Source organism: Carnobacterium inhibens subsp. inhibens DSM 13024 (assembly GCF_000746825.1).
In the GTDB taxonomy this organism is placed as follows: Bacteria; Bacillota; Bacilli; order Lactobacillales; family Carnobacteriaceae; genus Carnobacterium_B; species Carnobacterium_B inhibens.
The window spans coordinates 1,384,114-1,499,456 of sequence record NZ_JQIV01000006.1 but is presented as its reverse complement, the minus strand read 5'-3'; the positions used below and the strand labels follow the sequence as shown (position 1 = coordinate 1,499,456).

Annotated in this window: 108 protein-coding genes, 2 pseudogenes and 1 riboswitch (1 of these 111 running past the window's edge); of the genes and pseudogenes, 75 read left to right on the top strand and 35 right to left on the bottom strand. The window is 35.7% G+C overall.

What is annotated here, in order from left to right; translation table 11 throughout:
* Positions 1 to 71: 71 nt before the first annotated feature.
* Positions 72 to 533: a DUF305 domain-containing protein gene (locus BR65_RS08300; RefSeq protein WP_034537816.1), complete on the bottom strand. Its 462-nt coding sequence runs from the start codon at positions 531 to 533 to the stop codon at positions 72 to 74.
* Positions 534 to 883: 350 nt separating this feature from the next.
* On the opposite strand from BR65_RS08300, the gene gap reads away from it, so the two are divergent.
* Positions 884 to 1,897, top strand: a complete 1,014-nt coding sequence (gene gap / locus BR65_RS08295; RefSeq protein ID WP_034537813.1) for a type I glyceraldehyde-3-phosphate dehydrogenase — start codon at positions 884 to 886, stop codon at positions 1,895 to 1,897.
* 107 nt (positions 1,898 to 2,004) lie between these two features.
* Here the strand turns inward: gap and BR65_RS08290 are convergent, their stop codons facing one another.
* A complete protein-coding gene (locus BR65_RS08290; RefSeq protein WP_034537810.1) occupies positions 2,005 to 2,883 on the bottom strand; it encodes a MurR/RpiR family transcriptional regulator in 879 nt (292 codons plus the stop codon).
* 179 nt (positions 2,884 to 3,062) lie between these two features.
* On the opposite strand from BR65_RS08290, the gene BR65_RS08285 reads away from it, so the two are divergent.
* The 3 genes from BR65_RS08285 (at position 3,063) to BR65_RS08275 (ending at position 7,543) form a co-directional block, all read left to right on the top strand.
* Positions 3,063 to 4,499: a 6-phospho-beta-glucosidase gene (locus BR65_RS08285; RefSeq protein WP_034537807.1), complete on the top strand. Its 1,437-nt coding sequence runs from the start codon at positions 3,063 to 3,065 to the stop codon at positions 4,497 to 4,499.
* A gap of 54 nt (positions 4,500 to 4,553) precedes the next feature.
* Positions 4,554 to 5,393: a Cof-type HAD-IIB family hydrolase gene (locus BR65_RS08280; protein ID WP_034537805.1), complete on the top strand. Its 840-nt coding sequence runs from the start codon at positions 4,554 to 4,556 to the stop codon at positions 5,391 to 5,393.
* Between the two features lie 123 nt (positions 5,394 to 5,516).
* A riboswitch (NiCo riboswitch) is annotated at positions 5,517 to 5,621 on the top strand.
* A 98-nt stretch (positions 5,622 to 5,719) separates the two neighbouring features.
* Positions 5,720 to 7,543, top strand: coding sequence for a heavy metal translocating P-type ATPase (locus BR65_RS08275; RefSeq protein WP_034537804.1), 1,824 nt, complete (start codon positions 5,720 to 5,722; stop codon positions 7,541 to 7,543).
* Positions 7,544 to 7,606: 63 nt separating this feature from the next.
* On the opposite strand, the gene BR65_RS08270 is transcribed toward BR65_RS08275, so the two are convergent.
* The 3 genes from BR65_RS08270 to BR65_RS08260 all read right to left on the bottom strand — a co-directional run bounded on the left by BR65_RS08270 (position 7,607) and on the right by BR65_RS08260 (position 9,554).
* On the bottom strand, positions 7,607 to 8,365 hold the full coding sequence (locus BR65_RS08270; protein ID WP_013711899.1) for an ABC transporter permease: 759 nt from the start codon (positions 8,363 to 8,365) through the stop codon (positions 7,607 to 7,609).
* A complete protein-coding gene (locus tag BR65_RS08265) occupies positions 8,362 to 9,015 on the bottom strand; it encodes an ABC transporter ATP-binding protein (RefSeq protein ID WP_007722090.1) in 654 nt (217 codons plus the stop codon). The genes BR65_RS08270 and BR65_RS08265 overlap by 4 nt, the downstream gene beginning before the upstream one ends.
* Positions 9,016 to 9,131: 116 nt before the next feature.
* A complete protein-coding gene (locus BR65_RS08260) occupies positions 9,132 to 9,554 on the bottom strand; it encodes a cupin domain-containing protein (RefSeq protein ID WP_034537801.1) in 423 nt (140 codons plus the stop codon).
* A gap of 254 nt (positions 9,555 to 9,808) precedes the next feature.
* Here BR65_RS08260 and BR65_RS08255 point away from each other — a divergent pair.
* The 7 genes and pseudogenes from BR65_RS08255 to nth all read left to right on the top strand — a co-directional run bounded on the left by BR65_RS08255 (position 9,809) and on the right by nth (position 14,258).
* Positions 9,809 to 10,114 (top strand): annotated as a pseudogene (locus BR65_RS08255) (rhodanese-like domain-containing protein).
* Positions 10,114 to 11,766, top strand: a complete 1,653-nt coding sequence (locus tag BR65_RS08250; RefSeq protein WP_034537798.1) for an FAD-dependent oxidoreductase — start codon at positions 10,114 to 10,116, stop codon at positions 11,764 to 11,766. Before BR65_RS08255 ends, BR65_RS08250 begins: the two are co-directional and overlap by 1 nt.
* Complete coding sequence (locus BR65_RS08245) at positions 11,766 to 12,062, top strand: rhodanese-like domain-containing protein (protein ID WP_023179404.1); 297 nt, start codon at positions 11,766 to 11,768, stop codon at positions 12,060 to 12,062. Before BR65_RS08250 ends, BR65_RS08245 begins: the two co-directional genes overlap by 1 nt.
* Positions 12,062 to 12,322, top strand: a complete 261-nt coding sequence (locus tag BR65_RS08240; protein WP_023179402.1) for a metal-sensitive transcriptional regulator — start codon at positions 12,062 to 12,064, stop codon at positions 12,320 to 12,322. Before BR65_RS08245 ends, BR65_RS08240 begins: the two co-directional genes overlap by 1 nt.
* Before the next feature lie 278 nt (positions 12,323 to 12,600).
* Positions 12,601 to 12,966, top strand: coding sequence for a PH domain-containing protein (locus tag BR65_RS08235; protein WP_023179400.1), 366 nt, complete (start codon positions 12,601 to 12,603; stop codon positions 12,964 to 12,966).
* Between the two features lie 198 nt (positions 12,967 to 13,164).
* Positions 13,165 to 13,461 (top strand): hypothetical protein, encoded by a 297-nt coding sequence (locus BR65_RS08230; protein WP_023179398.1) that lies wholly within the window; start codon positions 13,165 to 13,167, stop codon positions 13,459 to 13,461.
* A 155-nt stretch (positions 13,462 to 13,616) separates the two neighbouring features.
* Entirely contained in the window at positions 13,617 to 14,258 is a 642-nt protein-coding gene (gene nth, locus BR65_RS08225) for an endonuclease III (protein ID WP_023179396.1), read from the top strand.
* A 106-nt stretch (positions 14,259 to 14,364) separates the two neighbouring features.
* Here nth and BR65_RS08220 read toward each other — a convergent pair whose 3' ends face one another.
* The 6 genes from BR65_RS08220 to BR65_RS08195 are packed head-to-tail and all read right to left on the bottom strand — an operon-like array spanning position 14,365 to position 19,668.
* Positions 14,365 to 14,643, bottom strand: coding sequence for a chorismate mutase (locus tag BR65_RS08220; RefSeq protein ID WP_023179395.1), 279 nt, complete (start codon positions 14,641 to 14,643; stop codon positions 14,365 to 14,367).
* Entirely contained in the window at positions 14,636 to 15,733 is a 1,098-nt protein-coding gene (gene aroC, locus BR65_RS08215; RefSeq protein WP_023179393.1) for a chorismate synthase, read from the bottom strand. The genes BR65_RS08220 and aroC overlap by 8 nt, the downstream gene beginning before the upstream one ends.
* Complete coding sequence (gene aroA / locus BR65_RS08210) at positions 15,714 to 16,967, bottom strand: 3-phosphoshikimate 1-carboxyvinyltransferase (RefSeq protein ID WP_034537796.1); 1,254 nt, start codon at positions 16,965 to 16,967, stop codon at positions 15,714 to 15,716. Before aroA ends, aroC begins: the two co-directional genes overlap by 20 nt.
* Positions 16,964 to 18,049 (bottom strand): 3-dehydroquinate synthase, encoded by a 1,086-nt coding sequence (gene aroB / locus BR65_RS08205; protein ID WP_034537793.1) that lies wholly within the window; start codon positions 18,047 to 18,049, stop codon positions 16,964 to 16,966. The genes aroA and aroB overlap by 4 nt, the downstream gene beginning before the upstream one ends.
* 20 nt (positions 18,050 to 18,069) lie before the next feature.
* Entirely contained in the window at positions 18,070 to 19,110 is a 1,041-nt protein-coding gene (aroF, locus tag BR65_RS08200; protein ID WP_034537792.1) for a 3-deoxy-7-phosphoheptulonate synthase, read from the bottom strand.
* A 21-nt stretch (positions 19,111 to 19,131) separates the two neighbouring features.
* On the bottom strand, positions 19,132 to 19,668 hold the full coding sequence (locus BR65_RS08195; protein WP_023179385.1) for a hypothetical protein: 537 nt from the start codon (positions 19,666 to 19,668) through the stop codon (positions 19,132 to 19,134).
* Between the two features lie 522 nt (positions 19,669 to 20,190).
* Here BR65_RS08195 and aroE point away from each other — a divergent pair.
* From aroE to BR65_RS08175, 3 genes are read left to right on the top strand one after another with little or no spacing between them, the layout of a single operon-like run.
* On the top strand, positions 20,191 to 21,006 hold the full coding sequence (aroE, locus tag BR65_RS08190) for a shikimate dehydrogenase (protein WP_034537791.1): 816 nt from the start codon (positions 20,191 to 20,193) through the stop codon (positions 21,004 to 21,006).
* Positions 21,003 to 21,974 (top strand): type II 3-dehydroquinate dehydratase, encoded by a 972-nt coding sequence (gene aroQ, locus BR65_RS14085; protein ID WP_244877162.1) that lies wholly within the window; start codon positions 21,003 to 21,005, stop codon positions 21,972 to 21,974. Before aroE ends, aroQ begins: the two co-directional genes overlap by 4 nt.
* Positions 21,971 to 22,807 carry a prephenate dehydrogenase gene (locus tag BR65_RS08175; RefSeq protein ID WP_034537789.1) on the top strand — a complete coding sequence of 279 codons (837 nt, stop codon included), beginning with the start codon at positions 21,971 to 21,973 and terminating at the stop codon, positions 22,805 to 22,807. The genes aroQ and BR65_RS08175 overlap by 4 nt, the downstream gene beginning before the upstream one ends.
* 153 nt (positions 22,808 to 22,960) lie before the next feature.
* On the opposite strand, the gene BR65_RS08170 is transcribed toward BR65_RS08175, so the two are convergent.
* Entirely contained in the window at positions 22,961 to 23,821 is an 861-nt protein-coding gene (locus BR65_RS08170; RefSeq protein WP_034537787.1) for an SDR family oxidoreductase, read from the bottom strand.
* Positions 23,822 to 23,979: 158 nt separating this feature from the next.
* Between BR65_RS08170 and BR65_RS08165 the strand changes: the two genes are divergently transcribed.
* The 3 genes from BR65_RS08165 (at position 23,980) to BR65_RS08155 (ending at position 25,424) form a co-directional block, all read left to right on the top strand.
* Positions 23,980 to 24,327: a winged helix-turn-helix transcriptional regulator gene (locus BR65_RS08165; protein ID WP_023179373.1), complete on the top strand. Its 348-nt coding sequence runs from the start codon at positions 23,980 to 23,982 to the stop codon at positions 24,325 to 24,327.
* A 33-nt stretch (positions 24,328 to 24,360) separates the two neighbouring features.
* On the top strand, positions 24,361 to 24,753 hold the full coding sequence (locus BR65_RS08160) for a DUF1398 family protein (protein ID WP_023179371.1): 393 nt from the start codon (positions 24,361 to 24,363) through the stop codon (positions 24,751 to 24,753).
* Positions 24,754 to 24,878: 125 nt separating this feature from the next.
* On the top strand, positions 24,879 to 25,424 hold the full coding sequence (locus BR65_RS08155; protein WP_034537786.1) for an NADPH-dependent FMN reductase: 546 nt from the start codon (positions 24,879 to 24,881) through the stop codon (positions 25,422 to 25,424).
* A gap of 187 nt (positions 25,425 to 25,611) precedes the next feature.
* On the opposite strand, the gene BR65_RS08150 is transcribed toward BR65_RS08155, so the two are convergent.
* Positions 25,612 to 26,958: an FAD-dependent oxidoreductase gene (locus BR65_RS08150; RefSeq protein ID WP_034537784.1), complete on the bottom strand. Its 1,347-nt coding sequence runs from the start codon at positions 26,956 to 26,958 to the stop codon at positions 25,612 to 25,614.
* A gap of 278 nt (positions 26,959 to 27,236) precedes the next feature.
* On the opposite strand from BR65_RS08150, the gene BR65_RS08145 reads away from it, so the two are divergent.
* Positions 27,237 to 27,746 (top strand): GNAT family N-acetyltransferase, encoded by a 510-nt coding sequence (locus BR65_RS08145; RefSeq protein WP_081901370.1) that lies wholly within the window; start codon positions 27,237 to 27,239, stop codon positions 27,744 to 27,746.
* Between the two features lie 70 nt (positions 27,747 to 27,816).
* On the opposite strand, the gene nrdF is transcribed toward BR65_RS08145, so the two are convergent.
* Genes nrdF through nrdI form a run of 4 tightly spaced genes read right to left on the bottom strand, consistent with a single transcriptional unit; the run spans position 27,817 to position 32,471 of the window.
* Positions 27,817 to 28,773 carry a class 1b ribonucleoside-diphosphate reductase subunit beta gene (gene nrdF, locus BR65_RS08140; RefSeq protein ID WP_034537781.1) on the bottom strand — a complete coding sequence of 319 codons (957 nt, stop codon included), beginning with the start codon at positions 28,771 to 28,773 and terminating at the stop codon, positions 27,817 to 27,819.
* A gap of 39 nt (positions 28,774 to 28,812) precedes the next feature.
* Positions 28,813 to 29,772: a ribonucleotide-diphosphate reductase subunit beta gene (locus BR65_RS08135; RefSeq protein ID WP_034537780.1), complete on the bottom strand. Its 960-nt coding sequence runs from the start codon at positions 29,770 to 29,772 to the stop codon at positions 28,813 to 28,815.
* A 13-nt stretch (positions 29,773 to 29,785) separates the two neighbouring features.
* A complete protein-coding gene (gene nrdE, locus BR65_RS08130; protein WP_081901369.1) occupies positions 29,786 to 31,984 on the bottom strand; it encodes a class 1b ribonucleoside-diphosphate reductase subunit alpha in 2,199 nt (732 codons plus the stop codon).
* 22 nt (positions 31,985 to 32,006) lie between these two features.
* Positions 32,007 to 32,471: a class Ib ribonucleoside-diphosphate reductase assembly flavoprotein NrdI gene (gene nrdI, locus BR65_RS08125; RefSeq protein WP_034537779.1), complete on the bottom strand. Its 465-nt coding sequence runs from the start codon at positions 32,469 to 32,471 to the stop codon at positions 32,007 to 32,009.
* A 344-nt stretch (positions 32,472 to 32,815) separates the two neighbouring features.
* On the opposite strand from nrdI, the gene mgrA reads away from it, so the two are divergent.
* The 8 genes from mgrA (at position 32,816) to BR65_RS08085 (ending at position 44,293) form a co-directional block, all read left to right on the top strand.
* Positions 32,816 to 33,805, top strand: coding sequence for an L-glyceraldehyde 3-phosphate reductase (gene mgrA / locus BR65_RS08120; RefSeq protein WP_034537778.1), 990 nt, complete (start codon positions 32,816 to 32,818; stop codon positions 33,803 to 33,805).
* Between the two features lie 340 nt (positions 33,806 to 34,145).
* Positions 34,146 to 34,724: a histidine phosphatase family protein gene (locus BR65_RS08115; protein WP_034537775.1), complete on the top strand. Its 579-nt coding sequence runs from the start codon at positions 34,146 to 34,148 to the stop codon at positions 34,722 to 34,724.
* A gap of 238 nt (positions 34,725 to 34,962) precedes the next feature.
* Positions 34,963 to 36,756: a purple acid phosphatase family protein gene (locus BR65_RS08110; protein ID WP_244877161.1), complete on the top strand. Its 1,794-nt coding sequence runs from the start codon at positions 34,963 to 34,965 to the stop codon at positions 36,754 to 36,756.
* Between the two features lie 186 nt (positions 36,757 to 36,942).
* Positions 36,943 to 37,977: a LacI family DNA-binding transcriptional regulator gene (locus tag BR65_RS08105; RefSeq protein ID WP_034537774.1), complete on the top strand. Its 1,035-nt coding sequence runs from the start codon at positions 36,943 to 36,945 to the stop codon at positions 37,975 to 37,977.
* A 151-nt stretch (positions 37,978 to 38,128) separates the two neighbouring features.
* On the top strand, positions 38,129 to 39,466 hold the full coding sequence (locus tag BR65_RS08100; RefSeq protein WP_051932708.1) for a PTS sugar transporter subunit IIC: 1,338 nt from the start codon (positions 38,129 to 38,131) through the stop codon (positions 39,464 to 39,466).
* Positions 39,463 to 39,915 (top strand): DUF3284 domain-containing protein, encoded by a 453-nt coding sequence (locus BR65_RS08095; RefSeq protein ID WP_034537771.1) that lies wholly within the window; start codon positions 39,463 to 39,465, stop codon positions 39,913 to 39,915. Before BR65_RS08100 ends, BR65_RS08095 begins: the two co-directional genes overlap by 4 nt.
* An 80-nt stretch (positions 39,916 to 39,995) precedes the next feature.
* Positions 39,996 to 42,245 (top strand): alpha-galactosidase, encoded by a 2,250-nt coding sequence (locus BR65_RS08090; protein WP_034537770.1) that lies wholly within the window; start codon positions 39,996 to 39,998, stop codon positions 42,243 to 42,245.
* Between the two features lie 2 nt (positions 42,246 to 42,247).
* Positions 42,248 to 44,293 carry a beta-galactosidase gene (locus BR65_RS08085; protein ID WP_034537769.1) on the top strand — a complete coding sequence of 682 codons (2,046 nt, stop codon included), beginning with the start codon at positions 42,248 to 42,250 and terminating at the stop codon, positions 44,291 to 44,293.
* Between the two features lie 212 nt (positions 44,294 to 44,505).
* Here BR65_RS08085 and BR65_RS08080 read toward each other — a convergent pair whose 3' ends face one another.
* A complete protein-coding gene (locus BR65_RS08080; protein WP_034537767.1) occupies positions 44,506 to 45,924 on the bottom strand; it encodes a glycoside hydrolase family 1 protein in 1,419 nt (472 codons plus the stop codon).
* 177 nt (positions 45,925 to 46,101) lie between these two features.
* Here BR65_RS08080 and BR65_RS08075 point away from each other — a divergent pair, with 177 nt between their 5' ends.
* Both BR65_RS08075 and BR65_RS08070 read left to right on the top strand, forming a co-directional pair.
* Positions 46,102 to 46,815, top strand: coding sequence for a GntR family transcriptional regulator (locus BR65_RS08075; RefSeq protein ID WP_034538708.1), 714 nt, complete (start codon positions 46,102 to 46,104; stop codon positions 46,813 to 46,815).
* Between the two features lie 152 nt (positions 46,816 to 46,967).
* A complete protein-coding gene (locus BR65_RS08070) occupies positions 46,968 to 48,290 on the top strand; it encodes a PTS sugar transporter subunit IIC (protein ID WP_034537765.1) in 1,323 nt (440 codons plus the stop codon).
* Between the two features lie 128 nt (positions 48,291 to 48,418).
* On the opposite strand, the gene BR65_RS08065 is transcribed toward BR65_RS08070, so the two are convergent.
* Positions 48,419 to 49,444 (bottom strand): N(5)-(carboxyethyl)ornithine synthase, encoded by a 1,026-nt coding sequence (locus BR65_RS08065; protein WP_023179355.1) that lies wholly within the window; start codon positions 49,442 to 49,444, stop codon positions 48,419 to 48,421.
* Between the two features lie 334 nt (positions 49,445 to 49,778).
* Positions 49,779 to 50,225, bottom strand: a complete 447-nt coding sequence (locus BR65_RS08060; RefSeq protein WP_034537763.1) for a HEAT repeat domain-containing protein — start codon at positions 50,223 to 50,225, stop codon at positions 49,779 to 49,781.
* A gap of 227 nt (positions 50,226 to 50,452) precedes the next feature.
* On the opposite strand from BR65_RS08060, the gene BR65_RS08055 reads away from it, so the two are divergent.
* The 3 genes from BR65_RS08055 to BR65_RS08045 all read left to right on the top strand — a co-directional run bounded on the left by BR65_RS08055 (position 50,453) and on the right by BR65_RS08045 (position 52,589).
* Positions 50,453 to 51,091, top strand: coding sequence for a TetR/AcrR family transcriptional regulator (locus tag BR65_RS08055; RefSeq protein WP_034537762.1), 639 nt, complete (start codon positions 50,453 to 50,455; stop codon positions 51,089 to 51,091).
* 84 nt (positions 51,092 to 51,175) lie between these two features.
* Positions 51,176 to 51,886: an ABC transporter ATP-binding protein gene (locus tag BR65_RS08050; RefSeq protein WP_034537760.1), complete on the top strand. Its 711-nt coding sequence runs from the start codon at positions 51,176 to 51,178 to the stop codon at positions 51,884 to 51,886.
* Between the two features lies 1 nt (position 51,887).
* Positions 51,888 to 52,589, top strand: a complete 702-nt coding sequence (locus BR65_RS08045) for a hypothetical protein (protein WP_034537758.1) — start codon at positions 51,888 to 51,890, stop codon at positions 52,587 to 52,589.
* A gap of 68 nt (positions 52,590 to 52,657) precedes the next feature.
* Here the strand turns inward: BR65_RS08045 and bsh are convergent, their stop codons facing one another.
* From bsh to BR65_RS08025, 4 genes are all read right to left on the bottom strand, one after another.
* Complete coding sequence (gene bsh, locus BR65_RS08040; protein ID WP_034537757.1) at positions 52,658 to 53,632, bottom strand: choloylglycine hydrolase; 975 nt, start codon at positions 53,630 to 53,632, stop codon at positions 52,658 to 52,660.
* 502 nt (positions 53,633 to 54,134) lie between these two features.
* Positions 54,135 to 54,566, bottom strand: a complete 432-nt coding sequence (locus BR65_RS08035) for a VOC family protein (protein ID WP_023179346.1) — start codon at positions 54,564 to 54,566, stop codon at positions 54,135 to 54,137.
* 90 nt (positions 54,567 to 54,656) lie between these two features.
* Complete coding sequence (locus BR65_RS08030) at positions 54,657 to 56,042, bottom strand: M24 family metallopeptidase (protein ID WP_034538706.1); 1,386 nt, start codon at positions 56,040 to 56,042, stop codon at positions 54,657 to 54,659.
* Positions 56,032 to 56,820 (bottom strand): DeoR/GlpR family DNA-binding transcription regulator, encoded by a 789-nt coding sequence (locus tag BR65_RS08025; RefSeq protein ID WP_023179343.1) that lies wholly within the window; start codon positions 56,818 to 56,820, stop codon positions 56,032 to 56,034. Before BR65_RS08025 ends, BR65_RS08030 begins: the two co-directional genes overlap by 11 nt.
* Before the next feature lie 282 nt (positions 56,821 to 57,102).
* Here BR65_RS08025 and BR65_RS08020 point away from each other — a divergent pair, with 282 nt between their 5' ends.
* From BR65_RS08020 to BR65_RS08000, 5 genes are all read left to right on the top strand, one after another.
* Positions 57,103 to 57,408, top strand: a complete 306-nt coding sequence (locus tag BR65_RS08020) for a rhodanese-like domain-containing protein (protein WP_023179341.1) — start codon at positions 57,103 to 57,105, stop codon at positions 57,406 to 57,408.
* On the top strand, positions 57,408 to 59,060 hold the full coding sequence (locus tag BR65_RS08015) for an FAD-dependent oxidoreductase (RefSeq protein WP_034537756.1): 1,653 nt from the start codon (positions 57,408 to 57,410) through the stop codon (positions 59,058 to 59,060). The genes BR65_RS08020 and BR65_RS08015 overlap by 1 nt, the downstream gene beginning before the upstream one ends.
* Positions 59,060 to 59,356, top strand: coding sequence for a rhodanese-like domain-containing protein (locus BR65_RS08010; RefSeq protein ID WP_023179338.1), 297 nt, complete (start codon positions 59,060 to 59,062; stop codon positions 59,354 to 59,356). Before BR65_RS08015 ends, BR65_RS08010 begins: the two co-directional genes overlap by 1 nt.
* Positions 59,356 to 59,616: a metal-sensitive transcriptional regulator gene (locus BR65_RS08005; RefSeq protein WP_023179336.1), complete on the top strand. Its 261-nt coding sequence runs from the start codon at positions 59,356 to 59,358 to the stop codon at positions 59,614 to 59,616. Before BR65_RS08010 ends, BR65_RS08005 begins: the two co-directional genes overlap by 1 nt.
* 183 nt (positions 59,617 to 59,799) lie before the next feature.
* The gene (locus BR65_RS08000; RefSeq protein ID WP_034537755.1) at positions 59,800 to 60,792 is read left to right on the top strand and encodes a sensor domain-containing diguanylate cyclase; all 993 of its coding nucleotides are present in this window, start codon (positions 59,800 to 59,802) and stop codon (positions 60,790 to 60,792) included.
* A gap of 287 nt (positions 60,793 to 61,079) precedes the next feature.
* On the opposite strand, the gene BR65_RS07995 is transcribed toward BR65_RS08000, so the two are convergent.
* The 3 genes from BR65_RS07995 to BR65_RS07985 are packed head-to-tail and all read right to left on the bottom strand — an operon-like array spanning position 61,080 to position 64,601.
* Positions 61,080 to 62,024, bottom strand: coding sequence for an acetylxylan esterase (locus tag BR65_RS07995; RefSeq protein WP_081901368.1), 945 nt, complete (start codon positions 62,022 to 62,024; stop codon positions 61,080 to 61,082).
* A 1-nt stretch (position 62,025) separates the two neighbouring features.
* Positions 62,026 to 63,231: an AGE family epimerase/isomerase gene (locus BR65_RS07990; RefSeq protein ID WP_034537754.1), complete on the bottom strand. Its 1,206-nt coding sequence runs from the start codon at positions 63,229 to 63,231 to the stop codon at positions 62,026 to 62,028.
* A gap of 32 nt (positions 63,232 to 63,263) precedes the next feature.
* The gene (locus BR65_RS07985; protein ID WP_034537752.1) at positions 63,264 to 64,601 is read right to left on the bottom strand and encodes an MATE family efflux transporter; all 1,338 of its coding nucleotides are present in this window, start codon (positions 64,599 to 64,601) and stop codon (positions 63,264 to 63,266) included.
* Positions 64,602 to 64,755: 154 nt separating this feature from the next.
* On the opposite strand from BR65_RS07985, the gene BR65_RS07980 reads away from it, so the two are divergent.
* The 11 genes from BR65_RS07980 (at position 64,756) to BR65_RS07930 (ending at position 77,375) form a co-directional block, all read left to right on the top strand.
* Entirely contained in the window at positions 64,756 to 65,685 is a 930-nt protein-coding gene (locus BR65_RS07980) for a glycoside hydrolase family 113 (RefSeq protein WP_023179330.1), read from the top strand.
* Between the two features lie 101 nt (positions 65,686 to 65,786).
* Positions 65,787 to 67,109 (top strand): ABC transporter substrate-binding protein, encoded by a 1,323-nt coding sequence (locus tag BR65_RS07975; RefSeq protein ID WP_034537750.1) that lies wholly within the window; start codon positions 65,787 to 65,789, stop codon positions 67,107 to 67,109.
* Positions 67,110 to 67,156: 47 nt separating this feature from the next.
* Positions 67,157 to 68,050: a carbohydrate ABC transporter permease gene (locus BR65_RS07970; protein WP_425304619.1), complete on the top strand. Its 894-nt coding sequence runs from the start codon at positions 67,157 to 67,159 to the stop codon at positions 68,048 to 68,050.
* A gap of 3 nt (positions 68,051 to 68,053) precedes the next feature.
* Positions 68,054 to 68,911: a carbohydrate ABC transporter permease gene (locus BR65_RS07965; RefSeq protein ID WP_023179328.1), complete on the top strand. Its 858-nt coding sequence runs from the start codon at positions 68,054 to 68,056 to the stop codon at positions 68,909 to 68,911.
* Positions 68,912 to 68,940: 29 nt separating this feature from the next.
* Positions 68,941 to 69,537 carry a hypothetical protein gene (locus tag BR65_RS07960; RefSeq protein ID WP_023179327.1) on the top strand — a complete coding sequence of 199 codons (597 nt, stop codon included), beginning with the start codon at positions 68,941 to 68,943 and terminating at the stop codon, positions 69,535 to 69,537.
* A gap of 58 nt (positions 69,538 to 69,595) precedes the next feature.
* Complete coding sequence (locus BR65_RS07955) at positions 69,596 to 71,827, top strand: alpha-galactosidase (RefSeq protein ID WP_034537748.1); 2,232 nt, start codon at positions 69,596 to 69,598, stop codon at positions 71,825 to 71,827.
* 22 nt (positions 71,828 to 71,849) lie between these two features.
* Positions 71,850 to 73,262: a glycoside hydrolase family 1 protein gene (locus BR65_RS07950; protein WP_034537746.1), complete on the top strand. Its 1,413-nt coding sequence runs from the start codon at positions 71,850 to 71,852 to the stop codon at positions 73,260 to 73,262.
* A 163-nt stretch (positions 73,263 to 73,425) separates the two neighbouring features.
* Positions 73,426 to 74,139: a GntR family transcriptional regulator gene (locus BR65_RS07945; RefSeq protein WP_023179322.1), complete on the top strand. Its 714-nt coding sequence runs from the start codon at positions 73,426 to 73,428 to the stop codon at positions 74,137 to 74,139.
* A gap of 186 nt (positions 74,140 to 74,325) precedes the next feature.
* Entirely contained in the window at positions 74,326 to 75,213 is an 888-nt protein-coding gene (locus tag BR65_RS07940; RefSeq protein WP_034537744.1) for an ROK family protein, read from the top strand.
* 295 nt (positions 75,214 to 75,508) lie between these two features.
* Positions 75,509 to 76,648, top strand: a complete 1,140-nt coding sequence (locus BR65_RS07935) for an acyl-CoA dehydrogenase family protein (protein ID WP_034537743.1) — start codon at positions 75,509 to 75,511, stop codon at positions 76,646 to 76,648.
* A gap of 133 nt (positions 76,649 to 76,781) precedes the next feature.
* Positions 76,782 to 77,375 (top strand): chorismate mutase family protein, encoded by a 594-nt coding sequence (locus BR65_RS07930; RefSeq protein WP_034537742.1) that lies wholly within the window; start codon positions 76,782 to 76,784, stop codon positions 77,373 to 77,375.
* A 102-nt stretch (positions 77,376 to 77,477) separates the two neighbouring features.
* Here the strand turns inward: BR65_RS07930 and BR65_RS07925 are convergent, their stop codons facing one another.
* Together BR65_RS07925 and BR65_RS07920 are read right to left on the bottom strand one after the other, a co-directional pair.
* Positions 77,478 to 78,797 carry a DUF438 domain-containing protein gene (locus BR65_RS07925; protein ID WP_034537741.1) on the bottom strand — a complete coding sequence of 440 codons (1,320 nt, stop codon included), beginning with the start codon at positions 78,795 to 78,797 and terminating at the stop codon, positions 77,478 to 77,480.
* Between the two features lie 4 nt (positions 78,798 to 78,801).
* Positions 78,802 to 79,026 carry a DUF1858 domain-containing protein gene (locus tag BR65_RS07920; protein WP_007725102.1) on the bottom strand — a complete coding sequence of 75 codons (225 nt, stop codon included), beginning with the start codon at positions 79,024 to 79,026 and terminating at the stop codon, positions 78,802 to 78,804.
* A gap of 492 nt (positions 79,027 to 79,518) precedes the next feature.
* Here BR65_RS07920 and BR65_RS07915 point away from each other — a divergent pair, with 492 nt between their 5' ends.
* The 9 genes and pseudogenes from BR65_RS07915 to BR65_RS14225 all read left to right on the top strand — a co-directional run bounded on the left by BR65_RS07915 (position 79,519) and on the right by BR65_RS14225 (position 91,084).
* Positions 79,519 to 80,571 carry a bifunctional glycosyltransferase family 2/GtrA family protein gene (locus BR65_RS07915; RefSeq protein WP_007725100.1) on the top strand — a complete coding sequence of 351 codons (1,053 nt, stop codon included), beginning with the start codon at positions 79,519 to 79,521 and terminating at the stop codon, positions 80,569 to 80,571.
* Positions 80,568 to 82,778: a glycosyltransferase gene (locus tag BR65_RS07910; protein WP_034537740.1), complete on the top strand. Its 2,211-nt coding sequence runs from the start codon at positions 80,568 to 80,570 to the stop codon at positions 82,776 to 82,778. Before BR65_RS07915 ends, BR65_RS07910 begins: the two co-directional genes overlap by 4 nt.
* The gene (locus BR65_RS07905; RefSeq protein WP_034537739.1) at positions 82,775 to 84,625 is read left to right on the top strand and encodes a hypothetical protein; all 1,851 of its coding nucleotides are present in this window, start codon (positions 82,775 to 82,777) and stop codon (positions 84,623 to 84,625) included. Before BR65_RS07910 ends, BR65_RS07905 begins: the two co-directional genes overlap by 4 nt.
* Before the next feature lie 145 nt (positions 84,626 to 84,770).
* Entirely contained in the window at positions 84,771 to 85,493 is a 723-nt protein-coding gene (locus BR65_RS07900; RefSeq protein ID WP_034537738.1) for an EAL domain-containing protein, read from the top strand.
* Between the two features lie 62 nt (positions 85,494 to 85,555).
* Entirely contained in the window at positions 85,556 to 86,653 is a 1,098-nt protein-coding gene (locus tag BR65_RS07895; protein ID WP_034537737.1) for a diguanylate cyclase, read from the top strand.
* A gap of 407 nt (positions 86,654 to 87,060) precedes the next feature.
* A pseudogene (locus tag BR65_RS07890) lies at positions 87,061 to 87,528 on the top strand (GNAT family N-acetyltransferase); the annotation flags it as partial.
* 526 nt (positions 87,529 to 88,054) lie between these two features.
* Complete coding sequence (gene codB, locus BR65_RS07885; protein ID WP_007725089.1) at positions 88,055 to 89,305, top strand: cytosine permease; 1,251 nt, start codon at positions 88,055 to 88,057, stop codon at positions 89,303 to 89,305.
* Positions 89,306 to 89,321: 16 nt separating this feature from the next.
* Positions 89,322 to 90,593, top strand: coding sequence for a cytosine deaminase (locus BR65_RS07880; protein ID WP_029278233.1), 1,272 nt, complete (start codon positions 89,322 to 89,324; stop codon positions 90,591 to 90,593).
* A gap of 374 nt (positions 90,594 to 90,967) precedes the next feature.
* On the top strand, positions 90,968 to 91,084 hold the full coding sequence (locus BR65_RS14225; protein ID WP_155860443.1) for an IS3 family transposase: 117 nt from the start codon (positions 90,968 to 90,970) through the stop codon (positions 91,082 to 91,084).
* A gap of 254 nt (positions 91,085 to 91,338) precedes the next feature.
* On the opposite strand, the gene BR65_RS07870 is transcribed toward BR65_RS14225, so the two are convergent.
* Positions 91,339 to 91,962 carry a trimeric intracellular cation channel family protein gene (locus BR65_RS07870; RefSeq protein WP_007725081.1) on the bottom strand — a complete coding sequence of 208 codons (624 nt, stop codon included), beginning with the start codon at positions 91,960 to 91,962 and terminating at the stop codon, positions 91,339 to 91,341.
* Between the two features lie 325 nt (positions 91,963 to 92,287).
* On the opposite strand from BR65_RS07870, the gene BR65_RS07865 reads away from it, so the two are divergent.
* The gene (locus BR65_RS07865) at positions 92,288 to 93,118 is read left to right on the top strand and encodes a squalene/phytoene synthase family protein (RefSeq protein ID WP_034537734.1); all 831 of its coding nucleotides are present in this window, start codon (positions 92,288 to 92,290) and stop codon (positions 93,116 to 93,118) included.
* A gap of 49 nt (positions 93,119 to 93,167) precedes the next feature.
* Here the strand turns inward: BR65_RS07865 and BR65_RS07860 are convergent, their stop codons facing one another.
* The 3 genes from BR65_RS07860 to BR65_RS07850 form a co-directional block, all read right to left on the bottom strand.
* Positions 93,168 to 93,770: a hypothetical protein gene (locus tag BR65_RS07860; protein WP_051932704.1), complete on the bottom strand. Its 603-nt coding sequence runs from the start codon at positions 93,768 to 93,770 to the stop codon at positions 93,168 to 93,170.
* Between the two features lie 178 nt (positions 93,771 to 93,948).
* Entirely contained in the window at positions 93,949 to 94,491 is a 543-nt protein-coding gene (locus BR65_RS07855) for a DUF2812 domain-containing protein (RefSeq protein ID WP_034537732.1), read from the bottom strand.
* A 2-nt stretch (positions 94,492 to 94,493) separates the two neighbouring features.
* Complete coding sequence (locus tag BR65_RS07850) at positions 94,494 to 94,808, bottom strand: PadR family transcriptional regulator (protein WP_007725073.1); 315 nt, start codon at positions 94,806 to 94,808, stop codon at positions 94,494 to 94,496.
* Between the two features lie 279 nt (positions 94,809 to 95,087).
* Here BR65_RS07850 and BR65_RS07845 point away from each other — a divergent pair, with 279 nt between their 5' ends.
* From BR65_RS07845 to BR65_RS07810, 8 genes are all read left to right on the top strand, one after another.
* Positions 95,088 to 95,762 carry a response regulator transcription factor gene (locus BR65_RS07845; protein ID WP_034537730.1) on the top strand — a complete coding sequence of 225 codons (675 nt, stop codon included), beginning with the start codon at positions 95,088 to 95,090 and terminating at the stop codon, positions 95,760 to 95,762.
* Positions 95,759 to 97,003 (top strand): sensor histidine kinase, encoded by a 1,245-nt coding sequence (locus tag BR65_RS07840; RefSeq protein WP_023179311.1) that lies wholly within the window; start codon positions 95,759 to 95,761, stop codon positions 97,001 to 97,003. The genes BR65_RS07845 and BR65_RS07840 overlap by 4 nt, the downstream gene beginning before the upstream one ends.
* A 277-nt stretch (positions 97,004 to 97,280) precedes the next feature.
* Positions 97,281 to 98,660, top strand: coding sequence for a glycoside hydrolase family 1 protein (locus BR65_RS07835; RefSeq protein ID WP_034537729.1), 1,380 nt, complete (start codon positions 97,281 to 97,283; stop codon positions 98,658 to 98,660).
* A gap of 346 nt (positions 98,661 to 99,006) precedes the next feature.
* Positions 99,007 to 99,756: a polyphosphate polymerase domain-containing protein gene (locus BR65_RS07830; protein ID WP_034537727.1), complete on the top strand. Its 750-nt coding sequence runs from the start codon at positions 99,007 to 99,009 to the stop codon at positions 99,754 to 99,756.
* A 5-nt stretch (positions 99,757 to 99,761) separates the two neighbouring features.
* Positions 99,762 to 100,436 (top strand): DUF4956 domain-containing protein, encoded by a 675-nt coding sequence (locus BR65_RS07825; RefSeq protein WP_420867478.1) that lies wholly within the window; start codon positions 99,762 to 99,764, stop codon positions 100,434 to 100,436.
* Positions 100,436 to 102,343 carry a carbohydrate-binding domain-containing protein gene (locus tag BR65_RS07820; RefSeq protein ID WP_051932702.1) on the top strand — a complete coding sequence of 636 codons (1,908 nt, stop codon included), beginning with the start codon at positions 100,436 to 100,438 and terminating at the stop codon, positions 102,341 to 102,343. The genes BR65_RS07825 and BR65_RS07820 overlap by 1 nt, the downstream gene beginning before the upstream one ends.
* A gap of 369 nt (positions 102,344 to 102,712) precedes the next feature.
* Complete coding sequence (locus BR65_RS07815; protein ID WP_034537723.1) at positions 102,713 to 103,378, top strand: deoxynucleoside kinase; 666 nt, start codon at positions 102,713 to 102,715, stop codon at positions 103,376 to 103,378.
* Complete coding sequence (locus BR65_RS07810) at positions 103,371 to 104,549, top strand: NupC/NupG family nucleoside CNT transporter (protein ID WP_034537720.1); 1,179 nt, start codon at positions 103,371 to 103,373, stop codon at positions 104,547 to 104,549. Before BR65_RS07815 ends, BR65_RS07810 begins: the two co-directional genes overlap by 8 nt.
* Positions 104,550 to 104,596: 47 nt before the next feature.
* Here the strand turns inward: BR65_RS07810 and map are convergent, their stop codons facing one another.
* On the bottom strand, positions 104,597 to 105,352 hold the full coding sequence (gene map, locus BR65_RS07805; protein WP_023179300.1) for a type I methionyl aminopeptidase: 756 nt from the start codon (positions 105,350 to 105,352) through the stop codon (positions 104,597 to 104,599).
* A 531-nt stretch (positions 105,353 to 105,883) separates the two neighbouring features.
* Positions 105,884 to 106,225 carry a winged helix-turn-helix transcriptional regulator gene (locus BR65_RS07800; protein WP_034537717.1) on the bottom strand — a complete coding sequence of 114 codons (342 nt, stop codon included), beginning with the start codon at positions 106,223 to 106,225 and terminating at the stop codon, positions 105,884 to 105,886.
* A gap of 128 nt (positions 106,226 to 106,353) precedes the next feature.
* Here BR65_RS07800 and BR65_RS07795 point away from each other — a divergent pair, with 128 nt between their 5' ends.
* The 10 genes from BR65_RS07795 to BR65_RS07750 all read left to right on the top strand — a co-directional run.
* The gene (locus BR65_RS07795) at positions 106,354 to 107,475 is read left to right on the top strand and encodes an S-(hydroxymethyl)glutathione dehydrogenase/class III alcohol dehydrogenase (RefSeq protein WP_034537715.1); all 1,122 of its coding nucleotides are present in this window, start codon (positions 106,354 to 106,356) and stop codon (positions 107,473 to 107,475) included.
* A complete protein-coding gene (fghA, locus tag BR65_RS07790; protein WP_023179296.1) occupies positions 107,476 to 108,309 on the top strand; it encodes an S-formylglutathione hydrolase in 834 nt (277 codons plus the stop codon).
* Between the two features lie 371 nt (positions 108,310 to 108,680).
* The gene (locus BR65_RS07785; RefSeq protein ID WP_034537714.1) at positions 108,681 to 110,114 is read left to right on the top strand and encodes a SulP family inorganic anion transporter; all 1,434 of its coding nucleotides are present in this window, start codon (positions 108,681 to 108,683) and stop codon (positions 110,112 to 110,114) included.
* A 350-nt stretch (positions 110,115 to 110,464) separates the two neighbouring features.
* Entirely contained in the window at positions 110,465 to 110,878 is a 414-nt protein-coding gene (locus BR65_RS07780) for an RrF2 family transcriptional regulator (protein ID WP_023179294.1), read from the top strand.
* Between the two features lie 69 nt (positions 110,879 to 110,947).
* Positions 110,948 to 111,841, top strand: a complete 894-nt coding sequence (locus tag BR65_RS07775; protein WP_023179293.1) for an NAD(P)/FAD-dependent oxidoreductase — start codon at positions 110,948 to 110,950, stop codon at positions 111,839 to 111,841.
* Between the two features lie 42 nt (positions 111,842 to 111,883).
* Positions 111,884 to 112,492 carry a class I SAM-dependent methyltransferase gene (locus BR65_RS07770; RefSeq protein ID WP_034537712.1) on the top strand — a complete coding sequence of 203 codons (609 nt, stop codon included), beginning with the start codon at positions 111,884 to 111,886 and terminating at the stop codon, positions 112,490 to 112,492.
* Between the two features lie 430 nt (positions 112,493 to 112,922).
* On the top strand, positions 112,923 to 114,089 hold the full coding sequence (locus tag BR65_RS07765) for an MFS transporter (RefSeq protein ID WP_034537710.1): 1,167 nt from the start codon (positions 112,923 to 112,925) through the stop codon (positions 114,087 to 114,089).
* A gap of 276 nt (positions 114,090 to 114,365) precedes the next feature.
* Positions 114,366 to 114,740: a hypothetical protein gene (locus BR65_RS07760; RefSeq protein WP_023179290.1), complete on the top strand. Its 375-nt coding sequence runs from the start codon at positions 114,366 to 114,368 to the stop codon at positions 114,738 to 114,740.
* Between the two features lie 38 nt (positions 114,741 to 114,778).
* Positions 114,779 to 115,036: a hypothetical protein gene (locus BR65_RS07755; protein ID WP_034537707.1), complete on the top strand. Its 258-nt coding sequence runs from the start codon at positions 114,779 to 114,781 to the stop codon at positions 115,034 to 115,036.
* Positions 115,037 to 115,156: 120 nt separating this feature from the next.
* Positions 115,157 to 115,343 carry the 5' end (the start) of a cupin domain-containing protein gene (locus BR65_RS07750; RefSeq protein WP_023179289.1) on the top strand. The gene runs 227 nt beyond the window's last position, so only the first 187 of its 414 coding nucleotides appear in the window; it begins with the start codon at positions 115,157 to 115,159; the stop codon falls past the right edge of the window.

The window sequence follows — 115,343 nt, the reverse complement described above, 5'->3', positions numbered from 1 at the left end:
AATTGACTGGTATATATCTAAAGGTTGTTGTCTTGGATAGCAATAGGACTACGCAAAGATAAATCAGAATTTTACTCTGTTTCTCCATTCTCTTCAATGTCTTCGATTAGTTTTTTCATTTCTGCAATTTCCTCTTTTTGAGTTTTAATAATGGTATCCCTTAGTTCCTGTACACGAGGATCAGATACATCTGCTCGTTCACTGGTTAGGATAGCAATTGAGTGATGAGGGATCATTGCTTTCATCCAAGAAGAATCATCAATAGTTGCTTGACTTCTTACCAACCAAAGCGAAGTACCAAACGTAAGAATAGAAACGCCTAAAATAATGTAATTCAATTTTTTCTTTTGATACATTTTCCACATAAACAGCAGCATGATAATGGCCATTACAGATCCCATCATAATAGACATATAGACTCGAGTCTCACTAAACGTAAAATGAGACAGTTCAAAAATATTGAAGAACATTAAAAAATACATCACAACAGTAGAGGTCAAAATCATTAAACCAAAACGAATGTAACTTTTCATACTATCTCCTCCTTAAAGTATATAACTAACTAGCCTAAAAATTTAGAGCACCGAAACTATATAAGTTAAATTTATAGTAACATTTAATTTTACTTTGTTAAAACACCTTGCTTATAATCGTAGACTGTTTCTATGAATGTATAGAAATTTGGACCGTTTTCAAAAATACATAAGCTGATTTCGAAAGAAATTAATTTTTTTAAATTAGAGAATCATCCTAAATTCTCTATTATTAGCACTAAAAACAGACGAATGGAATCAAACCAAAATGAATAATGCAAACAATTGGAAATTTCATTGTAAAAGCGGTACCATAAAATTAGATTCAACTAAAGAAGGAGGAACTATTCATGTCAATAAAAGTAGCAATTAATGGGTTTGGTCGGATTGGACGTTTAGCACTGCGCCGGATGTTGGAAAAAGACACAGATTTAGAGGTTGTCGCAATCAATGATTTGACGGATAATGACGACTTAGTTTATTTGTTAAAATACGATACCGCACAAGGACGCTTTCCATATGAAGTATCAGTTGGGAATGACGCGATTGTAGTAGATGGAAAAGAAATCAAAGCTTATGCAGAAAAAGATGCAAGTCAATTACCATGGGGTGATCTAGGAATCGACATCGTCCTGGAATGTACGGGCTTCTATACTTCAGCGAAAAAATCACAGGCTCACTTAGATGCAGGAGCAAAACGAGTATTGATTTCCGCGCCAGTGAAAGCTTCAGGTGCAGAAGTAGACAACACTAAAACAATTGTTTATGGAGTAAATCATGATTCGCTGGATGGAAATGATGAAATTATTTCTGCAGCATCTTGTACAACGAACTGTTTAGCACCAATGGCAAACGTTTTGAACAAAAAATATGGAATCAATAGTGCGTTGATGTCAACGATCCATGCGTACACAGCATCGCAAGCATTGCAAGATTCACCAGGTGGACGCAAAAATCGTGCAGGAGCACAAAACGCCATTCCATCTTCAACAGGTGCTGCCAAAGCGGTAGGAAAAGTTATTCCTGAATTGGAAGGGAAAATTGACGGAACAGCCATCAGAATTCCTACCATTACAGGTTCAATGACAGAACTGTATTCTGTTTTGAATAAAGAAGTAACAGTGGAAGAAGTCAACGCGGCAATGAAAGAAGCTGCATCTGAGGCATTCTTATACAATGAAGACGAAATCGTATCTTCAGATGTTATCGGGGTACCAGCAGGTTCGATTTTTGATGCCACTCAAACAAAAGTCATCGAGGGAACGAACGGACAATTAGTCAAAACGGTTGCTTGGTATGATAACGAGTACGGTTTTGTGGCTAATATGGTAGGAACGTTAGAACATTTTGCGAATATTAAATAAATTAATTTTAATTAGCGGGAGGCAATGAGCTTCCCGTTTTTTTGTGTTTATAAATGAGGAAGAAGTATTTAGATATCCCTTCTCCTTCCTTAAATTTACTTATCCAATTAAGACTGTTCTTTAATGATGTCGATGTTTGTTTTTCGGGTATCTGTTGAACGACCGATTTGAATGAGGTGGTTCAAGTTCATTTCATAATCTGCAGTAAAGACGATAGAATACAAAAGGTTCAATAGATAAATGACAGATGTGGTTGAGGTAAAGTTTCCGATTTTAGAATAGAGTTTTTCTCGAGTAGTGATTTTTAATGAACAATCGCTATGTGTTGCAATAGGATTATCTCCTATACTTGTTAAGCTAATAGTGGAAGCTCCTTGTTTTTTCAAAATGTCCATGCATTTTATGAAGGAATCATCTTCACCTGTGTATGAAATAATAAGGGCACAAGTTCGGTTACCACTGTTAAAAGCTTCATACGTACTGTAATCATAAGTGGAAGAAATAGTAATTTTTTTATTGATCCTACGCATCTTAGTTATGAAATCTTGAGCAATGAGTGCATTAGTTTGGCTCGCAAATACTTTGATTTCGTCAGCATTTAGTAAGAGTTTTTGTGCGTATTCCAAATCTTTAGAATCTATTAATGATAAAGTATCCTGAATAGTATTTTGTTGTAATGTGCTTATTTTATGGGCAATAGAAACCAAATGATCCGCTTGATCATACGGTAAGTTGGCGTCAATAGCTGTAAAGTGGCTATTGAGGTACTGCCATTCTTCAAGGTAAGCTTCTTTCAAATCTAGCCATCCTGTAAATCCCATTTTTTTCGCTACACGAATAAGGCTCGTAGGATTAGTATGAGTTAAATTCGCAATTTTTTGAGTTGTCATATCTTGTAAGTCTTCAGGATGATCGATGAGATAATTTACTAATGATTGTTCAGCATCTGAAAATGAAGTATGTTTTAATCGTTCAATGAGTAGCATAAAAAGACTCCTTCCCTACACAAATAGTATATATTTTTGTGTAGGGGTTTTACAAGAGCAATCGTAAAATTTAGAAAGTATGTGTAGGAACCTACTAATTGTATCTAGACGATTGAAATAATGAAACCGTTTAGATAAGATGAGAGTAAGATAAAACTGAATTACTAGGAGGAAAAAATATGGGATTTAATAAAGATTTTCTTTGGGGCGGGGCTACTGCTGCTAATCAAAGTGAAGGTGGTTATAACGCGTATGGCCGAGGTTTAGCGAATGTAGATGTCGTTCCAATTGGAGAAGACCGTTACCCAATCATAACAGGAAAAATGAAACATCTGGACTTCGATGAGGAGCATTTTTATCCAGCTAAAGAAGCCATTGATATGTATCATCATTATAAGGAAGATATCGCTTTATTTGGAGAAATGGGATTTAAATCTTATCGCTTTAGTCTAGCTTGGACACGTATTTTTCCAAAAGGTGATGAGGCTGAACCAAATGAAGCAGGGTTACAATTTTACGATAACCTTATTGATGAATGTCTTAAGTACGGCATCGAACCTATTGTTACAATCACACATTTTGATATGCCAATCCATTTGATTAAAGAATATGGGGGTTGGCGCAGTCGTAAAGTAGTCGATTTTTATGAAAATCTTGTCACTGTATTATTTAATCGTTATAAAGGAAAAGTAAAGTATTGGATCACTTTCAATGAGATCAATATGCTATTGCATGCACCGTTTATGGGAGCTGGATTAGTATTTGAAGAAGGAGAAAATGAAGAACAAGTAAAATATACAGCAGCCCATCATGAATTAGTAGCCAGTGCGTTAGCGACCAAGATCGCTCATGAAGTAGATCCGGAAAATAAAGTCGGCTGTATGATCGCAGCTGGACAGTATTATCCAAATACACCAAATCCTGCAGATGTTCGTCAAGCTCAAGTAGACAATCAAGAAAACTATTTTTTTATTGACGTACAGTCTCGTGGCGAATACCCTAACTATGCATTGAAACGCTTGTTTAATGAAGGAATCGAAATTCCTTTTGAAGAAGGAGATAAGGAATTATTGAAAGAGCATACGGTTGACTATATTACGTTCTCTTATTATTCTTCGCGAGTTTCTGCCGCTCAAGAGGGACAAGAAAAAGCAGGTGGGAATATATTTGATTCCATTAAAAATCCTTATTTAGAAGAAAGCGAATGGGGCTGGCAAATCGATCCAATTGGCTTCCGTATCACAATCAATGAATTGTATGACCGTTATCAAAAACCGTTATTTGTAGTTGAAAATGGATTAGGAGCAGTCGATACGCCTAATGCAGATGGATCTATAGTGGATGATTACCGTATCGATTATCTAAAACAACATATCGAAGCTATGAAAGAAGCTGTGGACAAAGATGGAGTAGAAATTTTAGGGTATACGTCTTGGGGATGTATCGATTTGGTTTCCGCGTCAACTGGGGAAATGAAAAAAAGATATGGCTTTATTTATGTAGACCGAGACAATGAAGGTAATGGAACAATGGCGCGTTCGAAGAAAAAGTCTTTTGACTGGTATAAACAAGTGATTGCTTCTAATGGTGAAAAGGTAGACTATACAAAAGGATAATTTAGTTTGAAGGTCATGCTTACTTATTAGTATGGCCTTTTTAAGGAGGTTACTATGGAATCAAACTATGTTTTTTTAGATGTGGATGGAACATTAGTAGATTATTCTAATGAATTACCGAATTCTGCAGTCAAAGCTATTAAAGTTGCGCAAGCCAACGGTCATAAAGTGTACCCGGTGACTGGACGCAGCAAAGCTGAAATGTATGATGAACTATTAGAGATCGGTTTTGATGGGTATATTGGTGGAAATGGCAACTATGTTGAAAGTGATAATGAAGTTATTTTGCATCAATTAATAACAGCAGAACAAGAAAAAATGATTGTAGACTGGCTGAATAACCGTGGATTAGCTTTTTATTTGGAGTCCAACAATGGATTGTTTGCAAGTGAACAGTTTGAGACACGTGGAGAGCAAACGGTTAAAGACTATGCTGCTTATAAAGAAAAATCCGGTACAGAAACAATGACGGTGCGACAAGCATTTCCAGAAATGATTTTTGATGGTCAATTGTATCGAGCTGACGTGAACAAAATCAGTTTCATTTTAGAAGAGTATGAAGATTACCTAGCTGCAGCCGATTTTTTTTCTGACTTTCAAGTAGGTACGTGGGGAGGTATAGGTGAACAAGCTCTGTTTGGAGATATTGCCTTAGCAAACATTACAAAACAAACAGCTATCAAAAAATTATTAGAACATCATGGAGTTGATCAGAAGAACACGATAGCTTTTGGCGATGCAAAAATAGATATTCCTATGCTTGAGTATTGTGAAATAGGTGTAGCAATGGGAAATGGCGGTAAAGAAATAAAAGCTATGGCTGATTACATAACCGATAGTGTTGATAAAGACGGACTGGAAAAAGCCTTCCGCCATCTTGGTTTGATAGAGTAAATTCGATTGAATTTAGTAAAAGTGGAGTAACATTTGATACTTCAATTAGTAAATGGTATTATAAGTTTATATAAATCTAATTTAACTTGCTCTTCTTTCTTATAGCTAATGTAAGAATGAGAGCCAATTAAATCTGAACAGGCGGTGAACTCTTAGAGGTTCATGCGGCCGGATCACACATGTGTGATAGCAGAGTAGTGCCAAAAAAGGCACACCTGTGGGACAGTACTACTGTCCTATAGGTGTGCCTTTTTTATTTTTACTTTTTATTAAGGAGGGGTAATTTAACCACTAACTTAAAAATAATTACAGAAAGGAAGAGGGAAATGTTGAAGTTTTTAAGCAATACGCGTTCAGGACAGTTTTTAGTCATTGGAGTCTTTTTTACGATTATTGGATTTATTTTAAATACGATGGGAGGTTTTTATAGTTCAATTTCTTTTTATGGGGCAATTTTCTTTTTAGGGTTCTTTTCAGCTAAAAAAGCGGTGACAGAAACAATCCATTCTAAAGCTCCCAATGTTGATTTGCTAATGGTTTTAGCAGCATTAGGTGCATGTTTGATTCATTATGAATCAGAAGGAGCTGTATTACTGCTCATTTTTGCTGGCTCAGAAGCTCTAGAATCCTATGCAACCAATAAATCAAAAAGTGCTATTTCTGAGTTGCTATCTCATGTGCCTTCTACAGCGCAACTGCTAAAAGATAATGATGAAGTGAGTGAAGTACCTACTGAATTGTTAAAAGTTGGTGACATTGTAGTCGTTTCAAAAGGAGCACAGATACCTATTGATGGGTATTCCGACCGAAAAACGCAAATTAATGAATCCAGCCTTACTGGGGAATCAATGCCTGTTGAAAAAGAAAAAGGAGCCGAAGTATTTTCTGGAACTTTCAATGAAGGGAATGCCTTTCATCTTGAAGTGAATAAAACGAGTGATCAAACCGTTTTCTCAAATATTATACGGATGGTAGAAGAAGCGCAGAAAAGCCCTTCGAAAATTTCGAAAATTATTAATCGTTTTGAAACGAAATACGTACTAGTTGTTTTAATTATGGTTCCATTGTTCATTGCGAGTCTTTATTATTTTAACGGGTATAGCTTTGAGGAAGCTTTTTATAGAGGTATGGTTTTATTGACCGTTGCTAGTCCATGTGCTTTGGTCGCTTCTGCTACACCAGCAACACTAAGTGCTATCAGTAATGGAGCAAAAAATGGGGTGTTAGTTAAAGGCGGAGCAGCAATGGAGTCTTTGAATACGATGGATATTTTATATAGCGATAAAACAGGGACACTGACATTTGGTGATTTCAGAGTATTAAATTATGAAGTTCCAGAAGATATTTTGAATGAAGTGGTTTATATGGAACAACAATCTAACCATCCAATAGCTAATGCTATTGTGGCAGCTTTTGAAAACAGAAACTTTAAATGCATTGATACTTCAGAACCTGTGGAGGAAATAGCTGGACAAGGTGTTAGAAAAGGAGCAATTGAAATAGGTAAACCAAGTACGTTTATTGGGTATCCTGATAAAAATTATTATCTTGATAAAGTAGTTGAAGAAAATACAACGATTTTTGTGGCGAAAAGTAATGAAATTGTTGGGTACATTTCTCTTTCTGATGAAATTCGGAATGAAGCAATCGAAGCAGTAGCTGGTTTTCAAAAAGAAGGTATTCAAGTTGTACTTTTGACTGGAGACAATGAAATGGTTGCTTCGAAAGTTGCTAAGGAAGTCAAAGTAAATGATTATGTAGCCAATTGTCTTCCAGAAGATAAGATTAAACATATCCTAAAAAGTCAGCGAAATAAAAAGGTGGCAGGCATGGTTGGAGATGGAATCAATGATGCACCCGCATTAGCGAATGCGGATATCGGCATTGCTATGGGTAGTGGATCATCGGTGGCTATAGAGTCAGCTGATGTGGTGATTGTAAAAAATGATTTAGGTAAATTGCTTTATAGTTATCACCTGAGCAAACGATTGAACCGAATTATTAAACAAAATATTTTCTTCTCTGTCAGTGTGATCATCATATTGATGATTTTAAATCTTTTAGGTTATTTAGATTTGCCGGTAGGAGTTGTTTTCCATGAAGGATCGACAATTTTAGTTATTTTAAATGGATTGCGTTTGTTACGTTAATAAAAAATATAAAAGTGTGTGAGCCTATTGGAATTTCCGATAGGCTCACACACTTTTATTGGTTTAATCTTTTAGTTGTTTCCTTGCTGTATAAAATTCTTTATAAGCCAAGTAACTAGCAATCACAGATGCAATACTTGTAGTGGATAGCAGCATAAAGGTAACCATAATTTGGTACTTTATCGCATGCGTAGGGTTTACACCAGCAAACATCAATCCAGACATCATACCGGGCAGACTAACAATTCCAATGGTCTTTGCAGATTCGATTGTTGGGAGCATTCCTGCACGAATACTATCACGTACTATGGAGATAGAAGCTTGTTTTAAATTTGCTCCTAATGCCAGTTTTTCTAATACTTGTTGACGTTGGTCTTTAAATTTTGAGTTCAAATTGCGGTAACAAATTCCAATCGCAATCATTGAGTTACTAGCAATCATTCCTGATATTGGAATGACCTGAGAAGGGATGAATAAAATAGCTCCTGATAAAAGTAAGACAATCAAAGTTAAACTAGTAGCTGTTAAGATGGCAATAAAAGATATTTTAAATGCATTTGATATACCATTGCTTTTCTTCCCCGCATTAAAAGAGGCATTAAAAATAATAACTAAAACAAGTGCTAATGTCACAATAATATTATTTAGTTTAAAGACATAGCCTAATAAATAACCAACAGCAAATAATTGGATAACGGCTCGCACAACACCAATTAAAATATCTTTACCCAATCCTAATTTTTCTTTATAAACCACAATAAGTGCTATACCAACTAAGGCAGTTGCAAATAGTAAAGATGAATTATTAATAGCTAAGTTCATTTTGGTTCCTCCATTTCGCCATTAACTAAGTGAATAATACGATTTGAAGCTTGAATCTCGACTGCATTATGGGTGACCCATAAAATTGTAACGCCTTGTTCTTGATTCAGATTACGGATTAAATCACGAATAATTTCTTGGTTTTCATGATCTAATGCGCTGGTTACTTCATCTAGTAAGAGGACTTTAGGCATAAATAAAACATTACGAATCAATGCTACCCTTTGTTTTTCCCCACCAGATAATGCGTTGACTGATTTAGTTAAATACTCTGCTCCTAGGCCAACTTTTTTTAAAGCATCTAAGGCTTTTTTTTCATTAAAAGGCTGATCTCTGATAACAAATGGGAACATGAGATTGTCTTTTACAGTTTCTCCAAAAAGTGTGGCCGTCTGGAAACAGTAGGAGACTTCTTTTCGATAATCAGTAGGTTCATAGTCATCAACTAGTTTACTTTGATAAGAAACGGTTCCTTCAGTTGGAGACAAGAGTGAAGCAATAATCTTTAATAAGGTACTTTTTCCACTTCCTGATGGTCCTGTAATCGTTAAGAATTCTCCCTCTTCAACAGATAGCGTTATTCCTTTTAAAATGGCTTTTCCATCTAATTCGTAGCCTAGTTGGGTTGTGTTTAATAGTGGTGTCTCCATATATTCTCCTCCTTAGTTTATATTTAATAAATTACAAAAAATGAGAGTCCAATATTTAGAGCTGTTGCTCAAATGTTTGGACTCAAAACAGTCTTTTTTATAAAGCGAGGCTTTTTTTAGTGTTCATTAGGATCGTTTTCTGCGTCTTCATGAGTTGGGTGAATAGTACCTTCAACATGATCAGGACCAGCATAAATGGTATATAATTTTAGTGGTTTGTCACCAGTATTTTTAATATTGTGCCACATATCTGCTGGAACCAATACTGCGTCATCTTCAGAAACAACTTGTTCAAAATTTAAGTTATCTTCAGAAGGTCCCATTTGGCATAGCCCTTGGCCTTCTTCGATGCGAATAAATTGATCAATTCCATGATGCACTTCTAAGCCAATATCATCGTTTGGTTGAATAGACATAACGGTTACTTGTAGTTTAGCGCCTGTCCATATCGTTGTACGGTAGTTATCATTTTGCACTGTGGCATCTTCAATATTTACAACATAAGGTTTTTTGCCATGATCTTTAAAATCAATACTCATTATCCTAATCACTCCATTTCATAATAGTTATTTAATTATATTAATTACAATCTAAATATAGCAAATTATCATTTGAAAAACAAGTATTAATGCCTTGAATGTGGCTACTATTTTTTTTATTATGTTTTAAACAAATAAGCTTTACATTTTATACCCCATGGAGTATTATTTAACAATACGGTGCAGGGTATTAAATCAGAAAGAGTATTTAGCAATGAAAATAGAAAATAAATTAAAAAATAGGAGGAATAAAGATGCTTTTTAAAACAGTATCATCTATTTCAACCAATGAATTGGAGAAAAAGTTAGTGGAGAAACCTCAAATTATTGATGTACGTGAAGCCCATGAGTTTCAAGGAGGTCATATACCTGGAGCTAAAAATGTCCCATTAGGTAAAATCGCTAATTATATCCCAAAAGGTAAAACTTATGTAATCTGTCAATCTGGTATGCGTAGCAAAAAAGCTTCAAAATTGTTAATGAAATAAGGCTATGATGTAGTAAATGTTCGCGGAGGCATGTCTTCTTGGACTGGAGCTAAAAAGGGAGGAAAACTGTAATGAAAATTGTTATTGTAGGAGGAGTCGCTGGTGGAATGTCTGCAGCTACGCGCTTAAGACGTTTGAATGAAACGGCTGAAATCATTGTATTAGAAAAAGGGCCGTATGTATCGTTTGCTAACTGTGGTCTACCGTATTATGTCGCTGGTGAAATTGAAGAACGCAGTGATTTGTTGGTTCAAACACCAGAAGCTTTACAAGCGCGTTTTGAACTAGATGTTCGTCCACATAGTGAAGCAGTAGCAATAGATGCTTCGTTAAAGGAAGTAACTGTTCGAACATCAGAAGGAGACTATACCTTATCTTACGATAAATTGATTCTTTCTCCAGGTGCTAAGCCGTTTATCCCACCCGCTAAAGGGCTAGAAGAAGCAAAGAATATCTTTACATTGCGTTCGGTTCCGGATGTTGATGCAATCACGGATTTCATGGAATTACATCAGCCTAAAAAAGCTGTCGTGATCGGAGCTGGATTTATTGGTTTAGAAATGGCTGAAAGTTTAGTTCATCGCGGATTAGATGTTACAATTATTGAAAAAGCACCACACGTTTTGCCACCTTTAGATGAAGAAATGGCTGCTTATATCACTAAAGAATTAAAAGCTAATGGGGTCAAATTGTATAACGGATTGGCTGCTGAGTCGTTTGAAGAAGAAGGAAAAGTGGTTGTTCTTGAAAATGGCGAACGCTTAGAAAGTGATATGACATTAATGTCAGTAGGGGTCAAACCTGAAACGACTTTGGCTTTAACAGCGGACATTGAAACTGGTGTACGTGGTGGTATATTAGTAGATGAGAACTATGAAACGAGTCAAAAAGATATTTACGCGGTTGGAGATGCGATTGTAGTGAAACAACAAATTAATGGAGAAGATACGATGGTCGCTTTAGCTGCTCCTGCTAATCGTCAAGGCAGACAAGTTGCGGATGTTATCAGTGGATTACCTCGAAAAAACAAAGGGAGTATTGGTACCGCAATTGTTCGTTTATTTAACCAAGTAGCAGCATCAACTGGACTAAATGAAAGACAATTAAAATCAGCAAACGAAACATATGAAATCGTTCATATCCAAGGGAAAAGTCATGCAGGGTATTATCCAAATGCGGGTACTATTTTGCTAAAAGTATTATTTAATCCTGAAAACGGAAAAATTTATGGCGCCCAAGCGATAGGTGAAGATGGAGTAGATAAACGCATTGATATCATTGCAACGGCCATTAAAGCAGGCATGACGATACATGATTTGCCAGAGCTAGAGTTTACCTACGCTCCACCATTTGGATCAGCAAAAGATCCGGTGAACATGGCTGGTTACGCTGCTTTAAATCTGATTGAAGGAGTAAGCGAATCGATTCAATGGCATGAATTAGAATCAAAGCAAAAAGAAGGTTATCTATTGTTAGATGTGCGTAATGAAGGAGAACTTGAAAAAAATGGACGATTAAAAGGAGCACTAAATATTCCTTTAGATCAGTTACGTGAACGATTATCAGAAGTACCTAAAGACAAACCCATCATTGTAAGTTGTCACAGTGGGTTGCGTAGCTACATTGCTGAACGTATTTTAAAACAAAATGAATATAAGGCTAAAAATTTGGATGGAGCATTTGCTCTTTATTCAACAGTTAGACCAGAAAAGGTGGAAAAATAATGTACAATTCAATATCAATGCCAGAATTTGAACAAAAATGGAGAAAAGAAACTGTTTCATTAGTCGATGTTCGCGAAAGCGATGAATGGGACTCTAAACATATACAAGGCGCTATTCATGTACCTTTAAGCGATTTGTCAAATGAAAAAGAACAGTTAAACAAAGAACAAGAATACTATGTAATGTGCCACTCAGGAGCTCGTTCTGCAATGGCTTGTCAACAGTTAGCAAAAGAAGGATACAAAGTAACCAACGTTATGGGCGGTATCTCTGCTTGGAGAGGCGATACAGTTTAATGGAATACAACGTGAAAATAGTGAACCGGTTAAAACGTTCTGATGGACAATTACATGGCGTTTTAAAGATGATTGAAGAGGGTAAAGAGTGCGCGGACATCGTGACACAATTATCAGCTGTTCGTTCCAGTCTTGATCGAGCAATTAGCTTGATTGTAGCTGAAAATTTAGTGGAATGTGTACAGGGAAATAGCAAAGAGGGCAGTACTGGAGAAGAAAATATCCAACAAGCCATTCAGTTATTAATGAAAAGTAGATAAAGGCAGTTCGATTTTGTAGAAGTCTGATAGTCTCTTAAGTGCTGTAATAAATAAGCAAATAATTAAGTTTACAGCCAACTATTTTTAATAGATACCCCAAAAAAGCTGATTCTACTTTGTGTAGAATCAGCTTTTTTCGCCTTCATAGTTGAATTAAATACAAAAAGAGATAGATTTATAGATTAAATAACAGGTATAATTAATGTGTAGTTGAGAAGTTATGAGCAAAGTAGTTTTTTTCAACTTTATATAATGAGGATTGAGAAGGAGAATGAAGAATGGCTGAACTAGAAAAATACATAAATTGGACGTTTTCTGAAAAATGTGCTATTCCAAGCGATATCAATGATCGATTGGTTCCAGGAGAAGAAGCAGTAGAAGCGTTTAAAACAATTAGAGATGTAGCAATATTTACGAATAAACGACTAATTGTTCGTGATGTGCAAGGATTACGTGGGAAGAAGATCGAGATTTATTCTTTACCTTATAGTTCAATAAACATGTGGTCCACCGAAAATGCAGGAACTTTTGATATCAATGCGGAAGTTGAATTATGGACAAGAGCAGGCAATATCAAAATTGGCTTAGGAAAAGATATTGATATCAGAAAATTTGATGATTTGATTGCGTCGATTTTACTTTAATGACCTAGCAATCTGTATGAGGGAGTTACTTCAAAAAAGCCAACGAGATAAATTGTAAACGTTACAATTTATCTCGTTGGCTTTTTATGAGCTTGTGAAGATTTAAAACTTGACGTGTATCAATTTTCCATTGTGACTTATAGACTATACTGCTGTTATAAAGCAAAATAACCTACACAAGAAAGAAGGAATTCATTAATGACAACATTCAATGAAGTGGCGGAGCGCAATTTTGAAAAATTGGATATGTTTACACTAGCAATTACGCGTGCACACGGTAAGAATCATCCTGAAGCGTTTGAAGTACGAAATATATTTAATACAATGAAGGAAAAGACAATAGAAGCAGGTACCACCGGTAAGCCACATTTAGAGGAAGAATTTACCCAATTGCGTAAAGTTACATCCAACTATACTATTCCTGGAGATGTGTGTGGAACTTATGCAGGGGTATACAACATGTTATTTGAAGCAGATCAAGCTTATCACGCATAATTAGAAAAATAGTTAATCCCAGAAAGAAAAAGAATAATTTCTGGGATTTTTTTGGTCGTTATGCGATATACTAAAATTGTGCCAGTCAAATCAAAAATGTTATAACTGAAGCCAGGTTACACATAGAGGAGATTGAAAGAAGGAAAAGAATAGCTATGCTAACAAAAGAAGCTGCTCAACACGTCGTCTATGAAATTATGAAACTCTACCCAAATGCTGTTCCAACGATGCATTATCAAAATCCTTTTCAATTGTTGATGGTTGTGATATTGAGTGCCCAAGCGACTGATGAATCCGTTGCGAAAGTAAAAGACCGATTATTCGAACGTTATCCAAATCCTCAAGCGGTTAGTGAGTCCTCGCCTGAAGAAATTGAATCATACATAAAAACAATTGGACTTTACCGAAATAAAGCAAAGTATATTTATAAAAGCAGTCATCAATTGCTTGAAACATTTGATGGGAAAGTTCCAAATACACGTGAAGAATTGCAATCATTAACAGGAATCGGACCTAAATCAGCCAATATTTTATTGAATGTTGCTTTTAACCAAGATGCCTTTGCAGTGGACACGCATGTTGCACGTGTTTGCAAACATCACAAAATAGTAGAAGAAAACGCCACACCCAAACAAATTGAAGAACGTATAACAGAAATTATCCCAGCCAAATATTGGGGAAGAGCGCATCAAGCAATGATTTCGTTTGGAAGAGAAATATGTTCACCTAGAAATCCGAAGTGTCATGAGCATCCACAGCTATATGAGAATTTAGAAGAAATAAATTTAATGGATTAAGTTATCTTTGGGAGGAAAAAAGCCCAACATCAGCTATAAAAAAATAGGTTATTCAATGAACGCAACTGTTCATGAATAACCCGATTTTGTGCAATAAATCGATAAATTACGGTTCTGATTTTAAGAGAGCCGTTTGAGTTTCTTTCGTGATATCCATTATAGATTGAAAAAGCTTCGTTACTTGCGGTTCAAATGTTTTATCTGTTAAGCGGCTAATATTTTTTTCGATAACAGCTTGCTCGCGGCTGGCATCCAATACAGGTAAGTTGCGTTGCTTTTTGTAGCGACCGACTTTTAAAACTGTGTTTAGCCGTAACTCAAACAAGCGAGTAAGTTCCTGATCAATCTCATCAATCTCTTTGCGGTACTGTTCCAATTCATTCATTCGATTGTCCTCCAAGCATCAAATCCATTAATCCGATAGCGGTAACCGCCTCTAAGACCGGCAGAACTCGTGGGACAATACAAGGATCATGACGTCCTTCAACTTCTAATTCAGTTTCTGTTCCTTCTTGGATGTTGATCGTCTGTTGCTTCTTTTTGATGGAAGCAGGTGGTTTAACAGCAGCTCTGAAGACGATGGGCATGCCATAAGTAATTCCGCCAATGATTCCACCATTATTGTTGGAACGTGTTTTGATGCGCCCTTGTTCATCGTAGTAGTATTCGTCGTTTGCTTGCGATCCGCGCATTTTAGTAATATCGAATCCTGTTCCAAATTCAATACCTTTGATGGCTGGAACAGCAAATACGAGGTGAGCCAGTTGAGATTCAACTGAGTCGAAAAATGGATTTCCATACCCGGCATCTAACCCTAAAACAAATGTTTCAACGATACCGCCTACAGAATCCCCCTCTTCTTTTGCTTCCAAAATCAAGTCGGTCATTTCTGGCTTTTTTTCAGTATTAAACAAAGGAAGCTGTTCTTCTTTGAACTGTTTAATTTGCTCTAACGTGACCGTTTCTTGATCCTCGAAAGTTTCATCTTCGATTGTTCCAATCGATTGAATATGAGAACCTACTGTTACGCCTTTTTGTTTCAGCCATTGCTGACAAATAGCACCTGCAAATACGAGAGGAGCAGTGATCCTCCCGGAAAAATGGCCGCTGCCACGATGGTCATTGTGGCCATTGTAACGCACTCGTCCGGGGTAATCAGCTTGTCCTGGGCGCATAACATCTTTCAGCACACTGTAGTCTTTGGAGCGCGTATTTGTGTTCCAAATAATGGCAGTCAGTGGTGCACCAGTTGTTTTCCCATCTAAAAAGCCGCTTAAAATTTCTGGATGATCTTTTTCTTTTCTTGGTGTCGTCAATTCATTTTTCCCTGGCGCTCTGCGTGCCATTTCAACTAAAACCTGATCCATATCTATGTCCAAACCTGGAGGCAGGCCATTGATGGTAATACCAATCGCCACACCATGTGACTCTCCAAATAGTGAGAGTTGTAAATTTTTACCCCATATTCCACTCATGTATTTTTCCTCCTAGTTGTTGGAATGTTTCCCAAAAGTTGGGATAAGACTTCTTAACACAATCTGTGTCTTTGATGTGTATTGGTTCTTGACACACCGTTGAAGCGATGGCCAACATCATAGCCATGCGATGGTCCTTGTGACTCCAAACTTCTTGACCGCCTGATAGTCTAGAGACTCCTTCTATCAAAAGCGAATCTCCTACAATCTCAATCTGTGCGCCTAAAGCAGTCAACTCTTTTTGTGTAGCAACTAAGCGATCACTTTCTTTGATCCGTAGACGTTCCAGATTGATAATTTTTGTTTTTCCTTTGCTTAACGCAGCGACTAGAGCTACTACTGGAATAATATCGGGAACTTGAGCTCCATCTATAATGCGTTCACTATCATTAGACCCGCTGTTCACTGTCTCTAAGATCGAGACGATAGCTTGATCACCTTGTAAAGAATCTGAATCCAAACCATTTACCAAAAGCTCATTCCCTAATGCATTTGCACTCAACCAGAAGGCTGCTTGTGAGTAGTCACCTTCGACTGTATAATCACGAGCGCTATAAGCTTGTTGACCTTTGATGCGGTATTCTTGTCCAGTCTCATCTTGTTCAATTACAATACCAAAGGATTGTAAGACAGACAGGGTCAAATCAATGTAGCCTTTTGATTCTAAATGAGTCGTAATTTTTAGGACAGAGTCTCCGGCAAGTAAAGGCAAAGTTAGTAGCATACCAGTGATAAACTGTGAACTGATATCGCCACGCATTTCATAGATGCCTGGTGTCAAAGGACCTGCGACACTCAACTGTAGGTTTTCAGTTGTGGCTTGATTATAGTGGAGTGACTGAGCGTCGAATAATTCTTGATAAGGTTCAAGCGGGCGTTTGCCTAAATGTCCTTGACCGATAAAGTGCGTTTCTCCTGTAAACAGTGTCGCTAAAGGAATCAGAAAACGCAAGGTAGAGCCGGACTCATTGCAATTGATTGTGCGGCTTTCCTTAGCAGCTCCATTACGGATGCCATCGATTGTCAATGTCTGATCATCGTAAGAAATAATCGCTCCAAACGAACGCATACCTTCGATAGTTGCAAGGATATCATCAGATAGTTGAATATTCTTGATCGTACTACGACCTGCTGCTAAACTGGCGCAAATCACTGCACGATGCGCCATACTTTTAGATGGCGGGACAATAACAGTTCCATTTAACGCATTAGGAGTAAGGGTTAGATTAGTCATGCTGTTCCTCCAGTGTCTAAAGAATCGAAAAAGGATAGAGATGTTTGATGTACGGTAGCGCGTCCGATGTCAGTTAAAACAATCACGGATAAACTGCCTGCAATATTTTTTTTATCTTTTTTGATATAAGGCAATAGTTTAGGGTAATCTTCAAAATCCTCTAGTTCAATAGGCAAACGATGCTGTTTTAAAACAGTAATCAATCGATCAGTGGTTCCAACTGTTGTCAGCTGTTTGGATTCTGCAATTCTTGAGATAGCAACCATGCCAATGGCCACACCTTGACCATGGGTATATTTTTCATACTGGTAATACGCTTCAATAGCGTGGCCTAACGTATGCCCAAAGTTCAACACCATTCGTTCACCTAAATCTTTTTCATCTGCCTGCACAATCACTTGTTTGATCGTGCAACAGGTTTCGATGATCCAATCGATGTGCTGCATGACTTCTTTTCGAGAAGATAGTTCCATCAGACGATGAAATAAATTAAGATCTTTTATACAGCTATATTTGATTACTTCCGCCATTCCATCAGCAAAGGCAGAATCCGTTAACGTCTCTAGAACCAATGGATCGATCAAGACGAGTAGGGGGTGATAAAAAGCACCTACTAAGTTTTTGCCCTCAGGTAAATCGACGCCAACTTTTCCTCCAACGCTACTATCCACTTGGGCTAGCAGTGTTGTGGGAATTTGGATATAAGAGATACCCCTCAAGTAAGACGAAGCGGAAAAACCAGAGATGTCACCTATCACACCACCACCTAGAGCAATGATTAAGTCGCTACGTGTTAAGCCGAACTCAGCGAATGCACTGTAGAGATTAGGTAGCGTGTCAAATGTTTTAGTCTGTTCTCCAGGAGGCAAAACAATGCACTGCACTTCATAATCCGCTGCTTCCAAATCTTTTATAATAGACTTAGCGTAAAGGTCATAGACGGTTTCATCGGTGACAATGGCAATTTTGGCTCCAGTAAAGACTTTTGAGACTTCATTACTGACGCGGTTGAGCAACCCTTTTTCAATTTTTAATTCATAACTCACTTCATGTGATGGAAGTTTAACGGTTAAGACAGACATCGATTTTATCCTCCTTCAGTTTATTTTGTTAAAATAGTAGCTGCTTCATTAATTGAACGACCTTCGAAATCCGCTAGCTTTCGAGCTTTTTCCATCAATCTAGCGAATTCATCTGGTGTCAAACATTGTTCGCCATCGCTCCAAGCGTTAGCTGGATCATTGTGAACCTCAATCATTAAGCCATCTGCTCCGGCAACGATACCTGATTTAGCACCTGCTTCAACCAAGTAAGACATTCCTCCAGCATGGCTCGGATCGATGATGATTGGCAAGTGAGAAAGCTCTTTAATGACAGGAACGGCTTGGATATCTAGTGTATTGCGGGTTTCTGTTTCAAATGTCCGAATGCCACGTTCGCATAAAATAACATTTTCATTTCCTCCAGCCATGATGTACTCAGCTGACATCAACCATTCTTTGTAGGTTGCAGATAAACCACGTTTTAAAAGAACGGGTGTATTCGTTCGTCCAACTTCTTTGAGTAAATCAAAGTTTTGCATGTTGCGTGCACCAATTTGAATGATGTCTACCGAATCAACAAATTGATCGACCCATTTTGTCGACATCAATTCAGTCACGATGGGCATACCTGTTTCAGCTTTAGCAACTTGAAGCATTTTCAATCCTTCTAATTCAAGTCCTTGAAAACTGTATGGAGAAGTTCTTGGCTTGAATGCACCTCCGCGTAAGAAGTTCGCGCCAGCTTGTTTAAGTTGTTTTGCAATAGTCACAATTTGTTCTTCACTTTCAACAGAACAAGGTCCCGCGATGATCCCTAATTTAGTGCCACCGATTGTTTCGTCACCAATTCTGATGATAGAATTATCAGGATGAAATTTTCTATTCGCTCTTTTGTAAGGATCTTCTACTCGAATAACTTGCTCTACTTCCGGAATTGCTTGCATTTGGCGTTCATCGATTCCACTAGTATCGCCAATCAGACCTAGAAAATCGCGCTTGATATCGGTGAAATGACTCACGGCAACTCCTTGAGATTCTAATTTAGTAGCTAATTCTTTAACCTCATTTGCTTTAATTCCTTGCTTTAAGACGATTATCATAGTCATTCTCCTCTATATTGTTTAATTTATTTTGTACAAACACCACACCATTACTGGTTCATAACGTTCTTCAATTGTGTAACCCGGCATCTTTTCTTTTTCAAACACATCCTCGCTAATAATCGTATACTTCAGATTTTTTTTACAAAAGGCTGACCAAGCTTTAAATTTACTGTCTGAAAATTCAATTACTGTATCTTCGTTTTTTTTGATTAAATATTTTTTCAAAAAAATAGTGGTGGCTGGATGAATCATCGCTCGGTTTTCTGCATAAATGCTATTTTTAATGAGAACCATAGGCTTGGTTTTTCGCTGGAAGACGTCTACCAGTTCAACTTTATCCCAGTAATCATAATTAAATTCTTTCCACCCATAATCTTTTCGGGCACTTTTAAAAGCTACAGGAAACAATACGTATTGTTCGGTTAACTGATGAATATTGTGTAATAAGCTGTCAAAAGATGGATAGCCTACAATACCATCGTCTTCTGATTGTAATAAAGATTCTGCGACTGTGTAACTATCCGTGCTGCTTGGTCCTAACGTATGAATGATCATCTATTTTCCTCCACTAAAGTTATTGAAAAACGAAAAAACGCCACACCCGATAGTCTATTGAAAGATTATCGAATGTAGCGTTAGGTAAGTTCACTAATAATATGATATCGGATTAGTTCGTTGCCCCTTCGATTTCTTTCAAAATCTATAGGGCAACTGTTGTTAGCAGCTTAAAAGTCTTTAGCCTCTATAGATTTTCTCATAAAGAAGCTAAAGTAATAATTATTCAATTGTGAGTCCATTGCAGTTTGAAGTTGTGATTGTAAGTTCATGGTGGTCTCTCCTCAATTGATCATTATCAGCTGTTTCCCAACTGTGAGTCCAATACTAGCAATTAAAAAATTCATTGTCAACAAAAAACTAAAAACTAATTTCTGAAAATAATAATAAAAGTAGTCTGAACAACTGGTGCCAAACGAATTAGAGCCAATTGAAATAATTGTTCGTTAATTTTTTTATTGAACTTTAAGTTTCTTTTGTCTATACTTCAAAACATTATCAAAGGATTGGAAGAGGTGCCACATGAACTTTTACGGATTATTCGGAGAATCGCTTGTACATAGTCATTCTCCAAGCCTCCATAAGTTGATTTATCAAAAAATAGGATTAGACGCTGCCTATAAGCTCTTTGCATTTCCGCCAACACAGTTGAAACAAGCTATGGATGGCGTTCGGACGTTATCTATCAAAGGGGTAAACGTTACGATTCCTTATAAAGAAGCCGTTATACCTTATTTAGACGAAATCGGTCCATTTGCAAAAAAATTGGGAGCAGTAAACACAATTGAAAATGTAAATGGGAAGTTAATCGGTCATAACACGGATTATAGTGGTTTTGGTTTGGTTTTGAGCCGTAGAAACTGGGATGTAAACGGAAAGATAGCCGTTATTTTAGGATCAGGAGGAGCATCCAAAACAGTTGAAGCGTATTTAATGGATCACGGTATTCAAATGATTTATATTGTGTCTCGGAATCCTGAGCGATTTAAAGATACAAAAAATAAGCAGTATACCAATTATGAAGATGTACAATATTTAAAGGGAGATTTTCTGATTAATACTTCACCAGTCGGGATGTACCCTAATGTCAATGAAACTCCATTAAGTGAGACCTCTATTCAGCGATTTGATTATTTGATCGACCTAATCTATAACCCTAGTGAAACCACTTTTTTAAAATTGGGACGTGAAAACAACAAGCAAACGGCTAATGGATTAGATATGTTAGTAGGACAAGCCGTTCGAGCAGTTGAAATTTGGGAAAAGTGTTCGATTGACGAGCAAGTTACAAAAGAGTTGATCTCTGAATGGAAGAAACGACACGGTGAAAGCTTATGAAAACAAATATTGTATTGATTGGGATGACAGGAAGCGGGAAAAGTAGTGTTGGAAAACTACTAAGTCAACAATTAGACTTGCCATTTAGAGATATGGATCTTTTTATTGAACAACTAACGAATCAGTCTATTCCAGAATTGTTTGAAGTGAGTGAAGCGTATTTTCGAGCAATAGAGACCGAGGCTTGTGCAGAGCTAGCTGCAAAAGAAACGTATGCTGTTATTTCGTGTGGTGGCGGAGTCGTTCTCAATCCAGAAAACATTGAGGCATTAAGAAAAACAGGCTGGGTTATTTTTATCGATCGGCCTGTTGAACACATTATCAAAGATATCGAAATTGCACATCGGCCTTTATTAAAAGAAGGTAATAACAAGCTATACCAATTACATGAAGAGCGGTTTAGTTTGTATCAAAAAGCAGCTGATTTTCGAGTGGAGAATCGATCCGATTTGGAAGATGTATTGAATGAGATTAAGCATCATTTACCAGAAATCATTGCGCATAAAGGAGAAGATAATATGAAAATCGTTATTATTAATGGCCCAAATTTAAATTTCTTAGGGACTCGTGAACCCGAAATTTATGGAACACAAACGTTGGAAGAGATTGAAAGTAAGATTCAAAAATATGCTGAAACACAAGAAGTAGACTGTTCTTTTTTTCAAAGCAATTCTGAAGGGGAATTGATCGACCGGATTCAACAAGCCCATATGGATAAGGCAGATGGGATCGTCCTCAATCCGGCAGCGTATACCCATTACAGTTATGCCATTCACGATGCAGTGAAGTCAATAATGATACCAACTGTTGAAGTGCATTTAAGTGCGATTCATGCCCGTGAATCTTTTCGTAAAGAGTCTGTTATAGCACCAGCTTGTATTGGACAAATTTCAGGTTTTGGAGCAACAGGTTACTTATTGGCAATCCAAGCATTAAAAGAAGTCAGGAATAAAGGTGGGGAACGATGAATATTGCAATTGTTGGGTTAGGAGCCATTGGAGGCTCTTTTGCCATGGGCCTTCAAGCAGCTGGATACAAAAATATTTATGGGATAGATATCAACGAATCAACAGTAAGAATTGCTGTAGAACAGGGAATGATTCAAAAGGGGTTTGTGGAAGCCGGCGATATTTTACCGGAGATGGATATCATTATAATTTCTCTTTATCCAAATCAAATTGCGCCATTTGTCGAGCAGCACAAAAGTGTCCTAAAAGAAGGTGCCATTCTAACAGATGTAACAGGCGTTAAAACAGCGATTATAAAACAAATGTCTAAAGTTCTTCCTTCAACAGTCGACTTTGTATTTGCACATCCCATGCGCGGCAGTGAAAAAAAAGGAATCATTGGAGCCGATCATACGCGATTTATAGGAGCCAATGCTTTGCTCACTCCTATCTCTAGAAATAAAGAATCTTCTTTAAAACTTATTGAAAAGCTTTATAAAGAGATTGGATTTAATCAAGTAACGCGAGTTTCTCCTGAAAAACATGATGAACAAATCGCTTATGTCAGTCAATTGATGCATGTTTTGTCTGTAGCGGTCGTAAATAGTACGCAAGCTTCAGAAGAAACACTGATGTTTGCTGGAAATAGTTTTCAAGAGCTCACAAGGATCGCTGATATAAATGCTGATTTATGGAGTGAATTATTTTTAAATAACCGAACAGCCTTGTTGAAATCGATTGAACACTTCGAAATTGAATTGGATGCTTTGAAATACACGCTAGAAGAGAATGATGATAAAGAGCTGAAAACAATCTTTAGTCGAGCCGCCAATAAACGAAGAGAATGGTATTGAGTGAATCCGTTGCAGAAGATATATAGTTAGCTTAAGAAATAAATAGTAAAAGAAAAAGTTGCCCTAAAATGAAATATGCCCTAAAAGTTAGAGTACTAAATCTAACTTTTAGGGCATATTTCTTTATAACAAACGATTAAATTCTACTTATAGTTATTTTTTCAAAAATTCTTTTAAAGCATCAACAAGTGGAGTTAAGGATTTGCCTAATGCTTTTTCAAAATCCTCCGATGTTACATTTAATTCACCGTTACGAATATCATTTTGAATCATTAAAATGAAACTCACTGCTGCCTCAGGAACACCGTTGCTGATTAATGCAGCTTGATAATCTTCATCATTCATTGCAACAACTTCAAATTCTTTACCACTAGCAGTTTTAAGAGCTTCAGCTAGTTCTGCATAAGTAATTGGAGTACCTGATAATTCAAGTATTTCTGGTGCAGCTGATTTTTCCGTTAACACATTGATAGCAGCCTCAGCAAATTCACGTTTTAATGCCCAACCCGTTTTTCCGTTTTCAGCAGAGTACGTAAATGCATGGCCTGCTACTGCTGCATTGAGCGTGTCTGCTTCATTTTCCAAATACCAATTGTTGCGTAAAAAAGTGTGAGAAATGTGAGATTCAGAAATTAATTTTTCAGTGAGGATATGATCTTGGGCTAATGGGCTGTTTGAGGTAGCGCCTTTAGGAAAACTGGTATAAGCGATAAATGAGACACCGGTTTCTATAGCAGCATTGACGACATTTTTGTGTTGTTCATCGCGTGAAACCACTCCACCTGGTTGTGAGGAAACAAAGAGCATGCGATCGACACCGTTGAAAGCTTTAACTAAACTAGTATAGTCACTAAAGTCAGCAATCCGTACTTCAATCCCTTGTTCACGAAGTTTAGCAGCTTTTTCTTCAGTTCTTGCCAGAGCCACAATATCAGTTAAATCAACTTGTTCTTTCAAGTAATGTAAGGCATAAGTTCCTAATTCTCCAGTTGCTCCTGTTAACAAATAGTTCATCTTGTATCAACCTTTCTATTCGTGAGATTTAGTTTATAAAAGCTTGTTTTTTTCAAGTTCTAACACTATGATAGGAGTCTAAGTAACTAATGTAAAGTAAGTACTTTTAAGTTACTTAGTAACAAAAAAGTAACTATTGCGAGAGGACGAGGTTTTTAATGCGAGATAAATTATCGGCTTGCCCAGTAGAGACGACACTTTTGGTGATAAACGATCGTTGGAAAGTGTTGATATTAAGAGAACTACTAGATGGGACTAAACGGTTTGGAGAATTAAGAAAATCGATTGGTACTGTTTCACCAAAAGTATTGACGTCACATTTGCGTTCTATGGAAGAAGATGGGTTAGTTGACCGCGAAATTTTTGCAGAAGTTCCGCCACGCGTTGAATATACATTGACAGAATTAGGAGATAGTTTAAAGCCCATTTTAGATGCAATGAAAGACTGGGGCACAGATTATCAAGCAAAGGTTAAACTTAAGTTGAAAGAAACAAATGAAGATTAACATACTAACGAATATAAAAAGGAGCTGATTTAAATGAGTCTAAATTACCAAGAGATTGAAAAAGTAATAAATGCAGAAAAGAATGCTGGCGAATTCGCTCAGTTAATGCACGAACTACAGAAATTAGGTGTGAAGCGATACGATTATTTGGTTGCTGAAGGGACGTATCGATATTTTGATGAGGATAATTCTGTCGACTTAAAATTGAATGGGGTCCCAAAAGTAGTTTCTGATCAAAGTGACTCTAAAGCTATCAAATCGGCTGTTAAAAGAGCACAATCAGGAGAGTTTGATTTTGAAAAATTTTGTGAACTAGCTGGAGCAGCTGGCGTGCCAGTTTGGACAAGTGATTTAGTAACGAAGCAAGTCACTTATTACGATGCTTATCATCAGGCATTATTAGTAGAGCCGATTCCGGGACTATAAGGTAAAAAATGTGAAATTCATATAGAAGTAAAAGTATTTTAGTTTTTTACTTGTAAAAAGTAAGTGTAGGGTGTAGGATGTATTTATAAGGAAAAATAAAATAAATCATTTGGAGGTAATTATTCATGTCAAAAAATATTGGGATTTTAGTAGGAAGTTTACGTAAAGATTCTTTAAATAAAATTGTAGCAAAAAAATTAGCTGAGTTATTCCCAGCTGATGCTACTGTAACATTTATTGAAATTGGCGACTTACCAGTTTACAATGAAGATTTAGAAGAAAATGCTCCAGAAAGTTACACTCGTTTCCGTAAAGAAATGAAAGAACAAGACGCATATGTATTCATAACTCCAGAATACAACCGTGGTATGCCAGCTTCATTGAAAAATGCTATTGATGTTGGTTCTCGTCCATGGGGCGAAAGTGTATGGCCAGGAAAACCAGTTCTCGTTGGTTCAGTATCTCCAGCAGGTATTTCTGGTGTATTAGCTAACCACCAAATTCGTCAATCACTAGTATTCGGTGACAGCCCAGTTATGGCTCAACCAGAACTTTATATTGATGCATCTAAAACAATTGGTGAAGACGGACAAGTAGTTCCAGGATCAATTGAATTCTTACAAACTGTTGCAGATGCATTCGTAGCATTCATCGACAAAAACTCTAAATAATAGATAAAATTTAAAACTGTACGAAGAAGCTGAGACATCATCTAGCTGAAAAGCGTGTATAAAACTTCAGCTTTAGAAGCATAAAAACAGCTTCACAATAGGAATTTTCCCTACTGTGAAGCTGTTTTTATTGTATTAGTTTTTTAAATTTAGCAACTTTTTTATTTATCGTTTGTATGAAAAAGTACTATAATTTTTCACTATCAAAGTTATCATCTAAAGCTTTTTGAGCAAGAACATTTAGGTAGTTCCATGGACGGTTGAATCCTGGTTGGAAGAAGAAATCAGCAAAGGCTAATTTTTCTAACGTCCAACCTGAAGAGATAGCTACCGATAGTACATTGATAGAAGCTGTAACGTCATAGGTTGACATCAATTGAGCACCAACAATACGATGACTGTCTTTTTCAAAGTGAATTTTCATCATGACTTTTTCGTCATCAATAAAAGTAGGACGAATATTTTCTACTACGAATGTGCTAGCTACTTCAGCATCAATGGAGTCTTGATCGATATCTTTCACACCTGTAGAAGCTAATTTGTAGTCGAATAATGTTAAACCAGATGTCCCAGATACTTCAGGCATCTTTACTTTTTTCTCTAAAATGTTTTTAGCCGCAATCACTCCTTGACGACGAGCATTAGATGCTAAAGCAATTAGTTTTGAACCATGATTTGGCGCAAAGGGAATTTTTGTAGCATCTCCCATTGCAAAAATATCTTTTTCAGAGGTTTCTAGGTAGTCGTCAATAACGACTGTACCGTCTGGGTTTAATTCAACGATCCCTTGAAGCCATTTCGTATTTGGACGAACACCAACAGCCATAATTACAGTGTCTGCTTCGTATTCACCTTTATCTGTTACAACTTTTTTAACGGTTCCGTTTTCGCCAACAACTTCTTTAACCATTTCGCTTGTGCGAACAGTCAATCCATTTTGATCCATATTTTCGTTCAATACATCAACAAATTCTTTATCTAGGTACGTATTCAATACGCGGTCTAAAGAATCAATAACCGTTGTCTTAATACCTACTTTAGCAAATGCTTCAGCTACTTCAATACCGATGTAACCTCCACCGACAACAACCGCTTTTTTCGATTGACCCATACGTGTTTTAACTTTTTCAGCCCAATTACGGCCACGTACATAGAAGATATTATCTAAGTCAGCACCAGGAATTGGAATTTTTACAGGCGCTGCACCAGGAGAAAGAATCAATTTATCATAGCTTTCTTCAGTTTCTCCGTCAGTTGTTTTAACAGTAATGGTTTTAGCTTTGGGGTTAATCCCAACAACGTCACTATTCATATGAACATTTACATTTTGTTCGATATACGAACCCTCTGTTGCATAATGTAAACTATCTAAAGATTCGGCAATGCCTTCTAAGTAACTTTGAATTCCACAAGATAAGAATGATGCGGTATCTCCGCGTTCATACAAATGCAATTCAGCATCTGGCTGTTCCTTCAATAATGTTTGAATGGCTTCATAGCCAGCATGTGATGTTCCTACGACAATAATTTTCAAAAAAATGGCCCCCAATAATAAGTATTTGTTCCAAGAAGCACCATACCACTTATTTGTATTTTTATGAAATAATCTGCCTATAGAGAGTAGAGTTTGATTTCTTTTTAACAATAATTTTTTACAATTCTGATGAATCGTCATATTGGATAGCAAAACAATTGGTCAGTTAAAGTGACGTTTTATCTTAAATGCAATAAAATAACATATAATAAGAGTTGTTAAGAACGTTAAAAGGAAGCGAATGAGAATAGACGAAATTACTAAAGGAGATCATTACTATGGAATTGAAAAAATGCACCTTAGAAGATTTAGAATTACTTCAAAAAATCAGCATAGAACTGTTTACGGATACCTTTAAGGATCAAAACACTGAGGAAGACTTAAAAAATTATTTGGAAAAAGCCTATAACAGTACACAACTCAAAAAAGAACTCACAAACAAAAATTCTGCTTTTTTCTTTCTACTAGATAACGAAGAAATAGCCGGTTACTTAAAATTAAACATAGGTGATGCACAAACAGAAGACATCGCTGAAAATGCTGTAGAAATCGAAAGAATCTACATTCGAAGTAACCGTAAAAGAAAAGGGTATGGAACGGTTTTGATAGAAAAAGCTGAACAATTTGCAAAAGAAAAGAATAAAGAAGTGATTTGGTTAGGCGTTTGGGAAGAAAATCTAAGTGCTCTTTCCTTTTATAAAAAGAAGGGGTTTATTCATATTAGTTCACATTCGTTCTTCATGGGTGATGATGAGCAAACTGATTTGATCATGACCAAGACAATTTAATATGGATGCAACTAGTTAGAGCAAAAATAAAGAAGAACCGTCTATTACAAGCACGGTTCTTCTTTTTGTATTAAAAATCGTAGTCTTCATCTACCATTGATTCAGCATCGCCCATAAGATATCCAGCTCCAACTTGTGAGAAGAAGTCATGGTTCGATGTTTCAATTGAAATACCATTCATCACAATAGGGTTAACATCGCCTAAATCAGCATTTTTATAATAAGCTTGGAACCCCATATTTTGCAATGATTTATTAGCATTGTAACGAACAAAAGTTTTAACATCTTCAGCTATACCTATGGGACTATAGATTTCTTCAGTGTAGGCCAACTCATTTTCCATCAGATCTTCCAACAAAGGGTACATCCAATCCAGCAATTTCTTTTGCTCTTCTTCAGGTAACTCATTGTAAGTTAATTGGAATTTATACCCTAAGTAAGTACCATGTACTGATTCATCACGGATAATCAATTTAATAAGCTCAGCTAGATTAGCCAGTTTATTACTGCCACGGTACCATAAGGGGGCGAAGAAGTTACTGTAGTATAAAATACCTTCTAAAAAGATACTTGCAATCTTCTTTTGCAAACCATTACCAGTTTGATAGATGTCATTAATCCGTTTTGCTTTGTATTGCATTCGTTCATCATTATTCATCCAATCATAAATCTCATTGATGCTTTTGATACTGTTCAAAGAAGTTAGAATCGTTCCATAACTCTTCGCATGGATGGTTTCCATAAACAAAAAATTATTCAGAATAGCAGCTTCTTTATGAGTACGAACGTCCTCCCGCATAGCGTTAACACCTTTTTCAGATTGTAATGTATCTAGCAATGCTAGACCTCCAACGACCTTTTTAATAACTTCTTGTTCAATAGATGAAAGTTCTCGCCAGTCTGCTAAGTCGTTTGAAATAGGAACACGAGTATCTAGCCAGAATTGTGAGGTTGCCTTATCCCAAACATAATCGTCTAACTCATCTTCAATTTTATTCCAATTGATTACTTTATGTTTTGAAGTCATAATTTTTTCCTCCTTAAAATGAAATTCCGGATTTATTTGTTAAAAGTTATAGTCTTCTTCATTCATGGTATCTTCTTTATCAAATTGGAAGCTGATACCTGATTGTCTACCGACTTCATGATGAGTTACTTTAGTTAAAATAACGTTGATGGAATCAATATGGGAATTACTTGCACCTGTTTCAGGGTACAAAGGGTCGAATCCCAAACTTATAAGTGCTTTATTAGCCTGTTGATGAACAAAGACTTTAACTTCCTCAAGCCAATCAGTTCCATAGTAAATGTGTTCTATATAAGTTAATTCATTTTTTACTAGATCAACAAACAAATCAAAAGTCCAATCTCTCAATTCTGCTTGTTCTTCCTGTGATAATTCAGAAAAACCTAGTTGAAATTTGTGACTAATATAGAAGCAATGTAAAGATTCATTCGTGAGGACCAACTTAATAATTTCAGCAACGTTAGTGAATTTCTTCTGTGTCCAGTAAAGCAATGGAGTAAAGAGACCACTATAGGTTAGGACTCCTTCCAAGATTAAGTTTGCTGCTCGTTTTTGAAGTATACTTCCTGTTTTATAAACTTCAAGAATACGATCTAATCTGTATTGAAGTTCTGCATTGTTATCAGCCCAAGTTAAGACACCATCAACTTCTGTTGATTCATTAAATCCTATAAGAATTGTGTTATAGGCTTTAGCATGAACTGATTCAATAAATTGAATATTATTGTAGATAGCGGCTTCCTGCTGAGTGTGTTTTCCTTCATTAATTACTAGGTAACCTTTCTCTGATTGGAACGTAGCTGCTGAAGCTAGCCCAGCCAACGATTTCATGAATGCTTCTCTTTCATTTTCTGGAAGATCTTCCCACTGTGATTTTTCATTTGTAACAGGGATTCGAGTATCTAACCAAAATAATGACGTTAATTTCTCCCAAGTTGAATGATCTAAATGATCTTCGATTTCATTCCAGTTGATTGCTTTGTAATGTAAGTAAGACATAATTTCCCTCCTATTAAATCATGCAGGATTCACAAGTATTTGCCATTGTAAATTCGTCATCTTCGGTATAAGTTCTGATATAGTAAAGTGATTTTATTCCTTTCGTCCAAGCGTAGTTTCTCAGACGGTTCAAGTCTCTAGTTGTCAGTTTTGAGGAAGCGTCTGTTTTCCATTCGTATAAACTTTCAGGAAGAGTTGAGCGCATAAATAAAGTTAAGCTCATACCTTGATCAATATGTTTTTGAGCAGCGGCATAAATATCAATAATTTTACGCTGATCATAGTCATAAGCTGATTTGTAATATGGAAGAGTTTCATTTGAAAGGAAAGGTGCTGGATAAAAAATCGAGCCTACTTTTTTCTCTTGGCGATTCTCAATAAGTTGAGTAATCGGATGTAGGGAGGCGCTCGTTTCATTTACATATGAAATAGAACCATTGGGCGCAACGGCTAAACGGTTACGGTGATACAAACCGTGCTTAGAAATTTTTTCTTTTAGGTCTTTCCAATCTGCAACTGTTGGCAATTGGACGTTAGTAAAGATGTCCTTTACTTTTTCATTTGCTATTGTGAATTCACTTTCTAGGTAGGGTTTGAAGTATGTGCCATCAGCATATTTGGATTTCTCAAATCCGAAAAAAGTTTCTCCTCGTTCTTGAGCTATTTCGTTACTTGCTGCCAAAGAATGATAATTTAAAGCTAAGAAATAAGCTTCAGTGAATTCAATCGATTCTTCTGAACCATATTCAATCTGTTGCAAGGCTAAAGCGGTATGCAATCCCATAGCACCTAAACCAATTGTGTGGTACATAGAGTTGCCTTTGCTAACAGTAGGTACCTCTAGCACATTGCTTGAATCTGTGACAGTTGTTAACGCACGAACTGCCAAATGAACGGATTTAGCAAAATTAGGAGATTGCAGCATATTCATCATATTGCTCGAACCCAAGTTACAACTAATATCTGTGCCTGTTTGTTCATAAGATAAGTCAGCATTGAGTGTAGAAGGTTCTTGCGGTTGGAGAATCTCTGAACATAAGTTACTCATAATAATTTTTCCGTCAACAGGATTTGTGTTATTGGCTGTATCAATATTTAAAATATACGGATAGCCGGATTCTTGTTGCAAACGCGAAATCTCTTGCTCCAATTCACGAGCATTGATTTGAGTTTTTTTGATGTTCAATTTCGCAACCATATTGTCATATTCAGCAGACAAGTCTATGTATGAGAACGGAATACCATATTCTTTTTCTACACTGTAGGGGCTAAATAGATACATCGGTTTATTTGTTTTTATTAATTCATAATACTTATCAGGAACGACTAACCCTAAAGAGAGTGTTTTAACTCGTATTTTCTCATCTGCATTTTCTTTCTTAGTTGACAAAAAGCCTAAGATATCTGGATGGAAAACATTCAAATAGACTACGCCTGCGCCATTACGTTGCCCAAGTTGGTTACTATAACTAAATGCATCTTCTAGCAGCTTCATTACTGGAAGGACACCAGAAGAAGCATTGGCGATATCTTTAATTGGATCGCCAGCTGATCGGATATTTGATAGGTTAACTCCAACTCCACCACCAATTCGAGAAAGTTGCAAAGCAGAGTTTACTCCTCGGCCAATAGAAAGCATTGAATCAGCAACATCAATTAAGAAACAAGAAATCATTTCCCCGCGTTTCTTTTTCCCGGCATTTAGAAAAGTAGGAGTAGCTGGTTGATAGCGTTGAGAGATAAGTTCCTCAGCAAGTTGGACAGCTAATGTTCTGTCCCCATTGCCTAGGTATAAAGCATTAAAAGCAATACGATCTTCAAATTGTTCTAAGTATTTCGAATGATCATTTGTTTTTAATGCATACTGTGAGTAGAATTTATAAGCACCCATAAAACTTTTGAACTTAAAGTTAGCAGCATAAATTTGTTTGAATATTTTTTTAATAAATGCAAAATCATAGTCATTACTTTCACCCTGCTTATAAAGGTTTAAGACGTCTAAGTCAATGTAATTGTTATCCACCAAGAATGCCAATTTTTCTTCTAATGAAGGAAATGTTAAGGTATTGGGAATGATTTCTTCTTTAAAGTAAGCTTTTAATGCTTCCTGATCCTTTTGTAAAGGAATTTCACCATTGACTGGAATATTAACCAAGTTATTAAGGTAAAAGTAAGTTTTAGCACTTTTGATAGTAGTTGTTTGATTTGGCAAAGTTATTCACTCCTAAGTTTTTCTAAAGTTCGTTAAGAAACTCTTCTTGGTGATTAATGATTAAGTTGGCAATTCGTTTTACATCTGACTGCGTCCCACGTAATTCAAAGACATCGATTAATGGAAACCCAAATCTTTCTGTATATTGTTTAGCACTTAGGCAGAATTGATTATTGAAATTCCGATTCCCACTTCCAATAATTCCGTAACAGAGTTTAAAGTTATCGTTAGATGCTATAAAATCTCCTAGTCTAGTGGTTAATACTTCCTTATCTCCTGTATGGATTCCATTTCCACCATTTAAATAAGTCGGCAAGAAACTGACAAAGGGTTCATCCACTGGAAAAGTTTCTCCTTTTAGATCTTTAATATTCAGCGATTTTACAACTATGTCCTTAGTTGCTTCTATGTATTCGCTTAAACACTCAACAAAGTATTTCGTATTGCCGTTTAAACTGATGTAAATAATGTTTATTTTATTTGCCATTAAAAGTCTCCTTCTGGTTATTAAATTTTGTTCTGTATTTCACATACATGAAATCTACATGTTGTGCTTACGAAAATATGATAACACAATATGTAGTGATTAAGGAAGTTTTTTTATGAAAAAAAGATAAACCCTATCACCCTCTTAAAAAAAAGTGATAGGATTTGTAGATTCCTATATTGTAGTTGATCTAATGTCGATGTAGAGCTTGACAGAAGTGGAAATTTAAAAATAAAGGTCCTGAATCAAATTATATTGGAAACTCTTACAATAGATTGTTTCCTTTGTTTGAAAGCGTTATAATGGGAAGTGGAAGAAATATACCAAAGAACTGGAGTGGTTGAATGTATCAAGCAGCAGAGGATCGTTACAACAATATGATTTACAATCGTGTGGGGAACAGTGGATTAAAATTGCCAGCATTGTCTTTAGGAATGTGGCATAATTTCGGTGATGTAGATCTATTTGAAAACAGCCGTAAAATGGTTCATCGTGCATTCGATTTAGGAATTACCCATTTTGACTTAGCCAATAACTACGGCCCTCCAGCGGGAAGTGCCGAAGAAAACTTTGGACGTATTTTAAAGAAAGATTTGCTTCCTTACCGTGATGAATTGATTATTTCAAGCAAGGCCGGATATGATATGTGGCCAGGCCCATATGGTGAATTTGGTTCTAAAAAATATTTGACTGCTAGTATTGACCAAAGTTTGAAGCGTCTTGGATTAGATTATGTTGATATCTTTTACTCTCATCGTCCAGATCCGGATACACCTTTTGAAGAAACAGCACATGCATTGGACTTAATGGTTCGCCAAGGTAAAGCTTTGTATATTGGAATCTCTAATTACTCTGCCGAACAAACAGCTGAAATTTCAAAAATATTTAAAGAATTAAAAACGCCTTTCATTATTCATCAACCTTCTTACAGTATGTATAACCGTTGGATAGAAGATGGACTACAAGATGTTTTACAAGAAAACCAATTAGGAACTATTGCGTTTAGTCCCTTAGCGCAAGGTATGTTGACAGACCGTTACCTGAATGGTATTCCAAAAGATTCGAGAGCTGGTCGGACAACAAGTCAATTCTTGAATGAAGAAAAAGTAAATGCTACCATAGAGCGATCAAGAGCACTAAATGAAATCGCAAAACGCCGAGGCCAAACGTTAGCTGAAATGGCTGTTTCGTGGATTTTAAGGGATGGAAAAGTCACAAGTGTATTGATTGGAGCCAGCAAGGTAAGCCAAATCGAAGATAATGTCAAAGCATTAGATAACCTTGATTTTTCTCCTTCAGAATTAGCCGAAATTGAAAAGGTTTTGAATCGTTAGCCAATTGTGATTTTTTTGCTAATTACCAACTAAGAAAGATGTTCAATTCAGAATCTAGTCCTAGTAGGTAAAATGGGAAAAGTTGCGCAATATTTAGTTCCTTTAAACACTAAAGGCTTAAGAAAATAACCTAATACTAAAAAAGGATTGCCCTTTATAAGAGCAATTCCTTTTTTATTGGATAGGCAACAAAAATAAAAGCTATTATTTTTGATATCGGTGTTATTGCCAGAATAGAGGGCAATAACACTGATATTTTATAAGAGATCAATCAATACTTCTAGTGAATGTGGTAGTCTAAAATCAGTTGAAATAAATCATGAAAAATGGAGGGAATAGGATGACAAAAACAGTGTATTTAATGAGACATGGCGAAACTTTTTTTAATCAACAAAAGAAAATACAAGGCTGGTGCGATTCACCGCTGACAGATAAGGGGAAAAATCAAGCCATCATAGCAGGCCAATACTTCACTGAAAATAATATAAGCATTGAAAGTGCCTATTCCTCAACTTCTGAACGTGCTTGTGACACATTGGAGCTTGTAACGAATAAGGATTATAAAAGAATTAAGGGGCTAAAGGAATGGAATTTTGGAGTGTTTGAAGCAGAACATGAATACTTAAATCCGCCTTTGCCTTATGGAGATTTTTTTGTACCTTATGGTGGAGAAGGAGAGTTGCAATTTAGAGAAAGAGTTGCTAAGACGCTGTACAAAATAATAGAAGAAGAAGAAAAACAAACAGTATTAGTTGTATCTCATGGGGCAGCTTGCAGACAGTTTATGAGGTATTGGGCACATACTAGTGAAGTGGACCAAAAAGATCGTTTAGGAAATTGTTGCATTCTAAAATTTGAGTTTAAGGACGAAGCTTTTAAATTACTTGAGATCATCAATCATGATTTTTCAGGATTATAGATTAATGATGAAATCACTAAAACTACAGATGATGAGAAGTTAGCTCAAGGTAAAACATTAAAAGATCAATTAAAAGGAATGGAAGTAAAAATTAAAGAAATAATAAGACTCTTAATTTACTTTTTTTACTAGAATTTTACTTAATATTGACCAACAATAAATATTCATCCTATAGAGTAGGAGTATAGGTTTTAACTGATGGAAGCCTATAAATCTATTTTATTTGGGAGGAAAAGATTTGTATTTAAAAAGAAAGATGAAAAGGTTTTCTGTTCCAAGTATTGCTGCTGTAGCATTATTAGCACCGTTTGTATTAGCTGGTTGCCAATCCAATGCCGCATCCAGTACGATTGATTCTTCTTCAATGGTTAGTTCTTCAAGCAACGAGGTAGAGTTAGTCGAAAGTAAGCCAGAGGTAGCTGAAGTTGAAGCAAATAATGCACCTAATCGAATCATCACCACATTGAATGGGGATACCCAAACACAAATGGGATTCAATTGGTATACGACTGATAAGTTTGACGATGCAAAAGTATGGGTAAGTATTTCAGAAGATTTAAGCGATCCATTAATCTTTGATCCTGAAGTAGCTGAAGTTACGAATCAGTATGCGGAAAGAACAGAAGATGGATATTACATCTATGCAGATTTAGAAAAAGATGATGAAGGTGATCCAGTGGAAGGGGAAGATGGCGAACCGATTATCAATGGTTACTACACGGACGAAAACGTCAGTGGACCAGAATGGACCAGCGGAGATGCAGTTGGATCATTGGATTTAGTTGATGTAACAGAATATTCCTACAAAGCATTAGCCACCGATTTAGAACCCAACACTACATATTACTACCAAGTGGGCAGTGATTCTGGTGAAAAGAGTGAGATTGGAACCTTCAACACATCGGGTGAAGTTGGAGATGAGTTTACGTTCGTCCAATACACGGATACTCAAAATGCGTATTGGAATGAACATGTATTCAATGAAGCAGCATATGGTGCAGATACAATCAAACAAGCTTTGGAAGTCGCAGATGCTGATTTCGTGCTACACACTGGTGACGTAGTTGAAACAGCTGAAGTGGAAGATGAATGGGTCGATATCTTTTCTCAATCAGAAGAATCATGGCTGCAACAACCTTTAGTGGTCGCGCCTGGAAATCACGATGAATATGCTTTGAATTATGGTGATTCGCAATTAACTGAGAAGTTCAATGAACACATCAATGTTCCAGTGACGGATGAGAAAGTCGATGGTGGATCGTACTACTCACTTGATTACAACGGAGTACATGTGGTCGTCGCGAACACAAATGATAATAAAGAATCTGAAGACAATCCTGAAGGAAAAGCAATTGGGACAGAACAATTAGCTTGGATTGAAGAGGATATCAAACAAGCTCGTGAAAATGGCGCTCAATGGGTCGTTTTAACCTATCATAAACCTTTGTATTCGAAATCTTATCACTCTCTTCAAGATGAAGATGTTCAAAAAGTGAGAGAAGAATTTATGCAGATGATTGACGAGCTGGATGTAGATCTTGCTTTGCAAGGTCATGACCATGTTATCTCTAGAACAAAATCGTTAAACTTTACGCCAACGGAAGAAAACTTCTCCAATGCAACTATTGACCAAGCGGAAGTAGTTCTTGGCGAAGACAATGTCGAATATTATAAAAACCCTTCAGGAACAGTGTTCGTGTTGCCGAATACAGGTGGGACAAAAGCCTATGATGATCTTTATGGCAAGTCATTGGAACATGTACATGAAGTAAGACCTGATCTGAGCTGGATGACGCAAGAGGATTTAGATTACTACAACAATCTTTTTGCTTTCGGAGGGCAGCCACAAAAAGATGGTGTATTTGCAAATTCACATTCCAACAATCGTGATTCCACTGTACAAAACTTTGCCGTATACAATGTGAATGGAAATGAACTTATCGTAGAAATTTATCAAATTTTTGGGGAATTGGTAGAAGGAGAAGAACGCGCAGTTGAAAAAGTACACGAATTTGGAATTGTTAAAGAATAAAAATAAATTATTTATCAAAAAGGTCTCTAACAAAAGTTGAGAGGCTTTTTTTGATATAAGAATAATAAAAACGTGTTTAAAAAATAGATTAAACAATCTTTCAAACAATAAATTATTTCTGTAGACAACACCTTCAATTGTTTGTTAATATATGTTAGTAAACACTAAACAAGTTGGAGAGAAAATATGACAAGTATAAGAGACATAGCAAAAATGGCAGGAGTATCCGCAGCAAGTGTGTCACGTATTTTAAATAATGATGATTCTTTCAGTATTAATGAGAACACTCGTCGAAGAGTCATTGAAATAGCGAATAAGTTGAATTATTCCAAAGATAAGAACAAAAGAGGCGTAAAAAGCAACAGTGATAATTTAACGATTGCTTTAATTGTGAGGCATGAAGAAGGTTCTGAAAGAGAGGATCCTTATTTTCTGGATATTCGCAGAGGAATAGAAAGTGAAGCTTCTAAGTGGCGAATGCGAGTAGTTCAGGCTTTTCGAATGCGAGACACAGAAAAAGACTGGGAACAATTATCTAAGTATGGGGCTGTGATTATGATTGGAGAGATGACAGAGGAGGCTACAAAAAAGGCTTATGATTTCAATCATAAATTAATTTTAGTCGACAGTTACTCAAAATATCCTAATTACGATTGCATCCAGACTGATTTTGCTTCGAAAACTCATGAAGTTTTGGATCGCCTTTATCAAAATGGGCATAGGAACATTGCATTCATTGGGGGATTAGGAAGTAAAGTAACGATTGAAGGCCTATCAACCCAATATAAAGAAGAAGTTCGGGCTGTAAACTACATGGAATGGATGAAGTTGAATAATCTTGATCATTTTTCAAAAATATATCAAGGAACTTGGCGGGCTGAGTCAGGTTTGAATCTAGGCAGAGAGATGTTAGAAGCAGAGCCTCGTCCAACAGCAGTTTTAGTTGCAAGTGATCCTATGGCAGTAGGGGTGTACAAAGCTATCAATGAGGCTCATTTGAGAATACCTGAAGATATTTCCGTAGTTAGCTTTGATGATATAGAAATGGCCAAATTTATGACCCCAGCTTTATCCAGTATTCAAATGAACGCAAAAGAAATGGGACACCTAGCTGTTAGAATGGCAAAGGAACGAATGTTGGGAGATCGAACTATGCCCATTAGGACGATTTGTTCTAGCGAACTTAAAATTAGAGAATCGATAGGAAAAATAAAAAGTTAATAATGAACCAATTAATACCCATTTAAGCAACTTTTGGGTGTTAATTGGTTTTTTTTATAGAAAAGACTTGTGTAAACATTAACTAAACATTTATACTTAAAAAAGTAAACGTTTACCAAAAATAAATAAAGCGAAAAAGGAGCATATCAAAATGAAATTCGGTGAAAAATTTGCTGAAAAAATGGGCCCTATTGCCACATTAATAGGCGATAACAAGTATTTATTGAGTTTGCGTGATGGTTTTATGATGGCTTTCCCTGCAACAATGTTTGCATCGATTATGATTATTATCCAAAACTTACCTACTACATTTGGATTTAGTCAATATTTGCCTGAAGTTGTTAATACTTTTTTTAATGATTTTTTTGGTCCAGTTGGAAACGCTACAATGAGCATATCCGCTGTCTTTATTGTTTATGGTATAGGGTATCATCTTGCTGGACATTATGATCAGCCACAAGTATTTGCAGGAGCTATATCATTATCTTCTTTTATTATGCTTTTGCCATTTGGACAAGATGAGTCAATGGGCACATTTATACCCATCTCAAAACTAGGTGCAGAAGGTATGTTTGTTGGGATTCTTACAGCCCTTATCGCTACAGAAATTTATTGTCGAATTGGAAGAAAAGGTTTTACTATTAAAATGCCGGACTCAGTCCCCCCTATGATTGCACAATCATTTGTTGCGATTATTCCAGGAGCTGTTCCATTATTTGTTTTTAATGTTATTAGATATACATTTACTTTTACGTCTTGGGGCAATGCAGTCGATTTTGTATATGAATTGTTGCAAAAACCTTTGATGGGATTAGGTGGTACTTTACCTGCTGTATTGATAGCAGTGTTCTTTACACAACTTTTCTGGTGGTTTGGTATTCATGGAACTTTGGTGATCAATGCAATCATAGATCCTATCATGAGTGCACTTGCACTTGAAAACTATGAAGCATATAAAGTAGGGGCAGAATTGCCTCATATTATTAACACTACTTTTATGGGAGTTTTCGTAAACCAAGGAATGCAATTAGGGATTTCAATAGCAATGGCTTTCTTTATTGCAAAATCCATTCGAATGAAAACGACCATGAAAACGATCATGGCACCAGCTATTTTCAATGTATCGGAACCCATGACTTTTGGGTTACCAGTTGTTTTAAATCCGATAGCCTTTATTCCATGGATATTAGCACCTTTAGCCTCAACAACCATTTCTTATTTCGCAATCTCAGTAGGATTAGTTCCAAGACCGATAGGAGCAACTGTCGTATGGACGACCCCTATATTATTTTCTGGTTGGGTTGGAACAGGATCAATTTCGGGTGCAATCCTTCAAATCGTTACAGTAGTTGTTATGACAGCAATTTGGATTCCATTTTTAATGGCTATGGATAAAGAATATTTGAAAGAAGAACAAAATGATGATCATGAAAAACCAGTATACAAAGAAAAAGTAAAAACTGAGTATCCTGTCGAGGATAACTTATGATAAGTCTTGACACATTGAGTTATAAGTATGTATTGAAATCTGATAAATCTTCTGTCTTTAAGGTGTTAGTTGATGAGCAATTGCAGTATTTTCAAAAGAACGATCCCAAAATTATCTCTTTAGAGGAGGGGACATCTGTTCAATGCAACTTAACGACAAAACTCCAAAGCCTTCCGGTTTCCAGTGTGATGGAAATTACAAAACTAAAGGCTGAAGAAACACTTCAAACGAAAACTAGCTATTCATCGGGTATGATTTTACAAATGTACGAATTTAAAAAAGATAAAAAAGGCAAAGATATTCTGATTTATTCAGAAAAAAATACGTTTTCGGAAACAAGGAATCAATATGGTTTTATGTTGATTGGGTTTTTCTATAAGCTTTTTTACAATAGAGGAATAGCAAAAAGAATGAGATATATTGATAACTTATCAATGCATGTTTCATAAGCAGTCAGAAAATAGTGGAAACTGATTCAAATGAAGATTATAAAATCAAAAAAAAGCCATTGAAAAGGAATTAAAGGATTATGATTGAAGTTAGAAATGGAAATTTTTTTCATTTAAAAAATAATAAAATAAGTTACGTATTTCATGTGATGGAAAATAACCATTTAGGACATTTATATTATGGAAAAACTCTGGGTGAATTGTCTGATTCGGACATTCAATATCTTACGGAAAGAAATAATAAATCAGCAGGTACGGTTAAATTCTCCACTGATGATGACCTATTTACTTTAACAGATAGGTTTCAGGAATACCCCGTTTATGGATCTTCAGATTTTAAAGAAGGGGCAATAGAGGTATCTCATAATAACGATCCTTGGTATTTAGACTTTAAATTTATTGATTACCGGATAGAAAAGAAAAAAGAAAGAAACTTAGCTGTCCCTTCAACCTATGCTTTAGAAGGAGAATCTGAAACGCTCATTATTCAACTAGAGGATGAAGAGCATAAACTTAATTTAGAAATGCAATTTACACTATTTGAAGATTTTGGAGCTGTTGTAAGGAGCCAAAAATTAATTAATATCGGTCCGGAATCCGTAATGATAGAAAAAATGTTAAGTGGTGTTTTAGAACTTCCAACTGCTAACTATGATTTTTTACATTTATCTGGTGCATGGCTAAAAGAAAGACATCCTAAGAAAAGAAAATTAGCACAAGGTACCGTTTCTGTAGGCTCATTAAAAGGCGCATCTGGGCATCAACATAACCCTTTTGTTGCTTTGGTAGAAGAAAACGCCAAGATTAATAAAGGTGAAGTATATGCTGCCAACATCATTTATTCAGGCAATTTCCTGGCACAGGCAGAAGTTGATGAGTGGGATAAAACAAGACTTATGATTGGGATTAATCCAAGTCAGTTTTCTTGGCAGCTACAACCATCAAAGAGTTTTGTAACTCCAGAAGCCATTCTAATGTATAGCGATGAAGGATTGAACGGGATTTCAAGTCAATTTGCTGGATTTACAGAGAAGCACATCATCAACAGAGAGTGGAAAAAAACTCCTAGACCAATTGTTTTTAATAATTGGGAAGCTACTTACTTTGACTTTGATCAAGATAAATTATTAGAGCTTGCTAAATTAGGCAAAGAACTAGGAATGGAATGTTTTGTAGTAGACGATGGCTGGTTTGGGAAAAGAAATAACGATAGAAGTTCATTAGGAGACTGGTATTACGATAAGAATAAGTTTACCAAAGGAATTGGTACATTCGCTGATAGTATACATCAAATGGGACTTCAACTTGGAATATGGTTTGAACCTGAGATGGTATCGCCGGAAAGCCAACTTTATAAGGATCATCCTGAATGGGTTGTGCGACACTCGTATTCTAGAGTATCAATTGGACGAGGCCAATATGTTCTTGATTTTTCAAATCCCAAAGTAGTAGATGAAATTTATGGGCAAATGAAGGAAGTTATTCTGGAAACGAACTTGGAATATATAAAATGGGATATGAACAGAAACATAACAGAAGCCTATTCAACTTATCTGCAAGCCAATGGTGTACCGCAAACAGAATTTTTCCATAGGTATATTTTAGGAGTATATGCACTATATGAAAAAATCCTGAGTGATTTTCCGGATATATTAATTGAAGGTTGTGCAGGTGGTGGAGGAAGATATGATCTAGGTATATTGTTTTATAGTCCTCAAATTTGGCCAAGTGATGATAGTGATGCTATTGAAAGATTAACAATTCAAACAGGCACGCTATTGGGATATCCGCTGTCCACATTCAGCAACCATGTATCAGCTAGTCCAAATCATCAAGTAGAACGGGTAACATCATTGCAGACGCGTCAGAATGTTTCAATTTTTGGCCCTCTTGGTTATGAACTGGATCTTACAAAACTCAGTGATGAGGAAAAAGAAGAAATTAAAACGTGTATTTCTTTTTATAAAAAACATAGAAATCTATTGGTTCACGGAGAATTTTTCCAATTGTTAGATCCATTTGTTGATACGAACGAAGTTTCATGGGGCGTGGCGAATGAAGATAAAAGTGAATTCATTATTGGATTTTATCGGAAAATGGCCGTAGCTAATCCTCCAGCTTTAGATTATATAAAGGTACCATTTTTAACAGATGATAAAATTTATTCAGTCAATAAATCAGAAGAAGTCAGCGGTAAAGTACTTAGTCATTTTGGGCTTAGAAAACCTTACCAGTTTAACGGTGCAAATCATCATCAAGCGCAGGTAAAAGGTGATTTTCAATCTTATATTTATCATTTAGTTGAAAGTGACAAGAACGGGGGTAAATAAAGGTGGTTCATTTTGATTTAGAAAAAAGATTTCTACATGGTGGGGATTATAATCCTGATCAATGGCTAGATTACCCAGAAATTTTAAATGAAGATATTGAAATGATGCAGGAAGCGAATGTCAACACTGTCACTGTGGGAGTCTTTTCATGGTGGGCGTTGGAACCGAGTGAAGGAGAATTTACTTTTGAATGGTTGGATCGCATTTTTGATGATGTTCATAAATTTGGTGGGAATGTGATTCTTGCAACGCCGAGTGGTGGAAGACCGCAATGGTTGAGTCAAAAGTATCCAGAGGTCAATCGAACCAATTCACTTGGGCAAAAGCATACTCAAGGTTTTCGACACAATCATTGTTATTCTTCTCCGATATATCGGGAAAAAGTCCGTATCATAAATCAAAAACTGGCTGAAAGATATGGGAATCATCCAGCATTGCTGATGTGGCATATTTCAAATGAATATTCTGGTGAATGCTATTGTGACTATTGTAAAGAAAACTGGCAGCAGTGGTTAAAGAAAAAATATGGAGAGTTAGAAGAAGTAAATAAGGCATGGCTGATGAGTTTTTGGGGAAATAAATATACGGATTGGAGCCAAGTCCTTCCGCCATCTCCTTTGGGTGAACATAAAGTACATGGAATGGACCTTGATTGGAAAAGATTTAACACAGATATGACGATTAATTTTTACTTAAATGAAATCAAACCGATTCGTCAAATCACTCCAGATGTACCTGTAACAACTAACTTTATGGCAGAAGGTCATGAGCAGCATGATTTTATCCCCTTGGAAGGTATCGATTATGGAAAATTTGCTAAATATGTAGATATTGTGAGTTGGGACAGTTATCCAGATTGGAATAACAACTATGAATCGATCGCTGAAACAGCCATGAAATCTGCTTATGTTCATGACCAATACTGGTCTTTAAAACAAAAACCATTCTTAGTAATGGAATCAACACCTAGTGAAGTAAATGGGCACCAATTTAATAAATCGAAACGTCCAGGCATGCATATGCTAAGCTCTATGCAGCAAATTGCGCATGGATCAGATAGTACTCTCTATTTTCAGTGGAGGCAGTCTCGAGGAAATTCAGAGAAATTTCATGGAGCAGTTGTAGGCCATGACAATTCACGGGAGAATCGAGTATTTAAAGAAGTCTCAGAATACGGAAGTAGACTAGAGAAAATCTCCGAAATAAAAGGAGCAACTAAAGACTCAAAAGTCGCAATTATATTTGACTGGGACAGCAATTGGGCTTTAAAAAGAGGCGGTGGATTTGGCCGACCAACAAGACAATACCCACAAACGCTTCAGGAACATTATTCTGTCTTTTGGGAAAATGATATAGCTGTTGATATCATTACGTCGGAACAAGAATTTGATCAGTATGATTTATTGATTGCTCCGATGCTCTATTTAATGGATGAAAAAACAATTAGTAAACTAAGCAACTATGTGAGTAGTGGAGGAACATTATTATCTAGCTATTTTACTGGGATAGTGAACGAGACAGACTTAGTGAATATTGGGGGATGGCCATCTGAACTTCAAGAAATTTTTGGTATTAGTTTGAAAGAACTTGATACTCTATACCCAGATGAATTTAATTCATTGAAGTTTCAAGGGAAACAGTATCAAATAAAAGATTATTCCGGCATAATTGATGTCACTCAAGCTGAAGTTATGGGTACTTACCAAGCAGAATTCTACAAAAATACACCAGCAGTGGTTAAAAATTCATTCGGATCAGGTCAAGCTTATTATCTAGCAGCTAGAACAAACCGAGACTTTTTGAAAGACTTTTACAAACCTATTATTGAAAAATTATATTTAGCTAATTCCCTTATTAATGAACCCAAGTTTGAAGTCTCTGTGCAAACACGGATAAAGGAAGGCGTGAGCTATTACTTTTTGATGAATTTTTCGACAGATACCCAAGAGGTAGTCTTAAACAAAACAGTTGTGGATATAGAGTCGTCTGAAATAATAGAAGGAAAAATACTATTGAATTCTTATGAGGTTAGAGTTCTTAAAGAGTAACTTTTTTAATATGAGAACTTATACATTATATATGAGGTTCTGGAAACACCTAAATTACATCAGAACATTATAAATGGTTAGATATAAAGGAAAACTTTGGTCCTCTGTCATTGTCCAGTAATGATGCGTATAGTTATAAAATAAAAGATAGAACAAAACCATTCAAAAGTTTTGTCCTATCTTTTTTTGCTGAATGGATTCTTCAGCATATATTAAACTAATAAATCTTTGTCGTATTCAAAACCGTTCTCATCACTTAATTGTTTGTAAAATTCTCCACTTTTCTTAATTGTTCGTTTTTGAGTTGGTAAATCTAAAGAGACTAATCCGTAGCGGTTTTTGTAAGAATTAATCCATGACCAGCAATCGATAAAGGCCCATAAATGATAACCTTTAATATTACATCCATTATTAATTGCTTTCCATAAATATGCCAAGTGATCCTTAATGAATTCAATACGGTATGAATCAATTACTTGACCACTTTCATCCATGAAACGTTCTTCATTTGCAACTCCCATACCGTTTTCAGAAATGAATGCTTCAATATTCCCATAATTATTTTTAATATCCATGCATAAATCATAAACACCTTTTTCATAAATCTCCCAACCTCTGTATTCATTCATCCGACGCCCAGGCATAACGTGATTTTCAAAGAACCATTCTGGTAAAAATGGGCCATCTTGGTTAATCGCTGTTAAACGAGCTTTTACTCGACGAGGTTCATAATAATTTAATCCTAGTATTTGTGAAGTATTTTCAGCAATACATGCTAAATCTGATTCAGTAAAGTCGACAGGCATTTGATCATATTCTTTTAATAAATTTACTAATTTATTAGGGAAAGTTCCTTTGACCATTGGATCAAGAAAACTTCTTGTATAAAATAGGTCAGCAATTTCAGCGGCATTGACGTCAGCGGGGTTTTGGCTTCTTGGGAACGTTGGACTTAAGTTTAGAATGACTCCTATTTTGCTAGATAAATTATATTTTTTGAAGGCTTGAATAGCTTTAGCATGAGCTAAGATTGTAAAGAAAGCTGCTTGGGCACCTCGTTTAAAATCAACAATATTTGGATAATGAAAATCTTCTAGATATGAACCTAAGATAGGCCCAAGTGGTTCATTAAAGGTGAACCAGTGGTAAACTAAGTCACCAAATTCTTTAAAACACATATCAGCAAAATTTACGTATGCATCAATGACTTTACGGGATTCCCAGCCGCCCATATCTTGTAATTTAGCTGGCATATCAAAATGATAAAGATTTGCAAAGACCTTGATACCATTTTCATTCATTTCTTTAAATAAATCTTTATAAAAAGCAATTGCGTTAGGATTTACTTCACCAATACCATCATTTGGAAACATTCTTGCCCAAGAAATTGAAACACGAAATGAATTATGTCCAGTTTGTTTCATTAACTGTACATCTTCTTTATAGTGATGAATGTGATCAGTAGTTATTTCTGAACTTATTCTTTGGTAAAAGCGATACGGTTGTTCTTTGTACCACCTTTCCCAAACAGTTTCAGCTTTTCCAGTTTCTCCTCTTCCCTCAGCTTGTTCAGCCGACCATGCAGAACCCCACCAAAAGTCTTGTGGGAAAGATAATTTTTGTTTATTCATTCATATTCCTCCTTGTATAACAAAGCCATAATAACATTACTGGATTTAAAAATAAATACTTATTTTTAAAAATATATATTTTTAAATGAAAGCTATATTTTTTATGTGGAAATTAATACTAGTTTTATGATAAAGTATAGAAGGTACTATACTTATTAAGAGGCTAGGTGATACATGTTGAAAAAAATTCCCAAATATATGGAAGTATATTTAGACATGAAAGAAAAAATTATGAATGGTTATTATACTATTGGAGAGAAACTTCCATCAGGAGGAGAACTTGCAGAAGAATACAAAACAAGTAAACTTACCGTTAAGAAAGGCCTTGATTTGCTAGTTGCTGAAGGGGTTTTAAGAAGTAGGAGCGGGTTCGGAACTGAAGTTTTAAGAACGCCAATTGATAATTCTAAGGTTTTTGGACCGAATGAAGGGCTGTTCAGTGTGGTAGGAGAAGAACATGTTGAATCTGAGATCCATAATTTTTCAATTGAGCTTCCTTCTGAAAAGGTAGCAGATATGCTGAAAATCAGCTTGAAAGATTATGTTTATAATATTATTAGAAGTCGTTTTATAGACCATCAACCATATTCAATCGAGCAGACGTTTATGCCATTATCCATTATTCCGGGTCTTGAGCCCCAGCATTTAAAAAAATCAGTTTATTCTTATATCACTCAGGAACTTAATTTAGAAATTAAAGACTCACATATATGGATAAAAGGTGATTTAGCGTCAGAATTTGATATTCGTATATTAGACATTGAAAAAGGAGATTTTATGATTGAAGTAGATAAAGTAGTCTCACTTTCAACTGGTGTTCCATTTGAATATTCATTGTCCAGACATATATATAAAGACTTTGTCTTTGAAGCAATATTTGTTGAAAATTAATAAAATTTAAAACAACCCTTTAAGGTTGTTTTTTTTGTCTTTTTAAAAAGTATATAACTTTTAAAAAAGATGTTTACTTTTAAATAAAGATGTTGTAGTATTGAAACGTAAAGAATAGTTATCGCTTACAAAAAATAAAGAGGAGGGTTTTTATGGATAAGACAAGAAGGGACATTATATTTGAGAAGTTTGGATTAATTGCAACAAAACTTGGTAATCAAATTCATTTACGTACTTTGCGAGATGCATTCGCAACTTTCATGCCATTCATGATGTTAGCTGGGTTTGTGACATTAATTAATTATGTTATTTTAGAACCTACAGGATTTATGGGTAAAATAGTTGATCCAGATACACTGACTACTATCCAGCAAATTGGTGAATCAATTGCAAATGGGACATTAAGTATTACTACGTTATTAATCGTTGCAGCAGTTTCTTATCATATGTGTGTTAGTAGAGACTATAGCAATCATATTGCAGCTGTACTTGTATCAATTTCAACATTCGTTGTATTAACTCCGATGGCAACCATGTTTACACCAGAAAATGCAAGTGAAGCTATCGAAGTTACAGGTATTATTCCAGTTTCTCATACAGGAGCTTCAGGGATGTTTGTTGGAATTTTTGTTGGATTATTAGCAACGGAATTATTTATTAAATTATCAAATAACGAAAAATTACAAATTAAGCTATCAGGGAATATTCCTCCGGCAGTTTTAAAGTCGTTTAATGTTTTAATTCCAATTATTATAACCGTTACCTCATTTGCAATTATTTCTTTTGCAATCAATCAGTTATTTAATATGGATGTAAATGCTTTAATTACAACGATTATCACGGGTCCATTGAGTAAAATCACTACAGGATTACCAGGGTTCCTGTTAATCACTTCTGTGGCAAATTTATTCTTTGGCTTTGGTATTCATCAAGCAGTTATCTCAGGTCCTCTTCTTGATCCGTTCTTGATTCAAAATATGCAAGAAAATATGGCTGCATATGCAAATAAAGAAGAAATTCCACATATCATCAATATGGCGTTCAAAGATACTTTTGCCGTTATGGGCGGGTCAGGAAATACTATTGCATTATTAATTGCAATCTTTATATTTAGCCGTCGTAAAGACTATAAAGATTTTGCCAAACTATCTGTTGCGCCTGCAATTTTTAATATTAGTGAGCCAATTATCTTTGGACTTCCAATTGTTTTTAATATCAGTTTAATTATTCCATTTGTACTAGCTCCTATTTTCTCATTAACTATTGCTTATTTTGCTACAGCAGCCGGATGGATCAATCATGTTGTTGTTCAAATTCCATGGACTACACCACCAGTAATTTCTGGATTCTTAGCAACTGGTGGGGATTGGCGGGCAGCACTATTACAAGTATTGATTATTGCAGCAAGTGTATTTATATACTTACCGTTCCTGCGTGTCGATGAAAAAGTTACAGCAAGTATGTCAAACGAATAGATTTTGGGGAATTATCTCTAAAAGAAATAAAACGATGAGTAAGTGAAAATAAATTCAGTTTACTCATCGCTTATCTTAAAATTTTCAAGTTTTAGAAGGTAAAATCTTTATGAAAGTCTTTTTGTTGCTTAAGTCATTGAAGTCCGATCTGATTCGTTAGTTTCTATTGACGAATCATCTGTAGACCTATGCTGAAATTGATTGATTCGTTCATCTATAACTTGTCCGTGCTCAAAAATTAAAGCGTTTTCTAAAATAGCGTTGGGGCGACTTTCAACTAAGTCATCAATATATTTAACGGTTTCTCTAGAAATGGCACTTGAAGTCGAACGGTAAAAAATAGTTGGTGTATGATCGACTGCGTAATGGATAACGCCGTTGATTTCATAGGTTGGATCTTCTAAAGTAGTAGGAATAGTCGTTTCGATGGCACCATTTTCATCACAACTAACGTCAATCAGCAGTGTACCGGGTTTAAACCGTTTTAAATCTGTTTGGTAGATCAGGTGATCGGTACGGGAAGTATCCCATAAGATCGCATTGACGATCACATCAAATTCAGTCATTTCTTTTTGGAATAGTTTCTCTTGATTGCGGTTATAGACTCTAACTTCTGCACCTAATCCGATTAAAATACGTTGGGCACCGCGTGCTGTGTTGCCGCGTCCTAAAATAGCAACTTTTGTATCATAAGGCATAACTCCGTTTAGTTGATAAGCATGCATGACAGCAGCTTCTCCAGCTAATTCATTATTGCGCCAATAAGAATGTCGATTGTCTTCATACATATCTTCCCAAGCATAAGCAGAAAGTTGATTTGCAATCAGTGTATCAGTGGTTTCTTTGCTTTGGACAGCATGAACCCATCCAAATAAAGTTTGTCCTGTATGAAGGTTTTTGATAAAAGTAGAGTCTCCAATTTTAGGATCACAAATGATATCTTGCTCTAAAGCAACGTCTCTAGGAACAACCTGACAACCTAAAGCAGCATATTCAGTATCAGAAATGTTTAAATCGCTTCCATAACCTTCTTCAAAAAATAAAGCTTCTCGATGTTGTATCCCTATAATGTCTCTAGGAAGTAAAGCAATTCGTTTTTCACCAACTTTGTGACTGTTGACAAATCCAATAGTTTTAAGTGGTTCGTGTATCATATTTCCTAACCTCCTATAATTATAATGATTATTATGTGCGAGAAAGCCGGACATAGTACCTTATTATCTCACTAATGACAACTGGTTACAAATTCTTATGAAATAATGAGATGGTAATGCAATATAAATTCTATTCAAGACCATTTTCGTAATAAGTTCTTTTATCTATATTTGCAGTCTCATCAAAGGTATTTTGAATAGGTTCATTGTAATGGTTTTGATAGCAGGTTGGATCGGTTAATGTTGAAAATAAAAAAAGTCATCTGCCATTAAACATAGGCAGATGACTTTTTACTGAGTTCAATTAGATCTTTTTGTTATTAACCAACAAGATCTAACGTAAATTTGCATAAGAAGACGTGATCCATAAATCGAAATTTTCTTGTTCTTCGTATTGCATAACATCATACATTTCAGGGCTGACGATTTGGAATTGTTTTTTGAAAACAGCCAAATCAAATTCTGCCATTTGTGTATCACGTTTAACGCGATTAAAAACTTTAGCAAAGTCTTTGCTGCTGTATCTAATATCTTTTCGTTTTAATTCTAAAGGCAAGCCTTTTTTTGTGATTCCCATCGCTTGTGCAGCGTTGAAAGCAGCTTCTTTTACTGCGAAAACACGGTCATTTGATGCAAGTTTTGTTAAGATATATCTTGATTTTTGACAGTCATAGTTTGCTAATTCAGTAACGGCTTCGAGTCTGATTTTCCAATTGTCTTTTGTATTTGCTTTAGTTTTTAATTCCTCAATATTAGATGGTTCTGTTTGGGTAATAGTCATAATGTTGTTGCCTCTTTCTATTTCGTGTCTTAAAGTCCATACTATAGCGTTTGATGGTCTTTTACAAGGTTATTTCGATTAAATCATTGTTTTCTTCTTGTTGCAATTCTTTTTATATCTTAAAAAGTAAGAAATGGTAAATTAACAATCTAAAACATTTGACATAAATACCAGCGGTATGTATTATACAAGATACATACCGCTGGTATTTATGTGAGGTGAAATAGTTGGCAAGAAATAAATACCCTGAAGAAACAAGAAAGAAAATATTGGATGTGGCGGAAAAGTTATTTTTAGAAAAGGGTTATGATGGAACTTCTATTCAAGATATCGTTGATGGATTAGGAAATATGACAAAAGGGGTCATTTATCACCACTTTAAATCAAAATTTGCTATTTTAGAAACGATAATGGATGAAGCTGATGAACAACCTATTCTTGAACAACTCAGGGGAAGAAATGGATTAGAAAAATTACAAAATGTTTTAAAGGATTCTTTTAAATCTTATCGAAGACAATCAATCGGTTATGCTGTTGCTGTTGCTTTGAGGAGTCCTAGAATATTAGGAGAACAATATTTACAAGTCTTCCAAGAACTGGTTCCAGAAATGAAAAAAATCGTTGATGAAGGAGTCATGGATGGGTCAATTCAAACAGAGTATCCAGAAGAGATTACGGAATTGCTTATGCTAACGATTAATTTATGGATCGGAATTCAACTGAGTCTTTTGTCAGAAGAGGAATTGCGCCGGAAAATTTTGTTCATTCAACAAATGTTTAATGGATTAGGTGTTCCTTTATTAACAGATGAAATTGTTCAAGATGCTTTTACATTGTTTACTGTTTTAAAAAAAAATAGCGATTAAAAAAGCTATTTTTTTTATAAAGATACATACCAGTGGTATCTATCTTTTGAATATACTATATTGGAGTACGAAAGGAAGATAAAAATGACAACTATTGTTGCTGTTCATCATTTGGAAAAGAATTATGGAAAAAAAGAGGTTTTGAAGAATTTTAGTTTGACCATTCAAAAAGGAGAAGTCTATGTGTTGCTTGGAAGAAATGGTGCTGGAAAATCAACACTATTTAAAATTTTAACAGGATTATCAAGAGCATCAAATGGATCTATCACTATTTTAAATGAAGACAAGGATCTAGAAAAAGTAAAAATTAAAATAGGATCGAACATTAATGAGCCGGTCTTTTATGAACATTTAAGTGCCATGGAAAATTTAAAAATTCACTGTGACTATATGGGATCTTCTAAAAAACGCATCCCCGAGTGGCTTAAAGTTGTCGGATTGGCAGTAGATAATGATCGACCTGTCAAAGAATACTCATTAGGTATGCGCCAAAGACTTGTTTTGGCAAGGTGTCTCGTTCATGATCCTGAGTTGATAATCATAGATGAACCACTAAACGGCCTCGACCCTAGAGGCATCAAACAATTTCGTGAACTGATTGAAGAACTTTCTTTGTTAGGCAAAACGATTATCATGTCGAGCCACATCTTAACAGAAGTGGAATCTGTCGCTACTCGAATTGGTGTGATTTTTGATGGAGAACTTGTTTTAGATGAGCGAAAGCTTGACTTGGTTGCAACACACCAAGATGGATTAGAAGACTTCTTAATCAGCAAAATGGAAGGGGAATATTAAAATGAAACTTATCGGATTGGAAATGAAAAAAATTGCATTAACCCCTTATCTGTTTACAAGCGTCCTAATTCCTTTAGCCGCTTTAGCTTTGATCGATCTATTAGCCTATGTGCCTCAAATTGATCCAAATATTTTAGCAACTGATCCAGAAATGGGAACATATGCATTTTTGTATGTTATTTCTTTCATTATAAATGTAACTGGATTTGCATGTATGAATACAGCTATGTTAGGAAAAGTCATCATGGAATCTTATAACGACAATTATATTCCTTTAACGCTAAGTTATCCTGTTTCTAGAAAGAAAGTCTTCTGGGCAAAGATCATTTTCTGTGAATTGTTTTGTGGAGTCGGAGTTTTTATTGGAGTATTATTAACCAATAGCTTATTCTTTGTGTCAGAATCTGTTTTTTCTTTAGTAAATGATACGTTATCTTTTACCATTATTATAAATCAGTTGCCACTCATGATTGTTTCTATTATGTTAGTTGTTAGCATCAGCCTGATCGCTCTAGCAATTGGCTGGTGGAGAAATTCATTGGCTTTAGCCATTGTTTCAGCTGTAGTTCTGTGTAGCATACTAAGCAATTTAGTTATGGTAGGTGGAGTTGAAGTGATTTTAGCAATTTCTAGTATTCTCTTTTTTATAGGTGTATTAGTAGTTTTAATGCTAACAAAAAAAGTGTTGCGATTAGAAGCTTAGTAATAAAAAGCATCAAAGAAACTGTGAATTATTCCAGTTCCTTTGATGCTTTTATTTTAAGTGAAATTTTAGTTAGTGTAATGGATCGCCTGTTCTTTTTCTAATTCATAAACAAATAAGTCAGTGCTATCTAAAGGAAGATTTTGCATAGATACAGCACATATTTGACTATTTTCATAAGTTTTATAATAATAAGTCTGTTCTTCAACGCTTACACAAGAAGAATATTGAGTGATTTCATAAATTCCTTCTGGTGCCATAGCGCCACCTCTTGGTTGTGCTACAAAATCTAAAATGTGGAAAAATTGAGAAACGTTCGCCTGTTCTGTTTTATCTGCCACAGAATTTAAACGAGCATATGCTGCACGAACAAATCTTGATGGAGAAGAAAGATCACCAGGAAGACCAATAGCCCCCATTCCTCGACTGTAAACAGCTAAATCAACCTTAGAACTTAAACGATTTTCTGGGATATTGGCTGTAAGATTCAAGTAATTGCTCATATTGTATTTATGATATGGAAAAGAGGGATTATTGGTTAATACACCAAATTGGTTGTCATATACTTGTAATCCTTCAGAAGTTGATTCGACAACAATTGAGCTATCTTTATCTGATATTAACCAATGCAATGGCGATAACTGTAATTTTTCGCTAAAAGAAATATTGATTAGATTAATATCTTTTAATAACGTTTTAGCTTCTTGGACAGTAGCACATTTGCCTAATAAGTAAAGGATAAATTCAAAAGGGGTAATGTTTTTTTTTCCTTTTTGCTCATCATGGTAGACTGCAAAACCATCAAAGTTTAATCCGCCCATTCCAAGGCCTTTTTCATTAACTGCATCAAAGTATAAAGGGTAATTATCTACTACCATAGCCATGCCAATTATCGAATAGTGTGAAGAGAGCTCTTCTTCTTTGCGTAGTTTAAAGGGGAAGTTTCTAGGTGTAACGACAACTTTATTATTTAAAGAATATTCCAAATCGAGATTTCTTCCAAAATAGAATGTGTCATTCGTGTAAGCTAAACCTGTGCACATAAAATATCCCTCCTAAATAGTATAATACACCACTATAGTACGAGTTATCTATTATCAAAACAACTATTTAATAGTACTAATTGAATAGAAAAAATATGCATTAAATTTTCCTTCTAGGATAAGAGATTATTAGTGAAGGGAATCAAAAAAACAGCTCGTATAATTTAAATTATTTTTTACAATTAGAGTGCGATTCTGCCAAAATAACAAGTGATTATATCTTTTTTTGGAGGTGAATTGTAGAAATTATACAATTCTTAATCTGGATGCAGATTAACGTTAGCACAGTTTAATATGAAACCGAAAAAAAATAGTATGGTAAACTATAAGCATACTAGCGTTAGGAAGATTAGGTATTTTTAAAATGAATGAAGGAACCAAGAATCGCATTAAGTAAAGATATATGCGGTAGCATTTCTTATTTTCAAAATAATAGGATAATAGAATGCAAAAAGGAGAACTGCATCACTTGCAGTTCTCCTTTTTTGGCCAATAATAATATTTAGTCAAACTCTTCTTTTAAGATATCCATTCTTTCTTCAAAACTAACTTCTTTATGAATCTCATGCAACATCCATACATACCCAAAAGGATCTAAAAATTGGGCATTCGAAATACCAAAGTCATCCATTCTGGTAATGCCTTGAATTTCAGTACAGCCATTTTCCATAGCGGATTGATAGGTCTTTTCAATATCATTTACAACAATATTAAACCAAAAAGATTGCGGATGACCTTCTTTAGGAGCTACTAGATAATACTCAGGATTTTCATCCAGCATATGAAAACGGGTTTCAAAAATACTAAATACTACTTCATTTACGCCAGGATCAAAATCAGTTACTTCTACACGCACGACAGGAAAGATTTCTTCATACAATGCGAGAGCCTTTAAACTATCTTTTACAACAAAATCAAATTCCACAGCTTCCATGGTAAAACACCTCACTTTTTATTCTAGTATAGCAAAAAGATTCTAAGTAACGCCAATTATTCAAAGAAAACACGGCTTTCTAATGGAATATTAGCCTTCTTTTGTATAAGCCAGTGTTTTATTTAAGAAAAACGGAGTGTAAAAGGCCACTGTGTCGCTTAATGGCAAAATATCATTTGAAAGTTTGATTCCAATAACCTCTTTGATGTAATTTTTTCTAGCTTCAATGCGTTCCCAAACTTCAGGATATTGTTGGCTTAGTTCATTTCTTAAAGCTTCGTCAGCAATTGCTATTGGTTCTTCACAACTTGCACCGGTATAACCAGGAACACTTGGAATCATATCGATTTGCAGCAATTGTCCGCTTTGAATGACGGCTTCTGAACCTTCATAGAATGGAGAAGACATCCATTCTTCATCTGCAGTGTAATGACCTGGATTCAATGTCCAGCCATAAAACTCAGAAGGAAAGGCTTCTTGGATTTTCGCATAAAATTCGTCTCCAGAAATGCCGATAGAAAGAGTTTCTAACCAAGTCGAATAAGCGTTGAAGTAAGGTTTTCCAACTCTTTCTAAATAATCTTTTTGATTCTCTGGTAATTGGTCCTCAGAAGAGATGACAAATCCAGCACGGCTACTCAAACCGCCCTTGTAACCCACAGTTAAAGAGTAATTATCTTTTAAAGTGATATTTTTATCTCTCGGATAAAGAATCGCATTTGTAAATCGTTGTCCTGCAGCACTGATGGTTGTAACCGAGTTTGGCTGACCGTCTTGTGCCAGCAAAGCACCAATTTCTTTTTCACCTTTTCCAACTGAAATTTCTTGAAGGCCATTAAAAATTGCAATTCCTGCTAATGAAGCGCCGTATTCATAGTGAGCAATCTCATTTGCGTTATAGGTTGTACGTAATCCAACTTTTGGAGAAATTAAAGAAAATGTGAAGTTTTGTAATTGATCTCTATTGGAAACATAGTTTAGCAAACTATCAATGACATAAAATGGGAGATCGAATAAATCTCTATTGTTGTATTGACTTGAAGTGAAGAGCTTCCAACCAATGACACCAATTTTTGCATCAGGAGAAATGTTGCTTTCTTTAAAGTAATGGTCTAGTGTTTTTTCACCGGTCATAGGTTGATTTGGTAGAGAAAAGAAAGGAACATGAACTGGATTTGCTTTGATCCTAGAATGCACAGCCATTTTCACATTTTCATTTCCCAATAATAAATGACTTTCACCAGTCGCGTGGATCACTAAACAAGCTTCTTCAAATCGTGGAATAAAGCCTGTGAAATATTCAAAGTTAGCACCGTGTTCGCGGTCGGCATAAATAATAGCTGTATCGATAGAATGGATCTGCAGTTGTTCTAAAAACCGCTCTTTTCTAGCAGCCATTGTCTCATCGGTCAATACAACAGATTCTGGGTTGCGGTGAATAGTAGGCAAGTCTACAGTTGTTAAGTTAATTTTCATCATTCTTATCCTCGTTTCTAACAGATTTTATAGTAGTCACAGTACTTAATTTCTTGAAAGTCTCTTCATCACTTGGCAAATCAGTGACGATCATGTCAAAGTCAGTGATGTTCCCAACTTTATACAAATAAGACAAGTCAAATTTTTTATGATCAGCAACAAGGATCGTTTTTTTAGATTGTTTTAGAATCGCTTTTTTAGTAAAGGCATCTTCTTCATTTGGCAGAGAAACGCCTGATTCAAGGTTGATGCCTTCAGCTCCAATAAAAGCAACGTCAAAATTAAAATGTTGGACAAATTCAGCAGTCTCTAATCCTAAGAAACCTTTTGAAAGATCACGATATTTTCCTGGGACACAATGTAACTGAATATCTTCATATTTTGACAAAGCATTCATAACCAATAAAGAATTGGTATAAAACTGACAATTTTTAATAGTAAAAATTTCTCTTGCTACAGCTAATGTAGTTGTACCTGTCTCAATAAAAACAGAACTGCCTGGTTTAACCAATGTTCTGCAAAATTTAGCAATCATTTTTTTCTCTTGGACACTGACTTCTTCTTTAATAGAGATAGGATTTTCAAAAGAATTTTCACCTCTGTAAATGGCTCCTCCATGAACTAACTGTATGTCATCTTCCCATTTAGTCAGTTCTTTTAAGTCCCGATTAATCGTCATCATAGAGACACTTAATTCATCAGCGAGTTCTTTTGAACTGACTTCACCATTTACTTTTAACAAATCATTAATGAGTTCTTGCCTTTTTGTTTGATTCAATCATGTAACCTCCTTAATGGGGATAAATACGTTATATTTATAACTCATTGTAACATTTATTGGTTAAAAAACAACACGAAATAACTTTTATGTTATTTTGTGTTAATTTTTAATGGATGAATTAGTTAAATAGTAAAAAAAACCATAAAATTAAATGCAAAGTTAAAATTAAAAATTCTTTACAAAATATACCACACGGGGTATATTTATATACGCGCAGGGGTAGGTTCAATAGAGTGTAGTGAAAAGGATTATAAAAAAAATTAAATTAGGAGGCAAAACATGTTTTTTAAACCAGTACCATCCATTTCAACCGATGAATTGGAAAAGAAAGTAACGAAAAAACCACAAATTATTGATGTACGAGAAACACAGGAATTTATAAAGGGACATATACCTGGAGCTAAAAATATACCATTAGGTACAATCGCAGATTATACCCCAAAGGGTAAAGTCTATGTCATTTGTCAATCTGGTATGCGAAGTAAGAAAGCCGTAAATTTTTTAAAGAAACAAGGACACGACGTGGTGAATGTTCGCGGAGGAATGATGTCTTGGTCTGGAGCTAGAAAAGGAGGAAGAATATAATGAAAGTTGTTATTGTAGGAGGAGTAGCTGGTGGAATGTCTGCGGCAACTCGATTAAGGCGCTTAAATGAGTCGGCTGAAATTATTGTATTGGAAAAAGGGCCATATGTTTCATTTGCTAACTGCGGTCTGCCATATTATGTGGCTGGAGAAATTGAAGAAAGAAACGATTTGTTGGTACAAACACCAGAAGCTCTACAAGCACGTTTCGAACTAGATATACGTCCTTATAGTGAAGCAGTAGCGATAGACACTAAACAAAAAGAAGTGGCAGTTCGAACAATAGAAGGAGAATATAAGTTATCTTATGACAAATTGATTCTTTCCCCTGGAGCTAAGCCGTTTATTCCATCAGCTAAAGGTCTAGAAGAAGCGAAAAATATTTTCACGTTGCGTTCTGTTCCAGATGTAGATGCCATCACAGCATTTATTGAAGAAGAGAACCCTAAAAAAGCCGTTATTATTGGAGCAGGGTTTATTGGTTTAGAAATGGCGGAAAGTTTAGTTCATCGTGGATTGGATGTTACTATTATTGAGAAAGCACCACAAGTTTTGCCGCCTTTAGATGAAGAAATGGCTGTTTATATCACGAAAGAATTAAATGCAAATGGCATTGAGTTGCATACAGGAGCAGCAGCTGAATCGTTTGAAGAAGAAGGAAAAGTGATTGTGCTTGATAATGGCGAACGCTTAGAAAGTGATATCACATTGATGTCTGTTGGTGTAAAACCTGAAACGAACTTGGCCTTAACTGCGGGTATCGAAACCGGTTTGAGTGGTGGTATACTAGTAAACGAACAGTATGAAACAAGTCAAAAAGATATCTATGCTGTCGGAGATGCTATTGTAGTAAAACAACAAATCAATGGAGAAGATACAATGATCGCTCTAGCTTCTCCAGCTAATCGTCAGGGAAGACAAGTTGCTGATGTGATTAGTGGGTTGCCTCGAAAAAATAAAGGTAGTATCGGTACTGCAATTGTTCGCGTATTTAATCAAACAGCAGCCTCAACTGGATTAAATGAAAGACAGTTAAAACAGGCAAATGAAAAGTATGAAATCGTCCATATCCAAGGGAAAAGTCATGCAGGTTATTATCCAAATGCCGGTACGATCTTACTGAAACTACTGTTTAATCCTTTAAACGGGAAAATTTATGGTGCACAAGCTGTTGGAGAAGATGGGGTAGATAAACGCATTGATATTATCGCAACAGCTATCAAAGCAGGGATGAGTGTTCACGAGTTACCAGAATTAGAATTCACTTATGCTCCTCCGTATGGATCAGCAAAAGATCCTGTGAATATGGCTGGATATGCTGCTTTGAACATTATTGAAGGAGTAAGCGATTCGATTCAATGGCATGAATTAGAAGCAAGGCAAGAAGAAGGTTATTTATTATTAGATGTGCGTAATGAAAATGAACTAGTTAATAATGGTCGCTTAAAAGGAGCGATGAATATTCCTCTTGATCAGTTACGAGAACGTTTGTCAGAAGTGCCTAAACACCAACCAATCATTGTGAGTTGTCACAGTGGGTTACGCAGCTACATTGCTGAACGGATTTTGAAACAAAAAGGATATAAGGTTAAAAATTTGGATGGAGCATTTGCTCTTTATTCAACAGTCAGACCAGAAAAGGTGGAAAAATAATGTATAATTCGATATCAATGCCAGAGTTTGAACAAAAATGGAAAAGAGAGAAAGTTTCTTTAGTGGATGTACGCGAACAAGATGAATGGCAAACAAAACATGTAGACGGTGCTATTCATGTACCTTTAAGCGATTTAGAATATGCGAAAAAAACATTAGATAAAGAACAAGACTATTATGTTATGTGTCATTCAGGAGCACGTTCTGCCAGAGCTTGTCAATTATTAGCAAAAGAGGGATACAACGTAACAAACGTAATGGGCGGCATTTCTGCGTGGAGAGGAGATACTGTATAATGGAATACAATGCAAAAATCGTAAATCGTTTAAAACGCTCAGATGGACAGCTGCATGGGGTATTGAAGATGATCGAAGAAGAAAAAGATTGTACAGCTATCGTGACACAGTTATCAGCTGTTCGTTCTAGTCTTGATCGTGCAATCAGTTTAATCGTAGCGGAGAACCTAGTCGAATGTGTCCAAGAAAATATAAAAGAAGGTACTTCTGAAGAAGAAAGTATCCAGCAAGCCATTAATCTATTGATGAAAAGTAGGTGACTATTTTTTTTCGCAAAAATTAAGTGAATAATTTCCGATACGGCAACGATTAGACATCATGCAGGTAATGCAAGGTCTCTAATTTTTCATATATTTTTATAAGCATTGAACCGTTCTCAAAAATAAAGTACACTTAATTTGACATAGTTTTAAACTCAAAAAGAGTGTAAAAGGAGGGATATCATGAAAGAACATAAAGAATATGAAGAATTAACAAAAGAAGAACTACTTTTAAAGGTGCAATCATTAGATCGATTGAATAAAGAATTATTACTGACTTTTCAAAAATCAGAACGCCTGGAATTTGGATGGACAGGAAACTTAGGGCAGTGGTTCTGGGATTTTACTACAAACGAAGTAACGTTCAATCCTTTAAAAGCAGAAGCAATAGGGTATATGAAAGAGGATCTGCCTGAGAAAGTTCCATATGAATTCTTCACAGACAAAGTCCATCCTGACGATAAAGATGGAGTGATGCAATTGATGATGGATCACTTAAAAGGGGAAATACCTGTGTGGGAAGTGAAGTACCGTATCCAAGCTAAAGATGGTTCTTGGAAAGTTTATCAAGACCGAGGAAAAGTAACGGAAAGAGATGAAAATGGAAGACCGTTATTTCTTACCGGGATTGTATTTGATATAACACAAGAGGAACTTGAAAGAGAACAATTAGTGGTGAAAAATAAGACTTTAGCAACTCAAATGAAGAGAGATGCACTGACTTCCCTTTATACACGATCAGCTATCATAGTAGAGTTGGTAAAACACTCGAATCGAGCTAAAAAGCAAGAACAGCCAATGTCGATTATTGTTTTAAGCGTAGACAACTATGCTAAAATTGAAGACGATTTTGGAATAATGTTGAGTGAGGAAGTATTGAAAGTAACGGGACAAGTGATCATATCTTCTATTCAAGATAGATACGTGGCTGGAAGATATAGAGATTCTGTATTTGTAATCGTACTAGAAAATACAGAAAAAGAAGAAGCTGGCATATTGGCTGAAATAATCAAACAAACTGTTCTAGAAACTGTATTCGAAGTGTCTAGACACGTAAGTGTTAGTGCAGGAGTTTCTACTTATCATCCAGATGAAACAATCAGTGAATTGATTCAAAGAACAGCTCAAAAATTAGTGGCAGCTCAAAAAAATGGCGGAAATCAAGTTGTTTTATAACGTTTCTAGTCAGACAATATCTCTAAACAAACTAAAGTTAAAGAAGTAGTAGGAAGGAGGCTGGGACAAAAATCCCAGCCTCTTCCTACGAATGTTTATTCTAAAACGTGCTCCAAAAAACAGACCCGACGTCCACTTTGTCATGGCTGTAGTAGCTTCAGCTATGTACAGACATGATACACTTAGGCGTTAGCCTACAGTGCTTCTATTCGATGGTCGATGACCATACTGCGCTTATTCGTTCCAGTGATTCGGGTCTAAACGCTTTTTGTCCCACTCTCGTCTATTTAATCGATAAAATAACTGCGCATGTCATCGCTGACTTTTGGCAAATACTCATGACCATATTCTGGCAAAATAATTAAGTTCTTTTTAGTTGGAATGTTGTTGTAAGTTGCCATTTGAGTAATTGGTGGGACGATGGTGTCTTGCATCCCAACAGCCCAACACACTTCTGCTTTTATACGAGGAGCAAAATGCTGGATATCAATATATTCTAATGTATCGAAAATTTCCTTTTCACGTTTATGAAGCGGATCGCGGAATTGGAACCAATATGGAATTTCTTCAAAAGCAGATGTTTGAGCACCAAGAGAATACGCTTTTCGGTAATCAGAAAGAAAAGGATAAGAGACATAGACACGGTAAAGGTCAGGAACAAGGCCTGCACAAGCAATGGTCAGACCGCCGCCTTGAGAAGCTCCTTGAGCATAGATGCGATTTTCATTTACAAAATCCATTGATTTTAAGATTCGAGCTACATGAGCTGTATCTAAGAAAACTTGTCTAAAATAAAGATTATTTTTTCCTTCTTCCATGCCGCGAATGATCAGTCCTTTCATAACACCTCCGCTTGTTTGCGTACGGTCTTCAGACAGTCCGCCTTGTCCGCGAGCATCCATTGCTAAGACAACAAAACCTTCAGCTGCCCATCCAATTTTATCTTGGAAATCACCTGAATCTGTGTGGTATCCATGAAATTGAAGTAGACCTTTAAAGTTTCTGCCGGCAGTTTCTTTTGGCGTAATGAGCTGACAATGAATAGTAGCTCCACCAACGCCTTTGAATGTCAGATGATAAAAGTTGGCAACTTGCGAAGGGATATCTACCGGATCTAGTATGTAATCAAGTGGAAGAGACTCCATTTCAAGTAATCCATCTTCCCAAAAAGCATCAAAATCAGATGGTTTGATGCCGCTGCCAGAATAGTTTTCCAATTCTTTCATTTTCATTCTATTTTTCCTCCAGACGTTTGATCATTTCTACATAAAAACGAACCGTATGGTAAGGTCCTTTCCATGAATCTGATATGTTTTCTTCTGTAGTTCCATTTTTACGAAGTACCGACAATAGTTGATTGTCTTCGTCCAAACGAGAATACCATTCACTTCCAGGACGGTGATCTACAAATTTTTGCTGGATCAATTGAACTAAATTTAATGCAGCATTTCGGTAGTTGCTGTTCCCGGATTGTTGAAAGGCATGGTAAAAACCAATAACAGCTTCTGCTTCTACCCACCAAACTTTCGTTTTATCGAGACGAGGACCATCACCATGATTGACCATCCAACCATTTTCATCTAAACCCTTTTCGTAGCAATAAGCAGCAAGTTCAGATGTCATCTTGCGTACCGTTTTATCTAAATCTTCATCCACTTTACAGCAGTCTAAAGTTTCATCCAATAACCAAGCAGTTTCGATATCATGCCCATAAGAAACTCCAGAAATGATTGAAGTCCAGTTTTGATCAAATTCTTGTTGGCAGTAACCAGCAGGATGAAAGATGTGTGTAATGAACAACGTTAACAGATGTTGGATTTTTTTCAGTAATGCTTCATTTGGCCATATTGTGTAAAGGTTTGTATAAGCTTCCAGTAAATGCAAATGTGTATTTGTTGTATACTTCACTTTAGGATTTTGAGAAGCAACTTGTGATAGCGATTTTTGCTTCCATTTTTTATCAAACTCTTCTTCATAACCAAGAGTGCTTGAATTGTAAGCATTCTCTTCAATAAGGTTATATAGTTTTTTCGCATATTCTAGTGCATCAGAAGTTGGATCAATTTTCGCATACTCGCTCAGACCGTAGATCGCAAAGGATTGGGCATAGACATGTTTGATAGGGTTAAGAGGCTTACCTTCGGCATCAACAAGCCAATAAATGCCGCCGTATTCATTATCCCATAAGGCTTCTGTTATAAAATGGTAAGCATGATCTGCAGCGAGTTTGTACTCTTGATCTTTTAATGCATTATAAGAATGAGAAAACGTCCATAAGAATCGGGACATCATGACCCCACCTTTAGGAGCAAGCGGGTCGGACTCCAAATCAATGGATAATTTGCCGTAAAATCCACCATTCGTATTATCTTGCTGGGATAACCAGAAAGGCAACACTTTTGCTAAAAGTTGATTTTTTAAAACTTCTTTTGTCTGCATTATTTTCCTCCTTATGTGAAACAATTTTTCTATCAAGCAATAAGGGTTTTTAACCAGTCCTCACGTAAGGTGCGCCGTACACCGATAATAGCACGAATAATTTCATGTGAATTAGCCACGAAAAAGATGCTCCAAAGCGGCCATCCAAGATATACCGCAAGGAAAGCCATTGGGATTCCCCATAACCAAACGGATAGAGTATCTAACCACATAACGAAAGTCGTATCTCCACCAACACGCAGGATCCCAACATTATTGACATAATTTAAATTTTTAAAAGGCAACAGAACAATATAAGCCAGCAATACTTGGTTTACGAGTTCTTCTACGTGATTAGTGATATTGTAAAATTGCAGGATCATAGGTGAAAATAGAAGAATGATTCCGCTGATAACAATAGAAAGAATAGTGGTCAATCGGATGAATTGTTTGGCATAAAACAAAGCTTTTTTGTACATTTTTCCACCTAACTGATTGCCAATCATCACGCTCGAAGCATCACTCAAACCTGTAAAGACACAAACAAATAAGAATACAAGTGGATCAATCAAAGAAATAGCCGCGGTCTGATCTGTTCCGGTTCGAGTGTAGAGCCAAAAGAAGACCAACTCACCCATGGTCCAAGTTAAATGATTGATGATAGAGGGAAAGGTTACTTTCCAGTAAGGACCAGTGATTTGTAATGCGGGTTCTGATGGATCAACTTCAGATTTTAGGATGCCTTTTTTTACAAATAAAGAGAACAACAAGAGTGTTTGCACAATACGAGCTAGTAATGTAGCAAAAGCTGCTCCACGAATGCCAAAAGCAGGCAACCCAAAAGGACCAAAGATCAGGAGCCAATTGAATAGGGTGTTTGTTAACAATGTGATAACGCTATAAAAGGTAGGACGTTTGACCTCTCCAATCGTCTTAAGGGTCACACTAAAAATCATAGATAAAGCAGTAAATACGTAGCTAAGACTGATGATACGCAAGAAAGGTACCGCTTCAGCAATAACAATGGCATCATCAGAAAAAATTCCAAGAATGAAAGGGGTGAATAATAACGTTACAAGTGCAAAAATGAATGAAAAAATCGTTGCAATTTTTGACACTAAAATTAAGATTTGTTTGACACCTGAAACATTTTTTTGCCCCCAATATTGTGAAGAAAAAATGGTCGCACCACTGGCAAAACCTTGCAATATAACGGCTAAAAACTGAGTGAATTTATTTGAGATCCCCACTGCAGCAATTGCTTCAACACCTAGGCTTCCGACCATAACGGAGTCTATAATGTTTAAACCAGAGGTAATCATTAATTGAATCGTAATAGGTAAGGCAAATGCCCACATTTGTTTATAAAAAAGCTGCTTTACTTCATTCATAAAAGTCTCCTTTAGGGTACCAAAATTGTATTTTAGAACGATTAAATGATTTATTCTTTACAAACAAAAAAGATTGGTTAATAATGATGGTACCGCATACATTAATAAATATATACTTTTGTTTAGGAAAGTCAATACATAAAAGGAGGAAATTATGGAATTTATTAAAGGAGTAACGTTTGGTTATATGAGTCAACGTGGGGAATGGGCGACACAAGAAGCGTTTGAATCGTTGCGATTATTGAAAGAACGCTGTGCAGCAACGCACGTAATTCTTGCGGTTGTCGCAGAACAAGCAACAATACATGCAACAAAAATCAATTGGCAAGCAGAGACTGTATTAAGTGATCAAGAAGTACGAAAAATGATCGCATTTGCACAAGAAATAGGTTTAAAAGTTATTTTAAAACCTATGGTGAATATAGCAGATGGCATGTGGCGCGCGCATATAAATTTTTTTGATCATGATGTACCTTGCGAACCAAAATGGTCAGAATGGTTTAGTGCCTACACAGAATTCATTACTCACTATGCAAAAATTGCCGAAGAAACTGCTTGTGAACTCTTTGTAGTAGGATGTGAGCTGGTGAATAGTGATCGCCGAGAAAAAGAATGGCGTGAGGTTATTTCAAACGTAAGAAATTCCTATACTGGGTTGATTACCTACAATTGCGATAAATATCAAGAGGATCATTTAACATGGTGGGATGCAGTCGATGTCCTTTCCTCATCTGGTTATTACCCGATTGATAAATGGGAACAAGAACTAAAACGAATCGAAGAGGTAATAGAAAAAGAACAAAAGCCTTTCTTTTTCTGTGAAGCAGGATGCGCCAGTCGTATAGGTTCAAAATGGTTGCCAAATAACTGGGAGTTAGAAGGGTCAGTGGATAGTTCTGGACAAAAAGAATGGTATGAGGAGATGTTTCGACAAACCGATAAGTATGAATGGGTAGAGGGATTTGGCCTTTGGGATTGGAAATCTAAGTTATATCCTATTCACCAAGCAGACGCAGACCAGGATTATGCAGTGTATGGGAAGCCTGCAGAATCAATTATTCAATCTTATTTCAAAAAAAAATAAAAAAATTCTTACAAAAGTATATACATTTAAAACTAAACATGCTAACATATGTTTTGTAAACGCTTACTGATTCTTAAAAATGTTTTGAGGAGGATATAGAGATGAAAAGAAATTCCGTTTTTGGTAAAGCTGGTTTGGCAAGTTTGGCAATCGCTTCTGTTTTGGGGTTAGCAGCATGTGGGGGAGAAAGCACGAAGGAAACTGATGCAGCAGATGGTGTTGAAACAATTACATTCATCAACCATAAAACAGACTGGGAAACGAATGGCAAATGGGATGAATACATAACAGAATTTAATGAAGAACATCCTGATATTAAAGTAGAGATCGAAACGATTACCGATTATGCAGGTCAAATGAAGACACGAATGAACACAGAAGAATACGGGGATCTATTGATGCTGCCGGCGGATATTGCACCACAAGATTTTGAATTATTCTTTGAACCTTTAGGAGACAAAGAAGAGTTAGGCGAAACGTATATGGGACTGAATGATCGTTCATTTGAAGGCGTTCAATACGGTATCCCATCACAGATGAATGCAACAGGCATGGTCGTAAACATGCAAGTATTTAAAGATGCTGGGATCAACGAGTTCCCTAAAACGCCAGAAGACTTTATTGCTGCTTTAGAAACAATTAAAGAAAAAACTCCTGATGTAACTCCGTTATACACAAACTATGCTGCAGGTTGGACATTATCTAACTGGGACTTCACACGTACAGGAGTTTCTGGTGATCCAGATGTAACAACAAAATTAGCACAAGATTCTGCTCCATTTGAAAAAGGCGACACAATGTATACGATCTATGACACTTTATATCAAGTAGCTAATAAAGGATTGATTGAAGCAGATCCAACAACATCTGATTGGGAACAATCAAAAGTAGACTTGGCAAATGGAAAAGTTGGGGTCATGGTTTTAGGAAGCTGGGCTGTACCACAAATCCAAGATATCGTTCCTGAAAATGCAGAAAATATCACATTCCAAACCTTCCCAACTATAGCTGAAGACGGCGAACAATATATGGGTATTGGTGGAGACTATAACTTGGCCATTAATGTGAACAGTGAACATAAAGAAGCTGCACGTACCTTATTAGATTGGTTAGTTAATGAATCAGATTATGCAGTAGACAATGGTGGATTATCAGCTGTAATCGGTGGAGAATATCCAGCAGCTTTACAATCCAGCCAAGATGCAGGTGTTATCTTACTAGAAGAAAACCCAGCACCTCAAGGCAAAGAATCATTATTCCCTGACGTGAACAATATGTCTGAATTGGGCGTAGGTTCTACTGACTTGGAAAAACAACGCATTATTGATGCTGGTATAGGAAATTCAAATGAAACATTTGAAGATATTATGAAAGAATTTAATACACGTTGGGCTGATGCAATCGAAACAGTTGGCAACAATTAATTGAGCTAAAGGAGCGTCCCTGTTTCGTGGGGACGCTCGATTTATTAATGGAGGGGTATACTGTGCATAAAATAAAGTTAAATCAAAATACAGAAAAAAAGGTGCTCATTTTCTTATTTACTATCATTCCAGTTGCTTTATTGCTGTTATTTTCTTATTATCCGTTAATTAAAATGTTCCAGTACAGTTTGACCGATTGGAATGGAATTACACCTGATCCAAACTTTGTTGGGGCAGACAATTATCGAACGGTTTTGACAAATCCAAATTATTTTGCTGTTTTTAAAACGAGCTTGTACTACTTCATCGCTACATTTTTCCAATTAGGTATTGCGCTATTATTCGCAACGATATTGTCATTCAAAGTTAAGTTCGCTAATTTTTGGAAAGGCGTTCTGTTTTTTCCATATCTTTTGAATGGTGTAGCGATTGGTTTCATTTTTCTATATTTTTATAAAGGCGGAGGCACATTGGATACGGTCTTGTCATTCATGGGGCTAGATGACCAAATTCGTCTTTGGTTGGGAGATCGCTCTATCAATAATATTTCTTTAGCTTTTACTTCAGTTTGGCGATATACCGGTTTTAACTTTCTAATCTTTTTAGGAGCTATCCAATCGGTTAACCCTGAGATATATGAAGCAGCTGAAATCGACGGCGCCAGCCAATGGGATAAATTCCTCTATATTATTGTCCCAAGCATAAAAAATATTATCTTTTTAAATATCATTTTAGGAATCAGCGGTTCACTAAGTGTATTCGATATTCCTTATATTATGACAGGCGGTTCGAACGGAACAACAACATTTGTCATTCAAACGATCTCAACAGCCTTTAAATACAATAAAACCGGTTTGGCTTCTGCGATGGGAATCATTCTTTTAATGATCGTGATTGTGGTTACTGTAATCCAACGTTTAGCCATACGAGAAAAGAGGTAGAATATGGAATTGACGCAGACAACCTATAAAAAGAAAAATAAAATCAAAATATCTTTTGGAAGTATATTCAAGTACACAGTCCTCACTTTAGGAGTCATAGTGGCCTTACTGCCAATATTAGTCGTTTTGATTGGTTCATTTAAATCTAATGAGGAGTTTTTGACGACAGGTGTGTTGGCTCTGCCTAAAACGTTAGACTTTACCAATTATGTGACGGCATTTGTCGATGGAGAAATGCTAACAGGGTTCAAGAATACGTTATTCATTTTTGTTGTTAGTATGGTTGGGAAATTAACATTAGGGTCAATGTTTGCTTATGCGATGAATCGTTTTGATTTCCGCTTTAAGAAAATAATCCTAACATTGTTTATGACAGCCATGCTGATTCCGGGAATAACGAGTCAAGTAGCAACGTTCCAAATTGTTGAGGGATTAGGGTTGTTCAATACGATTTGGTCAGTTATCGTCTTAAACCTGGGAACGGATGTTATCGCCCTTTACATCTTTATGCAATACTTAGATGAGATTCCTATTTCATTAGACGAATCGGCTATTTTAGATGGAGCATCTTATTTCCAAATTTTCTGGAAAATCATTCTGCCGAACTTAAAAGCCCCGATTGTGACAATGCTTATTATTAGTGGAGTAGGCGTCTACAATGACTTCTACAATCCTTTCCTTTATATGCCAGGACGGGAATTAAAAGTTATTTCCACTGCACTCTTTGCATTTAAAGGGCCTTATGGAACCAATTGGCCAGTTATCCTAGCTGGGGTCATGATCGTTATTATCCCTATTCTAATTGTGTTCCTTTCATTACAAAAATATATCTATAACGGTGTAGCCGGTTCAGTAAAATAAGCAATTAACTTTAGAGAGGAAGAATGAAGATGAAAAAAGCCCCAAGATTGACACGATCTGTAGAAAAGATTCATTTGTTTGTTGTCGGATCAGTACATTATTGGGGTGCACTCATACGTTCCGGTCTAATTTATGGTTTTGCAGATGCAGCAAGAAGTGCACTGTCTTTTTTACAAGAAAGGGTAGTTCTTGCTCCAATTGATGCACCTGCTGAACAAGATAGAACAAGAAAAAGTATCCCTTTTGGTAAAGGGTTATCATTTGTATGGACTGTATTGTTAAATCTGTGTTTAGCCAGTCTTTTATGTCTCTATATGGGACTTTTGCATACTATAAGTAGCTTCTTAGTAGTAACCAGTTTGACGCTGTTTTCCCTTTATCATACCTTTTTAGTGCTAGCAATCAGTTTATATGAGGATAAACAAGATACATATAATGGGAAATGGCTTTATGCCTATACTTTGGACTATATGATTCGTAATCCTTTTAAAAGTTTGTTTGTTTTAATGCTAACATGGAGTGCAATGGGCGTAGCCTACTTTAATTTAGTACTGTTCTTCTTTCTTGTTCCAAGTCTTTATTGGATGATGATTCAAAAAGGGCTCCAAGTAAAGGTGAAAGAATAATAACACTAAACACCACTAACAAAAGTTTACCTATAAAAATGAATTAAAGGAGTACATTATGACTAACTATGTTCTTGTCAATGAAGATACAAAAGAGTTTCATCTTACAAATGGGAAAATAAGTTACATATTTCGGGTTATGGAAGAGACAAACGTGTTGGAACAATTATATGTTGGGAAAGCTATCCGACATCGTAGTTCATTTGCTCATTTGATTGAACGGGAAGTGCGACCATCAAACAATTTAAAGGTCGATAACTATACGACATCCTTGGAGCATATTAAACAAGAGATGCCGGCATACGGGACAACGGACTTTCGCTATCCAGCTATTGAACTTCGTTACCCAGATGGAGATCACATCAGTCACTTCGAGTATCAAGCCTATTCAGTTGTAGAAGGAAAGAAAAAAATTATAGGGATGCCTTCAACCTTTGCTACTTCAAATGAAGCGACTACATTAGAAATCCAATTGAAGGATCGTTATTCTGATGTAATATTGACTCTTTCTTACACTGTGTTTCATGAATTGAGTGTCATAACAAGGCATGCAACGTTAGAAAATCAAGGAACACATTCCGTTAGAGTTGAACGTTTGATGAGTCTAAACATTGACTTTCCAACTGCTGATTATGACTTTGTTCATTTGCATGGTGCTTGGGCCCGAGAAGCACAAGTAGAAAGAAAAGAACTGATTACAGGTGTACAAAATATTTCCAGTACACGAGGAGCTAGTAGTCATGCTCATAATCCCTTTTTCGCACTCGCAAAAAAAGATGCAACTGAACATAGAGGAGAGGTATTTGGTTTCAGCTTTGTCTACAGTGGAAATTTCTTAGCTCAAGTAGAGGTCGATACGTATAATGTGACACGAGCGATGATGGGGATCAACCCTCATCAGTTTGAGTGGAAGCTAGATGCTGGAGAAACCTTTACCACACCAGAAGCCGTAATGGTTTACAGTGAAAAAGGGTTAAATGGAATGAGTCAAATCTTCCATACATTGTATAGAGAACAATTGATTAATCCCAAGTGGGCAAAACGGGAAAGACCGATTCTTATCAACAACTGGGAAGCTACTTACTTTGATTTTGATGAAGCAAAAATATTAGAAATAGCTGGGGATGCGAAGTCCTTAGGTATTGATCTTTTCGTATTAGATGATGGCTGGTTTGGAAAACGTGATGATGACTCCAGTTCGTTAGGAAATTGGGCAGTGGATAAAGAAAAGTTGCCTAATGGAATTGTGGGATTAGCTCAAAAGATACACGCAATGGACTTGAAATTCGGTCTTTGGTTCGAGCCTGAAATGGTATCTGTTGGGACACCGATTCATGATGCTCACCCAGAATGGGTCATCGGGCATCCAGAAAAAAATATTTCTCATGGACGAAATCAATATGTATTAGACTTTTCGCGCCCAGAAGTTGTGGAGAATATCTTTGATCAGATGGATGCGATTCTCAGCAGTAATGAGATCGACTATATAAAATGGGATATGAACCGCTACATTTCCGAAGCCTACTCACAAAACTTACCTGCCGAAAAACAAAGAGAAGTGATGCATCGGTATATTTTAGGAGTATATGCTTTGTATGAAAAAATTCTGGCGAAGTATCCGGACTTATTGATTGAATCCTGTGCAGGAGGTGGCGGACGTTTTGATCCTGGTCTGTTGTATTATGCACCACAAACCTGGACGAGTGACGATACTGATGCAGTTGAGAGATTGAAGATCCAATACGGAACATCATTTATTTATCCTTTGTCTGCCATTGGAAGCCATGTCTCAGAAGTACCAAATCACCAGGTTGCTCGCACAACGTCATTAAAAATGCGTGGGGATGTGGCAGCATTCGGGACTTTCGGGTATGAGTTAGATAGCACAAAATTAAATGAGACAGAAAAAAAGATCATCAAAGCGCAAATCAAGCAAGTAAAAGAATGGCAACAGTTGATCCATCAAGGAACGTTTTACCGTTTGAAAAGTCCATTTGAAGAAAATGTAACAGCATGGATGGTTGTTTCTCTTGACCAAACGGAAGCTTTAGTTGGTGTATATCAAGTTTTAGCAAAACCGAATCCTGTGTATGAACGCATACAATTGAAAGGATTAAAAGAAGACAAGTTGTATCGAATCAATGAAGACGAAGTGTTACGTTATGGTGATGATCTAATGCAAGCTGGATTGATATTGGGAGAAAACTATATCGGACGTGCTCATGAATATTGGAGTCGTGAGATGCCTGGAGACTATGCGAGCCGTATCTATCACTTGAAAGAAAAATAGACAATAGTTAGGATGAGAAGAAATGAAAATTGAATTTCCGAAAGATTTTTGGTGGGGGGCCGCAACATCTGGACCACAAAGTGAAGGGCGCTTCAATAAGCAACACGCAAATGTGTTTGATCATTGGTATGAAATTGAGCCAGAAGCGTTCTACGATCAAGTAGGACCAGATACAGCTTCTAACTTTTACAACAGCTATAAACAAGATATTGCGATGATGAAAGAGATTGGTTTGAACTCTTTTCGTACATCCATTCAATGGTCTCGATTGATAGACGACTTAGAAGAAGGAACCGTCAATGAAGATGCGGTTCGTTTCTATAATGCAGTCATTGATGAATGTCTGGCGCAAGGTATCAGACCAGTTATGAATTTGCTGCATTTTGATTTGCCTGTAGAATTGCAAGAGAAACACGGTGGATGGGAATCAAAACATGTAGTTGAATTGTTTGGGAAGTTTGCTTCACAATGTTTCCACTTATTCGGCGACCGTGTTACGGATTGGTTTACCTTTAATGAACCGTTGGTGATTGTAGATGGGGCATACTTATATCAATTCCATTACCCAAATATCGTAGATGGGAAAAAAGCTGTTCAAGTTGCTTATAATATCACTTTAGCTTCAGCTAAAGCTATTGCCGCTTATCGCGAGATCAATACGAATCCTGATGGCAGGATCGGCATTGTCTTAAATTTGACACCTTCTTACCCAGCAACAAATTCGCCAGAAGATCTAGCAGCTGCTCATTTTGCTAATTTATGGATGAATGACATGTTTTTAGGTGCTTCTACAAAAGGCCAATTCCCGCAAGAACTAGTGAGTATCCTAGAAAAAGACGGTGTATTATGGGAGTCTACGGATGACGAAATGAGGCTTATCGAAACCAACACGATAGATGTTCTTGGCGTCAATTTTTATCATCCTAATAGAGTCAAACAACCAAGTATTTCTTCGAACAGTTTGGCAGTAGATTGGATGCCGACGAAATATTTCGATGACTATGAGATGCCGGGACGGCGTATGAATGTAGACAAGGGTTGGGAAATCTATCCTAAAGCACTCCATGACATTGCATTGAATATCCGTGATAACTATGACAATATTCCATGGTTCGTATCAGAGAATGGGATGGGAGTTTCAAGAGAAGAACGTTACTTAAATGAAGAGGGTGTTATCGAAGATGATTACCGGATCCAATTCATACAAGAGCACCTTTATTGGGTAGCTAAGGGAATAGAAGAAGGTTCAAATTGCTTTGGCTATCACTTATGGACGCCAATTGATTGCTGGTCATGGAAAAATGCTTACCGCAATCGTTATGGTTTCATATCAAATAACATCCATACCCAAGTTAAAACAATCAAAAAATCAGGTCATTGGTTCAAAAAAGTCGCTGAGGAAAACCAATTTGATATGCCAGAGAATTTAATATAAGTGAACGGGACTGGTAACCAAACCGCTGAATGAATCCATTTGATAAGAATGATTGTCAAGAAATAGTGATTTCGCTATACTAAAGGTATAGACTTTTTCTGTACAAGTCCATTAATAGGCCTGTGCAGGAAAAAACTTGGTAGCGAGAGGGGCAATAAAAAGAATGAAAAAGTACGTCATTATTTCTAATGATATACGCAATAAAATCTTAAAAGGCGAATACATTGCTAACCAGCGATTACCTTTTGAAAAAGATTTGTGTGTACAATACGAGTCAAGTAAAATGACAATCAAAAAAGCGGTGGATATCTTAGTTACAGAAGGCCTAATCATTAAAAGAAGAGGCTCCGGGACATTTGTAAAAGATTTAAACCCTGAAGAAATTGAACGTATCGCCATGGCAAATCAATTTCGTGGTACAACTGCCCTTTATTCTGATAAAAAAGTTTTTAGTAAAATCTTAAACTTTTCAATTGTGTCGGTACCAGAACAGGCTGCTAAAAAGCTGAACCTTTCAGAAGACACATTTGTTTATGATATTTGTCGCGTTCGTTATGTGGATGATAAGCCAGTCGTAATAGAGAAAATGTATATGCCTATTGATCTTATTCCTGGTATCAAAGAGAAAAATATCAAAGGATCGATATATGAATACATTGAAAATGAATTGCACCTAAAAATCCAAAGTGCACACAGAACAGTCTCTGTTCGAAAAGCTACAGATAGTGAAGCAGAAGAACTTGGGCTTGAAGAAGGAGATCCAGTTGCTATAGCGGAACAGGTTGGCTATTTAGATACAGGAAATACATTTGAATTTTCCACTTCTATTCACCGCTATGATGAATTCTCAGTGGAAATGGTGTTGACTCGTGATTAAGTAAGATCAAGTCAACGATTGATCATGTAAAAAAATAACTTTAAGTAACAAGCCAGTTTAGAGTACGTCTCTTTTCTTGGCTTTTTCCTTATAAGAAAGAATAGCTAATAGGAAATTTTGAATACAGAGAAACTGAAATACCGCGGTAATGGAAACGTTATTATTAAAATGATGGAGAGTGAATATATGAGTATTGTAGTGTTTGATATTGGCGGATCTGCAGTGAAATATGGGTTATGGGAAAACGAAAATTTAAGCAATAAAGCTTCATTTACTACACCAAAAAGTTGGAACGATATGAAAGAAGAAATGTTAGGAGTTTACCACTCATTTAGCGAAAATTATTCAATAGATGGTGTCGCAATTAGTGCTCCAGGAGCTGTTGATGCGATAGAAGGAACCATTAGTGGCATCAGTGCAGTTCCCTATCTTCATTATTTTCCAATCAAGAAGGAATGGGAAGATTTATTTGGTGTACCCGTTTCAATGGAAAATGATGCAAACTGTGCAGCGTTAGCAGAGTTATGGCTTGGAGCCGCAAAAGACATCCAACATGCTTTATTTATTGTTATTGGTTCAGGTATCGGTGGTTCAGTAATCATTGATCGAAAGCTATTTAAAGGCAAAGATTTATTTGGCGGTGAATTTGGGTACATGCTCTTGGATGGTAAGCATACATTGAGTGAAATGGGAAGTCCGGTACATACTGCTGAACGTTATAGTAAAGAATTAGGCTTAGATGTAGTGGTTGATGGAAAATTTCTTTTCCAAGAAGCTGATAGAGGTGAGCCAATTGCGATGAAATATGTGGATGGTCTTATTGATGCGCTGGCACTGGGGATTTATAATCTTTCTGTCAGCTTTAATCCAGATATGGTTGTAATCGGTGGCGGTTTATCCACACGCAAAGACCTTATTCAACGTCTGAATGAAAGAGCAACCTTTTACTTAGAGCGTCAGAAGGCAGAAGATTTAAAACTAGTAATTGAAGTGTGTAAGTTTAACAATGATGCCAATCTGATTGGTGCTGTAGCTCATTTTGAACAAACAGTGGATTATAAAAAAATAGGATGAAGTAAGAAACTAATTATACTATCGGATAGGAATTTAAAAAACTAAATACGTCTAAAAAGCAGCACTATTGTGTACAAATAGTGCTGCATTTTATTAAAGACAAAATTGTATTTTAAAGAATAACCTGTAATTTTGAAAAAGCCGTTCTATCAAACTAATCTTATAGTTAAGAAGAAAAGAAACGGATGGATTATCATTTCTCGCCTTATTTTTTTGATAGAAGCTTGCAGATTGGTTATAACTTGCATTATGTTTAATGAGAAAGTTTTAAATAGGAGTAAGAGAGGAAGATTGCGTGTTTTTAAACGAAGAACTTCTAAAAGGAATACATAGTCGTGCTGCAATGTACGACAAAGAGAATAGCTTTCCACATGAAGATCATGTTGCATTAAAAGAAGCGGGATATTATAAAGCTTTTGTACCCAAAGAATATGGGGGACATGGTTTGAGTCTGAAAGAAATTGCTCACGAGCAAACTCGTCTAGCAAAAGCAGCTCCTGCTACTGCCTTAGGTATTAACATGCATCAAATTATTGTAGGTGTAGGAAAATATATGGTACGTCATGGAAATAAAAAAGGAGAACAAATCTTAAAAGATGCAGTAGAAGGACACTTGTTGTCATTTGCTATCTCTGAACCGGCCAATGATCGGGTTTTATTTGGGTCTATTTGTGAAGCAAAACAGGAAGAAGATGGCGGCTATCGGTTTTATGGGCCTAAAGTGTTTATATCAATGGTAGCCGAATGCTCTCGTATGGTGACTTACGGCATGGACGAAAATAATGGCGACCCGCAATCAGTTTTTGCGTATGTAGAAAACAATGCTGAAACAATTAAAATCAAACCAGATTGGGATACACTTGGTATGCGTGCAACGCAATCGTATAGCGTGAATTTAGCTGGTGCTTATGCCTCAAAAGAAAGCATATTAACAAAAGTAGAACCTGGACCAAGTTTTGACCCAGTTGTTTTTGGAATATTTTCTCATTTTGAAATTTTACTAGCAGCAACATACCATGGAATTGGAAAACGTGCGCTGGAATTAGGAATTGAAAGTGTGAAAAAACGCAAATCAATCGCTCAAGGAACGACGTACGATCAAGATAAAAATATTCGTTGGCGTATCGCAGAATCTGCTTTAATTCTAGATAGCATTCAGCCTCAAATTGATGTACTAGCAGACGATGTCGAAAATGATAGTGATCATGGAGACTTATGGATGCCGCGCTTGTCAGCTATTAAAAACTATTCTGTTGAAGCGTCTATCAAAACAGTCGAGGAAATGGTAAGAGCAAGTGGTGGGCGTTCATATTACAATGATACCGAATTATCTCGTTTACTACGCGATGTCTACGCTGGATTGTTCCAACCATCTGACCAAGAATCACTCCACGATTCATGGGCAACACTATTGCTGGGACCGATTCAAAAATAATTTCTGTTCGTAACAGTAGTAGTACGAAAATAAAAAATGATCAAGATAAAATAGAACTTCAGCAACTTCGTCATCTTTATTACTATAGAAGCAACGAACCAATTCTTTAAATAGAAAAATGGAGGAATTAAGTATGAAATTTGAATCAAATGAAGGATCAACAAATCATTATGATGAACGTTTTTTCCTGATTGATGAAAAGATTTGTGATTTATTAAACCAACGTAAAGAAGTTCTGGGGAAAAATACAATTTTTCCACCAGATGAGGTGATTTCTAGGTTGGCCGACGAGTACGACCTCCAGGAAGAGTATTTACAATCGCTCTTTACAACAATGGCAATGGAAGATAGTCTCAAGCGAATGGTTGTGCCTGTCGAATTCAAAAAATATGTGCCAGTACTTAAGATTTATGAAAATGATGGAGTTATGTATACGGTGACCTTTATTCGGCAATATGCTAACGCTAGCGTACTATACTTGCATATGGATTGGGAAGAGAAAGAAGATGCTAACTTTTATCCTGATATGCTTGATTTGTTTATTAATGATACGTATTTCTGCCATTCGGAAGGAGGCGGAGGAACAACAGGACATGCGAGCCATAGCTATATTATTTCACCTGCTTTGCCAGATGATCTTACTGGAATTGAACTTGTCTTTAAAGAAGCTGGCAGACCTTTTGTAGAAAATCCAACTGGTTTTGAATTTACAATTAGCTTAGGATAACCAAAAAACTATCAAACAACCTGTCATCCTTATATGGAATGATGGGTTGTTTGATAGACTTAGTTCCAATAGTTGTCCTGACTTTAATATTAGTGAATAAGGCTAGTTGTTTTCACTCAACAACCGATGTTCTCCGTGGATTTTTTGAATTTCGGTAATATCTTGTGTGACTTCTAAACAGCCTAGGTAGTCAGTTGTTTCAGGATCGTGAATAGCAAAATAACGAATATAAATCATTTTTCCGCGTAAATTAATCCAAAATTCGGCTTCATTTCTTTCTCCACTTCTAAAATCATCAAGAATTTTCTGAACCATATGCATACTTTTAGGTGGATGACAGTTGATCACTTCGCGTCCTATAACAGAATTTGTACGGGGAAAAACGCGATTCTTTCCTTCTGAATAGAAACGGACGCGATCTTCATTGTCCACGAAAGTTAAATCTACAGGTAAAACGCCAAAAATAGCCGTTAATTCTTTTAATTGAAGGACACCTGTTGGTAAAACGATAGAACCTTTACTTAATGAATTATCTTGCCAATCATAGTGTTCCGTTTCGGTAATAGGAGGAGCCTCAGAAATAGCTGCTGTCATAGCTGCTGCTTTTTTTGCTGCTTCTGATCGATTTTCTTGCTGATTTTTTTCTTGTGCTAGAGCATCTTTACTCGGCTTCCAAGACAAAGGCTTAGGGATAAAAGCAAACCCAATGTCTAAGCTGTCTTCAGCAATCCTTTGCCAATCTGCTAGGGAAAACACATCTAAAACCATTGGAATCATGATTTCTTCTTCTTTAAAAATCATTTCATCAACTTCTGTTATGATGTGCTCTATTTTGTCTCTTAAAGGATTAATGGCAAATTTTTTGCTACTTAAATAAAAGTTCACATCTTTGATCGCAGAGCGTATATCGTCATCAACACCCCACATGACTTTTGGGGGTGCAGTAATGCCGTACCGTTCCATATAAGAAAAAATCAACGTTTCTTTTCGAGTATAATGTTTATCAATTTGCATCAAGTCTAATAGAGCGTGCTGCAGGCGTTTTTTTTGAGAAAAGTCGCCGGTAGAAAATCGGTCAAAAGCTTCTTGGATTTCATCTTCTAAGAGTGAGCGGATTACTCTGTTTTCTAGTTTTAAAGTGTGAATAGGATGCCCCGGATGTTCATGTTCGTAATTCGAACGATGGATATCTCTAATGGAACCTTTAAATACAGCCGCATGAACATTACATAGATGTTGGATTTCTGAAGGATCCAAACCGCTAGCAATTAATTCTCTTTCTGCAGCTGTAATTTCGCTGACATCCACCCCATCAAAAGACTCATCAAAAAGACGCTTGGCTTCTTCAAACTCTCCGCCTTCATGAAGCAACGTTAAAATCTCAACAATTTTTTTCTGACGCTGAACAGTATTGTTTTCCATAAATTCACTCCTTAATGGTAAAGCCTAATTGTTCCAATTGATCAATAATGACTTGTAAATCAACTTTTTTCATCTTTGCTCCCTTTGGAATAGTCATATACCTTCCCACAGTCGTTAACATGCCAGGTGTTTGAATATCTTTTAAACCTAAGTCAAATAAAACATGTTGGATTTCCGGATGTGCGGTAACTAATTCGTAAACAGAAGAGCCTAAACTGATTTCTTTCATAGCGAATCTCCATTTCTAAAATGTTGGAATTTATTGTTAATTATATCACATATTAGAGAATATAAAAGACTGAATAACAAGATGAAAGAGATCGTTATTTAAATTTACTACTAAATAGTTTGTTTTTTTCCTATATTTATAGGCTTTTTAAAGAGAATTCTATCTGGAAATACATCTGTTACAATGAGTGGTTTTGTATTGTTAGTTAAGATGAGTTTAGGAAATGTTGAACAATTAAATGGGTTGTATTAACTGATATGGATGAAAAAGGAGCGAAAATAGTAAAGATAAAAAAAGAAATCATTTGATGATAACTAATTGTGAACAAAATTGACATAATAGATCAATGGAAAAATTGATTTCGGTATAAATTAATGGAATAAAAAAAAAGTCTGTGCTATAAATAACAGAATCTAATTTTTGAAGAATCCAATGATTTTTTGAAAGTTAAAGGCTGAGAATTTAAACCTTAGTTAATTAAAGGGGAATATTATGGAAAATATAGTAATTGTCATACCATCTTTAGAGCCAGATGAAAAGCTCCTAAGCTTGTTGGAAACTATTAGATCAAGGCAATCAGTTACAATACCAATCGTGATTGTAGATGATGGGAGTGGCATTGCATTTGAAAAGTATTTTCAAATTGCAAAAGATAAATTTGACTGTATCGTTCTAACGCATGAACAGAATTTTGGTAAAGGACGAGCTTTAAAGACAGCTATGAACTATGTGTTGAAGCATTTTGAAAAGGCTAAAGGAATCGTCACGATTGACTCAGATGGACAACATCGATACAAGGATATGGTCTTTTGTGTTGATGCTTTTAATGTTCATAAAGATGCATTAATTATGGGAGTAAGAAGTTTTGATGGGAAGGTACCTTTTAAAAGTAAATTTGGAAATCTTCTAACAAGGAGAATAATGAAAGTCATAACAGGAATTAAATTAACAGATACTCAAACGGGATTAAGAGTTATTCCCCGTTTCTTTATGGAGCAGTTAGTAAATACTTCAGGTGACAGATTTGAGTACGAAATGAGCATGTTGTTGGAAGCGAAAAAGCAACAGGTACGTATTGTAGAAGTGCCCATTAAAACAGTTTACATTGAAGAAAATCAATCGTCTCATTTTCATGCTTTGTTCGATTCGATTGCTATTTATGCCGTTTTTATTAAATATCTTTTTTCATCTGTTTTTTCTTTTTTTATTGATATCAGTATTTTTTCTTTAATTATTTATTTTATAGGAGAAAGTAATTTTCAAGCTATCACGATAGCTTCGTATATTGCGCGCAGTATATCTTCATTATTTAATTATCTGGTAAACAATTATATCGTCTTTAAGAATGGTAGTTCTAATAGCTTTATTAAATACTATGGTCTAGTTATTATACAAACATTTATCTCAAGTTTATTCGTTTCATTGGTACATAATGTGCTAATGGATTTTAATCCTACGCTAGTAAAGGTAGTGATAGATTTATTACTATTTGTCATTAGTTTTTATGTTCAAAAAAAATGGGTTTTTCATAAGGTGGTCAAATGAAAGATAATAAAAAGATACTTTATTTAGCAGCTGTTCTATTTTCAGTCATTTATTTAGTGTGGAGACTGTTCTTTACGTTACCTTTATCAGGATCATTATTTGCTCTTATTTTTGGTATAGCACTTTGGGTGAGTGAAGTCGTTTCAAATTTCACGGCATTTATTTTGATTTGGAGTAAGAGCAAAGAAAAAATATTGGAAAAACCGGTACTGGAAAATGAAGAATACCCGCATGTAGACGTAATAATAGCAACACACAATGAGGATGTAGATTTATTATACAAAACGGTTAATGCCTGTGTTCACATGGAATACCCTGATCCTTTAAAAATTCATATTTATTTATCTGATGATACCAATAGAAAAGAAGTTAAGGAATTGGCAAAACAATTCAATGTGGGATATGCAGGTTTTGAAAATAATAAGCATGCGAAATCAGGAAATCTGAATAATGCATTAAGTATGACGAATTCCCCATTAGTTGCAACGTTTGATGCTGATATGATTCCTTATTCAAAATTTTTAATGGAAACCGTTCCTTATTTTATGGAAGATTTCAAGGTTAAAGATGACCCTAATCATAAACACCTTGGTTTTATTCAAACCCCTCAAAGTTTTTACAATGCCGATATTTTTCAATATAATTTATTCTCAGAAAATTCAATAGCTAATGAACAAGATTTCTTTTCTAGAGAAGTAAATGTATTAAACAATGCACATGATACAGCTATATACACAGGTTCAAATACATTGATCCTAAGACAAGCGATTGAAGAGGCTGGCGGTTTTCCAACCAATACGATTACCGAAGACTTTCAATTAGGGGCAAAAATAAATAGTTGCGGCTATAGAAGTATTTCAACGCTTGAACCAATGGCCAGTGGGCTGACCCCAACTGATTTTCAAAGCGTCTTGAACCAGCGTGTAAGATGGGCACGCGGTGTTATCCGTAGTATCTATAATTTACGTATATTAACTAATCCTAATTTTAAATGGAATCAGAAATTGGTTTTTCTAAATAGTTATTTGTATTGGTGGTCATTTTTTAGGCGTCTTTTGTATGTATTTGCTCCAATTTTATTTACTGTATTCAACATTCGTGTAGTTGATACTGATTTTTGGATATTAATGTGTTTTTGGCTTCCTAGTTATTTTTTATTACAAAGTGCTATGACCAGCGTCTCGGGCGAAATAAGATCGCAACGTTGGGGAGAGATACAGGAAACGATCTTTGCACCTTATTTAGTAATACCTGTATTTTTAGAGTCTATTGGAATCACAGAAAAAAAATTCAAGGTTACGAAAAAGTCAGTGAACAAATCACGATATGAATTGTTATTTGTAGTTCCGCATCTAATAATGCTGCTCCTTTCACTTTACGGTTTAGTTAAATTTAACTATGGAAAATACGGTTCGGAATTATTGTATGGCAGTGTTATTACGTTCTGGTTATTACATCATATAGTGAATCTTGCATATGCCGTTTTATTCTCTCTAGGCCGGCCAATTTATCGTAAATTTGAAAGGTTTTATGCCAAAGAAGCGATGACAATAACTTGCTTAAACCATAGTTATTCGCTCTATACGACAAACATATCAGAAGAAGGGCTGTCATTCTTTTCTGAAGAACCAATTTATTTCCCGCCTGATGAATGGCTCAATTTTGACATACAAACAGAGAAAAATAGTGTAAAGGTTAGAGGGAAAATTGCCAGAGTGATGGAACAATCTGATGGGTGGCTATATGGCGTTTGGATTGAAAAACCGGAACGTGCTAATAAACAAGCCTATTTTCAATTGGTTTATGATCGAAGTAATCAATATTTGCCTAAGAAGCATGATGTGTGGCTAACACCTTTAGATGGTTTAATAGACAATTTTATGCACCATTTTTCAATTAAAAAAATAGCTGCTCCCAAAAAATTATCTAAATTTCCAATAATTACCCTGCATGAAAGCATTGAAATTCAGAATACTTCTGTAGTATTAAAAGAATTTGATTTTCAGACAATGGTTATACAAAGTGATAGTGTAGATATCATGCAGAAACAAATGGATGTTCTATATAAAAACGTACTGTTTAAACTTACGTTATCTGAGTCTGATTTAAGTACAGGGAATTATGTTTATTTGGTAGAGAATATAGATGAACTAATTGAGGATAGTGCTTTTCATAGCTTATTAAAGGATTGGAGAAACAAAAGATGATCATTATAGTATTACGTTTTTTTCTGTTTTGTTTGTCAACGTATGGGTATCGAATCTACATTGAAAGAAAGTTTGGCTATCCATCAAAGCTGTCTTTAATTGTTATCTTTTGTGCAAATATAATCGTTCTGTATATTGCTTCTTTACTAGGATTTTTATCTGGCACTGCAATTGCTATGTTTCTAATCGGCCTACTTCTTTTTAGTGTGAACCTATTTAGACATAAAAATGATAGTAAAATTAGGCTCTTTTCGTTAGATTTGACTAGAATATGGATGGTCGGTTATTTTTTGATTTTTTCTGTTATTCTATTGCAATCCAGTCTTGTTCACTATGACAATTTTTCTCATTGGGCTGTAATCGTCAAGTACCTTATTACAGAAGCTTCATTACCTACAGCGGCAACAGGGATTATTAGCTTTACATCCTATCCTATTGGATCTTCTCTGTTTGTTTATTATGTTACCTTAATTGTTGGTTATCATGAAGGCGTTATGTTGCTAGGTCAGTTTATGCTTATTATAGCTGCACTCTATTCTCTATTTTCAGTTATACGAGATTCTTCTAGAACGCTTATGACAAGTAGTCTATTTTTGACTATAGCACTATTTAATTATTTTAATATAGCTATTAGGATGAATAACTTATTAGTTGATTTTCTATTGCCACTGTTAGCATTAGCGGCTGTTTCAGGCATTTATGTGTTGAGAAAAAACTTTTTGCTTTCTTCGATTCATACAATACTGTTATTATCCGTTTTAGCTATTGTTAAAAATAGCGGATTATTTTTTGTTGTGATCGTGCTGCTTTATTATTTGTATACCAGCATAAAAAATTTCAATAAAGAACAATCTAAAATAATGCACCTAGTGGTGGGAATTGGCTCAACAGTGATGTTTTCTATTTCCACGTTTATATTATGGGAAGTACATGTAAAAAACACATTTACAGAAGAAGTATCTAAACATAGTGTGAATATTAGCTCTTATCAAGACATATTTGCAGAAAAAACAAACGAGATTACCACTCAGATTATACACACTTTCACTTCAACTGTTATAGATTGGCATAGTTTATCTACTCAAGGAATTATATTCGTAAATGTAATCTTTATCGGGGCATATTTAATTATTAGAGTAGGATTTAAGAGAAAGAATAGCTTGATCAAGATGCTATTTTTGACGGATGCTATAGTTATTCTATATTATATAGGGATACTAGGAATGTTTTTATTTTCTATGCCTATAGAAGAAGCTTTAGTATTAGCAGGGTTTGAAAGATATGCTTCAAGTATGGTTATTTTTTCTTTAGGGATTCTGTCTATAACTCTTGTACAAGAAATGGATTCTCTTCTCTATGAACAAACTATTGCTATGCGAAATCATAGGTCTTATAAAAGTATCAAAACAAAAAAGTATTATCAATACAGTTCGATTTTATTGTTATTCTTTTCTACAGGATTAATTTTGTCAGAAAGCAATGGGATGATGTTCAGTAATAAAAATTATGAGAATGAAATACCTTATTTGATAAAAAACATTACTGGAGATAACCAAGATTTGAACAATGCTAGTTATTTGATAGTAAGTGCAGATAAAGAAAGCATTGATAGCTATTATACTCAGTATGTGGGGAAATATTACTTATACTCAAATCAGGTGGATGCAATTGAAAACTTTATTATTTCAGATGAAGAATTTATATCCACTTTATCCAATTATGATTATATAGTAGTAATTGACGAACACTATACTTTTAATGCCTTAGCTAAAAAAATTCTAAATATCAATATAAAGCAGCAGGTTTATAGTTCTGAGGAGTTACTTGCTAATTATAATAATAGATAGATTAGATTTAACTGTTCTTTGTGAACTCAGTGTGATTTATTGCCTTAGACACTCTTTATTTTAAATAGTCACATGAAAAACGTAGTGCCATCTTATTTTCTTACGTAAATGACCGATTGAAGTAGTAGTAAGGGGAGGTCTTTAAATGGATGAATTTCAACTTCACTTCCAGCCTAAATTCGATGTACGAAACAATCGAATTGTTGGATATGAAATTTTATTAAGAAATAAAGAACAAAATCCGTATTATCCAGCAGTGAAAATGGAGAACATTATTCATAATAAAGAAGAGCACAAAAGCTTTTTAGTATGGTTTCAAGAAGAACTGGTGCAATTGTTAAAGTCGTTTCCGACAGTCCAGTTTTCTATTAATTTTGCACCAAAACAATTATTTTACCCGGAGACCCATATTTTTTTCACTAACATGCAGTCCTATGCTAAACAATTGATCATCGAAATAACAGAAGATGCCCCATTATTTGCTGCTTCAATTGAACCTATTGATTCTTTAACGTTTGATAAGAAATTCCACTCTATTTTTGCATCAATCAAGGCAAAAGGTTATTGTATTGCATTGGACGATGTTGGTTCAGGTATGAATTCTTTAGATGAGGTCTTAAAATATGTTCCTTATCTAGATCAGATTAAATTTTCAATTGTAAAATGTGCTAAAAAAGATTTAAATGAAGAAACCTTGCATCTTTTCTTGAATGCGTGGCAACAATTTTCTGAAGACTATCATCTCGTTTTTATCGTGGAAGGTATTGAAGATCAAGTAACAAGTGATGAATTGAAAGAACAAGGAATTTTGATCCAGCAAGGTTACTATTTTGGAAAACCTTCAAAAAATATAAAAAAGTGTTGTTAAGTAATTACTGAATTTCTTTACTTTATTATTCTCTGTGACTGGCTGATGGAAGGAGTTTTTTTATGCTGTCATCTGTTTTCTTGAGTGTTATTGCCAATATTTCGATTCTCTGTACAGCATCTTATATATTTGTTAAATTGATTCCAAAAGAAAAAAAATATACACTTAACCTGCAGAAAAAGTTGATAATGATTGGAATAGCTAGTATGACAAATTTTATTTTAATGCTTTTTTCGGTTAACTTGCCTAAAGAAGCGATAATAGATTTTAGACATATTATTTTAATTTTGTTGGTTTACTATTTTGGACCTACAGTTTCTATTCCAACAGCTTTTTTGATTTCAGTATTGCGTTTATTATTGGGAGTCAATCCTGTTTCGATTCGAATCGCACTTATGTATGTTGTGTTGGGTCTTTTATTGCCGTATATCTGTAGTAAGTTAACGAAACGATTTAATCAATTCGCTGTTTTATCATGGCTTAATGTCGTTTGTGTTTCAGCTATTACTCTGAATTTATTCTTTTTTTATGATGATATTTTACTGAGCAGCCTCATTTGTTTTAGTTTATTTATTCTTTCAAGCATTGTAGTGATTATAGTGACCGCTTTTGTAGAAGACTTGATAAAGAACCTTCATTTGTATTTAGAGATTCAAGAACAAGCACAAATGGATTACTTGACAGGATTGTACAACATGAGAGTATTTAATAAAAAATGGCAAACGATTCAAGCGGATAAATCAATTGCTACGACTGCTTTTATGATGTTGGATATTGATCATTTTAAATGGATCAATGATACTTATGGACATGCGAATGGAAACTTTATCTTGCGACAGTTAGCAGTAATCCTGCAAGTTGGAGCTCCTGACAATGAGCTGATCTATCGTGTTGGCGGAGAAGAATTCTGTATAATTTTAAACAACCTGCCATATGTTGAAAAAAAAAAGACTGCTGAAAAAATCAGAGCTAGTGTAGCAAGTAAAGAATTCTTATTAGAAAATGGAGCTGGTATTTATATAACTGTATCGATTGGTTTGGCTGCCTCTACTCAAAAAAAAGATATGAAGAAACTCTTTCGACTAGCCGATCGTTGTTTATACATGGCTAAAGATCAAGGGAGAAACAAAGTAATTGGAGCAACAATGGAAAATGAGTAGATTATAAGTAAATTTATTTCCATCCACAGAAAGAATAACTTATTGGAAAATAATATTGTTTTCTGATTGGCTATTTTCAAAAAAACTAAGAGCCCATTTCTATATTATCCAGAGAGAATTGCTTATATATAGCAGTTCTCTTTTTTTTTACATTTGTAAGCAAACTATTTCAATTCACTGCAGCCGCAAGCATAAATCATGAGTCTAAAGCTTTATTTTTCTAATGAGAATAGTGAAGAGTATAAATATATCAGGTATTATGTGTATAAAGAAAAATTATGCTGGGGGAGAATGATTATATGAAAAACATAGGGACACAACAAATAGAAACAGATCGTTTAGTCTTGAAAAGGATTACGATAGAAAATGCGGAAGATATGTATCATAACTGAGCAAGTGATGAGGAAGTAACAAAATATTTAACATGGAAGCCGCATAAAAGAATCGAAGATACAAAAAACGCCATCTCAAGTTGGGAAAAAGAATTGGAACAAGAGGATTGCTATCGTTGGTGTAGAGAATTAAAAGACAACCAACAAGTAATAGGAACTATCGATGTCGTCGATATAAATAGTGACATTGAATGTGCAGTGTTTGGATATTGCATGTTTAAGAACTATTGGAATCAAGGAATTATGACTGAAGCATTTACTGCTGTAAAAAACTTTTTGTTTGAGCGTGTTGGATTTAATAGAATAGAAGCCAGTCACCATACTGAAAATTCAGGTTCTGGAAAAGTTATGAAAAAGGTTGGAATGAGTTTAGAGGGAATTAAAAGAGAAGGAGCAAAAGATAACGAGGGAAACCTTTGTGATATAGCAACTTACTCTATCTTTAAAGCAGACTGGGAAAAAGAAAAGTTGTATAATTTTTAATGTTGATAGAATAGTTAACTAGCTTAGTTGAAATTTTCGGAGGAATAGGAGGTGCTTGTAGACATGTCAAGTAAAGTGTTCTATGCGAAAGGGACGAAAAGCGTTTAGTCCCAAATCTTCTAACGCATCAATTATCATCTTCGTTTATTCAAGGAAGAGGGGCACACATTTCTCGCTCTATCTTTTTGTTAAAAGTCTTTTCACTACATTGTTCCTGTAGGGAACGGTTGTCGTATCTGCTCTTTTGTCTTAATTGTATACAGTTCATTACATTTAGACATCTTAGTGGGGAATTTTCTAGTTGACAGAGAAACTATTTTCTGGAATAATAAACTTAATTAAATACAGGTACCTTTAAACCAGTCCAGAGAGACTGACAAGGAAGCGGATAAAATCTAAGAGAAATGTGTGCAGGTGTATATGTATACACTTTTCTCTTAGATTAAAGAAAGAGGCTGAATGTCAGGAAAACTGATATTCAGCCTCTTTTTGTGCTTTTGGTACCCATAGAAATGGGAGGAACAACATGAAGAAAATCGATACAGAGTTTTCATTACAAACGGTACCGCAAACGAGCCGTAATTCTTTTGCAAAAACAATGGCTGTAATGCTGGGTTTTACCTTTTTTTCAGCCAGTATGCTAGCAGGAGGGCAATTGGGATTAAATTTGACTTTCTCTCAATTTTTGCTCGTCATTCTGTTGGGAAACTTGGCACTTTGTCTTTATACCGGAACATTGGCGCACATTGCAGCTAAAATGGGATTGTCTACCCACTTGCTGGCAAAGTACTCGTTTGGTGAGAAAGGTTCGTACTTACCATCCTTCTTATTGGGCTTTACGCAAGTAGGATGGTTTGGAGTCGGTGTGGCGATGTTTGCTGTTCCGATTGCAAAAGAAATGGGCTGGAATAGTTACTTGTTGATTTTTATCTTCGGGATGGTTATCACTCTGGCTTCTCTTTATGGGATGAAGTCGCTGGTGATTCTAAGCTTTATAGCGGTTCCTTTGATTGCGATTTTAGGAAGCTACTCTGCCATAGAAGCAATAGAAACCATGGGCGGACTGAGAGCGTTATTCGACTATGAACCAAAAACGAGTTTAACAATATCGGCTGCTTTGACTATCTGTATCGGATCCTTTATCAGTGGCGGAACGTTGACAGCTGACTTTGCACGTTTTGCAAAAACTTCGCGGTCAGCTGTTGCAGCTACCTCAACAGCTTTCTTCTTGGGTAACTCACTTATGTTCCTATTTGGAGCTGTGGGGGCAATGGTTTATGGGCTTTCAGATATCTCAGAAGTCCTATTCTTGCAAGGGCTGACAATACCGGCAATTTTGGTACTGGCTTTGAATATCTGGACAACCAATGATAATGCACTTTACGCTTCTGGTTTAGGATTTGCTAATATTACGAAAATCTCTAAAAAATTCTGGGTTTTTGTGAATGGAATTATTGGAACTGTATTAGCTATGTGGATGTACACTAATTTTGTCGGCTTTTTGAACTTGCTGAGCGCGGCTATTCCTTCTATTGGAGCAATCATTATTGCAGATTACTTTTTTGTGAAACACCGCAACTATACCAGATTTGAAGAAGCGACTTTTGTACCAATCAACTGGATAGCTCTTCTAGCTTGGGCTATCGGTGTAGCTTTAGCCCAATTCGCACCGGGAATCACACCACTCAACGCATTAGTGGGAACAGCTGTGGTTTATACAGGACTGATGAAACTACCGGTAACTAAGGCAGCATTAAGGTTTGAAAAAAATAATTAATGAAAGTGTGGAGTATATGATTATTCAAAATGCAGCTCTAAAAGGAAAAAAAGGACTTTGGCAAATCACGATAGAAGACGGAATGTTTACCCGTATTGAACCGCAACTAGAGGTTGTAGAAAAAATAAATGATGTTTTGAATGTCAACGGTTCACTGGTGCTTCCGCCGTTTATTGAACCACATATTCATTTAGATACAACTTTGACAGCAGGCGAACCGGAATGGAATCAAAGCGGAACATTATTCGAAGGCATCCAGCGTTGGTCTGAACGCAAGGCTTTTCTAACACATGAAGATGTTAAAACACGTGCAAAAAAAGCCCTGCAATGGCAGATTGCTCAAGGAATCCAGTACGTACGTACACATGTGGATGTTACGGATCCCAATTTGACGGCCTTAAAAGCTATGCTGGAAGTGAAAGAAGAAATGGCACCCTATGTCGACATCCAACTCGTTGCATTCCCGCAAGAAGGCATCTTATCTTATCCAAATGGAAAAGAACTGATGGAAGAAGCCTTGAAAATGGGAGCTGATGTAGTGGGCGGCATTCCGCACTATGAATTCACTAGAGAATATGGCGTAGAATCGCTTAAAATTGCTTTTGATCTGGCTGAAAAATATGATCGTCTAGTTGATATCCATTGCGATGAGATTGATGACGAACAGTCACGTTTTGTGGAAGTTGTTGCAAAAGAAGCTTACGAAAGAGGAATGGGCTCACGTACAACTGCCAGCCATACAACAGCAATGGGATCATACAACAACGCGTATACCTCTAAATTATTCCGCCTATTGAAACTATCTGATATTCGTTTTGTTTCCAATCCGTTGGTCAACATGCACCTACAAGGGCGATTTGATACGTATCCGAAACGACGAGGCTTGACACGTGTTAAAGAATTGTTGGAAGCCGATTTAACGGTTTGTTTCGGTCATGACGACATTTATGACCCGTGGTACCCGTTAGGAACAGGAAATATGCTGCAAGTTCTGTTGATGGGGCTGCATGCGACACAGTTGACAGGCTATGAAGAGATCATGAATGCCATGGATCTGATCACGATTAACAGTGCAAAAACGCTGCACATTGAAGAACGTTACGGCATTGAAGAAGGAAAGCCAGCTGACTTTATCGTTCTTCCGGCTGAGAATGAATATGAAGCCATCCGCAGACAAGTACCGGTCCGCTACTCTTACAGAAGTGGAAAAAAAATTGTAGAAACCAAATTAAGCGAAACTTGGTCATTGGTAGACGGATTCGAGGAACCTGTGCAATTTAATCGCTGAAGTAAGGAAGAAAAATAAAAAAATCTTCAAAAAAAGACAGTCATAGGATAAAAATTAAAAAGCCCGTCCAGATAGTGACCCCTAAAAGTTAGAAAAAACTAACTTTTAGGGGTTATTTTTATGTCAAAATACAGCTGTATATTAAAATGCAAATTGTTCGATTTTATGTAGCAGGTGATGGGAAATATCGGTTTTTAACTAAAAAATGTGATATGAAAGCTTGTTCTCAAGTACAAGGATGGGATTATCAAATGAAAGTAGATACCCGCAAACTTGAAAAACAAGGCATTTTTCAAAGCATGTCTCGCAAGGGAAACTGTTTGGATAGTTCCCCTATGGAAAAAAAATTAGTATTTTAAAACAAGAAAACTATTATGAAACTGTTTATCGGAGTTTTAATGAGGCGAAAACAGTATATCGGCTATTACAATACTAAACGAATGAAAGGAAAGTTGAACTGGGTGAGTCCAAGTCAATATAGAGAATTATAAATAAATATCTTTGCAGACACATCTGCCTTAAGGTCTTAAATAACAGTGAGAGATTTGAAAATACAAAAAATGGAGTAGAATGAACTACTCCGAAAAAAGCTTGATTTTTTTAGGGTCAATATATTTTTTTGAAAGAAAGTTTTTGTCAATAAAAAACTAATAATACTGTATAAACTCTAAGAATTTACAGTTAAACATCATTACCAAAGGTTTATTAGTTTCGCATACTCTTTATAAAATGTTTTTAAACAGAACTATTCTCTTTCTTTTTTAAAATTGAAATAGTGGGGAAGGTTCCAATTAAAGTAAGCTGATAAGATTCTTAAAACGACAATTGAAATAAATAAAATAATAACGACATACGGACCTCTTATCCAATCCAAACCAATAATTAAACCAGCAATGGCAGCCCATAAAGCGTAAACTTCTGAATAGAAAATCATCGGTTTACGTCCAGCAAATAGATCTCGTAATATTCCACCACCAGTACCAGTCATAATAGCAGCAAGAACGACTGCAATTATGGGAACTTCCATAGATACGGCATAATTGGCGCCTTGAATAGCAAATGCGGCTAGACCAATTGCATCAAAAAACACGATGCTTTTTTTCCAAAGGCCTCCCCAGATACTCGGTAGAATCAAAACTATCGTAATAGTTAAGAATGCAAACTTAAATAAAGTACTTTGCATCCAAATATTTTGAACTGGAATCCCAATGACCAAATTTCGGATAAGCCCTCCACCGAAAGCCGTTGTAAAACCTAAAATATAAACTCCTAATATGTCATATTTTGCTTCTAAGGCAATAAAAGCCCCACTTATAGCAAAGGCTATTGTACCTATAATATTGAGAACTTCCCATGTCACATCTGTCATTTCGAAGTCTCCTATTCTATGATGTATACTTATTCCTTATTTTAGTACGAAAGAATTATAAAGTAAAATAACACTCTTTAATACAGAGAACTTCTTCATACGTAGATTAAAAAAATTCCTTAGAAAACCAATTTATTTAACTGAATGTTAACAATAAATAGAGTGTTATTGTAGCATTACATTCAGATAAATCCAAAAATTTTATGGATAACACATAAAAACATAAAAAATTCTAATTTCTTTCTTAATTTGTTCCGTAGCATTATGAATCTTTTTGATATATTCTGTATAATAGAGATAATTTAGTTTAAAGGACGGCGAAATAATGAACAAAGAGAAATACCCTAAAGATGCCATGCGAGTTTTAAAAGAAACTAGCCGAACATTTTATATTCCTATTACTTTTTTGAAAGCAGATTTAAAATATTCAGTTGCATCTGCTTACTTAGTTTTACGAGCAATAGATGAGATTGAAGACCATGAGAGTATTCAAAATACGACCAAATTTGATCTTTTAATGCAATTAAGCGAGCTCTTCAAACGACCATTTACACAAGAGGAGTATTGCGACATTATCGCTCCTGTAAAAGAGCAATTACCTGAAGTGTCTATTCGCTTAGTCGATTGGATTCAAGCATGTCCAGAAGGTTCGCGTTCATTAATGATGGAAACAGCTAGTGAAATGGCATTTGGTATGGCAAAATGGGCAAAAGAAAATTGGCAAGTACATACAAAAGAAGATTTAGACGACTATACTTACTATGTTGCAGGTTGTGTTGGTGTTTACCTTTCTAAATTGTGGAACTGGTCTTATGGCCAAGAAACAAATGAAGAACTTGCGATTGAGTTTGGTCGTGGGCTTCAAATTGTTAACATTTTGCGTAACCAAAAAGAAGATAAAGAAGAACGTGGTGTCAGCTTTGTTCCAGATGATTGGTCAAGAGATCAATTGTTTGCATATGCAGATGAGAATTTAGCACAAGCGGATGCTTATATTGAGACACTTAATGAAAAAAGTACGATTCTGTTTTGTCGCTTGCCGCTTGCTTTTGCGCATAAAAGTTTAGCAGCTATGAAAAAAGGGGAGAAAAAAATGTCCCGAGCAGAAGTAGAGCAGACCGTTAAAGAAGTTCAAAAAGAAGTAGATGAAAAATAAAGTATAAAGAAGGCATTCTCGTTTGAGAGTGCCTTCTTTATACAATAGATTAATACTTCTTTTTAGGGTGACGATCAACGACTTCTGGATAGTTAGCAAGGATCTCTGTTCCAGCTGGGGTGATTTTATAGCCTCTGATAGTGAAACAAGGACTGATTTGGTCTTCTGTCAACTCTGCTTGAGCCAGTTCCATAAGTCCTTCTTTATTCAACTTGGAATACCCTTTAAGTCCAAATTGTTTCAAGACGGCTTTTAGTTGTGCAGCGTTTAAGTAGGGCAAAGAATCCATCGCCGACAACTGATTTGCGTACCCTTTTTCAATGACTTCTTTAAGAGCTTGTTCTGCATTGATGCCATAATCATATTCAAAATATTTAGGGTATCCGCTGCTAGTTGTAAACGTGCCGAACTGAATACGCCATAACAAAATAAGATGACCAGGAAGGATGTCTTCTTTAAAACGCATCATGTTTCGTTTAGGGACTAAGCTTTCGGAACTGATACTCACCAAATCTAACCACTCTTTCAAGTTGCGTTTCGGTGAAATATAAGGAACTTCCTGGTGATTTTTATAGAGGGTAAAAATTTCTTTTACATCTGGATCGGTTAAATCAAGATGGCTGTTTTGTTTATCGCTATTATTTGTGTTCATGTAAAGCACCTCATTTCATTAGCCTATTTTAAATACTCTTATATTCTATCATCAAGAGATAGGGGATGGTTGATATTTAATTTGAATTATGTGTTGCAATCAATTGGTTGCGACCTGAAATACATTTTATTTGCTCGTAAGAGATACCGTATTCTTCAAAAACAATCAAATAAAGATCTTAATTCTGCTCTAGTTGTTTGATTTTTTTAGTTAGATTAATGAAAAGCTTTACGTAGAGAATTACAATAACAAAGAAAAAAAGAGCTGTTATAACACCACTAATAAGGGACCTGGAGACAAATAAATTTAAGATTGTAAAAAAAAGCAACAAAAGTGACATAGCTGTTCCAAATCGAGTCCAGTGCGTTCTTACTTTTTTCAATAAATCAACCATCGAATCCTTGTCCGAAAAAATTTCAAGATCTCGAGATTCAGTCGTGCTAAGTTTTCTAAAATAAATCCAACTGCCTTGAAATATAGGATAAGAGTAAACCACTTCCCAACCTGCATCTTCAAAAATAGCTAGATACTCATCTAGATCTTCTAGTGTTTCTTTGTAGTCGATCCGATAAACATAATTCGCTGGAGGAGTTTGTTCAAAATGATACCTTAAGTTCTTGTAACACTTAAAATGCCAACCTTTTAAATCCATATCATGCAAAAACTCTTGCTCTTTTTCTAATTGATCTACTGTAATAAACTTAAAGACTTTTTTCTCCATAATTATATCCCTCCCTTAGAATTCATATAAAGTTCTTTGATTCGAGCTTTCTCAATCTCTAAAATTTCTTTTCCTAATCGTGTGATTTGATAGATCTTTCGATTGTTCTCTTCTTTTACTGGTTCGATCAAACCATCTTTTTTCATCTTTGATAACGTTCCGTAAATGGTTCCTGGACCTAGTGAAATTCGCTTTTTAGTCAGTTGTTCAACATGATCAATAATCGCATATCCGTGTCTAGGTGTAGCTAAAGATAAAAGAATATAGAATGCTGTTTCAGTCATTGGAAAATAAGACTTCTTTAATTTAGTATCCATTACTATATCACACCTCGATGTATTTGTTAGTTAAACTATATCACGGTGTGATATAGTTAGCAAGAAAAAAGCATCGTACCGCGATATAGTTGTCGTGGCAAAATCGTTAAAACAATAAAACAGATTAAAGCTTATCTACACCCTTTTTGGTATGTATGAACGTAAATAAAAGAACAGATACAGAGTGATGCTAAGAAAAGTTACTGAAAATAAATGTTCTTGCGCATCTTAGCGGAGTAGAATATGCTAATCAAAAGAAGGTTTGAGGAGGTCTGGATAATGAGGTTGTTGATAGCAGAGGATGAAGCAGAATTAGCTCGTGCCATTCAAGTGATTTTGGAAAGTGAAGGCTACACTGTCGATAGCGTTCATGATGGAAAAGATGCATATGAGTATGCTGTTTTAGCTGAATATGATGGGGTTATTCTTGATATCATGATGCCGAAACTTTCTGGAATGGAAGTTTTAGAAAAATTACGAAGTGAAGGTAATCAGACCCCGATCTTGCTCTTGACCGCAAAGTCCGCTGTCGAGAATCGAATCGATGGGCTGGATCTAGGAGCAGATGATTATTTAACCAAACCATTTGCGATGGGAGAATTGCTAGCGCGTATACGGGCTATGACACGCCGGAAAACGGTCTTACAAGCGAATAATTTAACATTTGAAGATTTAGAATTGAACAAAGATATTATGCGTATCAGCAATGGTCAAGACGAGATAAAGTTATCAAATAAAGAATGTCAAATCTTGCAATTATTAATGGAAAATCCAAAACAAATTTTTTCAGCCGACCAAATGATCGAACGTATCTGGGGTTGGGATGCGGATATCGAAATGAACAGTATATGGGTGCATTTAAGTAATTTGCGAAAAAAATTAGCAGAACTGGATGTTCATGTCAAAATAGTTGCTACTCGTGGTGTGGGTTATTCGCTGGAGGTTATTGAATGATTGAGAAGCTGAGAAAAAAATTTATTCTTGTTACGATGGCCGTAGTTTTTCTAGTGATGTTCGTTGTCTTAGTAGCACTGAATGTCACAAATTACTTTCATGCAGCAGAACGAGCAGATGAGATCTTGAACATCTTGGCTGAAAACGGTGGGGAATTCCCGGATGAGGAACTTTCAGGAAAAGGATCTGAGCCTGGGAGTATTCCGCCAAATCAGGCGGTTTCAGCAGAGACTCCTTTTGAGACCCGCTATTTTACTGTAATCACTAATTCAAATCGACAAATCATTCAAATTGATACAACAAGAATTCGGTCGGTTGATTCTGAAGCTGGCCAGATATACGCGGAAGAAGCTTTAACTTCTAACAAAACAAAAGGATATCTAGATGATTTTCGTTATAAAGTTGTAGAGAAAGAGGATGGAACCTTTTTGTTGCTCTTCGTTGATAGTCAACGAGAATTACAGACCATGCGAACATTCTTGCAAAACTCATTATCGATTGGATTAATTAGTTTAGCTTTTATTTTTTTGCTGGTTTTTTATTTTTCAAAAAAAATTGTTAAACCTGTCCAAGAAAGTATTGACCGGCAAAAGCAATTTATTACCGATATGGGTCATGAAATTAAAACGCCTCTGGCTATTATTTCAGCTAATAATGACGTTCAGCAAATGCTTAACGGAGATACTGAATGGACCAAAAGTACAGGAAAACAAATTCGCCGTTTAAATGGTTTAATGGAAAGCATGCTTCAGTTAACACAGATGGAAGAAGAAACCTATCAACCTAAAATTGAATCCGTTGATTTCTCGCAAGTTTTACGTGAGACATGCGAACCATACATTCTGATTGGTGAACAAAAAAATGTTACTGTTTCATTAAATATCCAGCCCAATATCATTATCCAAGCAGAAATGGAGGCAATCAACAAGTTGTGTTCACTTTTAATGGATAATGCGAATAAATATGTTCGAGAACCGGGAACCATTCAAGTCCGTTTAGATAGTCATCAACATAAAATCAGATTGATTGTTTCCAATACTGTTAGTGAAATGCCACAAAATTTTGATCGGCTATTTGATCGTTTTTACCGGGAAGACCAAGCAAGAAGGCACACTGCTGGTGGATATGGCATTGGATTGTCATTGGCCGCTGCTATAGTTGAAAGCTACCATGGACAAATCAAAGCTAGCCCGTTGAATGAAGAAACCATTGCTTTTGAAGTTGTAATGCCATTAAAATAAAAAATTTGGGCAAGTCACTGATATAAATCAGAAGACTTGTCTTTTCTTTGTCCAGTTTAGGTATCTTTATTTCGTCATTTTCGATAAAAAAGTGCCGTTCATAGTATGACCAGACAGACCAAATAATCGCTTCTATCTTTTAGAAAATACTTTGCAAATGAAAGGCTTTACATGATTCGTGTTGTAATATATTCTGGTCTTTACATAAAAATAAAACTTTGCTAGAGTATGAGTATAAACCGATTACATTTTAAATCTAAAACGAGGAGACTAGACGATGACTAAATTTTTCTGGGGTAACTCAGTATCAAGCATGCAAACTGAGGGAGGATGGGACGAATGTGGTAAGAGCCCATCTGTTTATGATGTAAGAGAAGCAACAGAACATGCAAGTGATTGGAAATTTGCGAATGATAATTACCATCAGTTTGAACAAGATCTAGATCACATCAAGGACTTAGGCATGAATATGTATCGGTTCCAGATTTCTTGGTCACGAGTGATTGAAAACGGTAACGGTGAAGTGAATGAAGAAGGCATTGCTTATTATGATCGATTCATTGACGGTCTGCTTGAAAGAGGTATCGAACCGATGATCTGTCTGTATCATTTTGATATGCCTTTGTATTTAGCAGAAGAATATAATGGGTTAGTTTCAAAAGAAGTACTGAAAGCCTTCGTCAGATACGGAAAAGAAATGGTCGATCGTTATGCGGATAAAGTGAAGTACTGGATCGTATTCAATGAGCAGAATCTCTATCATGTACCAGAAGCATTTAGAATCAGTGGATATTTACAGGGAGAAAAGACGGCAAACGAATTATATCAAATTTTACACAATGTTATGGTGGCACATGCTGAAATTGCCAATTATCTTCACGAAACAACGGATGCTCAGATTGGTGGAATGCTGGCTTACAGTGAAGTTTATCCAGCTACTTGTAAACCTGAAGATATTCTAGCAGCTAGAAAATGGGATGAATTTGTAAACTATACGTTACTTGACGCTTATACAAAAGGAACGTATTCAAAAGAAATGATGCAATTTGTGAAGAAAAATGAAATTGATATGAACATATTGCCTGGAGAATTAGAAACAATTCAAAATCAGAAGAATGATTTTATAAGTTTTAGTTATTATGCTTCGTCAACCATCAGTGCTGAAAAGATTCCAGCGGGAACCATTCCAAATGAGTATATGGATTACGGTAGATTAGACAATCCACATTTAGATACTACGGAATGGAACTGGCAGATTGATCCACTTGGATTCCGAGATGTGTTAAACAAATTGTACCAGCGCTATCAGTTACCCGTCTTTCCAATTGAAAATGGTATTGGAGTGAAAGAAGAGTGGGATGGAACGAATCTAATAGAAGATGACTATCGCATCGACTATCATAAGAAACATTTATTAGCCATGTATGATGCTATGTACATCGACGGAGTAGAAGTAATGGGCTATCTTGGATGGGGCTTGATCGATATTTTGAGTTCACAAGGAGACATGCGTAAACGTTATGGATTAGTGTATGTGAACCGGGATAACCATGATCTGAAAGACATGAAAAGAGTTCCGAAGAAAAGTTATGAATGGTTCAAAGAAGTCATTAAAACAGATGGGAAGTGTCTGTCTGAAGGAGTTGACAGAACCTGACAGAAGAAGCATCAGAGTCAGGAAAACATGATGTAAGCTGATTTATTATGTCAGCCTGCTTGTCTGTCGATCAGGAATACGAATAAAAGGGAGCTGATACAATAAAAAGTACCAGCTCTAACTTTAATAAAGAATGGCTCAATTTTCTTCAAGAAAATTGGGCCATTCTTCTTTTTATGTCATCGATTCAATATTTTTTAAGATCTTTATCATGAAGAGCAGATGAATTTCTTTAGTTGCCTTAGCGTTGCTTCTGACATACAGATCTGCTTTTAAAATTTTAGACTTAAGGTTCAATTAAGGTTCAAGTTTTATATTGTATCCATCGAGTAAGGAGGTAATAAATATGACTAACTATCAAAGTGTTTTTGAACGAAAGGAAACAAAGTATTTAATTACGTATGATCAATGGAATAAATTGCTTATAGAGCTTAGACCGTATATGGAGCTGGATCAATACGGCAAGCATTTGATTACAAATATTTACTATGATACCCCAAGTTGGTATTTGATACGGCATTCAATGAGTAAACCGCTCTACAAAGAAAAAGTTCGATTGCGTAGTTATGGTATTCCAACTAAAAAAGATTCAGTCTATGTGGAGATCAAGAAAAAATTTGATGGAATCGTCTATAAAAGAAGAACAAAGATGCAATTGAAAAATGCTGAAAGATTTTTAGCTCATCAAAATGAGCTGGAATCGATCAACAATGATCAAAAGGTACATGAATTTGAGTCAATTCTTTCTTTTTATCCAGACTTAAAACCAACCATGTATTTGTCTTATAAAAGACTAGCTTATATTGGGAAATTGGATAACGATGTCCGGATTACATTTGATCAAGAAATTTTATACCGCACGCATGATCTTTCTTTGTCATCTGGATCTTATGGAGAGCCGATTTTACCGGAAAATCACTTATTGATGGAAATAAAAATTTGCGGGGCAATGCCTGTATGGCTTGCTCGTATCTTATCCGAGCAACAAATTTACCCAGCAAAATTTTCGAAATATGCAAATGGGTATAAAGATTATTTGAAAAAACAAGAAGAACCAATAATGGAAGCAAGAGAAAGAGAGGTTTATAGTGCATGAGTGAGTTGTTTAATAGTTTATATATGGAAAGTACATCTGCGTTTTCAATCACGAGTTTTCTACTTTGTACGGTGTCAAGTTTGGTTTTAGGAGGATTTATAGCATGGACCTATATGTATAGAAATCAATTTTCTAAAGGTTTCGTCATGACTCTATTTCTATTACCAGCTATGGTACAAATGGTGATCATGCTGGTCAATGGAAATGTTGGAGCCGGTGTTGCAGTAATGGGGGCATTTAGTTTAGTTCGTTTCCGTTCTGTACCAGGTTCAGCTAAGGAAATCAGCAGCATCTTTCTGGCAATGGCCGTTGGGCTGGCAACCGGAATGGGGTATATTGGATTTGCTGTAGTATTTGCCTTGATTATTTGCGGCGCAATGGTTGGATTAAATCTTTCCAGCTTTGGCGAAATGGGTGAACGGGTTCGGTTGTTAAAAATAACAATTCCAGAAAATCTAGATTATAGCGCTGTTTTTGATGATATCTTCGAACAATACTTGTCCAGTTATCAGATGATAAGAGTAAAGACTACCAATATGGGCAGTCTGTTTCGGATTGAATATACGATCGAATTGAAAGATCAAAATCAGGAAAAACAATTAATCGACGCATTGCGTTGCAGAAATGGAAATTTAGAAATTATCTGTGGACGCTCGTTAGCTGGAAAGGAAGAACTCTAATGAAAAAAAAGACGAAGATCACACCATTTTTATCACTAGCTGTTTTGGTGATGTTAGCCGGATGCCAATCAACCGCTTCTGGCACTAGTCAAAGTGCAGATTCTGCTACAGCAACTGAGTCTGGCACTGTAGAAAGTACAGTAGATTATGATTTAGAATTTAGTTCCGATGATCTTGAAGTCGGATATGACGAGGCTGATTCTACTACTATCCAATTGGCTGACAATCAGAACACAAGCAGCGGAGAAGGAGCAACGGTTGATGGTAATGTTGTTACAATTACAACTGGTGGAACATATTTGATCAGCGGAACTCTTTCAGATGGTCAAATCAAAGTAACGGCCCCGAATACTGAAGAAGTTCATTTGATCTTTGACGGAGTAGATATTACCTCCTCAACAAGTGCTCCTTTATTGATCGAAGAAGCTGATAAAGTCTTTGTGACATTGGCAGAAGGATCAGAAAATACATTGACTGATAAAGCTGGAAGTACAGCAACACTTGATACGGATGCCGATGCGACTAGTATTGATGGAACAATTTTTAGTAAAGCTGATTTGGCATTTAACGGCTCTGGTAGTTTAACGATACATGCGAATACGAATCACGGAATCGTATCAAAAGATGAATTAATCGTCGTAAGTGGTACGTATAATATTACTGCAGCAGGCCAAGGACTTTCAGGAAAAGATGCAGTGAAAATCAAAGATGGAACGTTTACTCTTGAAACCGGAACAGATAGTATTCAGTCCGATAATGCAGATGAAGAAGGCAAAGGTTTTGTCTATATAGCCGGAGGTAACTTTACTATTGATGCAGAGCAAGACGGTATTCAAGCTGAAACGCTACTTCAAATTGATGGCGGAACATTTGACATTACAGCAGGTGGCGGGAGTGCCAATGCAGTAGCAAAAACACAAGAAGGGATGGATTTCTTTGCTCAAGCAGCAGATGAAGAAGAAAATGCGGATAGCGATGAGATCAGTTCAACCAGTACCAAAGGATTGAAAGCAGCCGGCGAGTTGATTATTAATGATGGCACGATTGCAATTGATGCGGCTGATGATACAGTGCATACTGATGGAAATCTGACACTTGCAGGAGGATCGCTCACATTAATTGCCGGAGACGATGGCTTACATGCTGATAATGATTTGCAATTAAGTGGTTCGAGTGTTGCTATTACAGAAAGTTATGAAGGAATCGAAGGTAAGGCGATTACAATCAGTAATGGAGAAATAAACGTTGTAGCTAGTGATGACGGAGTAAATGTATCTGGTGGGACTTCAACAACAACTGAACAAGCAGCCGGACCGGGTGAATCTGGCAGCTACAGTGAAAATACATTGGTCATTTCTGGTGGTACATTGACAGTGAACAGCAGTGGTGATGGATTAGATTCAAACGGAACGATTGAAATTTCTGGAGGGGTGACGACTGTTAGCGGACCAGAAAATGATGGTAACGGAACAATTGATTCAAATGGAGAGGCTGTGATAACTGGCGGAACGTTAATGGCTGCTGGAAGCTCTGGAATGGCAGTAACTTTTGCAGACAGTTCTAGTCAAGTAAGTGTTTTTTATGGATTTGAAACAACTTATGAAGCGGGTAGCAAAATTGAATTAAGCGATGCAGACGGTACAGTTCTCTTATCATGGACAGCAGATAAAAGTTTCACTTCTGTACAGTTCAGCTCTGCTGATTTAGCAGTAGATGAAACATACACTTTATCCATTAATGATGAAATTTTTGAAGTTCCAATTGAATCAGTATCAACAACAGTGGGCACTACAACAGGACAAATGGGGGGCGGAATGCAACAGCCTGGTGACAAGAACATGCAACCAAATGGTGACATGCAAAAACCAAGTGAAGGAGATACAGGCAGTATACCAACCATGCCTTAACCTAGTTAGTTAAGAAGTAAATAGAATAGACAAGTCAGTAGGAAAATTCCTAAGGCTTGTCTATTTTTTAGTCTATAGGATGTTTTGAATGCGCAACCACAATATATGGTGTTTATTTTTTCGTAATTAGCACATATGGTATAATTTCAGGTTGATATAATTTTCATATCATAGTATTATAGCTAAGGAGCTAATCGATGGTTAAGCAATGAACTACTGCATAAACTATAAATAGTTACATAAAAAGATGCAACAAAAAATTTAAGCAGTACGATTTCTAGAAACTACTAAGATAACAACTAGTAATGAGATGGAAAAAGAGTAGCTGAATTATGCTACTCTTTTTCCATGCAATGAGGAGAGGGGTAGATGGCGATTTTAGTAATTGGTGGAATGATTGGAGCAGGAAAAACAAGTGTAGCTGAACTGTTAGGAAAATCTTTAAACAGTGAGGTATTCTATGAGAATGTAGATGACAATGAAATATTGCCTTTATTTTACACAGCAAGTGAAGAGGAACAGCATTTAAAACGATACCCGTTTTTATTGCAATTAGATTTTTTAAGTAGTCGTTTTAAAAGTATTAAAGAAGCTTTACACAACAAGAATAATGTGTTGGATCGCTCAATTTATGAAGATTGGTATTTTGCCAAAGTAAATACAGAGTTAGGACGTATCTCAGCTTCAGAGTTTAGTATTTATGAAAAATTATTGAACAACATGATGGAAGAATTACAAGAACTGCCTAAAAAATCTCCAGATTTAATGGTTTATTTACAAGGCTCCTTTGAAACGATTCTTTACAGAATCGGTTTGCGAGGCAGAGACTTTGAACAAGATCAAGGATTAATGGACTATTACAAAGCTCTTTGGCAAGGTTATGATAATTGGGTCACTCATCACTATAAAGAATCTGATGTTTTAGTGATCAATATTGATAAAATCGATGTGATCAATAATAGTGAAGACGCGGATTTTGTGGTGAAATTAGTAAAAGAAAAGTTAGTTGAAATGGAGAGTAGAATCAATGAGTAGAGTAATAACAGTTTTAGGCATTATAGTCATGTTAGGGATTTTATTTCTCTTATCAGACAATAAAAAAGCAATTAATAAGCGTACGGTTGGAGTTGCGCTAGCAGCTCAATTAGTGTTGGCTTTGTTCTTAATTAAAGTTCCTGTAGGCAGCTGGATCATTGAACAGTTAGCTGCAGGTGTAACGAAACTATTCAGTTTTGCGAATGAAGGACTATCTTTTGTGTTTGGCGATTTATTTGGAAGAGGATACTTCTTCATTGATGTATTAGGTGTTATTATCTTCCTATCTGCTTTGACAGGGATCCTTGGCTACTTAGGTGTAGTTGGTTGGGTCGTTAAAATCATAGGTGGAGCAGTTGGAAAGTTGTTAGGAACTGAAAAAGCAGAATCTTTTGTTGCTGTAGCAAATATGTTGTTGGGGCAGACAGAAGCGCCTTTCTTAGTTGCAAAATATTTGCCTGATATGACAAAATCAGAGTTGATGACAGTTTTAGTTGCAGGAATGGGATCTATGTCGGCTTCTATCTTAGTGGGATATAATTTATTAGGTATTCCGATGAAATGGTTATTGATTACAACGGCTTTAGTACCGTTTGGATCATTACTGGTAGCTAAAATCTTAACGCCTGAGACAGAAGTTAGTAAAGTAACTGATGTAACTTTAGATCGTAAAGGCTCGAGTACCTCTCTTTTTTCTGCCATGGCCGAAGGAATCAACAATGGGCTTCAAATGGTTTTAGGTATCGGTGCGAGTTTGATTGCTGGTATTTCTATTGTGGCATTATTGAATAGTATTTTAGGGTTAGTAGGGACCAGTTTTACAGGGGTTCTAGGCTATATCTTTATGCCAATCGGTTGGTTGATGGGCTTAAGTGGTACGGAGGCAATGTTAGCTGGCCAACTGCTAGGGACCAAATTATCAATCAACGAGTTTGTCGCTTATGCTGACTTTGCTCCAATGATGTCTGAATTGTCCGAAAGAGCAATAGCGATGATATCTGTGGCTGTTGGTAGTTTTGGAGCATTCTCTAGTATTGCGATTTGTGTAACAGGTTTATCAGTTTTTGCACCAACTAGAAAAAATGATTTATCTAAACTAGCTTTAAGAGGGATGTTTGGCGGTTTTATCGTTCCTATTTTATCAGCTATGTTTATCGGATTGTTTTTATAAAAAAATAAGATGACTCCCAAAGTCTAACATTTGGGAGTCATCTTATTTTATTGATTATTTTGAGAAGTTAGAATACGTGGCCCATTTTTTGTAATTACTAATGTATGTTCGAACTGGCAACTTAGACCTCCGTCTTTTGTTCGAGCGGTCCATCCGTTATCGTCCATTTTTGATTTCCATGATCCAGTGTTTACCATGGGTTCAACAGTGATAACCATACCTTCTTTCAAGCGTAGTCCTTTACCTGGTTGTCCATAGGAAGGAACGTCAGGAGATTCATGTAATGTCGGCCCGACTCCATGACCTAAAAATTCTCGAACTACTGATAAATTTTCACTTTCAACGTAACTTTGGATAGCATGACCGATATCTCCTATACGGTTTCCAACTTTTGCCTGTTCAATACCTTTATACATAGCTTTTAGAGTAACTTCCATTAAATGATCTTTCTCAGGGTTTGATTCTCCAACCACATAACTCCAACAAGAATCTGATAAAGCACCCTTCAAATTAATGACAGTATCAACTTTGATCAAATCTCCATTTTTGAGGACTTCTTTTCTTGGAAAACCATGACAGATCTCATCATTTATACTAATGCATGTTGCATATTCGTAGCCTTCGAATCCAATTTGTTCAGGTATTGCGTCATTATCCAAGATGAATTTATGAGCGAATTCTTCAATATCCCAGCTCGTTATGCCAGGTTTGATAAAGTCGCGTAAAGCGATATGCATGTTTGCTAATATTGTTCCAGATTCATCCATGGCATCAATTTCGCGTTGTGATTTTAATGTAATCAAGTAAGTTCCTCTTTTCTGTATAATTAAATCGATACCTAATAATATAGGTTTTTTTGAAAAATATAAAGGATATGATCAATAATTACTTTAGCTTCTTTATATACTTTTTTTTTACCTTAATAGTTGGTTATAATTCTTAACGAGTTGCTATTTTTGCACTAGTAGAAATAAGGAACAATGATACAGTAGATTACATACACTGAATCGTTGTTCCTTTCGAATTGACTAATCTTAAAAGATGGTCTAAAGAAAAGTAAAATTAGAGGTGTACTGAAATAGTAGTCTGGATAGATGGCTTACAGTTATTGCCATAGTGATTATATATTATTCAAGATAATTACTAATTTTAGCACTTATTTTATATAATAAGAAAATAGGATTGTTCCTTTCACATTTCTCATTATGTCTGATAGTGTTAAAGTAAGAAAGGTGAGCGTCTTGTTTTGTATGTGAGTATACTAATGAGAATCTTAGAACGTAGCAGTGAAAAATAACCCAATATTTTATTAAAACACGTACTAAATGATAGTCTTAATTCGAGTTTAAAGACTGCTGAAAAAGATCTCCCCAATCACAAATGGTTGTTACAACTGGCTCTAGACTTAAACCAATATCGGTTAATATATAATCAACTTTGGGAGGTACTACCGGATAAATGGTTCGGTGAATAATGTTATCTTCTTCCAGTTCTCTTAATTGCCGAATTAACGTTCTCTGGTTGATATCTGGAAACTGTCTCTGCAATTCACTCAGACGTAAGGGAGATTCATGAAGTAATGCCCAAATAATCGCAATTTTCCAGCGCCCGCCAATAACAGAGAGAGCTAGATCTTTACTTGTATAAAATTCTTTATCTTTATAAGTGATCAACATAATCAACTTCTTTCTCAATAATTAGTTTAAAAATTCATAGTGACAAAAATATCAGTATTAACTTTTTAATCATTGTACAATACAATAGGCTTACTATAAAGAACAGTTTAAAAGAGAGAAGGAAAAGTATGAAAAGCAAAGCAGCAGTCGCATTTGGCCCGAATGAGCCACTTAAAATCGTTGAAATTGATGTAGAAGAACCAAAAGAAAATGAAGTATTAGTAAAAATATTGTACACATCTGTCTGTCATACAGATGCATTTACTTTATCAGGAGAAGATCCAGAAGGAATTTTCCCAGCTGTTTTAGGACATGAAGGAGCGGGCATAGTTGTATCCGTAGGTAAAGGAGTAACATCTGTAAAATCAGGGGATCATGTCATTCCTTTATATACACCAGAATGTGGAAAATGTGAGTTCTGTCTTTCTGGTAAAACCAATTTATGCAGTGCAGTTCGGGAAACTCAAGGAAAAGGATTAATGCCTGACGGGACTACAAGATTTTCATACAATGGAGAACCTATCTACCATTACATGGGAACGAGCACATTTAGTGAATACACTGTAGTTAATGAAATTAATTTAGTAAAAGTTGATGAAGATGCTCCTTTAGACAAAGTTTGTTTGTTTGGTTGTGGAGTCACTACTGGTCTTGGAGCTGTTAAACATACTGCAAAAGTCGAAGAAGGTGCTGTCACAGCAGTATTTGGATTAGGAGCAATTGGTTTAGCGGTTATTCAAGGATTAAAGAAAGCAAATGCAAAACAAATTATTGCTGTAGATTTAAATCCTGATAAATGGGAATTAGCTAAACAAATGGGAGCGACTGATTTCGTTAATCCCGCTGATTATGATCGACCAATTCAAGAAGTTATTGTAGAAATGACAAATGGTGGTGTAGATTACAGTTTTGAATGTATTGGTAACGTTGAAGTAATGAAATCTGCCCTTGAAGCCTGTCATAAAGGATGGGGAGAAAGTATTATCATCGGTGTAGCCGGTGCAGGGAAAGAAATCCACACACGTCCATTCCAATTAGTAACTGGCCGTGTATGGCGCGGGTCAGCATTTGGCGGAGTAAAAGGGCGCACGGAGTTGCCAGGAATGGTTCAAGATTTTATGGATGGTGAAATTGATTTAGATTCGTTTATTACGCATCACTTAGCATTCAAAGATATTAACGAAGCGTTTGATTTATTGCACAAAGGTGAATCAATCCGCACTATTTTAACGTATGAGGGGAGTGATTAAATGGTTGTCGAACAACTTGAAATGCATCTCTCTTTTCAAGGAGAGCAACGTAAATACCATCATTTTTCCAAAGTGTTAAATTGTGATATGGTGTTTAGCCTTTATTTGCCGCCATCATTTGAAGAAAAGGAACTATCGCTTATTTGGTGGTTATCTGGATTGACATGTACAGATGATAATTTTAGTCAAAAAAGCGGCTTTCAAAAAGCTGCTGCAGATCAGACAGTAGCCGTGATTATTCCAGATACCTCTCCAAGGGGAGACAAGGTACCTGATGATGAAGGATGGGACTTAGGAAAAGGTGCAAGCTTCTACCTAAACGCAACACAAGATCCTTGGGTTGAAAATTATCAAATGTACACTTATTTAACAGAAGAATTACCCCAAATAGTTTATAGTCTGATCCCACATTTCTCGGGAAAAGAAAGTATCATGGGACATTCAATGGGTGGACATGGAGCGATCATGATGGGTTTGAAAGAACGGGATCGTTTTGCTTCAATTTCAGCATTCGCTCCTATTTTAAATCCCTCACAGGTACCATGGGGACAAAAAGCATTCACAGCCTATTTAGGTTCAGATGAATCTTCATGGCAAGAATGGGATTCAACAAGTTTGATAGAACAAACTGAAAAAGTTCCTCCTATTCTAATTACTCAAGGCATGTCCGATAATTTTTATGAAGTACAATTGCAAGAAAAAGAATTTTTAAAAGCTGCAGGTGATAAACCGGTCTTTTACCGGTCGGAAAAAGGATACGATCATAGTTACTTTACAATCGCGACATTTATAGAAGAACATATACAATTTCATGTGAATGAATTGAAAAAATAATGAACGGACTTAGAGATTTCTATTAAGTATAAATCTAACACAAGTTAACGAAACAATAGCAAACACCTTCGAGATGGTATATTCAAGACAATACTAAATCGAAGGTGTTTTTGAATGCAAAAAAATATGTAATAGTAAATTTAATTAGACTAATCCTGTTAAAAAAGCCATTAACTCATATTGTTTTTCTTCAGGTGAGCATTTAATTTGTTCTGCTAGTGTCTTTGCTGTCGTACTGTTTAATTTTCGTGGATTCTGAATTCTGTTACTTATATCCGTTTTGTTCTAAATATAAATTTTTATTTATTCATCTATATGTTAATATAATTTGATGTGAGTTTTTTTAAAAGTATTTGAAAAGGAAGGTATTCATGCAAAAGTATAAAAATGAATGGTTTGGTAATATCAAAGGAGATATTCTAGCGGGAATTGTCGTTTGTTTAGCTTTATTCCCCGAAGTCATCGGCTTCATGCTGGTTGCTGGCGTGGAACCCATTGTTGGAGTCTATGCCACATTCTTCATTACGGCTACTGCCGCATTCTTTGGAGGTCGAACAGGGCTGATTTCAGCAGCTGCAGGATCAGTTGCATTAGTTTTGGCAAATTTAGTTGCTGATTACGGTGTAGAGTATCTTTTTGCTGCGACTATTTTAGCCGGAATCATACAAGTTGTGTTAGGTTTATTTAAAATAGGGAAATTAATGCGCTATATTCCCAAGCCTGTTATGCTTGGATTTGTGAATGGTTTAGGAATTATGATGTTCTTGTCTCAACTAGATCATTTCAAAGGCGGACCCATCTTACTAGTACTTGGGATTATTGGAATTGCTATTATCTTTTTGGCTCCCAAGCTAACGAAAAAAATTCCTGCACCCATTATCTCAATTATAGTGGTTACGGCTCTTGTGTTAGGGTTTGATCTTAATGCACAACTGTTAGGTGATTTAGGGACTATTTCAAGTGACTTGCCTAAGTTTAGTATTCCAAGTGTGCCAATGAATTTAGAAACATTGAAAATTATTTTACCAACTTCACTTTCTGTAGCCATAGTCGGTTTAGTAGAATCCTTATTGACAGCACAATTAGTGGATGAATTAACAAACGAACCAAGTGATAAAAATCGTGAGTCTATGAGTCAAGGAATCGGAAATATGTTGTCTGGTTTCTTTGGTGGTATTGCTGGTTGTGGAATGATCGGTCAAACCATCATCAACCTTAATTATGGCGGAATCGGTCGTTTAGCGACTTTCTTGTCTGGTTTCTTCATGTTAATGTCTGTAGTATTATTTAATAAAGTAGTAGTGCAAATTCCTATAATTGCTTTGGCGGCGGTAATGGTAGTCGTAGCCTATGAAACCATTGACTGGAGATCCGTTAAACGATTAAATGTCATGCCCAAAAATGAAAGTTTTGTTATGATTTTAACCGTTGGAATTGTTTTAGTTACACATAATTTAGCCTATGGTGTAGTTGCCGGGACTCTAGTAAGTGCTATTTTTGCAGCATTTACAATGACACATTTCCAGGTAGAAAAAGGCACAGCACAAGATGAGTATCACTACAAGGCACATGGACATCTTTACTTCGCCTCTGCTGAAAAGTTCTTAGATTTTTTTGTACATGACTTTGATCATGAAGGAGAATTAATTATCGATGTCAGCGCGATGACTTTATGGGATTCAACGGCTGTTGAAGCTGTTGATAAATTAATCAGTAAAAATAAAGATTCTAATGTGACCTTTATCAACGCTAATAAACAAAGCAAAGATTTATTTAAGAAAAATACTACGCATAATAATGAATAAAATTAGAAATGAGGCCTCTATAAAGGGGTCTTTTTTTTACATAGATAACTAATTTAAAGATATATTTACTGAATAATAATAATTTTAATGAATTCGAGTTAATATGATGAGCGATTACTAAATAAAATTTATAAACAAGTTTTGCATCATATTTGCTAAAAGAATATGAGTGTTTTTTTGAGGATGATATATGGAATTGCTTGAAAACGTATATCAGAGACCTAGTCTTAAAAGGTTCTTTTATGAATGTTTCTATTTATCATAAAAAAATTAATGTATTGACTTTAAATCAGATTTACCTTATATTCAATTAAAGACAAAACCAATCTATAATTAGAAGGAAGAGCAATATGAAATACTCAAAAGCAACAAACTATGCTTTGCATTCTATGGTTCATTTAGCAATGGAATCTAATAATGAAGCAGTAAGGGTAGAAGATCTAGCTAAACACCAAAGATTATCGGCTACTTATTTATCAAAAATACTAACAAAATTATCAAAAGCTGGATTGATTACATCAACTCCTGGAGTGAAAGGCGGATATCGTTTATTACTTTCGCCAGAAAAGTGTACATTTCTTGATATTATTCAAGCGATAGAAGGGCACGAATCACTACTAAACTGTACGATGTCTCATGATGGCAAGTGGAATAGAGATTGCTTGATTGAACGTGCAGTCGCAGATGCAGAAGATAAGATGAAAGATGAACTTGCACATAAGACGATTGCAGGTATTTTAAATCAAATGCAAGAAAGAAATTAGTATTTAGCTAATTTTTATTTCAATTACAGATATTAGAGGTCTTTAATAGAGGTTATAGGAGGAGAAAAAATGATTGATGTTGTTGTAATCGGTGGAGGTCCTGCGGGAATGAGTGCTGCTTTAGTAGCCGGAAGAGGTAGAAAGCAAGTGCTGCTTATTGATGAAGAAAAGCCAAGAAATGCTGTGACGCATGAATCTCATGCATTCTTAACTAGAGACGGTATCAAGCCGGAAGTTTTCAGAGAAAAGGGCAGAAGGGATTTACTTAAATACCCAACAATTTCTATAAAAAAAAGCAAAATTCTATCCATTGAAAAACCGTTGGAAGACTCATTTGAATTAACTGCCGAGTCAGGTGAAATAATCAATACCAAAAGTGTCGTCTTAGCTACAGGAGTAACAGAGACGCTTCCAAATGTTAAAGGAATTGAAAACTATTATGGAAGCAGTATTTTCTCTTGTCCTTTCTGTGATGGATGGGAGATGAAAGATAGACCCCTGATACTCATAACAGAATCAGTTCAGGCTTTACATGTTATTAAATTATTGAAAAATTGGACGGATGATCTTATTGTAGCAACTAACGGAAATAGAATCTTTGATGCCGACCAGAAGAGACTTTTGGAAACAAATAATATTCGCCTGATAGAAGAAATGATTGTTGAATTAAAAGGCACAGACGGAGAACTTCAGAGCATTGTCTTCGAAAGTGGAGAAGAAATCAAAAGATCAGGAGGATTCTGTACTACAGTACTGGATAATAAACTTCCATTCATTGAGCAATTAGGCATAGAAGTCAACGAAGCAGGATTTATTATCGCTGATGTCATGGGACATACGAACATAAAGGGGATTTATGCTGCAGGAGAAATAACAGGACCCTCTCAATTGATTGTTTCTGCCAGTCAAGGTCATATGGTGGGTATAGGAATTATAGCCGATTCTTGTGAAGAAGCTTTTTAGAGTATATAAATAGATTCATAAAAAAAGAACGGAGTGAAAGCAATGGGACATATAAATCAATTTAATCAGTTGGCAGCAAAGTATGATACACCAAAGAATAGGTATATGGCTAAACGTGCTGCTGATGCTATACGTAATTTGTTAGATGAAAGTCATAAAAAGACAGCTATCGATTTTGGTTGCGGTACAGGGCTTGTGGGACTAGACTTGCTAGAGGATTTTGAATCTATCATTTTTGTAGATGCATCTACAAAAATGATTGAACAGGTAGAGAAGAAACTAGCAGATAGAGATACAAAAAAAGCAACCGTACTGTGCCTGGATATTGAAAAAGACGCTCAGCTTCCCTACAAAGTGGATACAATCATACTATCTCTAGTATTGCATCATATTCCAGATAGTCACCGTCTATTATCAAAACTTTATGATACATTAAATGAAGGTGGACAATTGCTAATTATTGAAATGGAAAAACAAGAAAAAGGTTCAAACCACCATGAACACGGAATTGACAGATCAGTATTAGCAACTACTTTATCAGGACTAGGTTACCAGCATATCCAGTCAGATATCTTCTATGATGCAAAAAAGGAGAGCGATGGACAAGAAGCATCAAGATTTGTTCTAAGCGCCAGAAAGAACTTAAACTAATATAAGACTAATTGTTAAACAGAATAGTATAGAAACAGGCTTCCTAAGGATTGATTCTTTTAGGAGACCTGTTTTTTATTAATACCAATCAAAAAACAATTGGTCTAAAAATGAGTTTGATAGGTTGAATTTTAATATTTTAACCATTTTTAAATGTAAGACACATACTATGTATGTACCAGAAAGAAATTGACTAATTTTTTTTGTATCGGTGTCTAATAAATGATTCCATGTTATGATAAACAAAATCATGTGCTGTTTTTATTAGAGGAGAAAGCTTTAAACTAGCTCCAACGTCCAATCATTAAGAATACAATGAAACAGCGAAACCTGATTAAAAGTTAGGTTGGGATTTTAATGGATATATAAGATAATTATCCAGAGAGTTCCTATAGGACAATAAAGATAATTAATAAAAATGGAGGAAATCATGCGTAATATAATTTTTATATTTATTATTTACATCACCTATATCAGTTTAGGATTGCCAGACTCTCTTTTAGGAGTAGCTTGGCCTGATATGGTAGGAGAGTTTCATGTTACATATAGTGCAGTTGGAATTATTTCAATGGCGATTGCAGTTTGTACTGTTATTTCTAGTTTACAGACGATACGAATCACTCAAAAAACAGGAACAGGAAAATTAGTATTGAGTAGTATTTTGCTCACGGCGATGGGATTGATAGGGTTTGCGTTCACAAAGAATTTCTTTTTATTAATCGTTGCAGCGCTACCCTTAGGTTTTGGAGCTGGGGCTATTGACACTTCTGTAAATAACTACGTATCTTCTAATTTGAAAGCATATCATATGAATTGGTTACATGCTTTCTGGGGAATGGGAGCAACGTTAGGACCAATAATTATGGGAGTTGTTTTAGACAACCATTTTTCTTGGAGAAATGGTTATTTGATTATTGGTAGCATTCAATTAATATTAGCTTTTATTTTATTGTTTTCTCTTCCACTTTGGAAGCAAAACGAACAAAAAGTAGCTATAGAACCTAATAAAAGTAAACTATCTTTTGGAGCATTATTAAAACAGAAGGGAGTTATGTGGTCTCTATTATCATTCTTGTTTTATGTTGGTATAGAAGGAACTATTTTTTTATGGGGGAGTAGTTATTTAGTCGAAATAAAGTCAGTAACTGCAGCAAGTGCTAGTTTTATTCTATCTTTGTTTTTTGCAAGCATAACGTTAGGAAGAATTATCTCAGGATTTGTTACTTTTTGGCTATCTAACCCTAAATTACTATTGCTGAGTGAAAGCATACTTCTTATAGGTATTTGTACGGTTGCTATTGGAAGAGGTAGTATCTTATACATTGGATTTATACTTATTGGACTCGGCTGTGCAGCGATTTTTCCTACTATGATGCATGAAACACCTGAAAGATTTGGAGCAAGAAACTCGGGAGCAATTATTGGATTTCAAGTAGCTTTTGGTTATGTTGGAGTTACTATACTACCTCCATTATTAGGAATACTGTTTCAACGTGTCAGTATGAATCTATTCCCACTATTTTTAGTTGGTTTTGTCCTCATACTTATTGTAGTAACCCTCCTTATTGAGAAGGGCAAAACTATAGAACCATTATAAGTAGTAATAGCTTTTTAAAGGATGATTGACTACTTAACATAAGGTTTAAATACTAGTTTAAGATGTTCGAAGTTATTATCCAAATGAGTGAAAAAAGCACAAAAATTATATTGAGTTCAATGATTTGTCCTGTAATGCTATAATTACGTAAATCTTTATTTTCATTATAAATAAGCGAGAGAGCGCTTTCGATTATGGTATACTAAAAATAAATATAACCTTATATTAAGTTAGTCATTCAATAAATGGGTAAGTAAAATAAAAGGAGTGTTTAAAATGAGCGATCGGGATAAGCAGCATCGATACAATCAAAAGAGCAACATCTCAAGTTCTTTATACGCTAGAGTCAACGTTGGACAAAATGCAGATAAAAATTCATTAGATGGGGCTAAGCCTCTTCACACCGGTGGAAGCATGAATAATGAAGATGAAAAAGTGAGTGACAACAGCTCGTTTAGTCATACAATATTATTTTATATTATTGGACTTTTGATGTCTGCGTTTATTGGTTTTATTTTTTTTAAGCTGTTTCAAGATTATTTTTATGGTGAAGGATTAAATCAAATGCTTCCTTCATTGGTCTTATTCTTGGGATCATTATCTCTCGGTTTTTTTACTTCAATGATTATTCTTAAAAAATTAAAGCTGTAGTTAATTTCTATAAAAAACGCTAAGAAGGGGGACACATTATGAAAAAACAATCTTTCCTCGGTTATCTAACGTTATTTTTTTTATTAACAGGTTGTTCAACACTATCTGAAACTGAAGCTGAAAAAATAGTTATTGAAGAATATAGCAACCATCTAGGTGAAGCAACTATTCTATCTACAGAAAAAAAGGGTAATGATTACTATATTGAATGGGAAAATAAAAATAACAAGTCCCGTGGAGAAAGTAAAATTTCAACGGATGGAAAAGAAACCATTATTGAAGCTGAAATTGAGTAAGTTCGTTTTAAATTAAGGCACTCAAAGATGACTTTTTAAATTGAAAGCGCTACAATAAATATGAAATATTCTGTAACTGTTGTACTATACTATCTTAAGTCGGTTAGGAGGAAAGCAACAATGGATTATAAAGATTATGGCAAGAAGCCATATATGTTAAATATTGAAGATGCTACTAATCAAAACGACAATTTCCGTACAACGATATGGACTGGCGACAAATTGCAATTAACGGTCATGTCCATACAACCCAATGATGAAGCTGGATTAGAAGTTCACAAATATAGTGACCAATTTATTCGTATTG

Bases quoted from the DNA above. Each gene is read 5' to 3' on its own strand.
- BR65_RS08290 (WP_034537810.1), bottom strand. From the start codon at position 2,883: ATGCTACTCATTGAACGATTAAAACATACTTCATTTTCAGATGCTGAA.
- bsh (WP_034537757.1), bottom strand. From the start codon at position 53,632: ATGTGCACAGGTTTAGCTTACACGAATGACACATTCTATTTTGGAAGA.
- BR65_RS07955 (WP_034537748.1), top strand. From the start codon at position 69,596: ATGACTAACTATGTTCTTGTCAATGAAGATACAAAAGAGTTTCATCTT.
- BR65_RS08135 (WP_034537780.1), bottom strand. From the start codon at position 29,772: ATGTCTTACTTACATTACAAAGCAATCAACTGGAATGAAATCGAAGAT.
- BR65_RS07925 (WP_034537741.1), bottom strand. From the start codon at position 78,797: ATGGAAAACAATACTGTTCAGCGTCAGAAAAAAATTGTTGAGATTTTA.
- BR65_RS07785 (WP_034537714.1), top strand. From the start codon at position 108,681: ATGCAAAAGTATAAAAATGAATGGTTTGGTAATATCAAAGGAGATATT.
- BR65_RS07820 (WP_051932702.1), top strand. From the start codon at position 100,436: ATGAAAAAAAAGACGAAGATCACACCATTTTTATCACTAGCTGTTTTG.
- BR65_RS08170 (WP_034537787.1), bottom strand. From the start codon at position 23,821: ATGAACTATTTGTTAACAGGAGCAACTGGAGAATTAGGAACTTATGCC.
- BR65_RS07895 (WP_034537737.1), top strand. From the start codon at position 85,556: ATGCTGTCATCTGTTTTCTTGAGTGTTATTGCCAATATTTCGATTCTC.
- BR65_RS07850 (WP_007725073.1), bottom strand. From the start codon at position 94,808: ATGGATACTAAATTAAAGAAGTCTTATTTTCCAATGACTGAAACAGCA.
- aroB (WP_034537793.1), bottom strand. From the start codon at position 18,049: ATGTCTGTCTTAACCGTTAAACTTCCATCACATGAAGTGAGTTATGAA.
- BR65_RS07905 (WP_034537739.1), top strand. From the start codon at position 82,775: ATGATCATTATAGTATTACGTTTTTTTCTGTTTTGTTTGTCAACGTAT.
- BR65_RS07860 (WP_051932704.1), bottom strand. From the start codon at position 93,770: ATGAACACAAATAATAGCGATAAACAAAACAGCCATCTTGATTTAACC.
- BR65_RS08100 (WP_051932708.1), top strand. From the start codon at position 38,129: ATGAAATTCGGTGAAAAATTTGCTGAAAAAATGGGCCCTATTGCCACA.
- BR65_RS08005 (WP_023179336.1), top strand. From the start codon at position 59,356: ATGGAATACAATGCAAAAATCGTAAATCGTTTAAAACGCTCAGATGGA.
- BR65_RS07945 (WP_023179322.1), top strand. From the start codon at position 73,426: ATGAAAAAGTACGTCATTATTTCTAATGATATACGCAATAAAATCTTA.
- BR65_RS07855 (WP_034537732.1), bottom strand. From the start codon at position 94,491: ATGGAGAAAAAAGTCTTTAAGTTTATTACAGTAGATCAATTAGAAAAA.
- BR65_RS07840 (WP_023179311.1), top strand. From the start codon at position 95,759: ATGATTGAGAAGCTGAGAAAAAAATTTATTCTTGTTACGATGGCCGTA.
- BR65_RS07900 (WP_034537738.1), top strand. From the start codon at position 84,771: ATGGATGAATTTCAACTTCACTTCCAGCCTAAATTCGATGTACGAAAC.
- BR65_RS08090 (WP_034537770.1), top strand. From the start codon at position 39,996: ATGATTGAAGTTAGAAATGGAAATTTTTTTCATTTAAAAAATAATAAA.
- BR65_RS07775 (WP_023179293.1), top strand. From the start codon at position 110,948: ATGATTGATGTTGTTGTAATCGGTGGAGGTCCTGCGGGAATGAGTGCT.
- nrdI (WP_034537779.1), bottom strand. From the start codon at position 32,471: ATGGCAAATAAAATAAACATTATTTACATCAGTTTAAACGGCAATACG.
- BR65_RS08270 (WP_013711899.1), bottom strand. From the start codon at position 8,365: ATGAACTTAGCTATTAATAATTCATCTTTACTATTTGCAACTGCCTTA.
- BR65_RS07755 (WP_034537707.1), top strand. From the start codon at position 114,779: ATGAAAAAACAATCTTTCCTCGGTTATCTAACGTTATTTTTTTTATTA.
- BR65_RS08060 (WP_034537763.1), bottom strand. From the start codon at position 50,225: ATGACTATTACCCAAACAGAACCATCTAATATTGAGGAATTAAAAACT.
- BR65_RS07965 (WP_023179328.1), top strand. From the start codon at position 68,054: ATGGAATTGACGCAGACAACCTATAAAAAGAAAAATAAAATCAAAATA.
- BR65_RS07870 (WP_007725081.1), bottom strand. From the start codon at position 91,962: ATGACAGATGTGACATGGGAAGTTCTCAATATTATAGGTACAATAGCC.
- nrdF (WP_034537781.1), bottom strand. From the start codon at position 28,773: ATGACTTCAAAACATAAAGTAATCAATTGGAATAAAATTGAAGATGAG.
- BR65_RS07845 (WP_034537730.1), top strand. From the start codon at position 95,088: ATGAGGTTGTTGATAGCAGAGGATGAAGCAGAATTAGCTCGTGCCATT.
- BR65_RS08160 (WP_023179371.1), top strand. From the start codon at position 24,361: ATGAGTCTAAATTACCAAGAGATTGAAAAAGTAATAAATGCAGAAAAG.
- BR65_RS07960 (WP_023179327.1), top strand. From the start codon at position 68,941: ATGAAAAAAGCCCCAAGATTGACACGATCTGTAGAAAAGATTCATTTG.
- BR65_RS07760 (WP_023179290.1), top strand. From the start codon at position 114,366: ATGAGCGATCGGGATAAGCAGCATCGATACAATCAAAAGAGCAACATC.
- BR65_RS07800 (WP_034537717.1), bottom strand. From the start codon at position 106,225: ATGTTGATCACTTATAAAGATAAAGAATTTTATACAAGTAAAGATCTA.
- BR65_RS08165 (WP_023179373.1), top strand. From the start codon at position 23,980: ATGCGAGATAAATTATCGGCTTGCCCAGTAGAGACGACACTTTTGGTG.
- BR65_RS07770 (WP_034537712.1), top strand. From the start codon at position 111,884: ATGGGACATATAAATCAATTTAATCAGTTGGCAGCAAAGTATGATACA.
- BR65_RS08230 (WP_023179398.1), top strand. From the start codon at position 13,165: ATGACAACATTCAATGAAGTGGCGGAGCGCAATTTTGAAAAATTGGAT.
- BR65_RS07990 (WP_034537754.1), bottom strand. From the start codon at position 63,231: ATGCAGACAAAAGAAGTTTTAAAAAATCAACTTTTAGCAAAAGTGTTG.
- BR65_RS08030 (WP_034538706.1), bottom strand. From the start codon at position 56,042: ATGAAAATTAACTTAACAACTGTAGACTTGCCTACTATTCACCGCAAC.
- BR65_RS07795 (WP_034537715.1), top strand. From the start codon at position 106,354: ATGAAAAGCAAAGCAGCAGTCGCATTTGGCCCGAATGAGCCACTTAAA.
- BR65_RS08050 (WP_034537760.1), top strand. From the start codon at position 51,176: ATGACAACTATTGTTGCTGTTCATCATTTGGAAAAGAATTATGGAAAA.
- BR65_RS08250 (WP_034537798.1), top strand. From the start codon at position 10,114: ATGAAAATTGTTATTGTAGGAGGAGTCGCTGGTGGAATGTCTGCAGCT.
- BR65_RS08065 (WP_023179355.1), bottom strand. From the start codon at position 49,444: ATGATACACGAACCACTTAAAACTATTGGATTTGTCAACAGTCACAAA.
- BR65_RS08195 (WP_023179385.1), bottom strand. From the start codon at position 19,668: ATGATCATTCATACGTTAGGACCAAGCAGCACGGATAGTTACACAGTC.
- aroC (WP_023179393.1), bottom strand. From the start codon at position 15,733: ATGAGTGGAATATGGGGTAAAAATTTACAACTCTCACTATTTGGAGAG.
- BR65_RS08220 (WP_023179395.1), bottom strand. From the start codon at position 14,643: ATGAATGAATTGGAACAGTACCGCAAAGAGATTGATGAGATTGATCAG.
- BR65_RS08235 (WP_023179400.1), top strand. From the start codon at position 12,601: ATGGCTGAACTAGAAAAATACATAAATTGGACGTTTTCTGAAAAATGT.
- BR65_RS07815 (WP_034537723.1), top strand. From the start codon at position 102,713: ATGGCGATTTTAGTAATTGGTGGAATGATTGGAGCAGGAAAAACAAGT.
- BR65_RS07975 (WP_034537750.1), top strand. From the start codon at position 65,787: ATGAAAAGAAATTCCGTTTTTGGTAAAGCTGGTTTGGCAAGTTTGGCA.
- mgrA (WP_034537778.1), top strand. From the start codon at position 32,816: ATGTATCAAGCAGCAGAGGATCGTTACAACAATATGATTTACAATCGT.
- BR65_RS07765 (WP_034537710.1), top strand. From the start codon at position 112,923: ATGCGTAATATAATTTTTATATTTATTATTTACATCACCTATATCAGT.
- BR65_RS08105 (WP_034537774.1), top strand. From the start codon at position 36,943: ATGACAAGTATAAGAGACATAGCAAAAATGGCAGGAGTATCCGCAGCA.
- aroF (WP_034537792.1), bottom strand. From the start codon at position 19,110: ATGATAATCGTCTTAAAGCAAGGAATTAAAGCAAATGAGGTTAAAGAA.
- BR65_RS07970 (WP_425304619.1), top strand. From the start codon at position 67,157: ATGGAGGGGTATACTGTGCATAAAATAAAGTTAAATCAAAATACAGAA.
- BR65_RS14225 (WP_155860443.1), top strand. From the start codon at position 90,968: ATGAAACTGTTTATCGGAGTTTTAATGAGGCGAAAACAGTATATCGGC.
- BR65_RS08010 (WP_023179338.1), top strand. From the start codon at position 59,060: ATGTATAATTCGATATCAATGCCAGAGTTTGAACAAAAATGGAAAAGA.
- BR65_RS08095 (WP_034537771.1), top strand. From the start codon at position 39,463: ATGATAAGTCTTGACACATTGAGTTATAAGTATGTATTGAAATCTGAT.
- BR65_RS07995 (WP_081901368.1), bottom strand. From the start codon at position 62,024: ATGAAAATGAAAGAATTGGAAAACTATTCTGGCAGCGGCATCAAACCA.
- BR65_RS07830 (WP_034537727.1), top strand. From the start codon at position 99,007: ATGACTAACTATCAAAGTGTTTTTGAACGAAAGGAAACAAAGTATTTA.
- BR65_RS08155 (WP_034537786.1), top strand. From the start codon at position 24,879: ATGTCAAAAAATATTGGGATTTTAGTAGGAAGTTTACGTAAAGATTCT.
- BR65_RS07810 (WP_034537720.1), top strand. From the start codon at position 103,371: ATGAGTAGAGTAATAACAGTTTTAGGCATTATAGTCATGTTAGGGATT.
- BR65_RS07950 (WP_034537746.1), top strand. From the start codon at position 71,850: ATGAAAATTGAATTTCCGAAAGATTTTTGGTGGGGGGCCGCAACATCT.
- BR65_RS08145 (WP_081901370.1), top strand. From the start codon at position 27,237: ATGGAATTGAAAAAATGCACCTTAGAAGATTTAGAATTACTTCAAAAA.
- gap (WP_034537813.1), top strand. From the start codon at position 884: ATGTCAATAAAAGTAGCAATTAATGGGTTTGGTCGGATTGGACGTTTA.
- BR65_RS07985 (WP_034537752.1), bottom strand. From the start codon at position 64,601: ATGAATGAAGTAAAGCAGCTTTTTTATAAACAAATGTGGGCATTTGCC.
- aroQ (WP_244877162.1), top strand. From the start codon at position 21,003: ATGAAAACAAATATTGTATTGATTGGGATGACAGGAAGCGGGAAAAGT.
- BR65_RS08080 (WP_034537767.1), bottom strand. From the start codon at position 45,924: ATGAATAAACAAAAATTATCTTTCCCACAAGACTTTTGGTGGGGTTCT.
- BR65_RS07980 (WP_023179330.1), top strand. From the start codon at position 64,756: ATGGAATTTATTAAAGGAGTAACGTTTGGTTATATGAGTCAACGTGGG.
- BR65_RS08300 (WP_034537816.1), bottom strand. From the start codon at position 533: ATGAAAAGTTACATTCGTTTTGGTTTAATGATTTTGACCTCTACTGTT.
- BR65_RS07940 (WP_034537744.1), top strand. From the start codon at position 74,326: ATGAGTATTGTAGTGTTTGATATTGGCGGATCTGCAGTGAAATATGGG.
- BR65_RS08265 (WP_007722090.1), bottom strand. From the start codon at position 9,015: ATGGAGACACCACTATTAAACACAACCCAACTAGGCTACGAATTAGAT.
- BR65_RS08015 (WP_034537756.1), top strand. From the start codon at position 57,408: ATGAAAGTTGTTATTGTAGGAGGAGTAGCTGGTGGAATGTCTGCGGCA.
- BR65_RS08275 (WP_034537804.1), top strand. From the start codon at position 5,720: ATGTTGAAGTTTTTAAGCAATACGCGTTCAGGACAGTTTTTAGTCATT.
- BR65_RS08175 (WP_034537789.1), top strand. From the start codon at position 21,971: ATGAATATTGCAATTGTTGGGTTAGGAGCCATTGGAGGCTCTTTTGCC.
- BR65_RS08070 (WP_034537765.1), top strand. From the start codon at position 46,968: ATGGATAAGACAAGAAGGGACATTATATTTGAGAAGTTTGGATTAATT.
- BR65_RS08245 (WP_023179404.1), top strand. From the start codon at position 11,766: ATGTACAATTCAATATCAATGCCAGAATTTGAACAAAAATGGAGAAAA.
- BR65_RS08240 (WP_023179402.1), top strand. From the start codon at position 12,062: ATGGAATACAACGTGAAAATAGTGAACCGGTTAAAACGTTCTGATGGA.
- BR65_RS08020 (WP_023179341.1), top strand. From the start codon at position 57,103: ATGTTTTTTAAACCAGTACCATCCATTTCAACCGATGAATTGGAAAAG.
- BR65_RS07865 (WP_034537734.1), top strand. From the start codon at position 92,288: ATGAACAAAGAGAAATACCCTAAAGATGCCATGCGAGTTTTAAAAGAA.
- BR65_RS07910 (WP_034537740.1), top strand. From the start codon at position 80,568: ATGAAAGATAATAAAAAGATACTTTATTTAGCAGCTGTTCTATTTTCA.
- BR65_RS07920 (WP_007725102.1), bottom strand. From the start codon at position 79,026: ATGAAAGAAATCAGTTTAGGCTCTTCTGTTTACGAATTAGTTACCGCA.
- BR65_RS08115 (WP_034537775.1), top strand. From the start codon at position 34,146: ATGACAAAAACAGTGTATTTAATGAGACATGGCGAAACTTTTTTTAAT.
- BR65_RS08045 (WP_034537758.1), top strand. From the start codon at position 51,888: ATGAAACTTATCGGATTGGAAATGAAAAAAATTGCATTAACCCCTTAT.
- BR65_RS07835 (WP_034537729.1), top strand. From the start codon at position 97,281: ATGACTAAATTTTTCTGGGGTAACTCAGTATCAAGCATGCAAACTGAG.
- BR65_RS08285 (WP_034537807.1), top strand. From the start codon at position 3,063: ATGGGATTTAATAAAGATTTTCTTTGGGGCGGGGCTACTGCTGCTAAT.
- BR65_RS07915 (WP_007725100.1), top strand. From the start codon at position 79,519: ATGGAAAATATAGTAATTGTCATACCATCTTTAGAGCCAGATGAAAAG.
- BR65_RS07780 (WP_023179294.1), top strand. From the start codon at position 110,465: ATGAAATACTCAAAAGCAACAAACTATGCTTTGCATTCTATGGTTCAT.
- BR65_RS07880 (WP_029278233.1), top strand. From the start codon at position 89,322: ATGATTATTCAAAATGCAGCTCTAAAAGGAAAAAAAGGACTTTGGCAA.
- BR65_RS08035 (WP_023179346.1), bottom strand. From the start codon at position 54,566: ATGGAAGCTGTGGAATTTGATTTTGTTGTAAAAGATAGTTTAAAGGCT.
- BR65_RS08000 (WP_034537755.1), top strand. From the start codon at position 59,800: ATGAAAGAACATAAAGAATATGAAGAATTAACAAAAGAAGAACTACTT.
- aroA (WP_034537796.1), bottom strand. From the start codon at position 16,967: ATGACTAATCTAACCCTTACTCCTAATGCGTTAAATGGAACTGTTATT.
- BR65_RS08260 (WP_034537801.1), bottom strand. From the start codon at position 9,554: ATGAGTATTGATTTTAAAGATCATGGCAAAAAACCTTATGTTGTAAAT.
- aroE (WP_034537791.1), top strand. From the start codon at position 20,191: ATGAACTTTTACGGATTATTCGGAGAATCGCTTGTACATAGTCATTCT.
- nth (WP_023179396.1), top strand. From the start codon at position 13,617: ATGCTAACAAAAGAAGCTGCTCAACACGTCGTCTATGAAATTATGAAA.
- codB (WP_007725089.1), top strand. From the start codon at position 88,055: ATGAAGAAAATCGATACAGAGTTTTCATTACAAACGGTACCGCAAACG.
- BR65_RS08280 (WP_034537805.1), top strand. From the start codon at position 4,554: ATGGAATCAAACTATGTTTTTTTAGATGTGGATGGAACATTAGTAGAT.
- BR65_RS07930 (WP_034537742.1), top strand. From the start codon at position 76,782: ATGAAATTTGAATCAAATGAAGGATCAACAAATCATTATGATGAACGT.
- fghA (WP_023179296.1), top strand. From the start codon at position 107,476: ATGGTTGTCGAACAACTTGAAATGCATCTCTCTTTTCAAGGAGAGCAA.